At 69.9% G+C, this 103,657-nt stretch carries 149 protein-coding genes, 6 tRNA genes and 2 pseudogenes (2 of these 157 running past the window's edge); 80 read left to right on the plus strand and 77 right to left on the minus strand.

The features are described from left to right. Window positions 1-362, plus strand: the final stretch of a protein-coding gene (locus tag QQG74_RS08785) for a hypothetical protein (protein WP_341719782.1). 556 nt of this gene lie to the left of the window's left edge; the window shows 362 of its 918 coding nt (coding positions 557-918); the start codon falls outside the window, past its left edge; its stop codon occupies window positions 360-362. 188 nt (window positions 363-550) lie between these two features. Here QQG74_RS08785 and QQG74_RS08790 read toward each other — a convergent pair. Continuing rightward, window positions 551-1,749 (minus strand): annotated as a pseudogene (locus tag QQG74_RS08790) (IS110 family transposase). Between the two features lie 254 nt (window positions 1,750-2,003). After that, window positions 2,004-2,606 (minus strand): TetR/AcrR family transcriptional regulator, encoded by a 603-nt coding sequence (locus tag QQG74_RS08795; RefSeq protein WP_341719783.1) that lies wholly within the window; start codon window positions 2,604-2,606, stop codon window positions 2,004-2,006. Window positions 2,607-2,899: 293 nt separating this feature from the next. Between QQG74_RS08795 and QQG74_RS08800 the strand changes: the two genes are divergently transcribed. From QQG74_RS08800 to QQG74_RS08810, 3 genes are all read left to right on the plus strand, one after another. Further along, window positions 2,900-2,972, plus strand: a tRNA-Gly gene (locus QQG74_RS08800). Between the two features lie 34 nt (window positions 2,973-3,006). After that, window positions 3,007-3,077, plus strand: a tRNA-Cys gene (locus tag QQG74_RS08805). Window positions 3,078-3,090: 13 nt separating this feature from the next. Next, window positions 3,091-3,165: transfer RNA gene (locus QQG74_RS08810), tRNA-Val, on the plus strand. Window positions 3,166-3,262: 97 nt separating this feature from the next. Here the strand turns inward: QQG74_RS08810 and QQG74_RS08815 are convergent. After that, a complete protein-coding gene (locus QQG74_RS08815) occupies window positions 3,263-3,505 on the minus strand; it encodes a DUF6458 family protein (protein WP_341719784.1) in 243 nt (80 codons plus the stop codon). Window positions 3,506-3,658: 153 nt separating this feature from the next. On the opposite strand from QQG74_RS08815, the gene QQG74_RS08820 reads away from it, so the two are divergent. Together QQG74_RS08820 and QQG74_RS08825 are read left to right on the plus strand one after the other, a co-directional pair. Then, window positions 3,659-3,731 (plus strand) — tRNA-Gly (locus QQG74_RS08820). A gap of 37 nt (window positions 3,732-3,768) precedes the next feature. Continuing rightward, a tRNA-Val gene (locus QQG74_RS08825) sits at window positions 3,769-3,843 on the plus strand. Window positions 3,844-3,937: 94 nt separating this feature from the next. Here the strand turns inward: QQG74_RS08825 and QQG74_RS08830 are convergent. After that, the gene (locus QQG74_RS08830; RefSeq protein ID WP_341719785.1) at window positions 3,938-4,591 is read right to left on the minus strand and encodes a polysaccharide deacetylase family protein; all 654 of its coding nucleotides are present in this window, start codon (window positions 4,589-4,591) and stop codon (window positions 3,938-3,940) included. Between QQG74_RS08830 and QQG74_RS08835 the strand changes: the two genes are divergently transcribed. Continuing rightward, entirely contained in the window at window positions 4,585-4,974 is a 390-nt protein-coding gene (locus tag QQG74_RS08835; protein WP_341719786.1) for a hypothetical protein, read from the plus strand. The genes QQG74_RS08830 and QQG74_RS08835 overlap by 7 nt on opposite strands. A 52-nt stretch (window positions 4,975-5,026) precedes the next feature. On the opposite strand, the gene QQG74_RS08840 is transcribed toward QQG74_RS08835, so the two are convergent. Both QQG74_RS08840 and QQG74_RS08845 read right to left on the minus strand, forming a co-directional pair. Continuing rightward, on the minus strand, window positions 5,027-6,220 hold the full coding sequence (locus tag QQG74_RS08840) for an endo-1,4-beta-xylanase (protein WP_341719787.1): 1,194 nt from the start codon (window positions 6,218-6,220) through the stop codon (window positions 5,027-5,029). Window positions 6,221-6,559: 339 nt separating this feature from the next. Then, complete coding sequence (locus QQG74_RS08845) at window positions 6,560-8,182, minus strand: glycoside hydrolase family 43 protein (protein ID WP_341719788.1); 1,623 nt, start codon at window positions 8,180-8,182, stop codon at window positions 6,560-6,562. 256 nt (window positions 8,183-8,438) lie between these two features. Between QQG74_RS08845 and QQG74_RS08850 the strand changes: the two genes are divergently transcribed. From QQG74_RS08850 to QQG74_RS08865, 4 genes are all read left to right on the plus strand, one after another. Beyond that, window positions 8,439-9,731, plus strand: coding sequence for an extracellular solute-binding protein (locus QQG74_RS08850; protein WP_341719789.1), 1,293 nt, complete (start codon window positions 8,439-8,441; stop codon window positions 9,729-9,731). Between the two features lie 65 nt (window positions 9,732-9,796). Further along, on the plus strand, window positions 9,797-10,816 hold the full coding sequence (locus QQG74_RS08855; RefSeq protein ID WP_341719790.1) for a LacI family DNA-binding transcriptional regulator: 1,020 nt from the start codon (window positions 9,797-9,799) through the stop codon (window positions 10,814-10,816). Between the two features lie 247 nt (window positions 10,817-11,063). Then, window positions 11,064-12,080, plus strand: coding sequence for a LacI family DNA-binding transcriptional regulator (locus tag QQG74_RS08860; protein ID WP_341719791.1), 1,017 nt, complete (start codon window positions 11,064-11,066; stop codon window positions 12,078-12,080). Window positions 12,081-12,383: 303 nt separating this feature from the next. Further along, window positions 12,384-13,391 (plus strand): NAD-dependent epimerase/dehydratase family protein, encoded by a 1,008-nt coding sequence (locus QQG74_RS08865; RefSeq protein WP_341719792.1) that lies wholly within the window; start codon window positions 12,384-12,386, stop codon window positions 13,389-13,391. Window positions 13,392-13,403: 12 nt separating this feature from the next. On the opposite strand, the gene QQG74_RS08870 is transcribed toward QQG74_RS08865, so the two are convergent. After that, a complete protein-coding gene (locus QQG74_RS08870) occupies window positions 13,404-14,378 on the minus strand; it encodes a nitroreductase (RefSeq protein WP_341719793.1) in 975 nt (324 codons plus the stop codon). 186 nt (window positions 14,379-14,564) lie between these two features. On the opposite strand from QQG74_RS08870, the gene QQG74_RS08875 reads away from it, so the two are divergent. Next, on the plus strand, window positions 14,565-15,203 hold the full coding sequence (locus QQG74_RS08875; RefSeq protein ID WP_341719794.1) for a response regulator transcription factor: 639 nt from the start codon (window positions 14,565-14,567) through the stop codon (window positions 15,201-15,203). Between the two features lie 160 nt (window positions 15,204-15,363). Here the strand turns inward: QQG74_RS08875 and QQG74_RS08880 are convergent, their stop codons facing one another. Together QQG74_RS08880 and QQG74_RS08885 are read right to left on the minus strand one after the other, a co-directional pair. After that, window positions 15,364-17,037, minus strand: coding sequence for a GAF domain-containing protein (locus QQG74_RS08880; RefSeq protein ID WP_341721184.1), 1,674 nt, complete (start codon window positions 17,035-17,037; stop codon window positions 15,364-15,366). Window positions 17,038-17,141: 104 nt separating this feature from the next. After that, window positions 17,142-18,146 (minus strand): nitroreductase, encoded by a 1,005-nt coding sequence (locus QQG74_RS08885; protein ID WP_341719795.1) that lies wholly within the window; start codon window positions 18,144-18,146, stop codon window positions 17,142-17,144. A gap of 185 nt (window positions 18,147-18,331) precedes the next feature. Here QQG74_RS08885 and QQG74_RS08890 point away from each other — a divergent pair, with 185 nt between their 5' ends. Then, on the plus strand, window positions 18,332-20,350 hold the full coding sequence (locus QQG74_RS08890; RefSeq protein WP_341719796.1) for a heavy metal translocating P-type ATPase: 2,019 nt from the start codon (window positions 18,332-18,334) through the stop codon (window positions 20,348-20,350). A gap of 55 nt (window positions 20,351-20,405) precedes the next feature. Here the strand turns inward: QQG74_RS08890 and QQG74_RS08895 are convergent. The 3 genes and pseudogenes from QQG74_RS08895 to QQG74_RS08905 form a co-directional block, all read right to left on the minus strand. Next, window positions 20,406-21,330: pseudogene (locus QQG74_RS08895) on the minus strand (universal stress protein). After that, window positions 21,291-23,684 carry a phosphoketolase family protein gene (locus tag QQG74_RS08900; protein ID WP_341719797.1) on the minus strand — a complete coding sequence of 798 codons (2,394 nt, stop codon included), beginning with the start codon at window positions 23,682-23,684 and terminating at the stop codon, window positions 21,291-21,293. The pseudogene QQG74_RS08895 and the gene QQG74_RS08900 overlap by 40 nt, the downstream one beginning before the upstream one ends. Window positions 23,685-23,822: 138 nt before the next feature. Continuing rightward, window positions 23,823-24,647 carry a universal stress protein gene (locus QQG74_RS08905; RefSeq protein WP_341719798.1) on the minus strand — a complete coding sequence of 275 codons (825 nt, stop codon included), beginning with the start codon at window positions 24,645-24,647 and terminating at the stop codon, window positions 23,823-23,825. 205 nt (window positions 24,648-24,852) lie between these two features. Here QQG74_RS08905 and QQG74_RS08910 point away from each other — a divergent pair, with 205 nt between their 5' ends. The 7 genes from QQG74_RS08910 to QQG74_RS08940 all read left to right on the plus strand — a co-directional run bounded on the left by QQG74_RS08910 (window position 24,853) and on the right by QQG74_RS08940 (window position 30,979). Further along, window positions 24,853-25,089 (plus strand): HTH domain-containing protein, encoded by a 237-nt coding sequence (locus tag QQG74_RS08910; protein WP_013732409.1) that lies wholly within the window; start codon window positions 24,853-24,855, stop codon window positions 25,087-25,089. Next, window positions 25,089-25,667, plus strand: coding sequence for a Clp protease N-terminal domain-containing protein (locus tag QQG74_RS08915; RefSeq protein ID WP_341719799.1), 579 nt, complete (start codon window positions 25,089-25,091; stop codon window positions 25,665-25,667). The genes QQG74_RS08910 and QQG74_RS08915 overlap by 1 nt, the downstream gene beginning before the upstream one ends. Before the next feature lie 18 nt (window positions 25,668-25,685). Further along, window positions 25,686-26,690 (plus strand): diacylglycerol kinase family protein, encoded by a 1,005-nt coding sequence (locus QQG74_RS08920; RefSeq protein ID WP_341719800.1) that lies wholly within the window; start codon window positions 25,686-25,688, stop codon window positions 26,688-26,690. Further along, on the plus strand, window positions 26,687-27,697 hold the full coding sequence (locus QQG74_RS08925) for a YihY/virulence factor BrkB family protein (protein WP_341719801.1): 1,011 nt from the start codon (window positions 26,687-26,689) through the stop codon (window positions 27,695-27,697). The genes QQG74_RS08920 and QQG74_RS08925 overlap by 4 nt, the downstream gene beginning before the upstream one ends. A gap of 67 nt (window positions 27,698-27,764) precedes the next feature. After that, window positions 27,765-29,255, plus strand: a complete 1,491-nt coding sequence (locus QQG74_RS08930) for a phosphatase PAP2 family protein (RefSeq protein WP_341719802.1) — start codon at window positions 27,765-27,767, stop codon at window positions 29,253-29,255. A gap of 6 nt (window positions 29,256-29,261) precedes the next feature. Continuing rightward, the gene (locus QQG74_RS08935) at window positions 29,262-30,041 is read left to right on the plus strand and encodes an endonuclease/exonuclease/phosphatase family protein (RefSeq protein ID WP_341719803.1); all 780 of its coding nucleotides are present in this window, start codon (window positions 29,262-29,264) and stop codon (window positions 30,039-30,041) included. Between the two features lie 185 nt (window positions 30,042-30,226). Next, a complete protein-coding gene (locus QQG74_RS08940) occupies window positions 30,227-30,979 on the plus strand; it encodes a hypothetical protein (protein WP_341719804.1) in 753 nt (250 codons plus the stop codon). A gap of 135 nt (window positions 30,980-31,114) precedes the next feature. On the opposite strand, the gene QQG74_RS08945 is transcribed toward QQG74_RS08940, so the two are convergent. Further along, complete coding sequence (locus QQG74_RS08945; RefSeq protein WP_341719805.1) at window positions 31,115-32,140, minus strand: alpha/beta hydrolase; 1,026 nt, start codon at window positions 32,138-32,140, stop codon at window positions 31,115-31,117. Further along, window positions 32,137-33,099, minus strand: coding sequence for a TIGR03557 family F420-dependent LLM class oxidoreductase (locus tag QQG74_RS08950; protein WP_341719806.1), 963 nt, complete (start codon window positions 33,097-33,099; stop codon window positions 32,137-32,139). Before QQG74_RS08950 ends, QQG74_RS08945 begins: the two co-directional genes overlap by 4 nt. 367 nt (window positions 33,100-33,466) lie before the next feature. On the opposite strand from QQG74_RS08950, the gene QQG74_RS08955 reads away from it, so the two are divergent. Both QQG74_RS08955 and QQG74_RS08960 read left to right on the plus strand, forming a co-directional pair. Continuing rightward, window positions 33,467-34,855, plus strand: a complete 1,389-nt coding sequence (locus QQG74_RS08955) for a cellulase family glycosylhydrolase (RefSeq protein WP_341719807.1) — start codon at window positions 33,467-33,469, stop codon at window positions 34,853-34,855. Between the two features lie 230 nt (window positions 34,856-35,085). Continuing rightward, window positions 35,086-36,135, plus strand: coding sequence for a sporulation protein (locus tag QQG74_RS08960; protein WP_341719808.1), 1,050 nt, complete (start codon window positions 35,086-35,088; stop codon window positions 36,133-36,135). Between the two features lie 75 nt (window positions 36,136-36,210). Here the strand turns inward: QQG74_RS08960 and QQG74_RS08965 are convergent, their stop codons facing one another. Further along, window positions 36,211-36,591: a hypothetical protein gene (locus QQG74_RS08965; RefSeq protein ID WP_341719809.1), complete on the minus strand. Its 381-nt coding sequence runs from the start codon at window positions 36,589-36,591 to the stop codon at window positions 36,211-36,213. 487 nt (window positions 36,592-37,078) lie between these two features. Here QQG74_RS08965 and QQG74_RS08970 point away from each other — a divergent pair, with 487 nt between their 5' ends. Beyond that, entirely contained in the window at window positions 37,079-37,480 is a 402-nt protein-coding gene (locus QQG74_RS08970; protein WP_341719810.1) for a hypothetical protein, read from the plus strand. A gap of 87 nt (window positions 37,481-37,567) precedes the next feature. Here QQG74_RS08970 and QQG74_RS08975 read toward each other — a convergent pair whose 3' ends face one another. The 3 genes from QQG74_RS08975 to QQG74_RS08985 all read right to left on the minus strand — a co-directional run bounded on the left by QQG74_RS08975 (window position 37,568) and on the right by QQG74_RS08985 (window position 42,696). Then, the gene (locus QQG74_RS08975; RefSeq protein WP_341721185.1) at window positions 37,568-39,790 is read right to left on the minus strand and encodes an AAA family ATPase; all 2,223 of its coding nucleotides are present in this window, start codon (window positions 39,788-39,790) and stop codon (window positions 37,568-37,570) included. 255 nt (window positions 39,791-40,045) lie between these two features. Beyond that, window positions 40,046-42,166: a tetratricopeptide repeat protein gene (locus tag QQG74_RS08980; RefSeq protein WP_341719811.1), complete on the minus strand. Its 2,121-nt coding sequence runs from the start codon at window positions 42,164-42,166 to the stop codon at window positions 40,046-40,048. Window positions 42,167-42,234: 68 nt separating this feature from the next. Continuing rightward, complete coding sequence (locus QQG74_RS08985) at window positions 42,235-42,696, minus strand: MarR family transcriptional regulator (protein WP_341721186.1); 462 nt, start codon at window positions 42,694-42,696, stop codon at window positions 42,235-42,237. A gap of 49 nt (window positions 42,697-42,745) precedes the next feature. On the opposite strand from QQG74_RS08985, the gene QQG74_RS08990 reads away from it, so the two are divergent. Both QQG74_RS08990 and QQG74_RS08995 read left to right on the plus strand, forming a co-directional pair. Then, a complete protein-coding gene (locus tag QQG74_RS08990; protein ID WP_341719812.1) occupies window positions 42,746-43,267 on the plus strand; it encodes a VOC family protein in 522 nt (173 codons plus the stop codon). A gap of 304 nt (window positions 43,268-43,571) precedes the next feature. After that, a complete protein-coding gene (locus QQG74_RS08995; RefSeq protein ID WP_341719813.1) occupies window positions 43,572-44,336 on the plus strand; it encodes a hypothetical protein in 765 nt (254 codons plus the stop codon). Between the two features lie 95 nt (window positions 44,337-44,431). Here QQG74_RS08995 and QQG74_RS09000 read toward each other — a convergent pair whose 3' ends face one another. Further along, a complete protein-coding gene (locus QQG74_RS09000) occupies window positions 44,432-44,611 on the minus strand; it encodes a DUF4236 domain-containing protein (RefSeq protein WP_222953587.1) in 180 nt (59 codons plus the stop codon). Window positions 44,612-44,836: 225 nt separating this feature from the next. On the opposite strand from QQG74_RS09000, the gene QQG74_RS09005 reads away from it, so the two are divergent. Further along, the gene (locus tag QQG74_RS09005) at window positions 44,837-45,451 is read left to right on the plus strand and encodes a malonic semialdehyde reductase (RefSeq protein WP_341719814.1); all 615 of its coding nucleotides are present in this window, start codon (window positions 44,837-44,839) and stop codon (window positions 45,449-45,451) included. Between the two features lie 136 nt (window positions 45,452-45,587). Here QQG74_RS09005 and QQG74_RS09010 read toward each other — a convergent pair whose 3' ends face one another. Next, window positions 45,588-46,043: an Rrf2 family transcriptional regulator gene (locus QQG74_RS09010; RefSeq protein WP_341719815.1), complete on the minus strand. Its 456-nt coding sequence runs from the start codon at window positions 46,041-46,043 to the stop codon at window positions 45,588-45,590. A gap of 206 nt (window positions 46,044-46,249) precedes the next feature. Further along, complete coding sequence (locus QQG74_RS09015) at window positions 46,250-47,137, minus strand: AraC family transcriptional regulator (RefSeq protein ID WP_341719816.1); 888 nt, start codon at window positions 47,135-47,137, stop codon at window positions 46,250-46,252. Window positions 47,138-47,611: 474 nt separating this feature from the next. On the opposite strand from QQG74_RS09015, the gene QQG74_RS09020 reads away from it, so the two are divergent. After that, window positions 47,612-48,358, plus strand: a complete 747-nt coding sequence (locus QQG74_RS09020) for an SDR family NAD(P)-dependent oxidoreductase (RefSeq protein ID WP_341719817.1) — start codon at window positions 47,612-47,614, stop codon at window positions 48,356-48,358. A 128-nt stretch (window positions 48,359-48,486) separates the two neighbouring features. After that, a complete protein-coding gene (locus tag QQG74_RS09025; protein WP_341719818.1) occupies window positions 48,487-48,726 on the plus strand; it encodes a hypothetical protein in 240 nt (79 codons plus the stop codon). A 69-nt stretch (window positions 48,727-48,795) separates the two neighbouring features. Here QQG74_RS09025 and QQG74_RS09030 read toward each other — a convergent pair whose 3' ends face one another. The 15 genes from QQG74_RS09030 to QQG74_RS09100 form a co-directional block, all read right to left on the minus strand. Beyond that, complete coding sequence (locus tag QQG74_RS09030) at window positions 48,796-49,644, minus strand: hypothetical protein (protein WP_341719819.1); 849 nt, start codon at window positions 49,642-49,644, stop codon at window positions 48,796-48,798. A 408-nt stretch (window positions 49,645-50,052) separates the two neighbouring features. Next, a complete protein-coding gene (locus QQG74_RS09035) occupies window positions 50,053-50,472 on the minus strand; it encodes a winged helix-turn-helix domain-containing protein (RefSeq protein WP_341719820.1) in 420 nt (139 codons plus the stop codon). 161 nt (window positions 50,473-50,633) lie between these two features. After that, complete coding sequence (locus QQG74_RS09040; RefSeq protein ID WP_341719821.1) at window positions 50,634-50,870, minus strand: hypothetical protein; 237 nt, start codon at window positions 50,868-50,870, stop codon at window positions 50,634-50,636. Window positions 50,871-50,896: 26 nt separating this feature from the next. Further along, on the minus strand, window positions 50,897-51,259 hold the full coding sequence (locus QQG74_RS09045; RefSeq protein ID WP_341719822.1) for a hypothetical protein: 363 nt from the start codon (window positions 51,257-51,259) through the stop codon (window positions 50,897-50,899). Between the two features lie 635 nt (window positions 51,260-51,894). Next, window positions 51,895-52,227, minus strand: coding sequence for a MazG-like family protein (locus QQG74_RS09050; protein ID WP_341719823.1), 333 nt, complete (start codon window positions 52,225-52,227; stop codon window positions 51,895-51,897). Next, the gene (locus QQG74_RS09055) at window positions 52,224-52,472 is read right to left on the minus strand and encodes a hypothetical protein (RefSeq protein ID WP_341719824.1); all 249 of its coding nucleotides are present in this window, start codon (window positions 52,470-52,472) and stop codon (window positions 52,224-52,226) included. The genes QQG74_RS09050 and QQG74_RS09055 overlap by 4 nt, the downstream gene beginning before the upstream one ends. Further along, a complete protein-coding gene (locus tag QQG74_RS09060; RefSeq protein ID WP_341719825.1) occupies window positions 52,469-52,867 on the minus strand; it encodes a hypothetical protein in 399 nt (132 codons plus the stop codon). The genes QQG74_RS09055 and QQG74_RS09060 overlap by 4 nt, the downstream gene beginning before the upstream one ends. After that, on the minus strand, window positions 52,864-53,106 hold the full coding sequence (locus QQG74_RS09065; protein ID WP_341719826.1) for a hypothetical protein: 243 nt from the start codon (window positions 53,104-53,106) through the stop codon (window positions 52,864-52,866). The genes QQG74_RS09060 and QQG74_RS09065 overlap by 4 nt, the downstream gene beginning before the upstream one ends. Window positions 53,107-53,199: 93 nt before the next feature. Continuing rightward, complete coding sequence (locus QQG74_RS09070) at window positions 53,200-53,439, minus strand: hypothetical protein (RefSeq protein ID WP_341719827.1); 240 nt, start codon at window positions 53,437-53,439, stop codon at window positions 53,200-53,202. Beyond that, on the minus strand, window positions 53,436-54,119 hold the full coding sequence (locus QQG74_RS09075) for a nucleotidyltransferase domain-containing protein (RefSeq protein ID WP_341719828.1): 684 nt from the start codon (window positions 54,117-54,119) through the stop codon (window positions 53,436-53,438). Before QQG74_RS09075 ends, QQG74_RS09070 begins: the two co-directional genes overlap by 4 nt. Then, a complete protein-coding gene (locus QQG74_RS09080) occupies window positions 54,119-54,547 on the minus strand; it encodes a hypothetical protein (protein ID WP_341719829.1) in 429 nt (142 codons plus the stop codon). Before QQG74_RS09080 ends, QQG74_RS09075 begins: the two co-directional genes overlap by 1 nt. Window positions 54,548-54,628: 81 nt before the next feature. Beyond that, window positions 54,629-54,844 (minus strand): hypothetical protein, encoded by a 216-nt coding sequence (locus tag QQG74_RS09085; RefSeq protein WP_341719830.1) that lies wholly within the window; start codon window positions 54,842-54,844, stop codon window positions 54,629-54,631. 16 nt (window positions 54,845-54,860) lie between these two features. Beyond that, window positions 54,861-55,046: a hypothetical protein gene (locus tag QQG74_RS09090; RefSeq protein ID WP_341719831.1), complete on the minus strand. Its 186-nt coding sequence runs from the start codon at window positions 55,044-55,046 to the stop codon at window positions 54,861-54,863. A 296-nt stretch (window positions 55,047-55,342) separates the two neighbouring features. Beyond that, on the minus strand, window positions 55,343-55,540 hold the full coding sequence (locus tag QQG74_RS09095; RefSeq protein WP_341719832.1) for a hypothetical protein: 198 nt from the start codon (window positions 55,538-55,540) through the stop codon (window positions 55,343-55,345). Window positions 55,541-55,542: 2 nt separating this feature from the next. Continuing rightward, window positions 55,543-55,827 carry a hypothetical protein gene (locus QQG74_RS09100; protein WP_341719833.1) on the minus strand — a complete coding sequence of 95 codons (285 nt, stop codon included), beginning with the start codon at window positions 55,825-55,827 and terminating at the stop codon, window positions 55,543-55,545. Window positions 55,828-55,850: 23 nt separating this feature from the next. Here QQG74_RS09100 and QQG74_RS09105 point away from each other — a divergent pair, with 23 nt between their 5' ends. Then, a complete protein-coding gene (locus tag QQG74_RS09105; protein WP_341719834.1) occupies window positions 55,851-56,159 on the plus strand; it encodes a hypothetical protein in 309 nt (102 codons plus the stop codon). Between the two features lie 52 nt (window positions 56,160-56,211). Here the strand turns inward: QQG74_RS09105 and QQG74_RS09110 are convergent, their stop codons facing one another. The 27 genes from QQG74_RS09110 to QQG74_RS09240 form a co-directional block, all read right to left on the minus strand. Beyond that, a complete protein-coding gene (locus tag QQG74_RS09110) occupies window positions 56,212-56,556 on the minus strand; it encodes a DUF433 domain-containing protein (protein WP_341719835.1) in 345 nt (114 codons plus the stop codon). Next, entirely contained in the window at window positions 56,538-59,246 is a 2,709-nt protein-coding gene (locus QQG74_RS09115) for a TROVE domain-containing protein (protein ID WP_341719836.1), read from the minus strand. The genes QQG74_RS09110 and QQG74_RS09115 overlap by 19 nt, the downstream gene beginning before the upstream one ends. Before the next feature lie 111 nt (window positions 59,247-59,357). Beyond that, a tRNA-OTHER gene (locus tag QQG74_RS09120) sits at window positions 59,358-59,427 on the minus strand. Between the two features lie 135 nt (window positions 59,428-59,562). Beyond that, complete coding sequence (locus tag QQG74_RS09125; protein WP_341719837.1) at window positions 59,563-59,964, minus strand: hypothetical protein; 402 nt, start codon at window positions 59,962-59,964, stop codon at window positions 59,563-59,565. After that, complete coding sequence (locus QQG74_RS09130) at window positions 59,961-60,443, minus strand: hypothetical protein (protein ID WP_341719838.1); 483 nt, start codon at window positions 60,441-60,443, stop codon at window positions 59,961-59,963. Before QQG74_RS09130 ends, QQG74_RS09125 begins: the two co-directional genes overlap by 4 nt. Further along, entirely contained in the window at window positions 60,440-60,661 is a 222-nt protein-coding gene (locus QQG74_RS09135) for a type II toxin-antitoxin system HicA family toxin (protein WP_341719839.1), read from the minus strand. Before QQG74_RS09135 ends, QQG74_RS09130 begins: the two co-directional genes overlap by 4 nt. A gap of 117 nt (window positions 60,662-60,778) precedes the next feature. Then, window positions 60,779-60,970 (minus strand): hypothetical protein, encoded by a 192-nt coding sequence (locus QQG74_RS09140; protein ID WP_341719840.1) that lies wholly within the window; start codon window positions 60,968-60,970, stop codon window positions 60,779-60,781. 102 nt (window positions 60,971-61,072) lie between these two features. After that, the gene (locus tag QQG74_RS09145) at window positions 61,073-61,339 is read right to left on the minus strand and encodes a hypothetical protein (protein WP_341719841.1); all 267 of its coding nucleotides are present in this window, start codon (window positions 61,337-61,339) and stop codon (window positions 61,073-61,075) included. Window positions 61,340-61,351: 12 nt separating this feature from the next. Next, window positions 61,352-61,513 (minus strand): hypothetical protein, encoded by a 162-nt coding sequence (locus QQG74_RS09150; RefSeq protein WP_341719842.1) that lies wholly within the window; start codon window positions 61,511-61,513, stop codon window positions 61,352-61,354. After that, window positions 61,513-61,683, minus strand: a complete 171-nt coding sequence (locus QQG74_RS09155; RefSeq protein WP_341719843.1) for a hypothetical protein — start codon at window positions 61,681-61,683, stop codon at window positions 61,513-61,515. The genes QQG74_RS09150 and QQG74_RS09155 overlap by 1 nt, the downstream gene beginning before the upstream one ends. Continuing rightward, on the minus strand, window positions 61,680-61,883 hold the full coding sequence (locus tag QQG74_RS09160) for a hypothetical protein (protein WP_341719844.1): 204 nt from the start codon (window positions 61,881-61,883) through the stop codon (window positions 61,680-61,682). The genes QQG74_RS09155 and QQG74_RS09160 overlap by 4 nt, the downstream gene beginning before the upstream one ends. Continuing rightward, on the minus strand, window positions 61,880-62,074 hold the full coding sequence (locus QQG74_RS09165; protein WP_341719845.1) for a hypothetical protein: 195 nt from the start codon (window positions 62,072-62,074) through the stop codon (window positions 61,880-61,882). Before QQG74_RS09165 ends, QQG74_RS09160 begins: the two co-directional genes overlap by 4 nt. Next, complete coding sequence (locus QQG74_RS09170; RefSeq protein ID WP_341719846.1) at window positions 62,071-62,262, minus strand: hypothetical protein; 192 nt, start codon at window positions 62,260-62,262, stop codon at window positions 62,071-62,073. The genes QQG74_RS09165 and QQG74_RS09170 overlap by 4 nt, the downstream gene beginning before the upstream one ends. Further along, complete coding sequence (locus tag QQG74_RS09175) at window positions 62,259-62,462, minus strand: hypothetical protein (protein ID WP_341719847.1); 204 nt, start codon at window positions 62,460-62,462, stop codon at window positions 62,259-62,261. The genes QQG74_RS09170 and QQG74_RS09175 overlap by 4 nt, the downstream gene beginning before the upstream one ends. Beyond that, on the minus strand, window positions 62,459-62,896 hold the full coding sequence (locus QQG74_RS09180) for a hypothetical protein (RefSeq protein WP_341719848.1): 438 nt from the start codon (window positions 62,894-62,896) through the stop codon (window positions 62,459-62,461). Before QQG74_RS09180 ends, QQG74_RS09175 begins: the two co-directional genes overlap by 4 nt. A gap of 12 nt (window positions 62,897-62,908) precedes the next feature. Then, window positions 62,909-63,139, minus strand: coding sequence for a hypothetical protein (locus QQG74_RS09185; protein ID WP_341719849.1), 231 nt, complete (start codon window positions 63,137-63,139; stop codon window positions 62,909-62,911). Then, complete coding sequence (locus tag QQG74_RS09190) at window positions 63,136-63,564, minus strand: hypothetical protein (protein ID WP_341719850.1); 429 nt, start codon at window positions 63,562-63,564, stop codon at window positions 63,136-63,138. The genes QQG74_RS09185 and QQG74_RS09190 overlap by 4 nt, the downstream gene beginning before the upstream one ends. A 20-nt stretch (window positions 63,565-63,584) precedes the next feature. Then, the gene (locus QQG74_RS09195; protein ID WP_341719851.1) at window positions 63,585-63,884 is read right to left on the minus strand and encodes a hypothetical protein; all 300 of its coding nucleotides are present in this window, start codon (window positions 63,882-63,884) and stop codon (window positions 63,585-63,587) included. Next, on the minus strand, window positions 63,881-64,282 hold the full coding sequence (locus QQG74_RS09200) for a hypothetical protein (protein WP_341719852.1): 402 nt from the start codon (window positions 64,280-64,282) through the stop codon (window positions 63,881-63,883). Before QQG74_RS09200 ends, QQG74_RS09195 begins: the two co-directional genes overlap by 4 nt. A 12-nt stretch (window positions 64,283-64,294) precedes the next feature. Then, entirely contained in the window at window positions 64,295-64,663 is a 369-nt protein-coding gene (locus QQG74_RS09205; RefSeq protein ID WP_341719853.1) for a hypothetical protein, read from the minus strand. A gap of 12 nt (window positions 64,664-64,675) precedes the next feature. Further along, window positions 64,676-64,960, minus strand: coding sequence for a hypothetical protein (locus tag QQG74_RS09210; protein WP_341719854.1), 285 nt, complete (start codon window positions 64,958-64,960; stop codon window positions 64,676-64,678). 24 nt (window positions 64,961-64,984) lie between these two features. After that, window positions 64,985-65,218 carry a hypothetical protein gene (locus QQG74_RS09215; protein ID WP_341719855.1) on the minus strand — a complete coding sequence of 78 codons (234 nt, stop codon included), beginning with the start codon at window positions 65,216-65,218 and terminating at the stop codon, window positions 64,985-64,987. After that, a complete protein-coding gene (locus QQG74_RS09220; protein WP_341719856.1) occupies window positions 65,215-65,748 on the minus strand; it encodes a hypothetical protein in 534 nt (177 codons plus the stop codon). Before QQG74_RS09220 ends, QQG74_RS09215 begins: the two co-directional genes overlap by 4 nt. Continuing rightward, entirely contained in the window at window positions 65,745-66,230 is a 486-nt protein-coding gene (locus tag QQG74_RS09225; RefSeq protein ID WP_341719857.1) for a hypothetical protein, read from the minus strand. The genes QQG74_RS09220 and QQG74_RS09225 overlap by 4 nt, the downstream gene beginning before the upstream one ends. Window positions 66,231-66,647: 417 nt before the next feature. Next, window positions 66,648-68,240, minus strand: coding sequence for a YfjI family protein (locus tag QQG74_RS09230; protein WP_341719858.1), 1,593 nt, complete (start codon window positions 68,238-68,240; stop codon window positions 66,648-66,650). Then, window positions 68,237-68,710, minus strand: coding sequence for a hypothetical protein (locus QQG74_RS09235; RefSeq protein WP_341719859.1), 474 nt, complete (start codon window positions 68,708-68,710; stop codon window positions 68,237-68,239). Before QQG74_RS09235 ends, QQG74_RS09230 begins: the two co-directional genes overlap by 4 nt. Window positions 68,711-68,900: 190 nt before the next feature. Further along, complete coding sequence (locus QQG74_RS09240) at window positions 68,901-69,155, minus strand: hypothetical protein (protein ID WP_341719860.1); 255 nt, start codon at window positions 69,153-69,155, stop codon at window positions 68,901-68,903. 209 nt (window positions 69,156-69,364) lie between these two features. Between QQG74_RS09240 and QQG74_RS09245 the strand changes: the two genes are divergently transcribed. The 34 genes from QQG74_RS09245 to QQG74_RS09410 all read left to right on the plus strand — a co-directional run bounded on the left by QQG74_RS09245 (window position 69,365) and on the right by QQG74_RS09410 (window position 83,006). After that, the gene (locus QQG74_RS09245) at window positions 69,365-69,919 is read left to right on the plus strand and encodes a hypothetical protein (RefSeq protein ID WP_341719861.1); all 555 of its coding nucleotides are present in this window, start codon (window positions 69,365-69,367) and stop codon (window positions 69,917-69,919) included. Next, the gene (locus tag QQG74_RS09250) at window positions 69,919-70,119 is read left to right on the plus strand and encodes a hypothetical protein (RefSeq protein WP_341719862.1); all 201 of its coding nucleotides are present in this window, start codon (window positions 69,919-69,921) and stop codon (window positions 70,117-70,119) included. Before QQG74_RS09245 ends, QQG74_RS09250 begins: the two co-directional genes overlap by 1 nt. Then, window positions 70,119-70,373, plus strand: a complete 255-nt coding sequence (locus QQG74_RS09255; protein WP_341719863.1) for a hypothetical protein — start codon at window positions 70,119-70,121, stop codon at window positions 70,371-70,373. Before QQG74_RS09250 ends, QQG74_RS09255 begins: the two co-directional genes overlap by 1 nt. After that, a complete protein-coding gene (locus QQG74_RS09260; protein WP_341719864.1) occupies window positions 70,370-70,576 on the plus strand; it encodes a hypothetical protein in 207 nt (68 codons plus the stop codon). Before QQG74_RS09255 ends, QQG74_RS09260 begins: the two co-directional genes overlap by 4 nt. Then, window positions 70,573-70,728: a hypothetical protein gene (locus tag QQG74_RS09265; RefSeq protein ID WP_341719865.1), complete on the plus strand. Its 156-nt coding sequence runs from the start codon at window positions 70,573-70,575 to the stop codon at window positions 70,726-70,728. Before QQG74_RS09260 ends, QQG74_RS09265 begins: the two co-directional genes overlap by 4 nt. A gap of 209 nt (window positions 70,729-70,937) precedes the next feature. Further along, window positions 70,938-71,111: a hypothetical protein gene (locus QQG74_RS09270; protein ID WP_341719866.1), complete on the plus strand. Its 174-nt coding sequence runs from the start codon at window positions 70,938-70,940 to the stop codon at window positions 71,109-71,111. Then, window positions 71,111-71,368: a hypothetical protein gene (locus tag QQG74_RS09275; protein ID WP_341719867.1), complete on the plus strand. Its 258-nt coding sequence runs from the start codon at window positions 71,111-71,113 to the stop codon at window positions 71,366-71,368. The genes QQG74_RS09270 and QQG74_RS09275 overlap by 1 nt, the downstream gene beginning before the upstream one ends. 97 nt (window positions 71,369-71,465) lie before the next feature. After that, window positions 71,466-72,860 carry an IS607 family element RNA-guided endonuclease TnpB gene (gene tnpB, locus QQG74_RS09280; protein ID WP_341719868.1) on the plus strand — a complete coding sequence of 465 codons (1,395 nt, stop codon included), beginning with the start codon at window positions 71,466-71,468 and terminating at the stop codon, window positions 72,858-72,860. Window positions 72,861-72,903: 43 nt separating this feature from the next. After that, a complete protein-coding gene (locus QQG74_RS09285; protein ID WP_341719869.1) occupies window positions 72,904-73,059 on the plus strand; it encodes a hypothetical protein in 156 nt (51 codons plus the stop codon). Further along, window positions 73,056-73,457: an RNase adapter RapZ gene (locus QQG74_RS09290; RefSeq protein WP_341719870.1), complete on the plus strand. Its 402-nt coding sequence runs from the start codon at window positions 73,056-73,058 to the stop codon at window positions 73,455-73,457. Before QQG74_RS09285 ends, QQG74_RS09290 begins: the two co-directional genes overlap by 4 nt. Further along, window positions 73,457-73,621, plus strand: coding sequence for a hypothetical protein (locus tag QQG74_RS09295; RefSeq protein ID WP_341719871.1), 165 nt, complete (start codon window positions 73,457-73,459; stop codon window positions 73,619-73,621). Before QQG74_RS09290 ends, QQG74_RS09295 begins: the two co-directional genes overlap by 1 nt. Window positions 73,622-73,705: 84 nt before the next feature. Next, window positions 73,706-74,398, plus strand: coding sequence for a hypothetical protein (locus tag QQG74_RS09300; RefSeq protein WP_341719872.1), 693 nt, complete (start codon window positions 73,706-73,708; stop codon window positions 74,396-74,398). A 204-nt stretch (window positions 74,399-74,602) separates the two neighbouring features. Further along, entirely contained in the window at window positions 74,603-74,809 is a 207-nt protein-coding gene (locus QQG74_RS09305; RefSeq protein ID WP_341719873.1) for a hypothetical protein, read from the plus strand. Continuing rightward, complete coding sequence (locus tag QQG74_RS09310) at window positions 74,809-74,979, plus strand: hypothetical protein (protein WP_341719874.1); 171 nt, start codon at window positions 74,809-74,811, stop codon at window positions 74,977-74,979. The genes QQG74_RS09305 and QQG74_RS09310 overlap by 1 nt, the downstream gene beginning before the upstream one ends. A gap of 166 nt (window positions 74,980-75,145) precedes the next feature. Next, window positions 75,146-75,394 (plus strand): hypothetical protein, encoded by a 249-nt coding sequence (locus QQG74_RS09315; RefSeq protein WP_341719875.1) that lies wholly within the window; start codon window positions 75,146-75,148, stop codon window positions 75,392-75,394. Between the two features lie 182 nt (window positions 75,395-75,576). Then, window positions 75,577-75,900 (plus strand): hypothetical protein, encoded by a 324-nt coding sequence (locus QQG74_RS09320; RefSeq protein ID WP_341719876.1) that lies wholly within the window; start codon window positions 75,577-75,579, stop codon window positions 75,898-75,900. A 48-nt stretch (window positions 75,901-75,948) separates the two neighbouring features. Further along, window positions 75,949-76,239 (plus strand): hypothetical protein, encoded by a 291-nt coding sequence (locus tag QQG74_RS09325; protein ID WP_341719877.1) that lies wholly within the window; start codon window positions 75,949-75,951, stop codon window positions 76,237-76,239. Window positions 76,240-76,268: 29 nt separating this feature from the next. After that, window positions 76,269-76,682 carry a hypothetical protein gene (locus tag QQG74_RS09330; protein ID WP_341719878.1) on the plus strand — a complete coding sequence of 138 codons (414 nt, stop codon included), beginning with the start codon at window positions 76,269-76,271 and terminating at the stop codon, window positions 76,680-76,682. A 451-nt stretch (window positions 76,683-77,133) separates the two neighbouring features. Further along, window positions 77,134-77,433 carry a hypothetical protein gene (locus QQG74_RS09335; RefSeq protein ID WP_341719879.1) on the plus strand — a complete coding sequence of 100 codons (300 nt, stop codon included), beginning with the start codon at window positions 77,134-77,136 and terminating at the stop codon, window positions 77,431-77,433. 28 nt (window positions 77,434-77,461) lie between these two features. Beyond that, a complete protein-coding gene (locus tag QQG74_RS09340) occupies window positions 77,462-77,749 on the plus strand; it encodes a hypothetical protein (protein WP_341719880.1) in 288 nt (95 codons plus the stop codon). Window positions 77,750-77,909: 160 nt separating this feature from the next. Next, entirely contained in the window at window positions 77,910-78,137 is a 228-nt protein-coding gene (locus QQG74_RS09345; RefSeq protein ID WP_341719881.1) for a hypothetical protein, read from the plus strand. Between the two features lie 5 nt (window positions 78,138-78,142). After that, entirely contained in the window at window positions 78,143-78,418 is a 276-nt protein-coding gene (locus QQG74_RS09350) for a hypothetical protein (RefSeq protein WP_341719882.1), read from the plus strand. Then, entirely contained in the window at window positions 78,411-78,731 is a 321-nt protein-coding gene (locus QQG74_RS09355) for a hypothetical protein (RefSeq protein ID WP_341719883.1), read from the plus strand. The genes QQG74_RS09350 and QQG74_RS09355 overlap by 8 nt, the downstream gene beginning before the upstream one ends. Beyond that, a complete protein-coding gene (locus QQG74_RS09360; RefSeq protein ID WP_341719884.1) occupies window positions 78,724-79,074 on the plus strand; it encodes a hypothetical protein in 351 nt (116 codons plus the stop codon). The genes QQG74_RS09355 and QQG74_RS09360 overlap by 8 nt, the downstream gene beginning before the upstream one ends. A 1-nt stretch (window position 79,075) precedes the next feature. Continuing rightward, the gene (locus QQG74_RS09365) at window positions 79,076-79,318 is read left to right on the plus strand and encodes a hypothetical protein (protein WP_341719885.1); all 243 of its coding nucleotides are present in this window, start codon (window positions 79,076-79,078) and stop codon (window positions 79,316-79,318) included. Beyond that, window positions 79,311-79,997 carry a hypothetical protein gene (locus QQG74_RS09370; RefSeq protein ID WP_341719886.1) on the plus strand — a complete coding sequence of 229 codons (687 nt, stop codon included), beginning with the start codon at window positions 79,311-79,313 and terminating at the stop codon, window positions 79,995-79,997. Before QQG74_RS09365 ends, QQG74_RS09370 begins: the two co-directional genes overlap by 8 nt. 121 nt (window positions 79,998-80,118) lie before the next feature. Next, window positions 80,119-80,253 (plus strand): hypothetical protein, encoded by a 135-nt coding sequence (locus tag QQG74_RS09375; protein ID WP_341719887.1) that lies wholly within the window; start codon window positions 80,119-80,121, stop codon window positions 80,251-80,253. A 2-nt stretch (window positions 80,254-80,255) separates the two neighbouring features. Continuing rightward, complete coding sequence (locus QQG74_RS09380; protein WP_341719888.1) at window positions 80,256-80,408, plus strand: hypothetical protein; 153 nt, start codon at window positions 80,256-80,258, stop codon at window positions 80,406-80,408. Window positions 80,409-80,410: 2 nt separating this feature from the next. Further along, complete coding sequence (locus QQG74_RS09385) at window positions 80,411-80,782, plus strand: hypothetical protein (RefSeq protein ID WP_341719889.1); 372 nt, start codon at window positions 80,411-80,413, stop codon at window positions 80,780-80,782. 2 nt (window positions 80,783-80,784) lie between these two features. Continuing rightward, window positions 80,785-81,156 (plus strand): hypothetical protein, encoded by a 372-nt coding sequence (locus QQG74_RS09390; RefSeq protein WP_341719890.1) that lies wholly within the window; start codon window positions 80,785-80,787, stop codon window positions 81,154-81,156. Beyond that, a complete protein-coding gene (locus QQG74_RS09395) occupies window positions 81,153-81,443 on the plus strand; it encodes a hypothetical protein (protein ID WP_341719891.1) in 291 nt (96 codons plus the stop codon). The genes QQG74_RS09390 and QQG74_RS09395 overlap by 4 nt, the downstream gene beginning before the upstream one ends. After that, window positions 81,440-81,745 (plus strand): hypothetical protein, encoded by a 306-nt coding sequence (locus tag QQG74_RS09400; protein ID WP_341719892.1) that lies wholly within the window; start codon window positions 81,440-81,442, stop codon window positions 81,743-81,745. Before QQG74_RS09395 ends, QQG74_RS09400 begins: the two co-directional genes overlap by 4 nt. After that, complete coding sequence (locus QQG74_RS09405) at window positions 81,742-82,029, plus strand: hypothetical protein (protein WP_341719893.1); 288 nt, start codon at window positions 81,742-81,744, stop codon at window positions 82,027-82,029. Before QQG74_RS09400 ends, QQG74_RS09405 begins: the two co-directional genes overlap by 4 nt. After that, on the plus strand, window positions 82,029-83,006 hold the full coding sequence (locus QQG74_RS09410) for a hypothetical protein (RefSeq protein WP_341719894.1): 978 nt from the start codon (window positions 82,029-82,031) through the stop codon (window positions 83,004-83,006). The genes QQG74_RS09405 and QQG74_RS09410 overlap by 1 nt, the downstream gene beginning before the upstream one ends. A 79-nt stretch (window positions 83,007-83,085) precedes the next feature. Here the strand turns inward: QQG74_RS09410 and QQG74_RS09415 are convergent, their stop codons facing one another. The 4 genes from QQG74_RS09415 to QQG74_RS09425 form a co-directional block, all read right to left on the minus strand. Next, window positions 83,086-83,436, minus strand: a complete 351-nt coding sequence (locus tag QQG74_RS09415) for a hypothetical protein (RefSeq protein ID WP_341719895.1) — start codon at window positions 83,434-83,436, stop codon at window positions 83,086-83,088. An 80-nt stretch (window positions 83,437-83,516) separates the two neighbouring features. Continuing rightward, the gene (locus QQG74_RS31575; RefSeq protein ID WP_347344054.1) at window positions 83,517-83,828 is read right to left on the minus strand and encodes an HNH endonuclease; all 312 of its coding nucleotides are present in this window, start codon (window positions 83,826-83,828) and stop codon (window positions 83,517-83,519) included. Window positions 83,829-84,482: 654 nt separating this feature from the next. Continuing rightward, window positions 84,483-85,286: a hypothetical protein gene (locus QQG74_RS09420; protein WP_341719896.1), complete on the minus strand. Its 804-nt coding sequence runs from the start codon at window positions 85,284-85,286 to the stop codon at window positions 84,483-84,485. Window positions 85,287-85,647: 361 nt separating this feature from the next. Then, window positions 85,648-85,875 carry a helix-turn-helix domain-containing protein gene (locus QQG74_RS09425; RefSeq protein ID WP_341719897.1) on the minus strand — a complete coding sequence of 76 codons (228 nt, stop codon included), beginning with the start codon at window positions 85,873-85,875 and terminating at the stop codon, window positions 85,648-85,650. Between the two features lie 87 nt (window positions 85,876-85,962). On the opposite strand from QQG74_RS09425, the gene QQG74_RS09430 reads away from it, so the two are divergent. Together QQG74_RS09430 and QQG74_RS09435 are read left to right on the plus strand one after the other, a co-directional pair. Beyond that, the gene (locus tag QQG74_RS09430; protein WP_341719898.1) at window positions 85,963-86,232 is read left to right on the plus strand and encodes a hypothetical protein; all 270 of its coding nucleotides are present in this window, start codon (window positions 85,963-85,965) and stop codon (window positions 86,230-86,232) included. Between the two features lie 26 nt (window positions 86,233-86,258). Continuing rightward, on the plus strand, window positions 86,259-86,537 hold the full coding sequence (locus QQG74_RS09435) for a hypothetical protein (protein ID WP_341719899.1): 279 nt from the start codon (window positions 86,259-86,261) through the stop codon (window positions 86,535-86,537). Between the two features lie 137 nt (window positions 86,538-86,674). On the opposite strand, the gene QQG74_RS09440 is transcribed toward QQG74_RS09435, so the two are convergent. Beyond that, a complete protein-coding gene (locus QQG74_RS09440; RefSeq protein WP_341719900.1) occupies window positions 86,675-87,784 on the minus strand; it encodes a helix-turn-helix transcriptional regulator in 1,110 nt (369 codons plus the stop codon). Between the two features lie 135 nt (window positions 87,785-87,919). Further along, window positions 87,920-88,192 (minus strand): hypothetical protein, encoded by a 273-nt coding sequence (locus QQG74_RS09445; protein ID WP_341719901.1) that lies wholly within the window; start codon window positions 88,190-88,192, stop codon window positions 87,920-87,922. A gap of 201 nt (window positions 88,193-88,393) precedes the next feature. Between QQG74_RS09445 and QQG74_RS09450 the strand changes: the two genes are divergently transcribed. From QQG74_RS09450 to QQG74_RS09480, 7 genes are all read left to right on the plus strand, one after another. Next, window positions 88,394-90,172 (plus strand): DUF2637 domain-containing protein, encoded by a 1,779-nt coding sequence (locus QQG74_RS09450; protein ID WP_341719902.1) that lies wholly within the window; start codon window positions 88,394-88,396, stop codon window positions 90,170-90,172. Window positions 90,173-90,267: 95 nt separating this feature from the next. After that, the gene (locus QQG74_RS09455) at window positions 90,268-90,516 is read left to right on the plus strand and encodes a hypothetical protein (protein WP_341719903.1); all 249 of its coding nucleotides are present in this window, start codon (window positions 90,268-90,270) and stop codon (window positions 90,514-90,516) included. 228 nt (window positions 90,517-90,744) lie between these two features. Next, window positions 90,745-92,076, plus strand: coding sequence for a hypothetical protein (locus QQG74_RS09460; protein ID WP_341719904.1), 1,332 nt, complete (start codon window positions 90,745-90,747; stop codon window positions 92,074-92,076). After that, a complete protein-coding gene (locus QQG74_RS09465; RefSeq protein WP_341719905.1) occupies window positions 92,076-94,253 on the plus strand; it encodes a hypothetical protein in 2,178 nt (725 codons plus the stop codon). The genes QQG74_RS09460 and QQG74_RS09465 overlap by 1 nt, the downstream gene beginning before the upstream one ends. Next, window positions 94,229-94,873 (plus strand): GIY-YIG nuclease family protein, encoded by a 645-nt coding sequence (locus QQG74_RS09470; RefSeq protein ID WP_341719906.1) that lies wholly within the window; start codon window positions 94,229-94,231, stop codon window positions 94,871-94,873. The genes QQG74_RS09465 and QQG74_RS09470 overlap by 25 nt, the downstream gene beginning before the upstream one ends. A gap of 73 nt (window positions 94,874-94,946) precedes the next feature. Continuing rightward, on the plus strand, window positions 94,947-95,486 hold the full coding sequence (locus tag QQG74_RS09475) for a hypothetical protein (RefSeq protein ID WP_341719907.1): 540 nt from the start codon (window positions 94,947-94,949) through the stop codon (window positions 95,484-95,486). A 34-nt stretch (window positions 95,487-95,520) separates the two neighbouring features. Further along, window positions 95,521-96,204 carry an NUDIX domain-containing protein gene (locus tag QQG74_RS09480; protein ID WP_341719908.1) on the plus strand — a complete coding sequence of 228 codons (684 nt, stop codon included), beginning with the start codon at window positions 95,521-95,523 and terminating at the stop codon, window positions 96,202-96,204. A 61-nt stretch (window positions 96,205-96,265) separates the two neighbouring features. On the opposite strand, the gene QQG74_RS09485 is transcribed toward QQG74_RS09480, so the two are convergent. Further along, the gene (locus QQG74_RS09485; protein ID WP_341719909.1) at window positions 96,266-96,547 is read right to left on the minus strand and encodes a hypothetical protein; all 282 of its coding nucleotides are present in this window, start codon (window positions 96,545-96,547) and stop codon (window positions 96,266-96,268) included. A gap of 87 nt (window positions 96,548-96,634) precedes the next feature. Between QQG74_RS09485 and QQG74_RS09490 the strand changes: the two genes are divergently transcribed. Further along, window positions 96,635-96,784, plus strand: coding sequence for a hypothetical protein (locus QQG74_RS09490; RefSeq protein WP_341719910.1), 150 nt, complete (start codon window positions 96,635-96,637; stop codon window positions 96,782-96,784). 92 nt (window positions 96,785-96,876) lie between these two features. Here QQG74_RS09490 and QQG74_RS09495 read toward each other — a convergent pair whose 3' ends face one another. Both QQG74_RS09495 and QQG74_RS09500 read right to left on the minus strand, forming a co-directional pair. After that, window positions 96,877-97,548 (minus strand): GNAT family N-acetyltransferase, encoded by a 672-nt coding sequence (locus QQG74_RS09495; protein WP_341719911.1) that lies wholly within the window; start codon window positions 97,546-97,548, stop codon window positions 96,877-96,879. Between the two features lie 10 nt (window positions 97,549-97,558). Continuing rightward, window positions 97,559-98,767 (minus strand): helix-turn-helix transcriptional regulator, encoded by a 1,209-nt coding sequence (locus tag QQG74_RS09500; RefSeq protein ID WP_341719912.1) that lies wholly within the window; start codon window positions 98,765-98,767, stop codon window positions 97,559-97,561. Between the two features lie 345 nt (window positions 98,768-99,112). On the opposite strand from QQG74_RS09500, the gene QQG74_RS09505 reads away from it, so the two are divergent. The 6 genes from QQG74_RS09505 (at window position 99,113) to QQG74_RS09530 (ending at window position 101,433) form a co-directional block, all read left to right on the plus strand. Next, complete coding sequence (locus QQG74_RS09505; protein ID WP_341719913.1) at window positions 99,113-99,370, plus strand: hypothetical protein; 258 nt, start codon at window positions 99,113-99,115, stop codon at window positions 99,368-99,370. Window positions 99,371-99,763: 393 nt separating this feature from the next. Further along, the gene (locus tag QQG74_RS09510; protein WP_341719914.1) at window positions 99,764-99,958 is read left to right on the plus strand and encodes a DUF397 domain-containing protein; all 195 of its coding nucleotides are present in this window, start codon (window positions 99,764-99,766) and stop codon (window positions 99,956-99,958) included. Window positions 99,959-100,056: 98 nt separating this feature from the next. Continuing rightward, a complete protein-coding gene (locus QQG74_RS09515; RefSeq protein ID WP_341719915.1) occupies window positions 100,057-100,440 on the plus strand; it encodes a hypothetical protein in 384 nt (127 codons plus the stop codon). Between the two features lie 13 nt (window positions 100,441-100,453). After that, window positions 100,454-100,813, plus strand: coding sequence for a hypothetical protein (locus tag QQG74_RS09520; RefSeq protein WP_341719916.1), 360 nt, complete (start codon window positions 100,454-100,456; stop codon window positions 100,811-100,813). An 82-nt stretch (window positions 100,814-100,895) separates the two neighbouring features. Continuing rightward, window positions 100,896-101,168, plus strand: a complete 273-nt coding sequence (locus QQG74_RS09525) for a hypothetical protein (RefSeq protein ID WP_341719917.1) — start codon at window positions 100,896-100,898, stop codon at window positions 101,166-101,168. 91 nt (window positions 101,169-101,259) lie between these two features. Next, window positions 101,260-101,433, plus strand: a complete 174-nt coding sequence (locus QQG74_RS09530; protein ID WP_341719918.1) for a hypothetical protein — start codon at window positions 101,260-101,262, stop codon at window positions 101,431-101,433. Window positions 101,434-101,551: 118 nt separating this feature from the next. Here the strand turns inward: QQG74_RS09530 and QQG74_RS09535 are convergent, their stop codons facing one another. Continuing rightward, window positions 101,552-101,710: a hypothetical protein gene (locus tag QQG74_RS09535; protein WP_341719919.1), complete on the minus strand. Its 159-nt coding sequence runs from the start codon at window positions 101,708-101,710 to the stop codon at window positions 101,552-101,554. Then, window positions 101,707-102,132: a hypothetical protein gene (locus QQG74_RS09540; protein WP_341719920.1), complete on the minus strand. Its 426-nt coding sequence runs from the start codon at window positions 102,130-102,132 to the stop codon at window positions 101,707-101,709. The genes QQG74_RS09535 and QQG74_RS09540 overlap by 4 nt, the downstream gene beginning before the upstream one ends. Window positions 102,133-102,226: 94 nt before the next feature. On the opposite strand from QQG74_RS09540, the gene QQG74_RS09545 reads away from it, so the two are divergent. Continuing rightward, window positions 102,227-102,505, plus strand: coding sequence for a hypothetical protein (locus QQG74_RS09545; RefSeq protein WP_341719921.1), 279 nt, complete (start codon window positions 102,227-102,229; stop codon window positions 102,503-102,505). Here the strand turns inward: QQG74_RS09545 and QQG74_RS09550 are convergent. The 3 genes in view from QQG74_RS09550 to QQG74_RS09560 are tightly spaced (each overlapping or abutting the next) and all read right to left on the minus strand, a layout consistent with a single transcriptional unit that may run on beyond the window. Continuing rightward, on the minus strand, window positions 102,502-102,906 hold the full coding sequence (locus QQG74_RS09550) for a hypothetical protein (RefSeq protein ID WP_341719922.1): 405 nt from the start codon (window positions 102,904-102,906) through the stop codon (window positions 102,502-102,504). The two genes, QQG74_RS09545 and QQG74_RS09550, sit on opposite strands and share 4 nt — an antisense overlap. Next, window positions 102,885-103,313: a hypothetical protein gene (locus QQG74_RS09555; RefSeq protein WP_341719923.1), complete on the minus strand. Its 429-nt coding sequence runs from the start codon at window positions 103,311-103,313 to the stop codon at window positions 102,885-102,887. The genes QQG74_RS09550 and QQG74_RS09555 overlap by 22 nt, the downstream gene beginning before the upstream one ends. Continuing rightward, on the minus strand, window positions 103,310-103,657 hold the end of the coding sequence (locus QQG74_RS09560) for a hypothetical protein (RefSeq protein WP_341719924.1). 708 nt of this gene lie beyond the right edge of the window; the window shows 348 of its 1,056 coding nt (coding positions 709-1,056); the start codon falls outside the window, past its right edge; it ends in the stop codon at window positions 103,310-103,312. The genes QQG74_RS09555 and QQG74_RS09560 overlap by 4 nt, the downstream gene beginning before the upstream one ends.

Consider the following 103,657-nt stretch of genomic DNA (forward strand, 5'->3'; position numbering starts at 1 on the left):
CGACGGTGGATCCCACCGAGGAACCGACGGTCGACCCGGCCGACGAGGAGAGCGACCTCGCCGACGACGCCGGCTACGCGGGCGGGGCCCAGGAACCGCCGGCCGCGGGTGCGGCGGGCAACCAGGTCGCGCAGACCGGCACCGGGATCGGCCTGACCGAGGCCGCGTTCCTCCTCGGTGGGCTGCTGCTCTTCCTCGGTGTCGGGCTGCTGCTGCGGCTGCGGCAGCTGACCCGTGAACCGGAGCCGGCCGCCGCGGGCGCCACCGCGGGGACCACCGCCGCCGGCCGCTGGGAGCGGCAGCCCGGCCGCCGCTCCCGCTGGCGCACCGTCCCCCGCGACCCCACCCACCCGTTGTCCTGACCCACCCCCACCCCTCCCCACTCCCCACCCCTCGCCCCTCGCCCCCGCCCCTCGCCCCGCCGATCATGGACTCTCGGTCGGGTTATACGCCGCGAAAGCCGTATATCGGCGACGATAAGTGCAAGATCGGCGCGGCGATGGGGGTGGGGGTGAGGGCGAGGGAGGGGGAGGTGTCCCTATGGGTTTCGTCAAGCGGGGACGGGGCTGGTCGGGCGGGGTTGGTAGGGGATCTTGTCGCGGAGCATGGCGTATAGGACGTCGCAGCGGCGTCGGGCGAGGCAGATGAGGGCGGCGTTGTGGCGTTTACCTTCGGCGCGTTTGCGGTCGTAGTAGGCGCGGCTGACGGGGTCTGCGAGGGATGCGAACGCGGCGAGGAAGAACGCGCGTTTGAGGTTCTTGTTGCCGCCTCGGGGTGGGTGCTCGCCGCGGATGCTGGTGCCGGAGCGTCGGGTGACGGGGGCGAGGCCGGCGTAGGCGGCGAGGTGGCCGGGGTGGCGAAGGCGGTGCCGTCGCCGACTTCGAGCAGGATCCGGGCGGCGGTCCTGACGCCGATGCCGGGCATCGATGTCAGGACCGGGGCAAGAGGGTGTGCATCAAGCATCCTCTCGACCTGGTCGGCGACTTGGTCGCGTTGGTGTAGGACGTCGCGGAGGCTGTCGGCGAGACGGGGCAGGATCGTCTCGGCTGCTTGGGTGCCGGGGACGGTGACGGTCTGTTCGTCGAGGGCTGCCATGAGCTGTTCGATGAGCCGTTCACCCATGCGGGGTGCGTGGACGGCGGCGATCGAGAGTAGTTTGCGGCGACCGGCTTTGCGGAGTCCGGCCGGTCCGCCGCAGCGCGACAGCAACTCCAGCACGGCCTTGTGGTGCACCTTCGGGCCGAGAACCCGTTCCAGGGCGGGATGAATCTGGGTGAGTAGTCCCCGGATACGGTTCGACACGCGCGTGGCCTCGCCAGCGAGGTCGTCGTCGAAGCCGACGAGGACCTCCAACTCGGCCAGAGCCTCATCTCCGACGTCGACCCGCCGCAGCGTGTGCGGCAGGGTGCGGGCGGCATCAGCGATGACATAGGCGTCGCGGGCGTCGGTCTTCGCGCTTCCGGGGTGCAGATCGGCGATCCGGCGCATCGCCAGGCCGGGCAGGTAGGCCACCTGATGACCGCATGCCCGAGCCACCGCGACCGGCAGGGCGCCGATCGAGGCGGGCTGGTCGACCACCACCAGCACCCGACCGTGGCCGGCGAGTTTGTCGAACAACTGCCTCAGCCGAGCCTCGGTGTTCGGCAACGGTGCGTCGTGCAGCCGCTTGCCGTCCGGCGCCAACCCGACCGCGTGATGATCACCCTTACCGACATCCAACCCGAGGTAGACGCCGTATCCGCCGTGCACCACACCCGCCTCCACGCATCGTCCGTGGCCTCGGCCACAGGTCCAGGCGTCGGACTGCCGGCACCCACGTTACGAAGAGACCAACCCCAAACAGGGCGGCCGTGTCCCTATCAGCGGTCCGCCGACGCCACCCGACCCGGCGACAACACCCCCCGGATCATGCCTACGACAGGGGCAGGAAGTCATACCGGGCCGGGCGACCGAGGAGTCCCCGGCTGGGGACGATCAAAAAGGTAACGGGGGTGGGGGAGGGGTCAGTCGAGTTGGGTGGGGTTTAGGGACAGTTCTCGGGCGGTCACCAGGCGTACCCATTCGGCCAGTTGGCGGCGGGAGATGACGCGGTCGTGCACCGCGGCCTGGACCGCCAGTCCGTCCATCACGGCGTTGATCCGCCACGCGGCGCCGGCCGGGTCCGCGCACTCGAAGACGCCCTCCCGGACGCCGTCGGTGATCACCGTGGTGAGGTCCTGCCGCCACCGTAGGTCCAGCTTGCGGGAGACCTTCTCCAACTCCGGCGTACGCAGCGACTCCGCCCACCCGTCGATCCACATGGCCCAGGACATCGGGCGCCCGGCCGGGGTGTAGAGGCGCAGGATGCGCCGGAGTTTGGTAAGCGGCGGGGCGCTGGACCGGGTCACCGCGTCCAGCCGGGCCAGGTCCTGCTCGACGGCGTACGCGAACGCCTGGGCGAGCAGTCGTTCCTTGGTGGCGAAGTGGTAGAAGACCAGCGCCTGGCTCACGCCGGCGGCCTGCGCCACGTCCGCCGTGCGGGTGTTTGCCAGCCCGCGCTGCACGATCACGTCACATGCGGTGCGCAGCAGGGCATCCAGGCGGATCTCGGCCGCACGTCTCGTCACGCCCGTCACCGTAGCCCATCCATTCGGATACGGCGTGTTACCAAACTCGGTGATCCTTCCCGACAGTCAGAAGCCGGACACTTGCCGCAGCTGGCCCTTCCGCCGTACAGATCACCCCGCCGACGGCGGCTCGCCAAGGTCGCGGCCGGTCGTTGGAACGTCCTGAGCTTCTGACCCAGGCTCCTAGGAAGGCACACGGACCGTTTCGGACGCGCTGGGGCGGGAGTCGATTTGGCAACCTTCCGTCGCTCGGCTAGAGTTCTCATCCGTCACCGGGTAACAGCCGGGGGCATGCGGACGTAGCGCAGTTGGTAGCGCATCACCTTGCCAAGGTGAGGGTCGCGGGTTCGAGTCCCGTCGTCCGCTCGGAGCTGCCGCCACGCGTGACGGGGGCAACCTCGGTGGGGTGGCCGAGAGGCGAGGCAACGGCCTGCAAAGCCGTGTACGCGGGTTCAAATCCCGTCCCCACCTCGTAAGACAACACGGGCGATTGGCGCAGTGGGAGCGCGCTTCCTTGACACGGAAGAGGTCACTGGTTCAAACCCAGTATCGCCCACCAGTTGAACGAACGACGCGAGAGCCCGCACCGGATCCGGTGCGGGCTCTCGCGTTCTGCTGGCGGGTTGCTGACCCGCCGCTCGGTAGGGTGCGACCGCTCACAGCGGCGGCGCGACGTCCCGACGCTCCTCGACCCGGCGGTACTCCACCGGCTCCTCGGTGGTGGCGACCACCTGGCGGCGGCGCCCCCAGACGAGGGTGGTCAGGATCAGGCCGAGTAGCCCGGCGGCCATCAGGATCCAACCGACCACGTCCAGGTCAAGTCCGCCGATGCTCGCGTTGACGGCGAAGGTGAGGATCGCCCCGAGCGCGAGCAGGAAAACACTTGTGCCGATACCCATGACAGCCTCCTTTTCGCAGGGGGTGCGGTGCGCTGTCGAGGAGGCTCTGTACCCCGGTGGTGACCGGCGCAATCACCTCCGTACGTGGGGCCGCCGGCCGGGCGATCTTGTCATCGGGTAGAGTTGGCGCGTCCCCAGGCACCACGGGGGCATGCGGACGTAGCGCAGTTGGTAGCGCATCACCTTGCCAAGGTGAGGGTCGCGGGTTCGAGTCCCGTCGTCCGCTCGCAGCCCGCCGCCAGCACGGGCGCGGCAGCCACCACGGGCGATTGGCGCAGTGGGAGCGCGCTTCCTTGACACGGAAGAGGTCACTGGTTCAAACCCAGTATCGCCCACCAGTCCGGCGCGGCTGAGCAGCAGCGCCGCGACGAGGTCAGGCAGAATCCGCCGGCAGTCGGGCGCGGTCCGAGCCAGGCCGGCGCCGCCGGCGGCTCAGGAAATCTCGGGCAGGACAAAACGCCAGTCGTACGCCCGCAGGGCCGGTATCACGCGGTCGACGGCGTCGACGGTCTGGCTGCGGTCGCCACCACCGTCATGCAGCAGCACCACCGCGCCGGGAGCCACGCCCTCGGTCAGGCGGCGGACCAACTCACCGGTGCCGGGCGGCTCCCAGTCGGTGACCGCCAGCCGCCAGCCCATCGGCCGCATCCCCAACGCGGTCGCCACCGTCGGGCTCTGCCCCCAGGCGCCGTACGGAGCCCGGAACCAGGGCACCGGGGCGTACGGCACGGCCTGCCGGATGACCGCGTTGGTCTCCAGCAGATCCGAGGCGATCCGGCCGGCGCTCCAGCCGCTCATGTCGTGGTGGTGCATGCTGTGGTTGCCCAACGTGTGCCCGGCGGCCATGATCCGGCGGACCAGCGCGGGATGCCTTGCGGCCTGGTCGCCCTGGAGGAAGAAGACTGCCCGGACGTCGTGCGCGGCCAGCACGTCAAGCAGGCGCGGTGTGTGCACCGGGTGCGGCCCGTCGTCGAAGGTGAGGCAGACGACCTGCTCGGTGCCGATCGCCTCGACGGGATGAACCGCCGCACCTGGGCCCGACGCGGTGTGGTGCGGGGTGCGCAGGGGATAGGTGCTGGGTGGCATCGTCGTACCTTCCGTGGCTGGGGCTGGTCTGCCGGTTCGACGGCGGTCGGGCCGACGGCTGTGGTGGCGGTGGTGTCGGTGGCGCTGGGTTCGACGGCGGTGGGGTCGACGGCGGTGGGGTCGACGGCGGTGGGGTCGGTGGCGGTGGGGTCGGTGGCGGTGGGGTCGGTGGCGGTGGGGTCGGTGGCGGTGGGGTCGGTGGCGGTGGGGTCGGTGGCGGTGGGGTCGGTGGCGGTGGGGTCGGTGGCGGTGGGGTCGACGGCGGTCGGGCCGACTGTGGACGGGGCGATGGCTTTCGGGGCGATGGCGGACGGGCCGGGTCGGTGGGTTGCGCCGCACCCGGCCCGTCCGGCATGGCGCTTGCCGGTTCGGGTTTTTGTTAAGAAGGGGCCCTTCCTATACCGCAGGCGTTAATAGGGGGCCCTTCCTTGCACCTCAGCGGCGGGGTTTGGGGGTGATGCGGGGGAGTACGTAGGGCGGACCGGCGAAGATCAGATCGGACTTGATCTCGTGGTACGCGAGCTTGGGCTGGTAGTTCTCGTCGTAGATGGTGGCCAGGCCCTCGGGCGGGTCGTCGAACCAGCCCGGCACCCAGGAGTGCCGGTCGCTGAAGCCCCAGACGGTGTACGACAGGCAACTGCGCACGGCGAGACAGGCTTTCATCAGGACGCTGAAGTTGGCTGCCGAGGCCTGCAACCTCGGGTTGATCTCCTCCGAGTTGCCGGCCTGAACGCCGTCGGTCATCTGGCTACGGACGTCGACCTCGGTGAACGCGGTGGCCAGCCCGAGGGCGGTGAACTTCTTCAGTGCCTCGGTCACCTGGAAGGTGTTGAAGTTGCCGTACTGGGTGCCCAGGTGTCCCTGTGCGCCGACGCCGTCGATCGGGACGCCCTGTGCGCGCAGCTTCTTCACCATGTCGTAGACGAACTGCGTCTTGTCGTCGGCCGGGTTGCCGGAGCCGAACGCCTCGATGTTGTAGTCGTTGTAGAACAGCAGCGCCTTCGGGTCGGCGGCACGCGCCCAGCGGAAGGCGTCGGCGAGATAGCCGGGCCCGAGGTGCTCGGCCCAGAAGCCCTTGTAGTGCAGGGTGGGCGGGTTGTCCCAGGGGTCGCTCACCGCCTCGTTGACCACGTCCCACTGCCAGATCTTGCCCTTGTAACGGCTGACCACCGTGGTGATGTGCTTGCGCAGCAACTCGCGTAGCTCCGCTTTGCTGATGGAGCCGTCGGCGACGCCGCTGGTCAGCCAGGCCGGCAGCTGGTTGTGCCAGACCAGCACGTGGCCGCGTACGCTCTGCTTGTTGCGCTTGGCGAATTCGACGAGCTGGTCGGCCGGGCCCCAGTTGTAGGTGCCGCGGGTGGGCTCCAGGCTCTCCCACTTCATCGCGTTCTCCGCGGTGACCGAGGTGAACTCGGTAGCGGTGATCCGGCGGTACTGCGGATTGCTTGTGTCGTTGAGGGCGGCCAGGTCGACCGCGGTGCCGATCTGGAGACCGTGTCGCAGGCCGAGGGCACCCAGGGTCTGCGTGGTCGGGTCGTACGGTTTGCCGGCGGTGGCCGGCACGGTGTTCAACGCCGCTGCGGTCGCGACGGCGACCGTGGCGATGGACACCCACCTGCTCAGCTTCATCTGCCTACCTTCCGAGGTTGATCGAGAGATGTCGATCATTGCGGGCGGAGTTCGGATCAGGTGTCGGTGAGTCGGGAGAGAGGGCTCGACGCCGGGGTGTTGCGGTGATCATCTCGATGTGGGGGCGGCGCCGATAGTTTCGGTTGGTGGTCGGTAACTTCTCCGAAACGTTAGGACCATCTATTTCCGCCGTCAACCATCCGGAGTTTCGGGAACCCGCTGTATCCGCTGCTGACGACGATCGCGGTGATATCGGAACTATCGGCACCCCGATGGCCTCGCCGAACGGCACCGACCGGGCCGGGCGTGGGTCGCCTCGGCCCGGTCGACGGATCGCCGTCAGTGTTCGAAGTAGCTGGCGTGGTCGAAGTCGGCGTACCGGCCGTCACCGCCGATGTCCTGCACCCACAACCCGAGCAGCGAGCCGGTGAAGCCCCAGGCGGCCGGTTCGCCGTCGACGATCATCGCCGCGTGTTCGTCGGAGAGGATTGTGGCGTCCAGCTCGACGGGCAGCTGCTGCCAACCGTCGCCCAGGTCGTACCCGAAGCGCAGCGCCGGGCCGTCGAAGGCCACCCGCAGGCCGACCCGGGCGGCACCGCCGGTGTCGACCGTGAGTTCCGGGTACGCCCTGCGCCGGCCACTGTCGCAGCTGAGCACCTCCAGCACCACCCGACCGTCGTCGGCGCGGGTCAGGTAGAGATAGTGCCAGTTCTGGGTGTTGTAGTAGCCGGTCACCCCGGCCAGGTGCCGATGGTCGCCGGGGGTGAACTCGACTACCGTCTCCAGGGTGCAGTGCGTGGCGCCCACCCGCCGCGCCACCAGGCTCGGCGTCTGCTTGCCCACCGGCGACTGGCCACCGCGGATCCGCAGGTGCGACGGGCGGGACCGCAGGTCGATCCACTCGTCGGTGGCCGGGCGGCGCAGCGTCGACCAGCAGGCCGCCAGCTCCGGTGCGTCGAAGTGGTCGGTGGTCGGTTCGGCGGGCCACGGGTGCGGCGGCAGGTCCGGGGCGGGGATCTGGTCGGCTGGAATGCCGCCGGGGATGCTGGGCCAGCCGCCCGCCGGCCACTCGACCTTCTGTAGCGCGGTCTCCCGCCCCAGCACGCAGTTGCCCAGCGGGGTGTAGGGGCGGCCGACCAGGTGGGCGAGGTACCAGTCGCCGCCCTGGGTGCGGACCAGGCTGCCGTGACCGGCCTTCTGCAACGTGAGGTCCGGCCGACCGACCGAGGTGAGCAGCGGCCCGGCGGGGTCGACCTCGTACGGCCCGAACAGCTCGCGCGAGCGGGCCACGGTGACCTGGTGCTCCCAGCTGGTGCCGCCCTCGGCGGTGACCAGCCAGTACCAGCCGTCGTGCCGGTAGAGGTGCGGCGCCTCGGTCAGCCCGACCTCGGTGCCGGTGAAGATGATCCGCGCTTCGCCGACCAGCTGCCGGCGGGCCGGATCGTACTGCTGGATCTCGATGCCGCCGAAGCGGTTACGTCCCGGCCGCCAGTCGGCGCTCATCGCGAGCAGCCAGGTGGTGCCGTCCTCGTCGTGGAAGAGCGCGGCGTCGAAGCCGTGCGAGTGCAGCCGCACCGGATCCGACCAGGGGCCGGTGATGGCCGGGGCGGTGGTGAGGAAGTTCTGTGCGTCCCAGTAGCCGCTGGCGAAGCTCGCCACGTCGCTGTAGACGAGGTAGAACAGCCCGTCGTGCCAGCTGAGGTCGGGGGCCCAGATCCCGTTGGAGTCGCCGCAGCCGCGCAGGTCGAGCAGGCGACGTTCGGTGATGATGCCCCCCAGGGCGCGCCAGTTCACCAGGTCCTTCGAGTGGTGCACCCGTACGCCCGGGTACCACTCGAAGGTCGAGGTGGCCAGGTAATAGTCGTCACCGACGCGCAGGATTGACGGATCCGGATGGAAGCCGGTGAGCACGGGGTTACGGATGGACGGCGTGGTGGCCACGTCCGCGATCTCGGTCGACATGTTCGACTCCTTCAAGCTTTGATCCCGGTGGATTTCCGGAATTCTCCCGACCGACACACCGAGAAAGTTCGCTCACGTTATCGGCTGTGGTCCCCTTGCGACAGCCCTCTTGACCGGGCGCGTCGCCGCGTCGTAACGTCCCGGCCATCACATCGAAAATACCGGCATTGAGCTGAAACTTTCGGCCTGCTCTCCCTGGTCTGTCATCGATCGCGGCGCCGCCCCGCGCGTACATAACGTTCATGAAGGGATGACCATGACAGCGCACCTCTCTCGCAGGTCGTTACTCGGCCTGGCCGGTCTCGGCGCGGGCACCGTTCTGCTCGGAGGATGTGGGCGTGGGGAGTCTGGCGGCTCAGCGGAACCGCAGACCATCAAGTGGTGGCACATCCAGGACACCGAGCCCATGCTGCCGGTCTGGGCCGAGATGGCGCGGCTGTACGAGGTCCGGCACGAGCACGTCACGATCAAGGTCGAGCCGCGGGAGAACGAGGCGTTCAAGGCCGAGCTGGCCAAGGTGAGCCGGGCGGGGTCGCCGCCGGACCTGTTCCAGTCCTGGGGTGGTGGCCTGCTGCGTCAGCAGGTCGAGGCGGGCCTGGTCCGGGACATCACCGACGAGGTGGCGCCCTGGGTCGGCCAACTGCTGCCGGCGGCGTTGCAGCCGTACACGGTGGACGACCGTCTCTACGGCGTCCCGTTCGACCTGGGCATGGTGGGCTTCTGGTACAACCGGGACCACTTCGCCGACGCCGGCATCACCTCGCCGCCGACCACCTGGACGCAGCTGCTGGAGGCGGTCGGCAAGCTCAAGGACGCCGGGATCGTACCCATCGCGCTCGCCGGCAAGGACAAGTGGCCGGCGCACTTCTACTGGGCCTACCTGGCGATGCGGGTGGGCGGCCTGGGACCGCTGGAGCGCGCGGCCCTGGACGGCAACTTCGACACCCCGGAGTTCGTGACCGCCGGTGAGCGGTTCCTGGATCTGGTCAAACTCAAGCCGTTCCAGTCGGGTTACCGGCGCGCGGAGTACGGCTCACCGGACGGGCAGGCCGCAGCGATCGGCAACGGCGAGGCGGCCATGGAGCTGATGGGCCAGTGGGCCCCCTCGATCCAGGCGTCCTCGTCGACAAGCAAGCGGGGCATCGGCAGCCGCCTGGGCTTCTTCACCTTCCCGACCGTGGAGGGTGGCAAGGGCGAAGCCACCGACGTGCTCGGTGGCGGCAACGGCTTCGCGGTGGGCCGCGGCGCGCCGAGCGCGACCGTGGATTTCCTGCGCACGCTGTTGCGGGCGGAGAATCAGCGCAGGGCGGCCCAGACCGGTGCCGTGCTGCCCACCAACCTTGCTGCTGTCGGTCAGATCAAGGATCCGAACAACCAGGTGGTGGCGGCCAACCTGGCCGTCGCGACCGGGTTCCAGCTCTACCTCGACCAGGCGTTTCCGCCAAAGGTCGGGCAACAGATCAACGACAGCGTCGCCGACCTGGTCGCCGGCACCAAGCGGCCGGACCAGATCGTCAAGGACATCACCGCCGTGGCGAGGAGCCAGTAGCGATGAGCTATCCCGGCGGTCCGCAGCCGGCGTCCGGGCAAGCGCGAGGAGAGGGAGGGCGCCGCGTGGCTGCCAACGACAACCGCACCGTGACCATCGCGGCGATCGCCCGCCTGGCCGGGGTGTCGGTGCCGACGGTGTCTCGGGTGATCAATGGTCGTTCGGATGTGGCTCCGCAGACTCGTGCGCGGGTGGAGGAGTTGCTGACGCGGCATGGGTATCGGCGTCGTCCGCCGAGTATGCGGGCGAGTTCGGGGTTGTTGGATCTGGTGTTCAATGATCTGGACAGTCCGTGGGCGGTGGAGATCATTCGGGGTGTCGAGGACGTGGCGCACGCGTCCGGGGTGGGCACCGTGGTCTCCGCCATCCACCGCCGCACCTCCTCGGCCAAGCAGTGGCTGGACAACATCCGGACCCGGTCCACCGAGGGGGTCATCTTCGTGACCTCCACCCTCGAAGGGCCGCAGCAGGCCGAGTTGCGGCGGCTCAACATTCCCGTGGTGATCGTGGACCCGGCCGGGGTGCCCGCCCAGGAGGCACCGACGGTCGGCGCCACCAACTGGGCCGGCAGCCTACGGGCGACCGAGTATCTGATCGGTCTGGGGCATCGGCGGATCGGGTTCATCGCCGGGCCGCCGCAGTTGATGTGCAGCCGGGCCCGGATGGACGGCTACCGGGCGGCACTGGAGGCGGCCGGCATCCCGATCGACGACCGGCTGATCCAGCCCGGCAACTTCTATCACGAGGCCGGTTTCTCCGGTGGGGTGCGGTTGTTGGGGTTGGCGGAGCCGCCGACGGCGATTTTCGCGTCGAGTGATCAGATGGCGTTGGGTGTGTACGAGGCGGTGCGGCAGCGGGGTCTGCGGGTGCCGGACGACATCAGTGTGGTGGGGTTCGATGATCTGCCGGAGGTGCGGTGGTGTTCGCCGCCGTTGACCACGGTGCGTCAGCCGTTGGCGGAGATGGGGATGTTGGCCGCGCGTACGGTGTTGCGGCTGGCCAAGGGGGAGAAGGTGGAGAGTCCGCGGGTCGAGTTGGCCACCGAACTCGTCATCCGGGACAGCGCGGCGGCACCACGCAGCTGAGCCGTCCGGCCGGCCCGCGACCGTCGACGCGCAGCCGGCACCGGGCTCGCTCGCCACGGGTCGACCCGGCTCGCCGCCGCCGTTGCCCTGCCGGCTGATCTCGCTGTTGGCCGTTGACCCGGTGTGAACCGCACCAACTACCGGTAGGCGGCTGAAATTCCCGGCATTAGGGTGGGGAGGGCAGCCGGCAGCCCGTCCCGGCCGTCCCTTGTCGCCGCGCGGGCTGTCGCCTTGGCTAGGGAGTGTCGTGGCTGCCAGAGAAGCCCCCAAGGTCACCATCTCGGTGATCGCCGACTTGGCCGGGGTGTCGGTGCCGACGGTGTCTCGGGTGATCAATGGTCGTTCGGATGTGGCTCCGCAGACTCGTGCGCGGGTGGAGGAGTTGCTGACGCGGCATGGGTATCGGCGTCGTCCGCCGAGTATGCGGGCGAGTTCGGGGTTGTTGGATCTGGTGTTCAATGATCTGGACAGTCCGTGGGCGGTGGAGATCATTCGGGGTGTCGAGGACGTGGCGCACGCGTCCGGGGTGGGCACCGTGGTCTCCGCCATCCACCGCCGCACCTCCGCCGCCGAGCAGTGGCTGGACGGCATGCGCCGACGGGGCACCGACGGGGTCATCTTCGTGACCTCGATGGTGGAGCCCCCGTTGCAGGACGAGTTGCGTCTGCTCGACATCCCGGTGGTGGTCGTGGACGCCGACGGCCTGCCGGCTCGGGACGCGCCGACGATCGGGGCCACCAACTGGGCCGGCGGGCTGCGGGCCACCGAGTATCTGATCGGTCTGGGGCATCGGCGGATCGGGTTCATCGCCGGGCCGCCGCAGTTGATGTGCAGCCGGGCCCGGATGGACGGCTACCGGGCGGCACTGGAAGCCGCCGGGCTGAGCTTCGACGAGAAACTCGTCTGTCCCGGGGACTTCTATCACGAGACCGGTTTCTCCGGTGGGGTGCGGTTGTTGGGGTTGGCGGAGCCGCCGACGGCGATTTTCGCGTCGAGTGATCAGATGGCGTTGGGTGTGTACGAGGCGGTGCGGCAGCGGGGTCTGCGGGTGCCGGACGACATCAGTGTGGTGGGGTTCGATGATCTGCCGGAGGTGCGGTGGTGTTCGCCGCCGTTGACCACGGTGCGTCAGCCGTTGGCGGAGATGGGGATGTTGGCCGCGCGTACGGTGTTGCGGCTGGCCAAGGGGGAGAAGGTGGAGAGTCCGCGGGTCGAGTTGGCCACCGAACTCGTCATCCGCGACAGCGCCACCCAGGCCGCCTGAGCGAGGCTGCACAACTTCCGATCGGCTACCGATATTTTTCCGGAAGTTGTTGACTGGAGTATCGGATGCGGCCGACGATGGTGATTGCGAACCTTCGATGAAGGAGCCGGTAGGTGGTAGCCCGCCGTGCCCGCGGCACCGTCGACCGAGCCCGCGCCGGCCGGACAATCAGGCGTCCGGCCGACGCGGGCGACCCACCTTCAGCCGGACGGCCGCCGGATCGCGTGGCGTTCTGCCGACGGCAGATCCGCCAAGGGTGAACAGCACTCCCGCACCCGGCCAGTCGGCGGCAGGGTGGTCCGCATGCGACTTCTCATGTTGGGCGGAACGGGATTCGTGGGTGGGGCGACGGTCGCGGAGGCGCTGCACCGGGGCTGGTCCGTCACCGTGTTCAACCGTGGCCGGCACGGCTCGCCGCCGGCCGGCGTACGACGACTTGTGGGTGACCGGACCACGGCCGACGGGCGGACCGCGCTTGCCGACGGGGAATGGGACATCGTCGTCGACACCTGGGACGGCGCGCCCCGCGACGCGCGGGCGACAGCGCGGGTCCTGGCCGGCCGGATCGGCCACTACGTCTACGTCTCCAGCGGCTCGGTCTACGCGCCACCGGTGCCGCTCGGGGCGACCGAGCAGACCCCGGTGGTACCGGCGGACCCGGATGCCGCCGACGACGGGGACTACCCGACCCTGAAGTCCGGTGCGGAACGGGCGCTGCGGGAGGAGTTCGGCGAACGTGTTCTGCTCGCCCGGTCCGGGCTGATCCTCGGCCCGGGAGAGGACATCGGCCGGCTGCCGTGGTGGCTGACTCGGATCGCCCGCGGCGGCGACGTCCTGGCACCGGGCCCGACCGACCTGCCGGTGCAGTACATCGACGTACGCGACCTGGCCGTCTTCCTGCTCGACGCCGGGGCCGCCGGGCGCGACGGTGCGGTGAACGTGGTGGGCCGCTCCGGGCACACCACGATGGGTGAGCTGCTCACCGCCTGCGTCACGGCAACCGGCGCGAACGCCCGGCTGCGCTGGGTCGAACCGGAACCGATCCTGGCCGCCGGTGTGGTGCCCTGGAACGACCTGCCGATCTGGGTCCCGCCGGGGCACGAGTACCGCTGGTTGCAGGAGATGGCCGTCGACCGGGCGTACGCCGACGGATTGACCTGCCGGCCGGTGACCGAGACCGTCGCGGACACCTGGGCGTGGCTGCGCCGGGTCGGCGACCTCCCGGGCCGGGCCGGTCGGCCGGCCCGAGCGCCGGTCGGCCTCGACCCGACGCGGGAGGCCGCGTTGCTCGGCACGAGCCGCGCGACCTGACCCGCGTCGGTCCTATCCGTGGTGCACCGGCAGGTCCAGCACCTCGTCCACCATCCGGCGAGGGGTGGGCCGGCCGGGTTGGCCGTACCCGATCCGCATGACCATCTGCGGCGTGCCGAAGCGCCCCAGCGACATCCGGAGCTGTTCCCGCGCGGACGGCACCTCGACCGGCTGGGACATCATCGACACCGACAGGCCGGCGTCGGTGGCGGTGAGCAGCACCCGCTGTAGGGCCTGCCCGGCGACGACCTGGTCGATCGCGGTGTTGCCGGGCGAGCCGAGGACCGCGACCAGCGGCTCCGGCTCGAAGTCGCGCCCGGCCGCCCGGGGCCGGCCGCCGAAGCTGCGGGACGGAAGCAGGTCCTGCGGTTCGGCCAGTGGGCCACCGGCGGTGACGGGTACGCCGTCGGGTGCGTGCGCAGCGCGGACCCATGCCTCCCGTTCCGCCCGGTAGGCCGGATCGCGTTCGAGTACCCGGTGCGCGCTGTGCGCGATCTCGGCGAAGGCGTTGACCGCGCTGACCCCGATCAGCAACTCCAACCAGCAGAATTCGGCCCGGGCCGCCTCGCCGAGCTGCCAGCGCGCGTCCGCCGGTACCGGATCGGGCCAGAACGGGGCCCGGTTGCTGAACCGGCGGGCAATTGCCGCGTACAGGCTCTGCTCAACGGGGGTGGGCCGGCGCGGCAGGTCCGGCACCAGCCGGGCCACCACATCCGGTTCCGACGGGTACGGGCGCAGCCGGACCGTCGCCGGCGCGCCGGCCACCGCCAGCGCCAGGCGCAGGTTGAACAGCGCCGCGCCGCAGGCGACCCGGGCACCCCAGCCGCTCGGATCGGTGGCGGGCAACCGGCGGGCCGCGTCGACCAGCACCTCGATCCCGCCATCGCGCAGCCGGAACCGCCACGGCTGGACGTTGTGCAGGGACGGCGCGCGGACCGCGTCGGTTGCCGCCACCCGCAACTGCTCAGCGCTGTAACCGCTCCCCATCGCCCTACCCCCTCACCATCGCCCTCGCCTACACCCCCACCCTGCCCGCACCGCACCCCCACCCATCAGGGCCACACGTCCCAACCGCCCGGGACCCACCTCCCTGTCCACCGGCCGGATGAGGGCGTGGGTGGCTCGGGACCTTTGGCCCGGGTGCCGGATGGGTGGACGGGGTAGAAAGGAGGGGTGATTCGGGTGTTCTTGCTGGACGACCACGAGGTGGTCCGTCGTGGTCTTGCTGATCTGCTGCACGCCAGCGGCGACATCGAGGTGGTCGGCGAGTCCGGCTCCGCCCCGGAGGCGGCGCGCCGGATTCCGGCGCTGCGGCCGGACGTGGCGATCCTCGACGCCCGGCTGCCCGACGGCAACGGCATCGACGTCTGCCGCGACATCCGGGCGGTGGACTCCTCGATCAAGGGGCTGATCCTCACCTCGTACGAGGACGACGAGGCACTCTTCGCCGCGATCATGGCCGGCGCCTCCGGGTACGTGCTCAAGCAGATCCGCGGCACCGACCTGGTCGACGCGGTACGCCGGGTCGCGGCCGGCCAGTCACTGCTCGACCCGGCGATCACCACCCGGGTTCTGGACCGCATCCGCAGCGGCGTGGAGCAGCCCCGCGAGTTGCAGGCGCTCACCGAGCAGGAACGGCGGATCCTGGAGTACGTCGCCGAAGGGCTGACCAACCGGGAGATCGCCGGCAAGATGTTCCTGGCCGAGAAGACGGTCAAGAACTACGTCTCAAGCGTGTTGGCCAAGCTCGGCCTGGAACGGCGCACCCAGGCCGCCGTGCTGGCCACCCGGCTGCTCGGCAAAGGCCACTGAACCCGAGCACCGAACCAGCCCGCGAGCACCGAACCAGGCCGCGAGCACTGAACCAGGCCGCCGTGCTCGCCACCCGGCTGTCCGGCAGGAGCCGCACCGTGCTGGCCGCCCGGCTGTCCGCCACACGCCACCGATCGTCGGTCGGCGTGGGCGTGGCTGGTCAGTCCCGCAGCGGCACCGACCAGCACAACTCGGTGCCGCGAGGCTGAGCTGCGCGTACCTCGAACGTGCCGCCGTGGCGCTCGGCGCGTTCGCGCAGGTTCACCAGCCCGCCCCGGGCGGCGGTCGGATCGCAGCCCACCCCGTCGTCGGTGACCCGGACGGTGACCCGGGTGGCGGCGGCGATCACCGCCACCGACACCGCCGACGCCTCGGCGTGGCGTACGGCGTTGGAGAGGGCCTCGCGGAGCACGGCGGTGAGGTCGGGACGGACCGCGTCCGGGACGGCGCTGTCGATCGGCCCGGTCAACTCCAGCCGGGGGCGGAAGCCCAACGACTCGGTGGCCACCTCGATCGCCTCGCGGATCTCGGTGCGCAGCGCCGCACTCACCGGGCTGCGCAGCTCGAAGATGGTGCGCCGGATGTCGGAGATGGTGGCGTCCAGGTCGTCGACCGCCGCGTTGATCCGCTTGGCCAGCTCGGGGCGGGCGGCCAACGGCACCGCGCTCTGCAATTGCAGGCCGGTGGCGAAGAGCCGCTGGATGACCACGTCGTGCAGGTCCCGGGCGATCCGCTCGCGGTCCTCCAGGACCACCAACTGCTCGCGTTCCTCCTGGCCACGGGCGCGTTCCATGGCCAGCGCGGCCTGCCCGGCGAAGCTGCCCAGCAGCACCACGTCGTCGTCGGTCGCGCCACCGTGCTCGGCGGAGTACGCGATCACCAGCACGCCGTGCAGCGTGTCGGCGGTGGCCAGCGGGGAGATCACCGCCGGCCCGGTGTGCAGCACCGCCGGCCACGGCGCGGCATGCGCGAGATCGTCCACCAGGTCGTGCCGCCGCTGCGCGATCGCCTCGGCGAAGCTGGTGTCGGCGGCCGGTAGCACGGTGCCGGCCAGGGCACGGGCCTGGGTGCCCGCGCCGTCGACGACCTCCACGGTGAAATGGTCGGCCTCGTCGTCGTAGAGCAGCACCAGGGCCAGCTCGGCCTCGGCGACCTCCCGCGCCCGACGGGCCACCAGGGTCAGCGCGTCGGTCCGGCGTACCTCGCCGAGCAGCAGCGAGGTGATCTCGGCGGTGGCGGCGAGCCAGCGTTCCCGCCGGTGGGCCAGCGCGTACAGCCGGGCGTTCTCGATCGCCACGCCGGCCGCTGCCGCGAGCGCCACGACGATCTCCTCGTCGTCCTCGGTGAACTGCGCGCCGCCGTGCTTCTCAGCCAGGTAGAGGTTGCCGAAGACCTGGTCGCGGATGCGGACCGGCACGCCGAGGAAGGTGTGCATCGGCGGGTGGTGCGGCGGGAAGCCGTACGAGTCGGGATGCTTGGTGATGTCCGGCATCCGCAGCGGCTTCGGGTCGTCGATGAGCAGGCCGAGTACGCCTCGGCCGTGCGGCAGGTCGCCGATCTTGGCGTGCAGCTCCGGCGAGATGCCGTGCACGATGAAGTCGTGCAGCAGCCGGTCCGGGCCGATCACGCCGAGCGCGCCGTAGCGGGCGCCGGCCAGCTCGCAGGCCGACTGCACGATGCGTTGCAGGGTGCTGCGCAGGTCGAGATCGGTGCCGATCCCGACGACCGCGTCGAGCAGCGCCCGCAGCCGTTCCCGGCTGGTCACCACCTCGCCGACCCGGTCGAGCATCTCCTGGAGCAGCTCGTCCAGGCGGACCCGGGAGAGCGGGCTCAGCCCGAGCGAGGGTGGCTCCGGTCTGGGGTTGGGTGCACCGACGGTCACCCGGCGATGCTATCCGGCGGGTGATCGGGAAGGGTACACCCCGCAGCCGGTCCTGGTCAGGCGGTGCCGTCGACCGCCGTGGTGTCCACCACCTGCTCGCGCGGCAGCCGTGGGGTGTGCGGTGGGCCGGCGTGGGCCGGGTCCGCGACCCCGAGGCGCAGGACGAGGTACGGATAGCCGAGCCCGGAGAGCACCTGCCGGAGGATCTGCCGGGTGCCCGCCACCTCCACCACCCCGCTCAGCGGCACCACGGAAACTCCCAGCCGGGTGGCGGCCAGCCAGGCGGCCGAGAGCGCCTCGCCCGCGCGCAGCCAGCTGACCGGGGTCTCCTCGTCGCCGTGCAGCACGCCGTAGGAGGCCGCCTGGTCGTGGCCCGGCCCGACCGGCAGGTTGCCGGGGCGGCCGAAGTCCCGGCCCGGGACGGTGGTTTGCGGTGCCTCTTCGGGCAGCACCTCCGGGGTCAGCCCGACCCCGCCCGCGCGGCTGGTCCAGTAGGCCAGTTCCTCCCGCAGCTGCGGATCCTCCGCCTCGACCGCGGCGGCGTGCGAGGCGGCGGCGGCCAGTTGCAGGACCTGGTCCCGGTTGAGGATCTCCAGGCGGGCGCCCTCGCCATCGGCGGCGGTGGCGATCGCGTTCAGCGCGTCACCGCTGACCGGCTCGTCGCTGACCGGCCGCCGGTCGGTGTGCCGCACCTGCATGCATTGCACGCTGCGCATGGCGTCCGGATCGGTGCCGGCCGGGCGTGGGTCGGTGAGTCGGGCGAGCAGCTCCGGCTCGGCCGGGTCGGGCAGCCGGTGGACGGTGGCCGTCCAGCCCTCGGCGGCCAGCGCCAGTCGGGCGTGGTGCAGCGCGGCGCCGCAGCTCAGCGTGACCAGCTCGGCGTCCGGGTCGGTGGCCGCCAGCTGGCGGTCGCGCACCATCCGCAGCTCCAGCGCCTCGGGTAGCACCCGCCAGCGCCACGGCTGGGTGTTGTGCACCGACGGGGCATGGCCGGCCATCGCGGCGGCCTCCGCGAGCGCGGTGGCCAACGGGCGGTGGGTAGCCGGCGTCTGGTGGCTCATCTCACGACCTTTCCGTCTGTGCCATCGTGCCGCACCACGGTACGTCTGCGGGGCGGGTCGGTGTTCATCCTGTGCCATCCGCCGTCCGTACGCACGCCCCGCTGGTCCCGCCCGGACGGGCACTCCGGCCCGGAATCTGACCGGAGCGCCCGACACCGGGCCCCGGAGGTTGGGACGATCCGCAGGTGGGGGAGCAGTCGGCGGCGGGCGGGTCGGGGCGGGACGAGCGGGTGGACGGGCCCGAGTGCCTGCCGGAGCGGCCGGTGCGATCCGACCGGCCCGAGCCTGGGGCGGCGGGTGGCCGGCCGGACTCCGGGGCGGGTGGCCGGGCCGGTCGGCGGCGCATCCGGTGGGGGCTGTGGACGCCGCTGACCGGGCTCACCGGGTTGGTGCTGGTCGGGGCGGTGCTGTGGCTGTCCGGGCGGTCCGGCGCGGCCGACGCCGTCTGGGCGGTGGTGACGCTCACCGCGCTGCTGCCGGCGGCCGTCTCGGTGCTGCGGCAGCTGTGGCGGCGCCGGTTCGGCGTGGACGTGATCGCGGTCCTGGCGCTGGCTGGCGCGCTCGGCGTCGGGGAGTACCTGGCCGGTGCCGTGATCGCGGTGATGCTGGCCACCGGCCGGACGCTTGAGGCGTACGCGCAGCGCCGGGCGACCCGCGACCTGCGGGCCCTGCTCGAACGGGCACCGCGTACCGCGCGGCGGCGTACCCCCGACGGCGGCGTCGAGGTGGTGCCGGTGGACCGGGTGGCGGCGGGGGACCGGCTGCTGGTCGGCCCGGGTGACGTGGTTGCCGTCGACGGGGTCACCGAGGCACCGGCGACGCTCGACGAGTCGGTGGTCACCGGGGAGTCCCGGCTCGTCGAGCGGGCGGCCGGCGAGGCCGTGGCCAGCGGCGTGATCAACGCCGGTGCCGGGTTCGGGCTGCGGGCCACCGAGAGCGCCGAACGCAGCACGTACGCCGGGATCGTCCGGCTGGCCCAGGAGGCGACCGCGCGCAAGGCGCCCACGGTACGGCTGGCCGACCGGTACGCGGCGGCCTTCGTCCCGTTCACGCTGGCCCTGGCCGGTCTGGGCTGGGCGCTGTCCGGGGACTTCATCCGGGCGGTGGCGGTGCTTGTGGTGGCGACCCCGTGCCCGCTGCTGCTGGCCACCCCGATCGCCATCGTCTCCGGGCTGTCCCGGGTGGCCCGCCGGGGCGTTCTGGTACGCGACGGCGGTTCGCTTGAGGTGCTGGCCCGCGCCCGTACCCTGCTTGTCGACAAGACCGGCACGCTCACCGCCGGCCGGCCCAGATTCGCCGAGACCGTCGTCGCGCCCGGCGGCGAACCCGACGAGGTGCTGCGGCTGGCCGCCTCGGTGGAACAGCTCTCCCCGCACGTGCTGGCGGCGGCGCTGGTGTCCCAGGCCGGTGAGCGCGGATTGCGGCTGACCACCCCGACGGAGGTGACCGAGGAGCCGGGTCGGGGCGTGCGCGGCCGGGTCGACGGCCGCTGGATCCAGGTCGGCCAGCTCGCCAGCGATCTGCCCGGCCGGACCGGGCACGCCGGTGACCTGCCCGGGTGGGCGGAACAGGCCCGGTCCCGGGCCGAAGCGGCGGGACACTCGGTGGTCTGGGTGACCGACGCGGGTGGCCCGCTCGGCGCCGTCCTGTTCGAGGACCCGGTACGCCCCGACGCGTCCCGGGCCGTGTCCCGGCTGCGCGCCGCCGGGCTGTCCCGGATCGTGATGGTCACCGGGGACCGGCCGGGTACCGCCCGACGGGTCGCCGACGCGGTAGGCGTGGACGACGTACTGGCCCGGTGCACCCCGCAGGAGAAAGTGGCCCGGGTACGGGCCGAGGCGCAGCGGGCGGTCACCGTCATGGTCGGCGACGGGGTGAACGACGCTCCGGCGCTGGCCGAAGCGCAGGTGGGAGTGGCGATGGGGGCGACCGGGGCGACCGCCTCGGCCGATGTCGCGGACGCCGTACTGACCGTCGACCGGCTCGGTCCGCTCGCCGACGCCGTCGAGGTGGCCCGGTACGCCCGCCGGATCGCCGTGCAGAGCGCCACGATCGGGATGGGGCTGGCCGTCCTCGCGATGGGCTTCGCGGCGGCCGGCCGGCTGCCGCCGGTCGCCGGGGCGTTCCTCCAGGAGGGGATCGACGTGCTGGTGATCCTCAACGCGCTGCGCGCCCTGGGCGGCGGTCCCCGCCACTCGGACTGACGCCACCGCGCGGCGGAAAGCGCTGGCCGGGGCCGCCGCCCCGGCCAGCGGTCGATCAGCGTTCCCGGATCACCGCGACCGGGCAGTGCGCGTGCTGGATGAGCTGCTGGCTGACCGAGCCGAGCAGCATGCCGCGCAGGCCGCCACGACCCCGGGTGCCGACCACCATCAGCTGCGCGTTGCGGCTGGCGTCGATGAGCAGCCCGGTGGGGGCGGCGACGGCGGTCTCGACGGTCACCTCGACGTCGGGGAAACTCTCCCGCCAGCGACGCAGCGGCTCGTCCAGTTCGGCGCGCTGGTCGGCGAGCGCCGCCTGGTCGGCCTGCTCGCCGCGGAGCTGCCACTGTTCCCGCGCGGGTTGCCAGGCCCGCACCACGTGCAGCGGGACCCGGCGCAGGGCGGCCTGCTCGACGGCGAAGCCGAGGGCGAGCAGCGAGTGTTCCGAACCGTCCACGCCGACCGCCACGTGCCCGGCCCGGGCACCGCCGGCCGTGTCGCGGCGGACCACCACCACCGGGCAGTGCGCGTGCGCGGTGACGCTGACCGCGGTCGAGCCGGCGAGCAGGCCGGCGAAGCCGCCGTGCCCCCGGCTGCCCAGCACCAGCAGTCCGGCGTCGGTCGAGCACTCCTCAAGCACCAGGGCGGGCGGGCCGTCGAGCACCTCGCCGCGTACCGTCAGGTCGGGGTGCGCGGCGGCGGCGTCGGCGGCGGCCTTGTGGACCAACTCGTCGACCTGCTGCCGGGCCCGCTCGTCCGGCCACATGCCGGGCGTGATCCCGGGCCCGATCCAGCCGGCCACGGTGAGCCATTCGAAGACGTACGCCAGCCGGACCGGGCGCCCGTCGCGACGGGCCTGATCCAGCGCCCAGTCCAGGGCCGCCGCCGCGTCCGGTGAGCCGTCGTAGCCCACCACGATCTCTGCCTCGGTCATCCGGACCTCCTAGCGGTTGGTCGGGTCGGTCTCGTGGATCCAGCGCCACTCCGACACCCGTGGATCGTCCTCACCGAAGCGGCGGGTGTAGTCCCGGCACGCCTGCCGGGCGTCGACCATCTCCTGCCGCAGGTGCGCGGCGCGGGCGGCCAGGCCGGGCACCCGGTCGATCACGTCGATCACCAGGTGGAACCGGTCCAGGTCGTTGAGCATCACCATGTCGAACGGCGTGGTGGTGGTGCCTTCCTCTTTGTAACCACGGACGTGCAGGTTGTTGTGGTTGGCGCGCCGGTAGGTGAGTCGGTGGATCAGCCACGGATAGCCGTGGTAGGCGAAAATGATCGGCTTGTCCCGGGTGAAGATGGTGTCGAACTCCGAGTCGGGCAGCCCGTGCGGGTGTTCCGACGGTGGCTGGAGCCGCATCAGGTCGACCACGTTCACCACCCGCACCTTCAGCTCGGGCAGGTGTTTGCGCAACAGGTCGGCGGCGGCGAGGGTCTCCAGCGTGGGCACGTCCCCGGCGCAGGCCAGCACCACTTCGGGTTCGCTGCCGGCGTCGGAGCTGGCCCAGTCCCAGATGCCCAGGCCGCGGCGGCAGTGCTGGACCGCCTCCTGCATGGTCAGCCAGTTCGGCGCGGGCTGCTTGCCGGCCACCACCACGTTTATGTAGTTCCTGCTGCGCAGGCAGTGGTCCATTGTGGAAAGCAGGGTGTTCGCGTCCGGCGGCAGGTAGACGCGGACCACCTCGGCCTTCTTGTTCATCACATGGTCGATGAAGCCCGGGTCCTGGTGGGAGAAACCGTTGTGGTCCTGCCGCCACACGTGGCTGGAGAGCAGGTAGTTCAGGGACGCCACCGGCAGCCGCCAGGGGATCTCCCGGGTCACCTTCAGCCACTTGGCGTGCTGGTTGACCATCGAGTCGACGATGTGAATGAACGCCTCGTAGCTGGTGAAGATGCCGTGCCGGCCGGTCAGCAGGTAGCCCTCCAACCAGCCCTGGCACAGGTGCTCGGAGAGCACCTCCATGACCCGGCCGTCGGGGGAGAGGTGGTCGTCGCCGGGCACCGTGGCGGCCACCCAGGCGCGGTCGGTGACCTCGAAGGCGGCGCCGAGCCGGTTGGAGGCGACCTCGTCCGGGCCGAACAGGCGGAACGTCTGCGGGTTGGCGGCGATCACGTCCCGGACCCACTTGCCCAGCTCGCCGGTTGCCCCGGCCATCGGCTCGCCCGGACGCGGCACGTCGACGGCGTAGTCGCGGAAGTCCGGCAGGACCAGGTCACGCAGCAGCATGCCGCCGTTGGCGATCGGGTTGGCGCTCATCCGCCGTGGCCCCTTCGGTGGCAGGTCGGCCAGCTCGGCGACCGGTGCGCCGGTGGCGTCGAACAGCTCCTCCGGCCGGTAGCTGCGCAGCCATCGTTCCAGCTCGGCCAGGTGCGCCGGGTCGGTACGGACCTGCGACACCGGCACCTGGTGTGCGCGGTAGGTGCCCTCGACCTGCTTGCCGTCCACGTCGTGCGGGCCGGTCCAGCCCTTCGGCGTACGCAGCACGATCATCGGCCAGCGGGGGCGCTCCACCGTGCCACCGGAGCGGGCGCGACGCTGGATGTCGGCGATCTCGTCGAGGGCTCGGTCCAGGGTCGCGGCGAGCGCCTGGTGCACGGTGGCGGGGTCGTCGCCGGCCACCACGTACGGCTGGTAGCCGTAGCCGCGCATGAGGTCGATCAGGTCGGACTCGGGGATCCGGTCGAGCACCGTCGGGTTCGCGATCTTGTAACCGTTGAGGTGCAGGATCGGCAGCACCGCCCCGTCGCGGGCCGGGTTGAGGAACACGTTCGACAGCCAACTGCCGGCCAGCGGGCCGGTCTCCGCCTCGCCGTCGCCGATGACGCAGGCGACCAGCAGGTCGGGGTTGTCGAAGGCCGCTCCGTAGGCGTGGCTGAGGGCGTACCCCAACTCACCGCCCTCGTGGATCGAGCCCGGCACCTCGGCCGCCACGTGGCTGGGGATGCCGCCGGGGAAGGAGAACTGGCGGAACAGCCGGGCCATGCCGGCCTCGTCGCGGGCGATGTCGTGGTACAGCTCGCTGTACGTGCCTTCGAGCCAGGTGTTGGCCACCAGCGCCGGCCCGCCGTGCCCCGGCCCGGTGATGTAGATGGCGTTCACGTCCCGGGCGACGATGACTCGGTTGAGGTGTGCGTAGATGAGGTTCAACCCGGGGGAGGTGCCCCAGTGCCCGAGCAGCCGGGGCTTGACGTGCTCAGGGGCCAACGGTTCGCGCAACAGCGGATTGTCCAGCAGATAGATCTGCCCGACGGTGAGGTAGTTTGCCGCCCGCCAGTAGGCGTCCAGCCGGCGCAACTCGTCTTCGGTCAGGGGACTGTGCAGCGCTACAGCGGTATCCATACTGTCCAAGCCTCTCGCGGGTGGGTGGATCCTGCATCCGCAACTCGCGGGTTCACGTCTGATCCTTCCCGGATCGGTGATGATGGATCAGGGCCAATGGTCCCGCCCGTACGGGCGTCCTGGCCGCACCTACGGGCGTCATGACTCGTCGGGCGGGCCGGACACACCGCGTACCACGATCACCGGTGCCGGCGAGTGGTAGAGCAGCGCCTGGCTGACCGCGCCGAGCATGCCGCGCAACGGCTCGTCGCCCCGGGCCGCGACCACCGCCAGCTGTGCCGAGCGCGACTGGTCGACCAGCACCTCACCGGGGTCGCCACAGACGGCGTGGCACTCGATGGCGACGTCCGAGCGGTCGGCGGCGCACCGGGACACCAGCTCGCGGAGCTGGTCGCCGGCCGACGCGACGTCCCCGTCCGGCTCGACCACCCGGACCGCGAGCAGCCGGGCCCCCTGCCCGGCGGCGCAGGCCAGCGCCCAGGTCAGTGCGATCTCCGAGGTGGCCGAGCCGTCCACCCCGACCAGCACCGGACCGCGCGGCGGCGGTTCCCGTCGGATGACCAGCACCGGGCGCTCGGCGCGGGCGGCCACCTGCACCGCCGGGCTGTCGGCCGGGATGCAGCGCTGGCAGTGGGACATGCCGCCGTCCCCGATGGCCACCAGGAAGGCCGCCGCGGACCGGCGGACCAGGTTCGCCACCGCCGAGCCCTCGGCTATCTCGGTGGTGACCGCAAGCGCCGGCTCGATCTGTCGCACCGCGGCGGTGGCCTGGGCGATCAGCTCCTCGGCGTCGGTGCGCGACGCGGAAACCGCCGGTGCCTGCATCGCCGCCCAGTTGAAGGCGTGCAGCAGGTGCAGCCCGCGACCGTGCGCGGCGGCCACCCGCGCCGCGATCCCGGCCACGGTCGTGGCGTCCTCCGGACCGACGCCGGCGAGCACCGGTCGGTCGCTGGCTGAGGTCATCCCGACACCACCCCCGCAGCTGTCGCGCCGGCCTGCGTCCGAGGCTAGCGGTGACGGCGTGGCGTGCGCCTCGTTTCGGCGCTATGGCGATTACCGCCCGCCGTCATCCGCCGTCATCCGCCGTCTCGCCGGAACAGAATCGATCAGTCACCGTTGTGTCAACTGAGGTTGACGAACATGGCGGTGTCAATGTAAGTTGACAGGCATGAGTCAGGCAACGGAACTGGCAGCCGCGGCCGGTAGCACCGACCCCCGGGTCGGCCTGCGCGCGGTCCGCGCACTGCGCCGGCTGCTCGAACGGCTTGAGGTGGTCCAGGTGGACAACGCCCGACGACAGGGCTGGTCCTGGCAGGAGATCGCCGACGCACTCGAGGTCAGCCGGCAGGCGGTGCACAAGAAGCACGCCGGGCGACCGGCGGTCGAATCCTCCTGGGAGGCGTGATGTTCGAACGGTTCACCGACCGGGCCCGCACCGTCGTGGTCCGGGCCCGCGACGAGGCCCGAGCCGAGGGCCAGCGACCGGTCGGCACCGAGCACCTGCTGCTCGGCATCCTCGCCGACGACGACAGCCTGGCCGTGCGGGTGCTCCGCGACGTCGGGGTCACCGCCGACGACCTGCGGGCGCGCATCCGTCGGCACACCGAGACCGGTGGCGTGGGTCTCGCCGAGGCCGACGCCGCCGCACTACGTGAGATCGGCATCGACCTGGCCGCCATCGTGGCCCGGATCGAGGAGTCCTTCGGCCCCGACGCGCTGCGCGAGGCCGTACCGGCGCCCCGGCGTCGCTGGGGGCGGCGCCGCCACTCCGGTGGCCCCTTCTCCAGCCGGGCCAAGAAGGTGCTGGAGCTGTCGCTGCGCGAGGCGATACGGCTGCGTCACCGGCACATCGGCACCGAGCACATCCTGCTCGGGCTGCTACGTGAGCGCGGTGGGCTCGGCGCACTGGTGCTCAGCGAGGCCGGCGTCGACCTGGACGACGTACGCCGTCGAGTGACCCTCGTCCTGCGGGAAGCCGCCTGAGTCGCCGAACCGGGCAGCATGGCGCACACTTGCGCCGTGGAAGCTGGACGGCAGGCGCAGCCGCTGCGCAGCGCGGTAGTGGTCAACCCGGTCAAGGTGGCCGATCTCGACGAACTGCGTCGCACCGTCGACGACACGCTCGCCGCGGCGGGTTGGCCCGAACCGCTGTGGTTCGAGACCACCGTCGACGACCCCGGGCGCGGCCAGACCGAGCAGGCCCTGGCCGCCGGGGTGGACGTGGTCTTCGCCTGCGGCGGCGACGGCACCGTACGCGCCTGCGTCGACGCCCTGGTCGGCACCGAGGTGGCGCTCGCCGTCCTGCCCCAGGGCACCGGCAACCTGCTCGCGGCCAACCTGGGCCTGTCGAACGAACTGGCCGCCGGGCTGGCGGTGGCGGTGGAACGTGGCCGCCGGCTGCTCGACATCGGCGAGGTGGACGGGCAACACTTCGCGGTGATGGCCGGCATGGGCTTCGACGCCCAGATGCTCGCCGCCACCAGCGAGACGACCAAGCGGCGGATCGGCTGGCCGGCGTACGTGGTGGGTGCCGTCCGACATCTGCGGGACCGGCCGATGCGGGTGTCCATCCGGCTGGACGACCAGCAGCCGCTGCGCCGCCGGGCCCGCTCGGTGCTGGTCGCCAACGTCGGCCGGCTCCAGGGCGGGGTGGTCCTGCTCACCGACGCCGAGCCCGACGACGGTTACCTCGATGTCGCCGTGCTCACCCCGCACGCGCTGCGGCACTGGCTCGCCCTCGGCTGGGCGGTGATCCGGCGGCGCGACCGGGTGCCCCGGATGGAGGTGTACCGGGCCCGCCGAGTGGAGATAACCAGCAACCGGACCCAGCCGCGCGAGCTGGACGGCGATCTGATCGAGCCGGGGCGGGTGCTGCGGGTCCAGATCCGCCGTCGGGCACTGTGGCTGTGCGTACCCCGGCCGGAGCAGGCACCCGACCTCACCGAGGACGCGGCTGCCGCCGCCGAGCGAGGTGAGCACCTGGTCGAGGAGGGCAGCCAGCCGTGAGCAGCACCAAGCTGGTGCCGGAGACCCGGCTGATGCCGGACGAGCAGCTCTGCGCCGACCACGCCTGGCAGACGCTGCGCCGCGAGGGCGGTTGGCAGCTGCTGCGCGACGCCTTCACGCGGTTCCGCTACGGCGATGGGTTCAGCCACTCCCGGGCCTTCGCCTTCCAGCTCTGCCTCGCCGTGGTGCCGTTCCTGATCGCACTGACCGGGCTGATCTCCGAACTGGGGGTGGCGGAGGGCGGCGAGGTGGTCGCCGACACCGTGCTCGCGCTGACCCCCGGCGCGAGCGAAGAGGTGGTCGCCGAGTTGCTCGGCGACGCCGAACGCTCCGAGCGGGTCGAGACCATCGGCGAGGTCGCCCTCACCCTCGGCCTGATCACCGGGCTGGTGGCGCTGACCAGCACGATGGCGCAGATCGAACGGGGCGCCAACCGGATCTACGGCGTGGAGCGGGACCGCCCGGCGCTCTGGAAGTACCTGCGCGCGGCCGTCCTCGCCGTCACCGCCGGCCTGCCGGCGCTGGCCGGGTTCCTCATCCTGGTGGGCGGAGGGCCGATGGGCGACTCGGTGGCCCGCCACTACGCCTGGGGCGAGGTGGCAAGCGCCGGCTGGGACCTGGTCCGGTGGCCGCTCAGTCTCGGCTTGACCGTGCTCGCCGTCGCGGTGCTGTTCCGCTACGCGCCCCGACGCCGCCAGCCCGGCCTGTCCTGGCTGTTCTTCGGGGCCGCCATCGCCACCGCCCTGTGGTGGCTGACCAGCCTGCTGCTCGCCGGGTACGTGCAGTTCAGCGACGGCTTCGGGCAGACCTACGGCGCGTTGACCGGCATCATGGCCCTGCTGCTCTGGGCCAACCTCACCGGCATGGCGATCTTCGGCGGCCTCGCCTTCGCCGCCCAACTGGAGGCGGTACGCATCGGGGTGCAGGAGCCGGCCCAGCCGGACCTGTGGAAGCCCGAAGTCCAGCGCGACGGACTGTACGACACCGGCGAGATGACCTCCCTCTGACGCCTGTCCGGGTGTACGCGACACATCGACCGGGTACAGCGGCACGCCAGAAGCGAAGGAGGCTGCCGTGGGCGCGGTCAGAGACGTACTGCGCCGACCTCTCGGGCACTTCACCGAACGTACGCTCGCCGGCCTGGCGCTCGTACTCGGTGCCGGGGTCGGTTTCGGGCTGGTGCTGGTGCTGGTACGGGTACGGTGGACCCCGCTGTACGACGTGGACCACGGCGTGGCGCAGTGGCTCAACGACCAGGTGTCCCCGATCGGTCCGCTGGTCACGGTGCTCAACGCGCTGACCGACCTGGGTGGTCGGCCGGTCATCATCTGGCTGGTCACCGTCGCCGTGGTCGGCCTGCTGATCCGTCGGCAGGGGCGGCTCGCGGTCTTCCTGATCGTCACCGGCGCGGGCGCGCTGATCCTCGACCCGACGCTGAAGACCCTTGTCGACCGGCTACGCCCCGAGGTGGACGTGGAGATCGGCACGTACGCCGGGCAGAGCTTCCCCAGCGGTCACGCGCTCGGGTCGATGGTCGCCTACGGCGCGATCCTGCTGGTGTTCCTGCCGGCGATGGCACCCCGCTGGCGCCGGCCGGCGATGGCTCTGGTCGGTGTCGTCGTCTTCCTGATCGGGTTCACCCGGGTCGCGCTCGGCGTGCACTTCCTCTCCGACGTGATCGGTGCCTGGCTGCTCGGCGCGGCCTGGCTCGGCGTCACCGCGTACGCCTTCCGGCTGTGGCGGGTGGAGCGGGGTCGGCCCGCGACGCCGCTGGCGGAGGGGCTGGAACCCGAGGCGGCGCACGAGGTGGCACCCGCGCCGGACGAGCGGCAGCTGTTGCCGCACCCCCGGGCCGCGGTGGCCGAGATCGTGGTCGGCTGGGTACTGGTCTTCGGCGCGCTCTACGGCTTCGGCATGTTCGTCAGCTACTACGCCCAGGACACCTTCCTCGCCACCTGGGACGAGGTGGTGCCGGCCTGGTTCGCCGAGCGGGGCACCCCGGCGCTCGACGGGGTGAGCTGGTGGTGGAGCAAGGTCGGCGACACCCACGCCATCCTGCTCGTCTCGATGGTCTTCTGCCCGCTGGTGCTGGCCATCTGGCGGCGCTGGCGGCCGGTGCTGTTCATGGCGTTGGTGATGTTCGGCGAGTTGACCCTCTTCCTGGCCAGCGCCGCCGCCGTGGACCGACCGCGTCCGCCGGTGGAGAACCTGGACGGTCCCATGCCGACCTCGTCGTTCCCGTCCGGCCACATCGCCGCCACGCTCTGCCTCTGGGTCGCCATCGCGGTGGTCGTCTTCCCGCGTACCGACCGGTGGTGGCGGTGGGTCTTCGTGGCGCTCGCGGTGGTGATGCCGGTCGGGGTCGCCATGTCGCGGATGTACCGGGGGATGCACCACCCGACCGACTTCATGGGCGCCATCCTGCTCACCAGCCTCTGGATCGGACTGCTGTACTGGGTCGTGCGCCCCAACGAGGACCTGCGCCAGGGCAACCAGCCGGCAATCGAGTCCGAGGACGTCGACCGCCTCGACGACGAGTTGGCCGAGGCTGCCAAACCTGGGTGAGCAGCCATGCTGCGGGTGATGACCTGGAACATCCGCACCGGCGGCCGGGACACCGGCGGCCCGGACCGCCGCGACCGCATCGCCGGGGTGATCGCCGAACAACGGCCGGACGTGCTGGCGCTACAGGAGCTGCGGGACCTTGACGTGCCGGCCTTCGCCGACCGGGTGGGCATGCGGGCGTACCTGGCCCGATCCTGGTTCGGGCAGCCGGTGGCGGTGCTGGTCCGCCCGCCGTGGCGGGTGCGCACCGCCGCGCCGGTGCGCCGACCGTTGCACCACGCCGCCCAGCGGGTCGTGGTGCAGACCGGCGCCGGGGCGCTGACCATTCTCAGCACCCACCTTGACCCGTACTCGGGCACCCGCCGGCTGGTCGAGGCCGGCTGGCTGGCCGCCGCGCTGCGCCCGGCCCGCGACGGCCTGGCGCTGCTCGCCGGCGACCTGAACACCCTCGATCCGTACGCCGAGCACGCCGAGCGGATCGCCCGGCTGCCCGCCGCGTACCGCCGTCGACACCTGCGCCGGGACGGTCGGACGGTGGAGACCCGGGCGGTCGCCCGGCTGCTCGGCACCGGCCTGGTCGACCTCGGCGCGACCGCCGGTCCCACCGTGCCCACCCGGCACGGCGGCACGGAGTTCTCCGACATGCGCCTGGACTACCTACTGGCCACCCCCAGGCTGGCCACCCACCACCTCCAGACCCAGGTGCTCCGTACCCCCGAAACGGACCACGCCTCCGACCACTACCCCCTCCACACCACCCTCTCGCTCCCCGCTCCGCCGGGCTGACCAGGACGGCTGGTCGCGACGCGCCCGTCCGGACGACCGACACCTCCTGGTCGACTCCGCCGGCGGTGGGGGTTGTCGGGTGGGGTTAGCTTCGGGCCGTGATCGAATCTTCGGGGTCGGGAGGGGGCGGTGAGCCGGCGGGCGGCGGGCGGCCGGGCGGGGCGACGGCGGGCGGGGTGTCGCCCGTGGGCGTTGTCGCGCGGGGCGTCGCGCTGGCGGTGGTGCTGCCGCTCCGGCTGGCCTGGGAGGTCCTGGCGGTCACCGGCCGAGCGCTGTACCGCTTGGTGCTCGCGCCGACGGCCCGGTTCGCGGACCGCTGGCTGCTGCGACCGCTCGGCTGGCTGTGGCGGCACCTGGTCTGGCTTCCGCTGGTCTGGTCGGCGCGGGCCGTGGCGTGGTTGTGGCGGACGCTGATCTGGCTGCCGTTGACCTGGCTCGGCGACGCTGTCGGCTGGCTCTGGCGTACCGCCCTGTGGCCCCCGCTGCGCTGGTGTGGCCACGGTCTGGCGCGGCTGCTGCGCTGGTGCGGCCTGGGGCTGGCCTGGCTGGCGCGGATCCTCGTCCTGGTGCCGCTGTACTACCTGGTGTGGGTGCCGCTGGCCTGGCTGGTCCGGGTGCTCACCCCGCCCGCCCGGCTGGTCCTGGCCGCGCTGGGCCGGTGGCTGCACGCGCTGGCTCGCGGCTCGGCAGTCGTGCTCGGCTGGGCCTGGCGGACGGCCGGCCGGATCCTCTGGTGGTGCTGGGCGCTCACCCTGCGTCCGGTCTGGTTCGCGGGCCGCTGGCTGTGGCGGGTCACGCTGGTGCCGGTGGGCCGAGCGGTCCGTACCGCCTGGCGGGCAACCGTCACCCCGGCGGCCCGCTGGCTGCGGCACAGCGTCCTCGACCCGGCCCGCCAGGCCACCCGCGAGGCGCTTACCGCGCTCGGCCTGCGCCGCTGACGCACCGGCGGTCACAGGACCAGGTTGAGCAGGACGGTCAGCACGATCGAGGCGACGATCGAGACGAGGATCATCAGGAGGCAGCCGAGGCCGCCGCCGGCCGGACGGATTTCCGTGTTGCCGATGCGCATGTTCTCACCTGTTCGTCGGTTTGTCGGGGTGGCTCGGGTCGAGCAGGGTGCGTACGGCGTCGGCGACCTGCCACGGTGCGGTGGTGGCGACGTTGTGCGCCGCACCGGGCACCGCGACCGTACGGCCGCCGGGCACCAATTCGGCGACCCGCGACCGCCAGGGCGTCGGCACGATCGGGTCGCGGCTGCCGGTGAGCACAAGCGTGGGAGCGGTGATCCGGGACAGGTCGTTCTCGATCCGGTTGCCGATCGAGTGCGACAGGGTGGCCCAGACCCGCCACGGTCGGGCGTCGACCACGTCGCGCAGCAGGATCGGCGCCTGCCAGCGGGCTTCCCGGGTGGCGTCGACCAGGAACCGACGGATCTGGGCCTGCCGGGACCGGGCGCGCGGATCGCTTGTCGGCCCGGCGAGCACCACCGCGCGTACCGCCTCCGGGTGGTGGGCGGCGAGCGCGGCGGCGACCTCCGCGCCGAACGAGTGCCCCAGCACGCAGACCGGCGGCAGCCGGTACGCGGCCAGCAGCGCGGCCAGATGCTCGGCGTGCTGCCGTGGGTCGTACGCGGCCCGGGGGCGGTCACTGAGACCGAAGCCGGGCAGGTCCGGCGCGTACACCGGATGGGTTTCGGCAAGCGTGACGGCCAGCGGCGTCAGATAGCGGTGTGACACGGCCAGCCCGTGCACCAGCAGCACCGGCGTGGTCGGCTGGCCGCGCTCGACGCTGCGGCGTACGTGGGTGCGCAGACCGTCGATGGTGCGCCACTCGCTGGTCAGGCCGGCCGCGTCCCGGGGCGCGGCGAGCGCCAGCCGCAGCAGCGCCCGGCCGGGCCGCGCGGCAGCGAGTGCCCCGCTGGGCCGGGCGGCGGTGGGCGCCAGGCCGGGCCGCGCGGCGGCGAGTGTCCCGCCGGGAGTGGTGGCGGGTCCGCGATCGGCGGACTGCGCGCCGGACGGGGCTGCGGCGGATGGTTTGTCGATCCGCCGCAGCGGATCCGGAAGGCCGCAGCTGCGGGCGTGGTGCGGGTGGCAGGTCACAGCTCGCGCAGCCGGGGCAGCAACTGCTCCTGTGCCCAGTCCAGGAACATCGGTTGGCTGTCGCCGCCGATCTGGATCAGCGCCACATGGGTGAACCCGGCGTCGACGAACTTCTTGAACGCCGCCACGTGCTTGTCCACGTCCGGGCCGCAGGAGATGCCGGCCGCCACGTCCTCCTCGCGGACGCTCTGGGTGGCCGCCTCGAACGCGTCCGTGTCCGGCAGGTCGGTGTTGACCTTCCAGCCCAGCTCGAACCAGCGGAACTGGTCGTGCGCGATCTTGCGGCACTCCGCCTCGTCCGGGCCGTAGCAGATGGCCAGCTGCCCGTACCGGGGGCGTCCGGCGCCGCCGGCCTCCTCGTACATCTCCACCAGGCGCGCCTGCGGGTCGGTGGCGATCATGGCGTCGGCGTACTCGGCGGCGAGGGTGGCGGACTGCCGACCGGAGGCGGCCACCGCCATCGGCACGGGCCGCTCCGGCCGGTCCCACACGTACGCGTCCGGCACCTCGTAGTGGTTGCCGGAGAAGGTGAGCGTCTCCCCGTTGAGCAGCGGCCGGATGATCTGCAACGCCTCCTCGAACATCTCGTGCCGCTGCTGCACGTGCGGCCAGGCGCCGACCACGTGCTCGTTCAGGTTCTCCCCGGCACCGAGGCCGAGGGTGAACCGACCGTCGGACAGGACGCCGATGGTGGCCGCCTTCTGCGCCACCACCGCCGGGTGGTAGCGACGGATCGGGCAGGTCACGAAGGACATCAGCTCCGCGCGGGAGGTGGCGTGCGCGACCGCGCCCAGCACCGACCAGGCGTACGGTGAGTGACCCTGTGACTCCAGCCAGGGGTAGTAGTGATCGGACATGACGAGCTGGTCGAAACCGGCCGCCTCGGCCCGTACCGCGTAGTCGACGAGCTGCTTCGGGCCGGCCTGCTCGCACAGCAGGGTGTAGCCGATGCTGACCATGGTGTCTCCTTCCGGACCGGGTGACCCGTTCCGGATACCCCGCCCCGGTTCGATCAACCCTGGTCGGTGTCTTGACGCTCACCCGGCCCCTGCCTACCGTTGGCCTGAACCGGTTCAGACTCCGGCGTGGTGCACATCCTGTGGTGGGGATGTCTGCCCCCGTGGCGGCCCGCGTTCTCACGGGCCGCCACGGGTCGGGCGGCGGTCGCGGAGATTACTGAACCGGTTGCTTTCGACAATCCATCGGCCTACGCTGATCCCTGCCTCGCCGGGCCCCGGGCAGCGGCTGTCGGGCTACAGCCGCCACACCAGCCATCACCGCAACTCCCCCTGGGCACGGGGGAGAGATCTCCTGCGAGGAATCGTGATGAGAAAACTATTCGCGGGCGTCGGCGCCGTCCTGCTGGCGACCGTCGCCGCCGTGTTCGCCTTCGGCCCGTCGGCACAGGCCGCCACCGGCTTCACGGTCAGCAACGGCAAGCTCTACGAGGCGAACGGCCGAGAGTTCATCATGCGCGGGGTCAACCACGCGCACACCTGGTACGCGAACCAGACCAGCTCGTTCGCCAACATCAAGGCGCTCGGTGCGAACACCGTCCGGGTCGTGCTCTCCAGCGGCGACCGGTGGACCCGCAACAGCGCCGCCGACGTGACAAACGTGATCCAGCTCTGCAAGGCCAACCGCCTGATCTGCGTGCTGGAGGTGCACGACACCACCGGCTACGGGGAGGAGGGCGCGGCCATCACCCTGGACCGCGCGGTCGACTACTGGCTCAGCATCGCCAGCGCGCTGAACGGCCAGGAATCCTTCGTGATCGTCAACATCGGCAACGAGCCGTACGGCAACCAGAACTACTCGTCCTGGGCCACCGACACGTCAAACGCGATCCGCCGACTGCGCAACGGCGGCATCCAGCACACCATCATGGTGGACGCGCCGAACTGGGGCCAGGACTGGTCCTTCACCATGCGGGACAACGCGCCGACGGTGTTCAACGCCGATCCGGCCCGCAACACGGTCTTCTCCATCCACATGTACGGCGTCTTCGACACCGCCGCCGAGATCAGCGACTACCTGGGCCGCTTCCGCAGCCGTGGCCTGCCGATCGTGGTGGGCGAGTTCGGCCACTACCACTCCGACGGCGACCCCGACGAGGACGCCATCCTGTCGTACACCCAGGCCAACGGCATCGGCTGGCTGGGCTGGTCGTGGAGCGGCAACAGTGGCGGCGTGGAGTACCTGGACATGGCCACCAACTTCAACCCGAACCAGCTGACCAGTTGGGGCCAGCGCCTGTTCAACGGCACCAACGGCATCCGGCAGACCGCGCGCCAGGCCACCATCTACGACTCGATCCCGCCGACCAGCCCGCCACCGACCACCACCAGCCCGCCACCCGCCACCACCCCGCCGCCCACGACTCCGCCGCCGCCGACGACCACGCCGCCGCCGGGTGCCGGCTGCTCGGCGACGTACGCGATCACCGGCCAGTGGCAGGGCGGTTTTCAGGCTGACGTCCGGGTGACCGCCGGTGGCGCCGCCATCACCGGCTGGACGGTGCGCTGGAGCTACGCCAACGGGCAGAGCGTGACGCAGTCCTGGAATGCCACGGTCACCAGCAGCGGCTCGACGGTGACCGCCCGCAACGTCGACTACAACGGCCGGCTCGGTGCCGGTGCCAGCACCAGCTTCGGCTTCCTCGGCAGCTGGAACGGCACCAACCCGGTGCCTGCGGTGACCTGCACCGCGAGCTGAATGCACGAGCAGGCGGTGGCCGGGCCCGCACGGACCCGGCGACCACCGGCTGCGTACGGACCCGGCCACCCCGGCGCCGCTCAGGCGGACCGCGCGCCTGGGGCAGGTACGGCTGTTCGGGCCTGACGGCGGGCGAATTTTCAGCGACCTCACAGGCCCGCTCGATAGCGTGCCGCCGTCAGCGTCCGCTCCTAAAGGGAGAACGGGCACCAGACCTCGCAGGAGTACCGATGGTCTTCAAGAAGATGTTGAGCGCGCTCGGCGTGGGCGGTCCCAGTGTGGACACCGTCCTGGCCAACCCGAACACCCGGCCCGGAGAAATCCTCAACGGCCAGGTGAACCTGATCGGCGGGGAAGCCCAGGCGGACATCGAGCAGATCGTCATCGGGCTGGTCACCCGGGTCGAGGTCGGTGAGCAGGCCGGCGTGATGGAGTTCCACCGGCAGGTGGTCAGCGGCCCGCTCCAGCTCGCCCCGAAGCAGGCGCTGTCCATCCCGTTCCAGCTTCCGCTGCCCTGGGAGACCCCGGTCACCGCGGTCTACGGGCAGCGGTTGCACGGCATGACCATGGGGCTGCGTACCGAGCTGGCGATCGCCCGCGCGGTCGACAAGGGTGACCTGGACGAGATCAACGTGCACCCGCTGCCGGTGCAGGAGCGGATCCTTCAGGCGTTCGGTCAGCTCGGTTTCCGGTTCAAGAAGGCGGACCTCGAACGCGGCATGATCCACGGCGTGCAGCAGACGCTGCCGTTCTACCAGGAGATCGAGTTCTTCGCCGCGCCGCAGTACGCGCAGGTGATCAACGAGGTCGAGCTGACCTTCGTGACCAACCCGCACGGCATCGACGTGGTGCTGGAGTGCGACAAGCGAGGCGGCTTCCTCGTACCGGGGCAGGACGTCTTCGGCCGTTACCAGGTCGGGCACGCCGAGGCCGACAACCACGACTGGACGCAGGTGGTCGACGGCTGGCTGCGCGAGACGATCGACCGCTTCAGCACCCTGCGGGCGCAGGCGTTCGGTGCCCCGGGCTACGGCCCGCCCGGCTACGGCGCACCGCAGGCGTACGGCCCGCCCGGCAAGTACGGCCAGCCGCAGCGTCGGGGTGGCGTCGGCATGGGTGGCGTGGTGGCCGGTGCGGCGCTCGGTGCCGCCGGTGGCATGCTCGCCGGTCACATGATCGGCAACGCTCTCGACGGCGGCGAGGAGGAGATCGCCGAGGCGGCCGGTGACTTCGGCGGCGGTGACTTCGGCGGTGACTTCGGCGGCTTCGAGGAGTTCTAGGCCGACCCGCTCCAGGTGAACGGGACGGTGGCCTTCCGGGACGAACCCGGAAGGCCACCGTGTTACGCGCGGAGGTCAGCGCCCGCGCTGCCGCCGCTCCTGGCCGGAACGCCGCTGGCTTCCGGCCTTGGCCAGACCACGGCTACCCAGGTAACCGAGGGTCAGCAGGGTGATGAACAGCCACGCCTGACCCGGGTTGTTGATGTTCAGACCATTCGCGGTCGTGCCACGCCAGAAGGCGGAGATCACCACGAGGGTGACGGCAGCCGCGTAGATCCAGAACTCCGTGGTCAGGAACGCCTGCTTGGTCTCCGTACCCGGTGCCGGCATCGGCTCCCGATGCCCGTCGTGCATCATCGGCATCGGCTGGGTCGGTGTCTCCTGCATTGCCTGCCGATGCTGGACGTCCGGACCCGGACGGTTCATCGGCCTGGTGGATGCAGCCTGCGTGCTCATCTGTCCTCCTCAGGATGTGATGAGTCCTGCGACCCTCGCCCCGCTACCGCGTGTCGGCCACGGCACGGTTCGCGTGCTTGGCGGGGGCACCCCGCGTCTACCCGGCGTCACGGAAGCAGTAACCCTCGATCGGCCAGGGGATCCCCGCGATCAGGGCTGCGCGCAGTGGCCCGGCCACCCGTTGCCGCCTCCTGCGCCGCCTCCGCCTCCTGCGCGGCCTCCGCCTCCTGCGCGGCCTCCGCCTCCTGCGCCGCCTCCGCCTCCTGCGCCGCCTCCGCCTCCTGCGCCGCCTCCGCCTCCTGGGCCGTTGGTGCCGAATGTCGGGTTTCCGCCGCGCGGGCCGTCCGCTCCCTGTTCCGCGCGGGCCGTCCGCTTCCGCTGCCGCGCGGCACGGCCGGGGGTACCCGCCATCCGGTCGCCCGACGGGTTAGTCCCGCCGGTTACCGGGCACGCACTCAGGACCAGCCCTTTTGTGAGGTGATGGATCGTGCGTGAGGACGACATGCGACAGGAAGCCGCCCGCCGGGCCGAGGAGCGGATCGCCGGTGGCGTGTACGGCGAAGGCGCGCTGGACGAGGTGACCGTGCCACCGACCGATGTGGAGAGTGCCATTCAGCGCGACGACCGGGACGATCCGGCGCACGTGCCGATCGATCCGACCGTGCTGCGCGACGGTGGCCCCACCCGTGGGCAGGGCGCGATCACCACGACCGGCGGTACGGCCGGACCGGCAAGTGCCCGTCGGGTGGCCCGCCAGCCGGAGCGGCACCGGGGCAAGGTGGCCCCGACCACGACGGGTGACGCCACCACCGGTGGCTTCAGCACCCCGTCGGGCGGTTCCACAAGTGACCAGTCCAGCCCGGCCACCCACTCCGGCAGCTTCGACTGACCCACCTCAGCCAACCTGTTGACATGACGTTGTCGCCGACACGCCGTCCGAGCGCGCCGGCAACAACGTCATGATCAACCCGAGGGGTCAGGGGGTGGGGGTGAGGGTGGTCAGGCGTTGGGTGGCGCGGGTCAGGGCCACGTAGAGGTCGCTGGGGCCACGGGGGGACTCGGCGACGATCCGATCCGGATCGACCAGGATGACCGAGTCGAATTCGAGCCCCTTGGCCTCGGCGACGGTGAGCACCACCACCCGGCTCTCCAGGTCGGGTTGCTCGCCCACGGCCGCCTCCGGCAACGCCGAGGTCAGGGCCGCACCGAGGTCGTCCACCCGACCGCCGGGCACGATCACGCCGAGCCGCCCGTCGGCCAGCCCGGCCGCCTCCGCGGTGGCGATCTCGATCAGCTCTGCGGCCAACCGCCGCGCCGGCACGGACCGCTCGACGGGCGGAAACCCGCTTGAGCGTACGGCGCGCGGTGGTCGCAACGCCGGGTCGATCTCGGCCAGTACGTCCGCGGCGACCGCCATGATCTCGGCCGGGGTGCGGTAGCTGACGGTCAGCTCGGTCAACCGCCACCGGTCCGCCACGTACGGCTTGAGCGCCTCCGCCCAGGACGGCGTACCGGTGAGTGCGCCGGTCTGCGCCACGTCACCGACGATTGTCATCGAGCGGCTCGGACAGCGACGCATCAGCAGCCGCCACGCCATCGGCGACAACTCCTGCGCCTCGTCGACGATGACGTGACCGAACGCCCAACCCCGGTCGGCCGCCGCCCGTTGCGCGGTGGTCAGCCGGTCGGCCTCCTCCTGCCGCTCCAGCAGCCGGTCGGCGTCGAGCAGGTCGGTCACGCCGAGGATCTCACCGCCGTCGGCCTCGTCCTCCACGTCGATCGACTGGGAACCCCGGGCGATCTCCAGCACACCCTCGGCGTACTCGCGTTGCAGGGCGCGGAGGCGTTCCCGGCGGGCGGCGGCGGATCGGTCGTCCTCGCCGAGCAGCTCCGCCGCCTCGTCCAGCAGCGGTACGTCCGCCGGGGTCCAGCCGCCCGGCTCGCGGTGCAGTGCGGCCCGCTCGTCGGCGGTAAGCATCGGCGCGGCGGTGGCGAGCCGCTCGGTCGAGGCGTACAGATCGGCGAGTAGTCGCTGCGGGGTGAGCACCGGCCACAGGTCGTCAAGCGCGGCGCGTACCTCCGGCTCCTCGCGCAGCTCGCGGCGGATCTCCGCGAGGTCGGCCTCCTCCAACAGGTTCTCCCCGCCCAGCGGGTCGGCGCCGATCCGCTCGGCGACCTGGGCCGCCAACGCGTGGACGATCTCGATGTCGAACACCGCACGGGCCAGGTTGTGTGGCCGACCGCTGCGGCGGGCCCGGTCCCGGGCCGCCTGCACGGTGGCCGGGTCGAGGATCAGGATCTCCCGCTGCGGCAGCGCGATCTCCAGCGGCTGGTCGGGCACCCGCTGCCGGTCGCGTACCGCCTCGGCGAGCACCTCCACCATCACCGCGCGTCCCTTCACCGCGGCGGTGGTGGCCGGCTCCGTGCGCCGCGCGGTCACGCCGGGGAAAAGATCAGCCTGGGTACGCAGCAGTACGCCGGTCTCGGCCAGCGCGGGCAGCACCTGCGAGATGTAGCGCAGGAAGGTGGCGTTCGGGCCGACCAGCAGCACGCCCCGGCTGGAGAGCTCCCGGCGGTGGGTGTAGAGCAGGTACGCCGCCCGGTGCAGCGCCACTGCGGTCTTGCCGGTGCCCGGCCCACCCTGCACCACCATCACCCCGGGCAGGTCGGCCCGGATGATCCGGTCCTGTTCGGCCTGGATGGTCTCGACGATGTCGCGCATCCGGCCGGTCCGGCCGGCGTTCAGCGCGGCCAGCAGCGACGCCTCGCCGGTGAGTTCCTCGTGCCCGGTGGGCGAGACGGCGGCCAGGTCGAGGACCTCGTCGTTGATGCCGGTCACCTTGCGCTGCCGGGTACGCAGGTGCCGACGCCGACGGATGCCCTGCGGATTGGCGGCGGTGGCCAGGTAGAAGGCGCGGGCGGCCGGGGCCCGCCAGTCCATCAGCAGCGGGTCGTAGTCGCCGTCGGTGTCGAAGATGCCGATCCGGCCGATGTAGCGGCGCTCGCCGTCGTCGGTGTCCAGCCGGCCGAAACAGAGGCCGTTCTCCACTGCCGAGAACTGCTCGACCTGCTCGGCGTACATCCGCACCGAGCTGTCGCGTTGGGAACGGTCCTGGCGGGTGCCGCCGGTGGCCCGCAGCTGTTCGGTGAGCCGTTCGGACGCCTGTTCCCGCAGGTCGTCGAGGCGGCGGTAGAGCATCGAGACGTACTCCTGCTCGCGGCCGATCTCGTCGTCGGACGGCGAACCGCCGGAGTGCCTTGACAATCCGTCTCCCAGGTGGCTAGAATGCGACACAAGAACGGCTTCTCGCAGCCGTTCTTTTTTGTTGCCTGAACTGACAAAGATACCGCGCCGTGATCGACGGGTTCCAGCACGACCGACCCGGCGACATTCCTGCGGTCGGCCCCCGGCCGCGGGCCGTGCGCGTTCCTGGCCCCGCCGGGCCGGCAATTATCAGCGACGCTTCGTGCAGACTTCGTCCGAGCGGGCCACGGTCTCGGTGGACCAGGCGACCGCCACCGTGAAGCAGTAGTCGAGTCTACGGTCGAGGCTGTAGACGATGAAGCTCTCGGTGCCGGCGGGCAGGTCGGCAAAGGGCGTCGGCGGCTGGCCGGTCCGGCCACCCGAGACGATCACCGGTCCCTCGCTCCCGGCCGGGTACTTCCAGCTCAGCGTCACGCTGTCGCGGTTGTCCGTCAGGGCGAGCCCGGTGGGTGGGGTACCGGGGGACGCCGGAGCCGGGGCGGAGGTGGTGGCCGTGGGTGCGGCTGGCCCACCCGGGGCGTCGCTCGCGGTCGGGGTGGTGGTGCCGGCCCGGTCGACCCGCGACACCCCCGCGATGACCGCAGCGGTGCCGAGCAGCACCACGATCACGCCCGCCGCGACGATGAAGACCAGCCGGTTCGGCTGCCGGGGTGGCACCGGCGTCCGGCGTACCGGCACCGGCAGCAGCCGCGACGGCGGCTCCGACCGCTCCGGCTCGGCGACCCGACGCAGCCGGTACACGCCGGGTGCCTGCGGGGCCGGCCCGGTCAGGTCGGCCACGCTCGGCGGCACGGCGGTCGACTGGTCCGGGTACGACGGCGACGCCGCCGCTGCGGGGGACGGATCGAGGTCGGGCTCGTCAGGGTAGGGATCGCCACCGGTCCGGCCCGTCGGGTACGGATCGGTCTCGGTCTGGCCGGCGGGGTACGGATCGGTCTCGGTCTGGCCGGCGGGGTACTGCTGGGAGCCGGGCTGGACCGTGGGGTACGAGTACGGGTAGGGCTCGGGTTCGTCGACGGCGGGTCCGGTCCACCAGTCCTCCGGCGGCCCGGCCGGTCCGTCCACCGGCTGCCGGGGGGTGGGCACGGGCGAGGCCGCGCTGGCCGGTGCGTAACCCGTCGACGGATGCCCCTGGCTGGGGTGATACCCCTCGGCCGGATGCTGCTCCGGGCCCGCGAAGGGTTCTCCTGCCAGGTGCGCTCCCGCAGTCTCGTGCTGCTGTTCGGCGCTTGGGCGTTGTTCGGTGTTCGGGTGGTGTTCGGCGCTCGGGTGGTGTTCGGCGCTCGGGTGGAGTGAGTCGATCGGGCCGGAGGGGGCCGGGCCCGGGGCAGAGTCCGCCGCCCAGCCCGGGTCGCTGTCCGGCCACGGGAGCTGTGTCCCGGCGAACTCGTCCCCGTCCTGATCCGACCACCCCGGACCGCTTCCGCCCGTCCCGGCGGTGCCGGTCGCGCTGGTCTCCGTCGGGTCGGTTGCGCTCGCGGGTGGCGCGGCCGGGCCCGAACCGGTGCTGTCCGATCGGAGCGGGTCGGGCCACTGCGACGCGGCGAGGCCCTCGGGCGGCGAGGTGCGGGCGGCGGGCACCGTCGGCCCCTGCGCGCCGACCGGTGGCGTGTCGGCGCAGACATGATCGGGATTTGCTGCCGCCCGGGCCAGCGTCGTCACCTGGGCCGCCAGCGGGTCGTCCGGGTCGAGGTACTGGCGGCACAGCTCGCGTGCCAGGGACAGGTTGTCGTGCGCCTCGCCGAACAGCCCGCAGTCGCGCTGCATCGAACCGAGCCGGGCGAGCATCTTGATCCCGCTCGGATGCCCGTCGCCGTAGACCTCGCGGTGCAGTTCCCAGGCGTCCTGGAGCCGGTCACGTGCCATCTGGCACTGGCCGCGGGCGTACTCCACGGTGGCCAGGTCGGCATGTGCGGCGAGCACCCGCAACGACTCCGGCCCGTCCGACGCGGTCAGCTCGATGATCACTTCCTGGTAGAGCCGGGCCGCCCGGGACCAGCTGCCCACCCGGTGCAGCACCGCCGCCAGGGTGGCGGCGGCGGCCACCGTACGCGGGTCGGAGCGACCGTGCAGTCGGCTGGCGGCGGCGTACGCGAAGGCGGCCCAGCCGCGCGCCGAGTGCGGCTCGCCGAGCGCGACCAGCACCCGCGCATGCAGGCTGGCCGCCTCGGCCAGCTCTGGTGTCGCGTTGGCGGGGCGCGGATCGGCGCCGGTCAGCGCGTCGGCGAGCAGCCGTTGGGCGCCGGCGAGATCGCCAGCGGAGACCAGGTCGTGCACCTGATCAGTCAGTTCACCGAAGCCGGAGGGCACGCCCCATCGTGCTCATCCGACGACGATATGTACAAGACCCGCGCCGGAGTGGTTCGGTCCGGATCCGGTCAGGGGTCGTTCAGGTGATCGGTCAGCGCCTCGCTGATCTGGCGTAACTGGTCGACCTGGGCCGGGCTGAGCGGGTCGAACAGGTGTCGGCGTACCCCCTCGACATGGCCGGGTGCGGCGGCGGCCAGGGTGGCGAAGCCCTCCTCGGTGAGCAGGGCGAACTGCCCACGCCTGTCGGTCGGGCAGTCCTCGCGGCGGACCCAGCCGGCGGCCTCCAGGCGGGCCACCGCGTGGGAGAGCCGGCTGCGGGAGGAACCGGTCGCGTCGGCCAACTCGCTCATCCGCAGCCGGCGTTCGGGTGCCTCGGAGAGGCGTACCAGGATCTCGTAGTAGGCGTGCGGCATGCCGGCGTCGCGTTGCAGTTCTCGGTCGAGCGTGTCCATGAGCGCCCGGGAGGCGGCCAGGAAGGCCCGCCAAGTGCGCTGTTCGTCCGGATCCAGCCAGCGGGTCATGACCACCATCATAGCCAACTGGTTGAACGCTCAACTAAAAGGAGCTAGCGTTGGTGGCATGGGAATTCATCGCCTCAACCACGCCGTGCTCTACGTCAGTGACCTCGACCGCAGCGTCGCGTTCTACCGCGACGTGCTGGGCTTCCGTCGGGTGCCGATGACCCCGGAAGGCTTCCGCGGTGCCGCCTTCCTCCAGGCACCCGACTCCACCAACGACCACGATCTCGGGCTGTTCGAGATCGGTGCCGGCGCGGGCAGGTCGACCGCCGGCCGGGCCACCGTCGGCCTCTACCACCTGGCCTGGGAGGTGGACACGCTCGCCGAACTGGCCGCCACCGCCAAGCGGCTGGCCGAGGCGGGTGCGCTCGTCGGCACCTCCGACCACGGCACCACCAAGAGCCTCTACGGCCAGGACCCGGACGGGCTGGAGTTCGAGGTGGTCTGGCTGGTGCCGGCCGACCGGCTCGACGACGCCGCGCTCGCCGCCCGTACCCGGATCGGCCGGCTCGACCTGTCCGCCGAGATCGCCCGCTACGGCTCCCACACCCGCGGCGGCACCGGCATCTCCATCCCCGCCTAACCCGACCCACACCCACCCCACCCCTTTGTCCCGTTGATCATGAGGTTGGCGGCAGTCGTTGATCTTCAAACTGCCGCCAACCTCATGATCAAGGGAGTGTGGGCGATTCCGCGCCGAGTTGATCAAGAGGTTTGTGTCAGTCTGAGTGCTGTTCGCTGGCCAGAGGCTCTTGATCAACAGGCGATGTGGGGGACCGGTGGTGGGTTTGGGCGGGATGTTCGGGGCGCGGTTGCGGGGGTGGGTGGCGGGAGTGGTGCGTGGGAGCGGGCGCCAGCGTGGCGGGGGACGGGGCACCGTCGCCCTGGTGTGCGGTGCGGACGACGAGGGCGTCGCCGAGGAAGCGCTGCGGGTGGTCGGTGCGTACGCCGACCGGCTGCGGGGCTGCCGGCTGACCGTGCTGGTGCTTGCCGACGACGTCGACGACCTGCCCACCCGGCTCGGCGCGCTGGAGGCCGGGCTGCCACCCGAGGTCGCGGTGCACCTGATGCCCGGCCCGCCGGGCCGACTGCCGGTGGCACTGCGAGCGGCCGGCGCCGCCGGGGCGCCCCTGCTCAGCTATCTGGCGGCGGAACAGGCCGTGGACCCGGTGGCGCTCTCCGCCGCCGCGACCGGGCGGCCCGCCGAAGCGCTGCTGCTCGCCGGTGCGGGCGTACCGCTGCGGCCGGCGCTGGCCGACGCCGGGTTCCCGTTGTCGACCGAGGTGGAGCTGGCCGACACCGGGCGGCGGGTCGGCTTCGGCAGCGGCTCCGACCGCAGCCTGGAGGCGATGAAGGAGGAACTGTGGGCGGCCGGGCACCGGCTGCTCGACCCGTACGGCATGCCGTTGTCGCCCGCGCCGGAGGTGGACCCGGCGCCGCTGGCACGCGCCCTGCTGGCCGAGTTGGCCGGCAACGGCCCGCGTACGGTCACCGAGTTGCGCCGGTACGCGGTGACCGCCACCGCGTACCGGGCCGTGGACGCGGCGCGGGCACTGACCGCGCTGCTCGACGCGGGGCAGGTCAGCCGCACGCCCGAGCAGGGCCGGCTCGGCGGCGACGTGCTGGTCACAGCCGTCCGGTCAGCTGCGTGACGACAAGCCACCCACCGGTGGCGATAACCCCTGTGGGGGGTAGGACGCCGAGCGGGGCGCCGGAGAGATCCGGCGCCCCGCTCGACCTCGGGACCTCACGCCCGAGACTTGTCCTGCTTCCAGGACAGCGGGCCGGGCAGATCGACCCGGTGCGCCTTGGCCCGCGAGTTCCAGGACCACCGGCCGATCCGGATGCTCCAGGACGAGAAGCCGTTCTCGGTGAAGTTCAAAACGAGTGGCCCGTACTTCTTGCGCTTGCGGAACATCAGACCCATCGTGGGCCTCCCTTCATCGCGGTCCCTGCGCGCTCGAAGATGCCCCCGGCGTCGATCCGTCAAACCCCGCCCCGTCCGTAGTGGACGCCGGCGGTCGGCTGCGATCCGCTAATCCTATCCATCAGGTAGGTTTTAGGTCGCGACGAATGCCCTTCGGAGAGGATCATCCATGTGCCATCCGACCGCCCGGCACCGCCGCGGCGAAGACCCGACGGCGACCTCGGCATGACCGGGGTACCGCTGCGCGACGATCTGTTCATGCTCGACCGGGCCGCCCAGGACCTGCTCTTCCGGGCCGCCCGCACGGCAAACACCTTCACCGACGAGCCGGTCGGCGACGAGCAGATCGCCGCGATCCACGACCTGGTCCGGTACGGCCCGACCGCCTACAACGGACAACCGCTGCGACTGTTGCTGATCCGCTCGCCGCAGGCCCGCCAGCGGCTGCTGCCGTACCTGTCGAGCGGCAACCGGGCGAAGACCGCCGCCGCGCCCCTGGTGGCCGTGGCCGCCGCCGACCTGGACTATCACGAACGGCTGCCGGAGCTGTACCCGCACCGCCCGCAGGCCCGCGACTGGCTGGCCGACGAGGAGCAGCGCGCCGCGCAAGCCCGGTTCAACGCCGCCCTCCAGCTCGGCTACCTGCTGATCGGGGTACGCGCCGCCGGGCTGGCCGCCGGACCGATGGCCGGCTTCGACGCGGCCGGCGTGACCCGGGAGTTCTTTCCCGACGGCCGGCACGAGGCGCTGTTGGTGATCAACATCGGGCGGCCAGGCCCGCAGGCATGGGGTGACCGATTGCCCCGACTGCCCACCGACGAGGTGATCCGCACGATCTGACCGGCGGCGTCGAGCAGGTGATCCCGCACGGCCTGACCGGCGGCGTCGAGCAGGTGATCCCGCGCGGCCTGACGGCGTTAGGAAGGGGCCCTTCCTATACACCAGGCGTTAACAGGGGGCCCTTCCTTACCCCGCGTCAGCGGGGTTCCCAGGCGTCGGGCAGCGTGGTCAGCCGCCGGACGTGAGCCGGCAGCCGACCGGCGACCACGTCGGCCAGACTCACCTCGTCGACCACCCGACGCAGCGAGGCACGCACCGCGACCCAGAAGCCGGGCAGGTGCTGCGCCACCCCCTCGTACTTGGTCTCCTCCGGGCGCAGCCCCCGCACGCCGGCCAACGGCCCCTCCACCGCGCGCAACACCGCGCCGATGGTCACCTCCCGGGGCGGTTGGGCCAGCGTGTAGCCGCCCTCGGCGCCCCGCTGGGCCCGGACGATGCCGGCCCGCCGCAGGTCGGCCAGTACCGCTTCGAGAAACTTGCGCGGCATGTCCTGCTCGGTGGAGATGGTCTGGGTGGACAGCAGTGCCGGGTACGCGGCGGCGAGGCTCAGCGCCGCCCGCACCGCGTAGTCGCCACGCGCGGAGATCTGCACCCTGCCATCATGCCCAACCCGTGCCGGTCAGGGCGTCGCCGGGCCGACTGGTCACGCGGCCGGTCAGCCTCCGCGGCCTCGGCGCGCCGCCGGTGGCCTCGGATCGCGGTCGGTCAGCCGCCGGTGGCCTCGGATTGCGGCCGGTCAGCCTCCGGCGGCCTCGGCTCGCGGTCGGTCAGCCTCCGGTGGCCTCGGCTCGCGGCCGGTCAGCCTCCGGCGGCCTCGGCGGGTGGCCGGGGGCGGATGACCGGGCCCGGCCGGGGATGCTCGCGAGTGGCCCGGAAGGCACCGGGACTGACGCCGACCTCCCGGGTGAAAAAGCGACCGAAGTTGGTCGGTTCGGTGAATCCGAGCCGCCGGCCGATCCGGGCGATCGGCTCGTCGGTGGCGGCCAGCAGTCGGCTGGCCTGGAGCGCGACCCGCTCGTCAAGCACCTGCTTGGCGCTGCGCCCGGTCACCGCCAGGCAGGCCCGGGTGAGCGTACGCACCGAACAACCAAGCCGCTCGGCGTAGTCCTCGACCCGGCGGGTGTGCTGGTAGCTGAGTTCCACCTCGCGGCAGAACCGGTGGAAGGTCTCCTCCTCCGGGCGCGCCGCGCGGCGCCTACCGGACGGCAGCATGCTCAGCCGCAGCAGCAGCACGGTCAACTGGTGGCGCAGCAGGCTGCGGCCGGTCGGGGTGTCCCGATGCCGGCGAGCGTCCACGGTCAGCTGGCTCACCTCGTTGATGACCGCGTCCTCGTCCTCCCCGGCGAGCTGCGCCCAGGGCGGCACCTCGTCGACGCTGACGTCCAGACCGTAGAGCGCCTCCGGATGCCAGCGGACCACCGTGGCGTCCAGGTGGGGTGGCGTGCAGCGCAACACCTGCCCGGTACGCAGCCGCAGTAACGTGCCGGGCCGGCAGGGCAGGGGGCGGAAATCCACCTCGGCGTAGCCGTGACCGCCGGTGGCCAGCACGATCAGCTCTCGGTCCAGCAGCACCTGGCGTCGCCACCCCGCGTCAGTGGCGAGGCTGCTCAACGTGATCGTGTCGATCTCGACGGGACCGGAGACAGCGTCGGGCAGGGCTGTGGCGAGGTGACGGGAAGGGACCATCACCTGCGACGTTAGCCCGCGACCCGGCCGTACGCATCTCTTCCGACCCGCGCGTCCGCTCGCGCTGCGGCATCTTTCGACCCGCGCGTCCGCTCGCGCTGCGGCATCTTTCGACCCGCGCGTCCGCTCGTGCCGCGGCATCTTTCGACCCGCGCGTCCGCTCGTGCCGCGGCATCTTTCGACCCGCGCGTGCGCTCGTGCCGCGGCATCTTCCGACCCGCGCGTGCGCTCGCGCCGCGGCATCTTCCGACCCGCGCGTGCGCTCGCGCCGCGGCATCTTCTGACCCGCGCGTCCGCTTCGCGGAGCGTCTTCGACTCGTGCCGGCGCGGCGGCACGTGGTGGTGGGGTTGTCGTGGCCGGGCCGGGCCGATAGGTTACCGATCGGTATGATCTGGTCGCCGCGGCGCCCGAGCGGTCCGTGCCGGCGATCCCGGGCTCCCGGTCGGGCGCCGATCGGCTCGCGAGGGGTGGGCATGCACGATCTGTTCTCGGTTCGCGGCAAGACCGTGCTGGTCACCGGTGGCTCACGGGGCATCGGGCTGATGATCGCCCAGGGCTTCGTCGCCGCTGGCGCACACGTGATCATCTCGTCCCGCAAGGCGGAGACCTGTGCGGCGGTGGCGGAGGAACTCTCCGCCCACGGCCGGTGCGAGGCCATCCCGGCCGACCTCGGCCACGACGAGGGAGCGCGGGGCCTGGCCGCCGCCGTACGGGACCGGGTGGACCAACTGCACGTACTGGTCAACAACGCGGGCGCCACCTGGGGCGCGCCGCTGGAAAACTACCCGGAGAGCGCGTTCGACAAGCTCTGGGCGATCAACGTCAAGGCAGCCTTCCGGCTGACCACCGAGCTACTGCCCGCCCTGCGTGCCGCCGCCGGCCCGGACGACCCGGCCCGCGTGATCAACATCGGCTCGGTCGACGGCCTGCGGGTCCCGGCCATGGAGGTCTACGCCTACTCGGCCACCAAGGCGGCAGCGCAGTTGAGGCGTACACACACCAAGCTTCGACCTGCACAAACACGAAAGCCGCCCGCCGCAATGCGAACGGGCGGCTTTCGCCGAGGGTGTCAGCTGGACGTACGGCGGCGGCCGATCGGAACCACCTCATCGCCGTACGCCAAATCCTCGATCAGCTTCCCGACCTTCGCCTGCCGCAGACTCTCACTCACCTCCGACAGCGCCTCAAGGATCGTGTCGACGTCGGCCTGCCGCTGCTGACGCCACCGGTCTTCCCGATACGAGTCGATCTGATCCTGCTCGGCGGAACGCCGCATGTCGATCCTGACGCGGGCGACCGTGACTGCCATGTACACGGTGAGGAGGCAGATCACCGCGAACAGGGCTAGGTGTACGGCAAGGGCAACCCCGATTTCGGCGCGGTGTCGGGACTGCCACAGGTGGCTGCCGAAGATGGCGAGGTCGAAGATGAACAGGACGCCCATGCTCACGGCGCCGAGCATCATGCATCGCGGTGGGCGGGCTTTCGCGCGCCGGTCCAACAGGTCGGCGATGTGTACGGCGGCGCGCTGCCGGGCGGTGATTTCCCCGGTGTCTTCCAGGTTGTTCACGTGAGGCTCCCAGGCTGAGAGAGGTGGATGGGGGTGTGCCGCTGGTTGCGGCCGGTGCACCTGCGGTGCGGGGGTGTGTGGTGTGGCTCAGCCTGATGGGGGTTGCGGCGGGCATCGTCTGCCGTGGCGGTGGGGGATCGGGCTGGTGGCGGGCTGCTGTCTGCGTGCGGCGGTGGCGGTGGTGGTGGCGGGTTCAGCGTCGATGGTGGGGGTTGACGGGGCTGGTGCCCGGCTGTCGCTGTCGTGGTGGGCGTGCTGCTGCTGGTCGTGGCGGTCGCGTCCGCTGTCGATGACGGCGCTGCCGTCTGGGGTCGCTGTGGCGGTGGCGGTGGGCGGTGCGGGTTTGGTGGCTGGTGTCTGCCACGGCAGCGGGTGGGCGCCCGAGCCGGTGCGGGTGGGGGACCGGTCGGCCGGCTCGGGCGCCGTCTGGGGGCCGCTGGGGCGGCGGGTGGCGTCGGGTGTGGGTGGTTGGGTGTCCGGGGTGTCGGGTGCTGCTGGTGTCGGGATTTGGGCGTCGGGATTTGGGCTGCCGTGACCGTTCTCGCCTTCGTGCGGGTCGGTGGCCGGCTCGGCAGGATTGCTGCCGGGCTTGGTGACGGCGTCCAGCGTCTTGTCGGTGGTGTCGGTGACCTTGTCGACGGTGCGCCCGACGACGGGCAGCGGTTCAACGGCCTTGTCGACGGTGTCGGTGACCGCTTTGACGGTGCCGCCGGTAGCGGTGAGCGTCTTGTCGACGGCGGTCGTCGTCTTGCTGAGGGTGTCGCGGACGGGTGTCGGCCGGTCCGGGCTCCGTTTGCTGGTGAGTGGGTCGAGTACGGCGTTGACGGTGCCGGTGACTAGGCCGTCCGGGGTGTCGGCGTGGGCCGGGTCCTGGCCGGAGGCGAGGGCTACGGCTATGCCGGCGGTTGCGGCTGCGGCGCAGAGGATGAGGCGCATGTCGGCTCCTGGGGACGCTGGGGAGGGGTGCGGGGGTTAGCGTCCGGGTCGGTGCCGTCGGTGGCGGATTTTTCGCATGCCGGTCCCCCCATGGATCGATCTTGCGTTACCGGTCGTTCACTTTACGGAATGTTTACCTTGGTGGATTGTTTTGCAGGAGAGTATCCGGCGGGTGTCTGCGCTGCTGTGACCTACTGTGCCGCCCGTCATGCCTGTTCGGGTGACCCCTGTTCGGGGGTCAAAGCCAGGTTTCAGACATGGCGCATCGCCACCCATTTGAGTAGATCCACTGTGGTTGTTGAGTATCCGAGGATGCCGAAACATGAGCGGGATGCAAGTTGCAGTAGGGGGCCTATACAGATGGCGGAAACCTCCGCGCAGGCCGTAACCGTCCAGGGTGAATAGTCGTTAGGATGCGCCCGGTGCGGGCACAAACCAGCGGTCGCCGGGCAGCAACTCCACCACCCCAGGCCGACGGTGCACCTCGAAGACAGGCACACCCAGGTCCGGAACACGCAGACGGTCCCGATCGTCTGGGGACGGCATCCGCACCTCGATCCGCGTCACACCAGCGAGGTCGATCGGCTGTTTGACCGGCATCTGGCGCACCCGGGTAGCTTGGCCGTGCCGTCTGACAACGAGTCCTTCCGCGCGCAGTAGCGTCACGGCGGCGCGGACAGTGTTGCGGCCGATGCCGTACGTCTCCTCTAGCCAGCGGTCTGAGGGGATCGGGGCACCTGGGGCTAGCCGGCCGGCGTGGATGTCGCGGCGCAGAATCTCCGCCAGCTCTTGATGGCCGGGCGGCCACGGCTGGTCTGGGGACACCACGTTCGGAAGTGTCGGACCGAGCCGTATGCGAGCAGTCGGCAGGCAGGGGGGCCTGAGTTGAACCAGTCAAGAAATGGACCGGCCCGCCTCCACGGGGGTAAGGCGGGCCGGCGATTTCGGAGCGTAGGCGGCAGGTACGACAGAGAGACCTCTGCTGGGCATCACTGCGAAGCAGGGTCGGGGTTGGCGGCCTGCTTGAGCGCTGCTTCACCGGCAGGGGTCAGGATCCACTGCCCGTCCACGAAGCGGGTCGAGAGCCAGCCGGCCTTTACCAGTTCGGTGACCTGGTTGGTGACCTCATTGCTCCATGTGCGATACCAGCTGCGCCCGGCCTGGTCTCGGACCACCTTGTCGGCTGCAATCTCGGCGAGCAACGCCAGTCCGGTCGGGTTGTCCACGGTCGGTCCTCTCGGGTCGGCGCGGGTTAGTTGGTGCGGACGGCGGGCCGTTCGAGGTAGCCGATCCGCTTGCCGATCCGCTCGGCGTACGCAATCTCGTTGCGGGTGCTTTCCCCGATGTAGCCGTTCGGGTTGACCACGAGCACGCGGTCCGCCATGTCGATCTTTCGCAGGTGAAGTGTGTCGAGACGGTTCTTCTCGTCCTCGGTGGGCGTGTAGCCGTCAGCGTGCCCGTAGACGCCCGGAGCGAGGACGATCCAGCCGTCGAGGGTCAGTTGCTGGTTGAGGCGGTGGAAGTAGTCGCGGAAGCGGGTCGATCCGCAGAGGACGACGATCGGCGGCCTCTCGGGTCCATCGAGGTTGTGGGTGTGCGGGTTGAGGTAGCCCATGGCGTTCTCCTTCGGTGGGTGTGGGTCAGTCGGTGTGGGTTTGGTTGGCGGACGCGACGGGCTTGGCGAATTCGACCACCCACCACGCGACCGGGCCGGCATCATGTCGGGCCAACTGCTGGCGGGCATCCGCCTCACCGTCGCCCTTACCTCTGGCGTGGCAGGTGCGGCACACCCACACCCACCCGGACACCGTCTCCCACGCATCCGAATCGTGATGACCGGCGACCGCTAGGGCACGCGGATACTCCCGCCACCTGTTCGTGTACCGGTCCCATTCGGCAACCGCCACATCACCCGGGCCCTGCACCGACACGTAGCGGGCATCTCGGAGACAGGCCAGGTGGAGGGCTTGGCGGCGGGCAGACGGCCAGTCGGGAAACGTCTGGGAGGTTTCGTCGGCTCGCAGGCTGCCGCTGGCACACCACGACGTGAACACGGTCCAAGTCACCAGCTACGCCCCCGAGCGCGACGCCGGTACGTGGCCCGCATCCCGGCGAGGCGGGCACGGCGGACATCCCAGCGGGCACAGTCCGGGCAGCCACTACGGGCCTGCCGCACCCACGAGCGGGGCACACGATCCCAGCCCTCAAACTCGGTGCGCACAGCGGACGGGGCATGCTCGGCGAGGCAGGTCACGACGAAACCCCGGCAGCCTCATCCAACCGGCCAGCAATCTTGGCCACACACTCGCCAACAACCCGCTCCGGGTCCAGGCCGAGGCCGGCAATCGCCACCAGCGCCGTCAACACCACATCCGCCAACTCGCCCGCCACATCCGAGGTGGTGTGGGTGACACCCTTACGCGGGTTTTGGCCGACCGTGCCGATCCACGCGGCGGCGACCTCGCCGGCTTCTTCGGTGACCTTCAAGATTTGCAGGGTTTGCTGTTCGCGGCTGGTGCCGTTGGTGTGGGCGAGCCATCCGGCGACACGGCGGGCGAGCACGAACGGGTCACTGGTGGTCATGGCTGTACTCCCGGCCCGATTGGCTTGGCGTGGTGGTGCCGGTCGGCTTCCTCGATCGCCTCCGCCAACGTCGGCCGCTCACCCGGCGGCACAGCCGGCATGGACGGGTCGTGGCGGATCAGCAGAATCGACCAGCGTCGCCCCGATGCGAGGGTGCGAAATCGGGCGGCCCCGCCGTACAGGTTGGCGAGAACGCGGATGCGGTGGAGGGGAATCCAGCCCTCCAAGAAGCGGATACCCATCACGCGGCACCTCCGGCTAGGTCGAACAGGGCGTCCTGCCCGGTCACCTGACGTGCCGTCCGCCGTCCCGGTGCGGCAGGCGTCGGAACTTCGGCAGCGTGATACCGGACGTCGTTGCCGTCGTCGTCAACCTCGTAGTGGTACAGCACCCCCACGACCTGGTTGAAGTGCTTGACGTGCTCGATCTGATCGGGGGTGCACCAGTGGTCGGCCGTTGCCGGATTGCGGCTGGATGCGGCGAAGGTGGCGTCACCGTTGTTGCCGGGCAGTTCGGACAGCCGCACCAGGTCGCGGTCGCGGCGGGCCGCTGACCCGTACGGGCCGATCAGATGCAGGTCGTGGTAGGTGTCCTCATCGCCGAAGAACGCAGCCACCTCGATGCAGTGGAAGTCGGTCATGCCGTCACCTCAGCGATCTGCACCACCATCTGCGTGTCGCGGCCTTCACCGGAGCACTGCTCGCACACGATCGCCGCCGGCACGTTCCGAAATCCGTCGGCGTGGATGGTGCAGATGTGGCGGGTGCGGGTGTGCCCGTGCTCGCAGCGGCCGGTAGAGGTGTGGGTGGCTTCCCTGCCGCACGGGTCGAGCATGATGCCCAGAAACTCGGTGACGATCGTGCAGACGTCGGCGGTCATCGACGCCTCCTCGGTCGGGCGGCGGAGTGGATGGCCCACACCACGGCGAGCACGCCGAAGAGGACCAGGCCAGAGATTGCGGCATCGGGCAGGTCAGGCATGAGGGCTCCTTTGGGTCGGGACGTGAGGAAGACGACGCGCCAACTCCGCCTCTACCCCCGTGAGGAGCAGAAGCGTGAGCTGGCCAGACTGTGACGGCGGTGCCGCGCCTTTCGGCCCGACCTCATGGAACGTGCCGGCGGCGATCCGCGACGCGACCACATCCAAACCCCGCCGCAGATTGGCGGCGACGGCGCTTAGCGTCTCGGTGGACGCGGCCTCGAAGCCGGTCACGCCGGATCCAGGTAGGCGCGGCGGACCCGCAACAGCCACGCCTCCACCGCCGCCCGGTCAGGTTCGTCCGGCAGCACCGACCGGACTGAATCGAACCGGGCTTCGGCCTCGGCCAGCGCGGGACGGGCCGCCTCGGGGTTGGCGGCCACCGCCTCGCCGAAGTCGTGATACCGCTGCGGGTCATCGACTCGGATCGGTAGCTCACCAGTCGCGTAGAGGGCGAACCCCTGATCCAGCAGGCGAAGCAGATGCCGACCATGTTTGGCTTGCCGTTTGCGCATCTTCGACTTGAACTGGCCGGTGTCGAGCAGCCTCTTGAGCTGGGACGTGGCGTAGCCGAAGTAGGCGTCGCGGGTACGTTTCGCGGACAGGAACGCCTTCCGGATGGCGATCATCTCGTCGCCGAGTGGTGTGCGCACCTCGTACAGGTCGGATGGTAGCCACAGAATCTCAGTCACTGTGGGGTTGCCGCCCAGCATGAGGGTCGCAGCCTTCGCCGCCTCATGGAACGTGGCGTCCGGGTCGTGGCGGACGATGGATGCGTCACGGCCGGTGGGCGGGTTGAGCCCGTGAAACGCTTCGGTGGGTGCGACGTAGACGCCGAGCACATCCCGATCGGAGTCGGGCCCGGCCAGCCCGTACGCGGTCGACCCGACGACGCCGGAGAGAAGGATGTGCATCAGAACGCCCCCTCCGCAACTTGGAGGCATGTCAGACCGAGTTCGCGTCGCCACATCTGCACGACCTGGTCGCGGTCATCGATGACGAACGCCGTCGCGTAGCGGCCTTCGATGTGGGTGCGGTACAGCTCGGCCTTGATGATGGAGTCCTTTCGGTTGTCTTTGTGCCCGCGCATGTGCAGCTCGTGGAACGGCACGCCCTGGGCGTCGAGCCACATCACGGTCTGCTCGCGGCATACTTCGTCGCGTCCGGACAGCAGGATGATGTGGTGTTGGCCGGCGGCGGCGATGGTCTGCACAAGTTCCATGACAGCCGGGTTGGGGTCGTCTTCGCCGACGCGGTGCCAGTGGTAGGGGCTGCGGTTGCCGGTGCGGAGTGCGAGGGTGCCGTCGATGTCTACGAGTACGGCGCGGGGAAGGGCGGTCATTGTCGGCTCCTGATGCTGTCTTCGGGGTCTGGTCGGCTACCGCTCGCCCCGGACACGGGTTCCGGGGCGGCGGTACGCCGGTCAGGCGTTGGCGGGCCGCAGGTGCGCGGGCCACGTCCCGTAGTGGTCGAACAGGGCCGGGTCGACGGGCGCGTCCAGCAGCTCGTTGGCCCGGTCGACGGTCAGGCCGTTCGCGGTCAGGCGGGCGAGCGCTTCGGTGCGGGTGCGGCGGCCGGAGGCGTGATGCGCGATGGTGGACTCGTTGCACTCGCCGATCAGGTCAGACAACAGGGGCATGCGGGTTCTCCTTCGGTCAGTTGTTCGGCTTGCTGGTCTGCTGCGATGTCGGGCACTCCCGGTCGTGCTGGGCGTCGGCCATCGCCGTCAGCGTGTCAATCAGCGCGGCGTTCGACAGCGCCGACTGGCTGTCCTTGAGCGCGGTCGGAATGTCGTACCGGCAGGCGTTGAAGCAGTCGTATTCGACAGTCACCGTCGTCACGCGGGAGTCCTTTCGGTCACGGCGAGGGATGCGGTGAGCGTGTCACTGGCAGGGTCGTAACCCCACCCGCTGGCACGCCGATACCCGGCGGCAGCCAGCACACGGTCAGCGGCCACACGGGCGCAACCAGCCGGGTCGTCGTACCAGTCGCCGTCGTCCACACGCCCGGCGAGGGGGATGTGTTGGCGGGCGGTGGGGTGACACAGGGTCAGGCTGATGTGGTGGTCGCCGACGAACAGGCAGGCGTGCGAGGCCACAGGTCGGCCCTCCGCAAGGGGTGACGCAGACGGCATGGGTTAGTCCTCCAAGTCGCGGGGGTGCAAGCCGCAGCCGGTGAGCAGCTGCACTTGCTGGCAGCCTGTGGGCGGTCCGGGCCGGCGGCACGTGTAGCGGGTGCAGCCGCAGCCGAGCCGGTCTGCGCGCTCCACGGCCAGTTGGGTGGTGACCCGCTCGCCGATCGTGTTGTCGAGGGTGGCCGCGACGGTGACGACCACGGTCAGACCTCCCGGTTGTGGTTGGTCGGCTGTTGGCGGCGCTCGGCCTCGTCTCGCGTTGTGATGGTGAGGCTTCCCGTCCGACTGCCCACGCCGTACAGACCGGCGCGGATCCGCCAGGTGGGTGCACCGGCTACGTGCGCGGCCCACGAGCGGGCACCCCGGCAGGTGTGGTCGGTGAACAGGATTCGACCGGTCGCGGTTTCGAGCACAAACCAGTGATGCCCTGCGGCTTCCGCCTGCGCGAACACGTCGTCACGCGCCCCGACCGAGCTTCCCTGTGTCATGACACTCACGGTAGCATGGTGTCATGACACCTTCAACGAGCGCGACGCGAAAACGTCATGACACTTCTCTCGACCAGCGTCATGACACCTCGGCAGCCGATACCGTGTCCGACGTGACCAGCAAGAGCGGCAGAGGCACAGCCCGGCAGACCATCCGCATGGATGAGGAACTGTGGGAGAAACTGGATGCCGCAGCGAAGGCAGTCGGAACCGACCGTTCCTCCTACCTGCGAGACTTCGCCCGATGGGCAGTCCACGAGAAGGGCGCGAAGATGCCTCGACGTGCGCCACTTCCACACGTCGACAAGACCGACGACGGGTTGACTGGCTGACAGTCGCCCGGACAGCGAGACGCCCCGCGCCATCCTCGGCTGCGGGGCGTCCCTACATCTCGGCGGCGTCTCGGCCGGGCGGGTCCGGCAGCGCATCCACGTCGAGCGGTTTCACCCAGCCACCCAACGCCGGCTGCACCTGTTCGGCCCACGCCCGCCACTGCTTGCGGTAGACGCCCTGCGAGCCTTCCCACCAGCAGCACAGCAGCACCTCATGCCGGGTCATGTCGTACTCGTCGCAGACCACAGCAACCGAATCGCCGCCGTACACCATGCCGGCTACGGCGTCGGTGGGGATACCACGCAGATGCGGATGCCCGAACCGGACGGCCGGGTCGATGGTGAGCACCAGCCGTCCGGCAATCGCGGCTTCCGCCACTACTCGTTCCACGGCCACTTCGCCGACTGTCCTGCCTCGATCAGCGGCACCATCCGGAACGCAGCGTCAGTCAGCCCGCCGAAAGTGTGGCGGTGACGCGACCCCGACGTGCCGTGCCCGTGCCGGTAGCCGAGCAGATTCCACGTGTACAGCGGTACCGTCGCCGGAATCGCCGAGCCGGGATCGCCGTAGCCCGACCATGCCTGCTCGTCGGTGACGATCAGCACCCGATCGTGGCCGGCGTAGTGGCGCTGCACTGCCGCCAGCGTCTGCGTGCCGCCCAGGTTGGTGAACCTGTCGACGGTGCGCAGCAGCGAATCGCCGGGCTTCACGTCGATCACGTTCGACCCGTTGCCGAACTCGACCAGATCCACCCGGCCGACGTTGCGCAGCGCCACCGACGACCCGAACACGGCTGCCGCGTCGGCTGAGGTCAGCTCCGACTTCTCCGACATGCGACCGAACATCGACCCGGACCGGTCCACCAGCACCAGCGTCCGCCCAGACAGTTCGGGCACGTTCGACAGCGACGCGGTGAGCGCCTTGTCGAGCGCATACCCCCACCGCAGCGACGGCGCGTTGCGGTAGGCGGCGAGGAACCGGAACGGAAACTGCCGCGACTTGGCCACCTGTTGCGGGTCGGCGAGGCGGGCGGCAACCTGGGCGGCAACCTCATCGGATACGCCGGCCTGGTCGAAGTTGCGGAGGTTGCGGAGGCAGTTGCCTGTGACGATCCCGTTGGCGATGAACAAGTTCGATGGCTCGACGGTCACGCAGTAGGTGGCCCGCTCGCCCCCATCCTCGATCGCTGCGATTCGGTCCAGCGCCACAGCCTCGTCGTAGCCGTGCATCTCGCTTTGGGCAGGAGAAACGTGAGCAAGGCGTTCGGCAGCCCGAATCAGGGCCGTGGACTTGTATCCGATCCGAAGGTCGAGCAGTCCGGCGAGCCGCACTACGGCGGTCGCCCGGCTCACTTCCACCACGAACAGCGGAAAGTTGCCGATGCCCCTCGCCGGGCGTTCCCGCACAACGTTTGTCACGCCCAGCCGCAGCAGCGTGTCGGACACCTGGTCGGCGAGCCGCCGAGACACCGTTGCGTACTCCACCGAGGCATGGAACGTGCCCTTGGCGTTGTGTCGCTCGCGCACGCACCCGTCTGTGTCGATGAGACCGGAGAGTGCCCCGATCCAGAACTCACGACTAAACGGCCGCTGCGGCAATGCCTTGACCTCGACGCGCTTGCCCCACACCTCGTAGCGGCGCAACACGTCGGTAAGCGGATTGCGTTGCCACTGCTTGAACGGGAACCGCATCCGAACGATCTTTCCGCGCTGATCCTCGCGTATCCCACAGTTGTGCTTGGTCGCGTACTCGCGCATGAACGCCACTGCACCGTCGTCCGGGTCGCCGTGGAACTCTGGCGAGAGCGCCGTCATTCCGCCGTCGCCGAGCATCGCGCCGACGAAGTAGCCGTCCCATGCGTCACCCTCGTCGCCGAAATAGTCGGCAGTCAGCGGTGCCGGAATCCGGTCACCGACCCTCAGGTCGGCCGTCGTGGTCCACTCCCACGCTTGGCGTCCACTCTTCCGCTGTCGCACCCAGCGGTGGTCGTACGTCGCCTCAATAACCCGCCCAGAGACGAACCGAATCGTTGCCACCGGTCGAACGCCCATGTCGAGCCAGGCCGAGGGGGCAGCGGGCACCAAAGCGCCAACGGACATGTCCCGAGGTCCCTGCCCAGGGCCGTACTTCACAGGGCGGGTGTCCCACGACTTGTCATACGACAGGACCGGAAGGCGCCGCGCCACAACCTCCTCGATGGGGGCGGTCGTGCCATCCGGCAACCACACCGGTGTGCCTTCCGCCAGGCAAGCCATGTAGCCCATCGAGGGGATGAGGGCTTCCCACAGTCGCGCCTTGTCGACCTTCGACCCGGCCAGCGACAGCGCGTCCTCCCACGTCATGCCCGCCAGGTTGAGACGGTCAGCGTTGAGCAGCACTACCGGGTCGTCGGCGGCAGTCGCACGCACCAAATCGTTGTGACAGATCGTCGCCAGCGACTCGGGAATGTCGTCGTCGCGGCCATGCCGCCGATCGAGCGCGAACTTGAACAGGTCACCCCGCCACGGTGCGTCGGCGACCGGATGAACGAGGTCGATCACATCACCGAACCGAAAACCCTTGCTGGCGGTGTCGTACTTGAGCAGGCTCCGCTCCGTGTACAGGCGCAGCACCGCATCGGCGATACCACGCTTCACCGGCTTCGGAATCGCGCGCCCGTAGCGGCCCGTCCAGTAGGCGAGCGCTTCGCCCGGCTCGTCGGCGCGCTGAAGCACTTCGGCGACGATGGCGCGGGATCCGGGGATTCCGGCGGCAACCATGGCCTTAGCGGCTTCCAACGCGCCTACGAGGGACGCGGAGCGCATGTTGCCGTCGGCGCGCAGCCAGCGCAGGAACGCGCCGGTCCACTGCGGGTCGGTGACGGCGAGGTGGCGGACGAGCTGTTCGTACCGGTCGTCGCGGGTGCTCGCCGACTCGTAGAAGGTCTTCTCGCCGACCATATTGGCGACAGCGAGCAGGAACAGTTCCGAGCGAGCATCGCGGGCGAATCCGGGGGCGCCTTCGTGGGTGAGGCCGGTCGGGGTGTTCTCGCCGACGATCGGGGATGTGCCCGACGGGCGGGCGGTGGCGGTGTTGAACTTGGCCATGGAAAAGGGCTCCTTCCGCACCGGAAGAAGCCGTCAGCCAGATTGCGGGTGCCCGAGATCAAAGGCGGCAGCGGAAACATGTGACCTAGACCGCTAGTCGACACGGGCCGTGGCCCGCGACGGGATTCGAACCCGCGTCTCACCTTGAAGAGAGGAAGTAGCCGATGCCTACGCACCGGGCACCCGCATCTGGAGTTGTGGCATCTCCCGAGATCAAGGGCGCTACACGGTGTCTTATGCCAAAGAAGTAACCGTGAAGCTTCGCACCGGGAGGTACCAGCCGAACGTATCACGACACGTCAAATCGCTCCATCGGCTATATCAGCGACCCGAAAATCTCGGCACCATCCGTGCACACGATCCGCACCCCGCCCGGCTTCGTACTGCCACCCCACTGCGCGTACGTCTCCACCGACTTGATGCCCGGATGTGCGGCTGCGGTGGCGGCCTGGGCGAGCACGTCAGCCCACCCTGCCGGGGTGCTCGGGGATGCGTCCACTGCCGGCGCGGCGACGGGGCTGCCGTCCCATTCGTGCGGCTGGTCGGCGTGGGTGGCGTCGGTGGTGCCGCCGAGCACGAGCTGCAACCTGACGCGGCCGGCGAGCGTCAACCCGACCGGTTTCGGGCCGCCATCGGTCGACCAGCGGGACACGTCGCCCGCCCACGGCTGGCTAGCGAGCACCGCAGCAAGCCAACCCTCCGCGTAACGAACCTTCACGCCACGCCCTTCACCTGGGCGTTCTCGGCAGCCTTTCGGCCCTTCACGCTAGGGCGGCCCGCCTTCCGGGCGCGCCTTTCCGACGGCGCGACCTGCGAGATGCGCTGCGGGGTCACGTCTAGCAGTGTCGCTGCGTCCCGAACTGACAGAGCGTGTTGCGACAGCATGCGCTGCGCCAGTTCGACGGTCTGCCGCTCTACCTGCTGTTTTTCAACCGCTACCCGGTTGCGGGCGGCGCGTAGTTGTGCGGCGGCTGCGTCTAGGTGCGGGTCGCCGGTGCGGTACTCGTATGACAGGCGGATGCCGGGTTCGGCTCCTTCTGGCATGTCTTCGAGCATGGCGATGGTTTCGCGGACGGCTTGGTCTAGGCCGGGCAGGTTGCGGGCGTAGGTGTGCGCGCCGTCGAGTTCGGGCACGTCGGCGAGCCACGCATCGTCTTCGCGGGTGACGACGACCCGGTAGGTGTGGTGTTGGTTCATCGCAGCCAGCCTTTCCCGAAGACCGGTTCCATGTCGCGTTCGATGGCTCGTAGGGTGCCGTTGGGTATGTCGCCGGGGTGTTGGGCGACGGTGGTGCGGGCGGTCACGGTTTCCCCGTTGTGGGTGGTTGACGCTTCGTACATGCGGTGGGAGCCGCGTTGGCGGGTGTGTTTGCCGCCGAGGTGTTCGATTCGTCGGTTGACTTCCCGCGCCTTCATACGCTACACGCTAGTAAAGCCGCTAGACAACTGTCAAGCGGCTAGACAGTGCTGGTGGGGTGGGGTTTCAGCCGATCGTGGCACCGCTGCACGGCGGCCCGCGATGGCACCTGCGACCTAGCTGGCGGCTGCGATAGCCGCGCCTTGCGGCCACACCAGCACCACATGCACCTGCGGTTCCCCGTCGGCCCGCTTGCGATTCCGCCGGGCGGCCTGCCGGGCGTTGCGGATGGCCGTGCCGCGCTGCTTGTCCCACACCCAGCCGGGCACGATGTACGAGAATTCGTCGGCGTCGCTCACGGTAGCCATGCCGCCATTATGCGGTCACTTTACGTCACCCGTCTATTGATTCACGACCTGTGTGACAGGTTGTGCGACACCCGGCGCAGCACAGGCGTCGCACAACCTGGCTCATTCGTCGCGGATGACGACCGCTCGACGTTCGACGGGAATCGGGTCGGTCGGGTCCGACGGTGCCACGAGCACAGCCTGAACACCGGAGGGCATTACGCCGTCGGCGTTGACGAGCCGAACGAGCGGCCACCCGTCCGGGTCGCGAACCATGCCGTCCGGGTCGATGGTGACACCGGGGGTGGCGATTGGCGGCGCTTCGTGGACGACGCCGCCGATGATGGCGCGGGCGGGCTTCACGCGGACGTGTCTGGGACTGTCGGGCATGACGTCATCCTCTCAGCGAATGTGTTCGGCACCGAGCACAATCCGGCGGCACTGGCAGGCGTAGCTGTCGCACTGGTGGTTCCAGGTGAGGAAGTGCAGGCCGGCGCGGCAGGCGGCCACGCGGGCGCGGTGAGCCCACAGGTAGCGGCGGCGCAGCGCACCTTCGGTGGCCATCAGCCAGCGAGCCCGTTGCAGGTGAGGCTGTGCGCCTCCACCTCCGTCTTGTCGGACAACACCACCACCTGCAACGTGCCGTCGTCGGCGCGTCCGGCGGGCTCGGCGGTGACCGTGATTGGTAGCGGGGTGTCGCAGTCGGGGCAAGTCGCGTAGACAACAGCGCTCATTCTTCGTCGGCCTTCCGCTCGGGGTCGTTGGGGTGCCGCTCGGCCCGCAGCATGTATTTGGTGATGTTCTGCTGGTGTTCGATCAGCACCCGCAGCATCTCAATATCGGTAAGGTCGTGTTCGTCTTGCAGCCGGTCTAGTTCGGCGCGGATGGCGTTGCTGGCCCGCTGGACGGGCATGGTGCGTGCGTGCAGTCTCATCGGTCCTCCTCGACGGCGGTGAGGGTGCCGTCCCGCAACTGGCTGGCGTACACGGCCAGCCGGGCTTGTACCGCCTCGGTGTCGTCGGGGTCGGCGGTGGTGGTGGCCAGCTGCCAGCCTTCAACCGGCTGCAGGGCGAAGCGGGCGAGCAGGGAGCGGGCGGCGGCGTCAATGCGCGGGTCGACGGTCACCGGCTGGCTTCCGTGGCCGGGTTGGCCTTGTTGCGCAGACGTCCGGCCACAATGCGGTACGCCCGAATCTCACCGGCCCTGTCAGGTGACGGGTCCGTGCGGTTGATGGCTTCGAGGGTGTCCGCCAGCATGTCGAACTGGGCGGCCACGGCGGCGGCTCGGGTGACGGCGGCGGGCAGGTCAGTCATCGGGTGGCCTCACCTTCCGGCTCGACCTTGGCGAGCTCGGCTTCGAGGTACCGGCCGACGGCCCGCTCCCAGAACGGCTGCCGCAGATGCTCCGGCAGATGGTTAACGATCTGCCCGTTCGAGATGCCAGGATGCGCGGCCTTGATCGGACTGAGGATGGCGTCGATTTCGGCCTCAACCTCCGGCGTCAGGCTGGTCACTGTGACCGCCTCCGCTGTGCCGCACGCCGGGCCGCCCGGTTTCCGCCCTGCGGCACCTGGGCCAACGCCTGCCGCATCGCCGCCACATCACCACGCTTGCCGCCCGAGACGGCTACGGGGGCCGCGTCGCAGCCTGGCTCCCACCGTTGGCCCACCAACTGCCAGCGGCAGCCTGCGCGGGTGTCGGACAGGCTGACGGGGCTGGTGCAGCGGCACGTTGCCCCCGTCAGCAGTCGCTCCGCTAAACCGAGTGCCGCGGCTGTGGGGGAGCGGTGTTCGTCGGAGATGAGCCGCGCACCCTGGTAGGTGGCGACCGCATACCAGCGGGCTTCTTCGACCGGGCCGTTCTCGTCTCCGGCGTAGCCGATCTCGAAGCCGGCGGCACCGGCCCGGCCCACGAGGTCGGCGCAGGCAATCACCATGTCGTCGTTCATGGGTGTCTCCGTTCAGTTGGGGTGGATGACGTGGCCGAGTTCCCGACACCGGAATGTGGGCGGGGCCGGGTGGCAGTGCTGGCAGACCGGCTCGCCGGACGGAGAGACGACGGTGCGCCGGTAGCCGGCTTCCAGAATGGCGCGGGCCAGCGCGAGTGGGGTGTTGCCGAGGCCGTCCCGATGGCGTCCGATCAGGTCGGCGAGAACAGACACGTCAGTGTCGCTGTACGGGACGGCGGTCACGAAGCCACCTCGGTCGGCTTGACCGGGTGATACCAGCGGTTCGGCTTCCCGCCGATCGGCCCCGACGACCCCCAGCACTCCACCCCCGGCAACTGCCGGTCATGCCCCCACGCAGGGCGGTTGCCGGACCACATTTCGGCGCCCACATGGTCGGCGCACGTCCACGTCTCCACCGGCACCGATCCGGTGTTGCGGTTGTCGTAGCGGACTTCGGTGGCGGGCTGGCCGCATGGGCAGCCGGCGGCGCGGGCGGCAGCGTTGTGGGCTCGCCAGCGGCGCTCGGCTTGCAGCGTTTCGTTGACGGGCGGGATTGGGCGGGTGGCGTCCCAGGCGGGTCGGATGGCCAGGAACAGGACCCAGCCGAGGGCTAGGCCGGCGACGACGGCTATCAGGATGATCGCTAGGGCGAGAGTTGAGCCGGTCATGGCGGGTTCCTCCGGTCGGGTCAGCCGCGCTCGGCGGCAGGGTTGTCGGGGACAGTCGCAGCCCAGCCAGACTGAAACACCAGCCCAGCCCGGTCCACCCCCAGCCGCTCACACAGCAGCTCGAACGCCAGGTTGGCGCCGGTCATGTGGGAGCCGTTGCGGAGTGCGTTGTCGATGGCGGCGAGGATGGCCGGCAGGTGCGGATCGTCGGCGTCCACGGGTCCGCCGTGCAGTGGGCAGGACGCGAGGGCACCGTTCGGTAGGCGGCGGCCACCACCGGCACAGCAGAACGCGCAGTCCATCGGGTCGAAGTCGGTCACGGCGTGACCTTGCGGTCGCGGCCAGACTGGTTGCTGGTATCGCCTATCCCAGCGGCTCCGGCAAAAGGATCAGTCGTCCGTGCCGCGTTGATGTTGCTGCCATGTGCCGTTTCGAGCCCGCGAAAGTCGAAGTCGATGCCGTGGTCGATGCGGACAATGTCCACCAGGTCCCCGAGCGGCGTCGCGGCAGATCGATACCAGAAGACAGGTTCGATCGTCGTCCGGCGGGCGTCTCCCTCTGGGCTGGGTGCGGTGGTCGCGATCGTGGCCCATCCGATGAAGGGCAGGGTGATGCGCGGGTCGTCGGCATCCTGGACGATGAAGATGCCGTGAACCCACCGAAAATCCGGCTTGAAGTTGAGCAAGGTTCGCGAGATGGCCTTTGTCGTGTCGGTCATGGTGTCCTCCGGTCAGTGGTTGATGCCGTGTTCGTCGGGCAGCACTCCCACAGCCACCAAAGCGTCAATGACACGTCGCAGGTCCCCGCCATCAACTGTCTCGGGCAACTGCACACGCACCTCAATGCCACGGTTGCAGCCGACTACCAGCGGGCCGCGTTTCCACGCCCGAGGGGTGCGCGGGTCGACGGGTCTGTGGTGCTGGTTGGTGGTGGCGTCGATGGCTGCCCGCCGGTCGTAGTCGTCGTCGGGGTCGGTGATGGTCCATGCGGCGCCGTTGGTGGTGACTGTCCAGTGGGGGACACGTCGGTGAATCATTTTGGCGAGGCCACCGGCGGCTGTCGTGGGGCCGGCGGGGTGTGCTCGTTCCGTGTCGGTCATGGTGTCCTCCGGTCAGTCGTTCTGGTAGTGGCCGTCGACCAGCGCGAGCAACTGCTCGGCCAGGCGGCGGGCGTTGTCTGCGGTCAGGTGCATCGGCGCTTCCACCGTCGGCCCGGTCGGGTCGTTCATGTTCGCGGGCGCGGTGGCGCGGACCCAGATGTGCGGGCCGGACGCGGCGGACGACTCGTAGGCGCGAATTTCGCCGCCGTACTCGGATGGGATGGGTGGCAGGTGGCCGAAGCCACGGTCGGTGGTGGTGCGGGTCAGGTGCCAGTTGTCGTTGGCGGTATCGGTCATGGCGTTCCTCCTTCGGGGGTTGGGTTAGCCGCGTGAGACGGCGGGGGCGAGCAGATCACCTTGCGCCTGTGCCCGCTTCTGCTCGGCCAGCAGCGCGAGCAGTTCCGGCGACGGCGTCAGGTGCGAGTTGTTGCAGTAGAAGACCGGGCAGTAGCGCCACACGCCTTCCCAGCCGTCGCTGGCGCGGCCAGTGCGCGGGTTGGTCGACACCATCGGGCCGTGCCCGGCAGGACACTCGGGTTGGGTCTGCGCGGTCACCGGTCGACCGCCGTCTCAGTCCACTCGCCCACATGCCGCACCTGTAGACGCCGCAACGGTGAACCCTCCCAGCCCAGCGCGCGCATGAACTCGACCGCGTCGTCCAGGTCGTCCTGTTCGAAAACGCTGTCCGTGTCGCCGAGGTGCCGGGCCCCGTACTGCCAGCGCGCACCGAATAGCGGCATCACGGCGTCGGCGATGCGGTGGTAGTAGTCCCAGCGGTCGGGCTCGTTGGGGTGAACTTCGGAGGTGCAGCCGCAGTCGGCGGCGTGCACCTTGCGGACGATCAGGGTGTGCAGCTCGCTGGCTGCCGAGTCGTCGTCTCCGTCACCTTCGTTTGCTGCGGCTGGCCAGGTGTTCTGGTTGCCGGGCAGGTCGGGGCAGGTGGCTATGTGTTCGTGCATGGCGGCGTCGACCTTGGTCATGGTGTCGGGGCCGATGGTGTGGTTGCAGCCGTCTACGACGACGATCCATGCGTCGTCGCCGAGGCGGTGCATGCTGGCGGTTGAGGTCGGCTCGGGCGCGGTCACTGGTTGGCCTCCGTCCATGCGGTCTGAAACTCGGCCAGCGGATCCATTACGTGCACGCCGTCGACCTGCTCAGCCAGGTGGGAGAACTCCCGCACCTGATCGTGCCGGATCACAGCCGTACCAGCGGTGAACGTGCACGCCGACCAGGAGTACACGTTGAGACGGATGTAGAAGTCGTTGACGGCGGACACCTTGCCGACGGGGCAGCGTCCGTTGTCGAGTCCGGCGGCGAGCACATCACCGGGACGCAACGGCATGTCCTCATCCCGCAGGCGGGGTTGCGGCTTGCGTGGTTGGGTGCGCTTACGGAGGGCGTATTTCTGGCCGCTGGCCGGGTCGGTGATGGTGGCGGGGACCGGGCTGGCGAACAGGATCGGCTCGCTGCCGGGGTCGACGGTGCGGCGGTCGGTCGGCTTGTCGCGGCGGGTCTGTGGGTTGGTGAACAGGGGCTTGTCGCTGGCGTCGGTGCTCGGGTTGGTCATCGTTCCTCCGGGTAGTGGTCGGTTGGGCTCAGATCGGGCATCGAGGAGATAGTCCGCACTTCTTTCGCGGCTTCTTTCGCACGGCCGTCCCGGTCGGGCTTAGGGTTTGACCTGCGGAAACGTGCCGCTCGTCGGAGTTCTTTCGCTTCTTTCGCTTCTTTCGCAGGGGTGACGGTGGGCGGAGAGAGTAGCGGGGTTGCTGCACCCGGAGCGACCTGGGCGTATGCAAGAAGATAGATAGATTTGTGAAAAATGGTCTGTGTGTGTAGGGACCCCACCCGCAGCAGCCTTCCCACGCACGCACCCGCGAAAAAAGCGAAAGAAGCGCGAAAAGGTCCATCGATCATGCAAAGTCGCAGGTCAACACGCGGATTCCGACCCCCACCTTCTCTCGCACCTGCCGCGAAAGAACCCCCCTTAGTTCGCACGAGCCACCTTCTTCCGCACGACCTCTTTCGGGCGGCCCGTCGTCGCCAGCACGTGCCGCTCGTAGTCGCCCGTCGCCACCAACTCATCGATCCACGCCGACAACTGATCCGCCGACGCGTGCCCCTTGAACACCTCACGAGAAATGACCGACCGGGAAGCGAACCCGAGGTCAGTGCCGTCGATGTACTCCTTGATCCGACCAGCCTCCGTCGTCAACCCCACCACCGACCCGGCCGCCTGGAAGTGCTCCACCGACCACTCGCCGATCTCGATAGCGCGCTCCATCGTCGCCTCATCCACCTCATCGTCGGTGCTTCCATCTCCCGCGAGATGCAGCAGCCCGGCGACCCGCAGCACGCGGGCGGTGTGTTTCGTCGCCCAAGCGCTGATCCGGCGGAGATCCCCGTCGGGGCGTAGTCGAACCTCAATATCCTGCTCGTAGGCGCGGTGCAGTTTCCACGCGGCCCGGCTGAGGTCGATCGTCGCGGCGTCTTCCGGGTCGGTTCCGCCGATCAGGTCATACTGCGCGACCGAGTTGAGCAGCGCCGCCCACCAGTCCCGGCCCGTGCGGTCGGGCCGATCCGTGGGTGTGTCCCGGAAGTAGGTGGATGGCCGTTCGGTGCGGTAGCCGGTCAACTCGCCGGGGATGCACACGAGGAACCGGTTGACCACGCCCGTCTCGTCCATCATGTGGTCGCGCATCATGTCGGCGACGATGCCCGGCTGCGGTGAGATCACCAGCGACAGCGCCGCACGTTCGATCGGTTCGGCGGTGCGGGTGACACGCTGCGGCCGGTAGTAGCGGCAGTCGTAGCCGACCAGCACCAAACCGAGGTTGCCGGTCTTGCCGCCGCTGTACTGCCCGCCCAGGTTCCGCAGGAACGTGCCCTCATCATCGATGACGGCAGCGGCACCCTGGTTCAACGCCATCGACCGGGCCAGCGCCTCCGGGGTGGTGTCCCCGTCAAACACAAGCTCCGGTGCGGGCGGCGGGGTTTCGGCGAGTTCATCGGCTTCCTTCTCCAACGCCTTCGCCTGCGTGCGTAGCAGATCCCGCTCGTCCATCTGGGTGGAGATGTCGTTGGCCTTCGTTCGCATCTCTTCCACGCGGCGAGTCAGCTCCACGATCTTCGCGGCCACGTTTCGTTCGTGCTGCTCGGCGAGCGTCTTCGCCGCCTTCCACAACCCCCGGCGCAACTCGTCCACCGTCGGTGACTTTCCCGCACCGGACGGCAGGGCGCACAGGGTGTACAGGTTCAACGGCTGCCGCCAGTCGAGATCCCGCCGGATGGTGATGCGGGGCCCAGCGACGGATCCGAGGATGCCGAGCATGGTGAGCGCGGGAAGGTCAACGGGCACCTGCTTGCGGACGGCCAGGTCGTGGACGTAGTCCCGCATCATCGGCGGCAGGGTGTGGGTGGGGAACCGTCGCGCGTAGCCCGCCCCTGCGGTGAACGGGGTGGCACCGGACCCGAGCTGTATGGCAGGCGCATCGGCGACCGGTGGCAAATCGCCCAGATCCGGTGGTGGTTCGTCGCCGAAGACGTCGGTCCAGTCTTGGCGGTATGGCGTCAAGGTCATGCCGCCTCCTGCTCGATGTGGCGCTGTCCGGGAAACGGTTCGGGGGTGCGGTGGTAGCCGTCGAGCCAGTGCCGTTCGGTGTGACGCCGGCACGGGCAGCGCCAGATGCGGGCGGAGATGGCGCGGGCCTGTTCGACAGTGACGGATCCGGGCTCGGTGACCGGCGGCCAGTTGGGGTCGACCAGCCGCAGCCCGTGGGGGCGGGGTTGGCGTGCCTGCCGGTCGCTGTCGGTGCGGCGTTGTTTCTGGTCGACCTGCCGCAGGTGGCGGCTGACCGCGTCGCCCATGTCGCGGGCGTCTGGTCCGCCGAGCGCGAGCCGGAGTCCTTCGGCGAGGGCGTCGTTGCGTTCGCGGTGGCCTTCTTCGATGCCGAGTTCGCGGCCCGACTGGAAGGCGAGCGAGATGAGGTGGGCGACCTGTGCCCGGCTGAATGTCTGCTGGTCGCCGCGTAGCGCGTCGGCGGCGGCCATGGTCAGGCCAGCCTCGGCGTGTGCCGGGGTGCGTTCCGGTTCACGCCGGGTAGCCGTACATACGTACGGCGAAGCGGGGTTGGTACCTTCGCCCATGAGCGGTCGTGTTCCTGTCTGTCTGGCTGATGGTTGGGGATTGGGCTGCTCTGGCCCTGGCCGGTGGTAGGACACCGGTCGGGGCCGCCTCATCTCAGGCGGTCGGGTCGGGCTTGTCTTGTGGCTCGACGGCTCGGTCTAGCCACGTTCGTGACCAGACGTGGTTGGTTGCGCGGAGGATTGCTGCCTTCTTGAGGCCGGCGGCGTAGGCGGTTCGCATCACCGCAGAGAGCTTGTCGCTGGCCTGCCGCTGTACTTCGTCGGCTTGCTTGCGGATCTCTTTGGCGCGTTCGACTTCCCGCCGGTACTCGTCGGCAGCCTCCCGGAGTGCGTGGGTGTGGTCTGTCATGCCGAGATCATGTCACACTCTGACTGTTCAAAGCAAGATGGGCCAACTGGACTGTTGACACTCGGGTTGGGGGTTGGCAGACTCAAGGTCAGCACCAAAGAGAGAAGCCCCCGGCGGGTGCGTCAACACCAGCCGAGGGCCCGGCACCAAGGAGTGCGTCAACACTCCCAGCGCCTACACGACCGCCTGACCTAACCAGGAGTCGATCCATGAACGGTACCAATGGCGTCATCACCGACGCCGGACACATCCAGCGCCGTATCCACGGCAACTACGAGATCGCCCTCAACCTCACGGTTGACGGCGGCTTCTCCATCGGCGTCACCGCCACCGGAAGCCCCCACCGCTACGACGAACTGTCCTACACCACCGGCGACGTGACCAAGGCGAACCTCGCCTACCGGATCATCGCCGAGGGCGCAGACAAGGGCGTCCAGCCGGAAGGTATTCGGCAGGCGTTGAACGACGCGCTGAACATCAAGCCCAAGTCGTTGGCCGAGATGGCGAAGCAGGGCACCCACCGTCAGGTGCGTCCCACCATGGCCGGCGCGCACCTCACCCCGCTCACCGCACCACAGCAGCGGGCACTCAACGCCGCGATCGACGGCGTCATCTACCCCGGCGACGGCATCACCACGGCCACCCTGCGCAGCCTGGACCGTAAGGGCTACGGCAGCGTGGCGTACGAGGGCCGCCGCAAGCGGGTCGTGTCGCTGGTGCTCAACGGTCGCGGCCTCGCCGCCGTCTCCAAGGCGGTGGCGTGATGGGAGCCGCGAACCGCACTGACCTTGCCTCGGTGGCCACCACATTCCACCGCAAGGCCCGCGAGATCGCCGACGCGAACGGCTGGACGGTCGAGGATGCGGAAGCTGTAATGCTCCGCTACCTGCACTCGGAGAACCCGCAGAACGCGGCCACCGTGGCTGCGGCGCTGCTGGTCGAGTCGAAGGCAGGGCATGCGTGATGGCCCTGAACTTGACGCTCGTGTGGGTCGACAACCCCAACCCGGTCACCGGCAACACCGTCATCGCCTGCACCGAAAACCACGGCACCATCTGGTACTACTCCGGTGCCGTCGGCCAGGGCTGGACGATGATCGCGGTCACGCTGCACGCGCGTGAGGCCGCCGAATGGCAGCGGTACCGGGTCGAGCGGCGTGCCGCCGCGACCGATGTGGCTGCCTGGCTGGACGCGACCGCCAAGGAGGCGACGTCGTGAGCCCCAACCTGAACAGCCGGTCGGCCCCGCTCAGCGGCGACATCCACCGGATTCGGACCCGCCGCCACGCCAACGGATCCGTTGCCGCGCACACCACCTACAGCGACGGACGCAAGGTTTGTGTGCCGGCCAACGTCGAGTACCAGTCGCGGGTGGGTTGGCGCACGGATGGTCGGGTGTTGTGGACGGAGCCGGTCCGGTGAGCCGCCTGCGTGGCCTGCTCGGCTACCGGGGCCAGCACCGGTCGGGGGCGGCTCGTCCGCTGCCCGCCTGGCCCGCCCCGCAGGATCCGTGGGCTGAGGGTGAGGCCCTCTGCCCGTGGACGGACACGATGCTGCTGCCGGCGGTGTCGTGATGGGCAAGGTCACCGGAATCAACGACCGCAAGAACATGCGCGGGTGGGACAACATCCGCGCCGGCTTGGACGAGCCGAAGCCGGCCCCGAAGCCCGACAGCAAGCCGATCAAGTAGCACTCCGGGCGGCTCCGCGCCGCAGCCCGTGTCGGGGCCGCCCACGAGCCACCAAACCCAACCCGAACCGCCCTCACATCAGGGAGTAGTGCCATGTTCAAGAACGCGACCGCCCGCCGTATCGCCCGCGCCCAGCGCAACGTCATCGCCATCGTCGCCGACCTCGGTGACGAGCAGGGCACCGTGTTCCGTCCGGCGAAGCGCCCGCACCGGGGCCACGTCAAGCAGGCCGCCATCCGCGCCTCTCAGATGGGTTTGACGGTCTGATGGCCACCGACCAGAGTGCCGCCCGGCACGCCCGCGCCGAGCTGGTTGCCTCCATCGCCGGCTGGATCGCCACCATCGCCCTGATCGTGCTGGGCGCCGGCATGGTCATCCGGGTCACGCACCCGGGCAGCGTGTGGGGTGTTCTCGCCCCGATCGGGATGGTGCTGCTGGCGCCGTCTGCGATCACCGCGATGGCGGCGGGAAGCCTCGCCGACCGGTACAGCACCCCGCCCACCGACGACACCACCGACCGCTGACCTGCACGTAAGCCTGCCGGGCTGGACCTCGCTTTCCCAGCCCGCGCAGGGCCACCACAGCCACTTGATCCGACCAACAAGAGGGGAAGGGTGCTCGATGAAAACGCCAAGTCCAATCGTGCTACGAGCATACCGATTTGCACTCGACCTCTCTCCGAGGCAGGAGCGGGCGGTGTTGGCGCATGCTGGCGCCGCGCGAGTGGCCTACAACTGGTCGCTTGCCCGAGTCAAAGCGGTCATCGATCAAAGGCTGGCGGAGCGCACCTACGGAATCGCCGAACGCAACCTTACTCCCGCAGCCTCGTGGACTCTTCCTGCGCTACGTAGATCCTGGAACGCCGCAAAGGACGACGTTGCGCCGTGGTGGCGCGACTGCTCGAAGGAGGCGTTCAACACCGGCCTAGACGCATTGGCCCGAGCGTTGAAGAAATGGTCGGACTCGCGTAGCGGGAAGCATGCCGGGCGTCCGGTCGGGTTTCCCCGATTTAAGTCCCGCCGCCGCACCACCCCAAGCGTGCGGTTCACCACCGGTGCGATCCGTGTCGAGCCTGACCGCAAGCATGTGGTGCTGCCCCGGTTGGGGCGGTTGAAGCTCCACGAATCAGCGCGCAAGTTGGCTCGCCGCATTGACAACGGCACCGCCCGAATCATGTCTGCGACGGTGCGGCGTGACGGCGGGCGGTGGCATGTGTCCTTCATCGTCGAGGTTGACCGCGCCGAAGGGATTTCGGCCCGGCCTAGTTCTGTGGTCGGGGTGGACGTCGGGGTCAAGCACCTGGCGGTGTTGTCCACCGGCGAACTGGTGGCCAACCCGCGTCACCTTGCCGCCGCGCAGGCCCGGCTGCGGCAACTCGACCGGGCAATGTCGCGCAAGACCGGCCCAGACCGGCGAACCGGGCAGCGCCCGTCGAAACGGTGGCAACGCGCATCCGCCCGGCTCGGCCGCGCCCACGCCCGGGTGGCGAATCTGCGGCGCGACGGACTACACAAACTGACCACCCGCCTCGCCCGTGAGCACGGCACGATCGTGGTGGAAGACCTCAACGTGGCGGGGATGCTCCGCAACCGCAGACTCGCCCGGCACATCGCCGACGCCGGATTCGGTGAGATCCGCCGGCAGTTGGCGTACAAGACCGAATGGGGCGGCGGCCGGTTGCTGGTGGCTGACCGCTGGTATCCGTCCAGCAAGACATGCTCGGGCTGCGGCGCGGTGAAAACCAAGCTCGCCCTGTCCGAGCGCGAGTACGAATGCGACGCGTGCGGCCTGGTCATCGACCGTGACCGCAATGCCGCCCGCAACCTGGCCGCCCTGGCGGCTGAGTTCGACACTGCCGGGAGTGGCCCGGTGGCAGGACGTGGAGCCGACCAGAAGACCCGCCTTGGTGGGCAGGTGGCCGTGAAGCGTCAACCCGGCGCGACGCCAGTCGGTCAGACCGGGACTGTCTCACCGCAAGGCGGGACTATCGATCGCGTGCTCGCTAGAGCGCACTGAGAGGTAACGGTCACCACAGGCCAGCAGCAACCGAAGGAGTCACATGAACTGCAACTGCGGCAACAGCACCAACTGGAACGGCATGACCATCACCGCAGCCGGAATCACCGCCACCTGCGGAGACTGCGGAGCCACGGTCAACGCCACCGAGCGCAAAGACAAGCACGTCACTGAGCAGCGTGGGCAGGAGTCGAAGTGATCACCCGAGTAGAGGTGCACAGCTTCGGCTACCTGCACGGGCAGCCCGGAGCCGGACTCGTCATCGACCTTCGGCATCAGCTCCGCGACCCGCACGTCAACCCGGAGATGCGCGCTCTCACCGGATTGCACCCACTGGTGCGCGACCACGTGCTGATGCACCCGTCGGCGCTCACCACCGTCCGCGACATCGCCGACCAGGTGATGGGGCTGCTGGACGGGTTCGCGAACCGGCGTTCGCTGCTCGTGCACGTGTGGATTGGCTGCCAGGGCGGCCGGCACCGGTCCGTGGTGGTGGCGGAGAGCGTGGCCGCGTGGCTGCGGGAGCACGACATCGGGGTTGATGTGGTGCACGAGCACATCGACCGGCCGGTGGTTGAGCGGCGAGGTGACCGCTGATGTGCACCGCCTGCCGTGTGATGCCCGCCCAGCCGGGTGAGGCGTGGTGCCCGGACTGCGCCGAGACCCTCGATCCCGCCGAGTTTGTGGCCGGCGTCCACACCTCGCAGATCGACCCGTCCGAGCGGCCCTGGACGCCGCTGCCCGCCAGCAACACCCGCTGACCCGCCCGTTGGGTGCCTGTCTGCCGCGAGCCCCGGCACGTGGCAGACGGAGGGACCACAACGGACAACCCACCGGAGGACACCATGACCGACGTCGACACCGCCGCCGCGATCCCCACGTGGCATCACCCGCACTTCGTGTCCGCCGAGCACACCAAGTACGGCATCAACTGGCGGTTCCGCGAGTTCACCGGCAACGAGCCGGAGCCGAAGATCCCCGCCGCCGTCGAAGAGGCGTTCCTGGCCGCCAGCGAGGCGCACCCGTGGAACTCCGACACGGGACGGGCCGTGTCCGCCGCGCGGCGGGCCGCATGGGACGACGAGCGGGCCGCGAACACGCTGTGGCAGGTGGCCCGCCACAACCGGCGCTCAACCGACCTGCTCAAGCAGATCGCACCCCTGGTGGCTGCCTTCCAGCAGGCCAAGAAGGCTGCTGTCGACACGTACGAGGAGTTGCGCGGCACCCCCGACGGGTTTTGGCAGGCGAAGCTGCTGACCCTCGCCGAGCACCGTCAGGTGGCGTTGGAGGCGGCCCGGCAGGTTGACCGCCACGCCGACGACCTGTGCCGCGTCACCGACGGCCTACCGGAGCGGGTGCTGGAGTCGCTGCCGGTGCTGTCCGATCTGGCGAAGACTGCCGGGCTGGATTTGGGCGACTGGTGGCCGCAGGAGTCGTACGGGTACGGCGACGGCCCGGAGGTTGGGCTGCTCAAGAAGTTGTTCGCCGAGCAGGACGAGCGGATTTCGGAAGTGGCCCGGCTGATCGACACCCGCTGACGGCCTGCGATGTGAGCCTGCCGGGCTCGGATGTTCCGAGCCTGTGCGGGGTCGCCGTAGACCCGCGACGACTAACGGCGGTGAGGGCGGCCCGCGCCTGGAAAGCCGGCCGCCCCCACCCGATCCCCAACCGAGAGGACCGACCCCCACAAGGCGATTGGAGCGCCCGGGGGTTGGCCGACCGCACCCCAAGGAGGGCCGACCATGGGCCTATTCAAACAGAAGGCAGACGAATTCCGGCAAGCCCAGCAGGACGCCAAGGCAAACCCGACCCCCGGCAACCGGCGGCGGCTGGAAGAGGCGCGGCAGGCGCTCAAGGCGACGCCGGAGGCTGAGTGGCAGCGGCAGCGCACTGCCGGTCTGGCGTATCAGCAGAGCGTGTGGGGCAGCGAAATCACCGGGGGCCGGTGATGAGTCTCCGCGACCTGGATCGGGCCGGCAAGGTGGCCGCCACCCTGGCCGCCGGAGCCTCGGGCAAGAGGGTCACCTACAGCCCCGACACCGGCTGGACCACCCGCCACGGCCGGGCCGGCGCCGACAGCGGCACGACCGACGCCAGTAAGACGAACGGCAGCCGGTGAGCAAGTTCCTGGCGGGGGTGGCCGGCACAGGTCACCCCCGCACCACCGCCCGCCGACCCCGCGTCCAGTACGAGCCCGTCCCGGACCGCTGCCGGGAATGTGGTCGGAACCTGCACCGCGACAACGCGCCCGCCAACTGCTCAACCTGCAACGAGGAGACGAACCGATGACCGCACCGACCGCCGCCCCTGCCCGCATCCACCGGCGCCGCACCCCCACGCCGGGAAGTGCCCGCGCCGACCAGGCTGCCCGCATCCGACAGCTGCTCGACACCAACGAGCCCGTCACCGTCGCAGTCGACGGGTACGGGCGCGGCTGGTGGGTGCTCGACGTGGGGGACGGCACGTACACGGTGCTGCGGGATGGGGCGACGCTCACCGTGACGTGGGCGGACGTGCCGGTCGGCTCCGTCTAGAGAAACCTGGTCCGGGTTGTTGACCCGGCGTTCTCGCTCCACCTAAACTGGTCCATGTAACCCGGACCGAGGGTTGCGACAACTCCACAGCGGACCCGCGCGAGCGGGACATCGGGGCCACCCCAGCGCCACAGGGCGCGAAGGGAAGCGCAAGCACCAACCAACCACCCAGGGAGGCCCCCGTGTCCATCACCATCACCCCCAACGCCGCCGAAGCCCCGTCGATCAACATGAACGGCGGAAACGCCAAGCAGGTGTTCGACCTGCTCGGCCTCGAATTCGACGGCGACTGGGGCAACACCACCGGCCCGGACTTCCTCGGCCGGGTGCTGCTCGCCCTAGCCCTACTCGACACCACCACCGATGGTGTCGGGCGACCCGAAGCGGTCGACGGGCGCTGGATCGAAGGTGGGCGTCGCCCCGGCTACCTAGCCGAACGGCTCACCCAGCTGCACGGCCTGGCGCTGTGGGCGATCGAGCACGGCGCGGATGTCGAGTGGTCCTAGGCCACCCGGCGCGCGGGTCCGCTGTTCCATCCGGCAATGGAGGTTCGTATGGTCGCCCAATTCCCCGACGTGGTTGTTGACCTGTCGGCGCAGGACACCAACGTGTTCGGCACCATCGGCGAGGTCGCCGCCGCATTGACCCGCGCCGGCTACGCCTCTGCCGCAAGCCAGTACACGCGCAACGCTGTGATGTGCGCCGACTACGGCGAAGTGATGCTGTTGACCCTCGCGACGGTCAGTGTGGCGGGGGAGGGGCCGGGCGTTGCGTCGCCATACCGCGCTTGCCCGTGCCCCACCCACGAGGACGAGCCGACGCCGGCCCAACTGGCTGCGGGGTGATGGCGGTGACGTTGACTCCGGTTGACCTGGTGAGGGTCGCGCACGCCTGCGAAGACTGGGCCGGCAACTGGCACGGCCCGCAGGGCGGGTTCACGTTCGGCCGCTCCGACTGCGAGCGGTACGTGGCCGAGGGGCAGTTGTCGAAGCTGTGCGACCAGTACACCTTGAAGGTTGTGTGGGCTGCCGTGCGCAACCACCTGGACGCGCACCCGGAGATCCTGGCCGCCGGCCGGCTGAGCGACGCACAGCGGGCCGAGAAGCAGGCCGCGAGGGATGCGGCTGCCCGCGCCCTGTTGGCGGAGGCTGAGGCGCCGTTCCGTGACGGCCGGTGGGATGACGCGCTTGCCCTGATCGACCGGGCGGAGCTGGTGTCGCCGGGTGCGGTGAACTTCGACCAGTACCGGCAGGTGGTGGCGGAGCATGCGGCGAAGGCGGGTGGGTGACGTGATGCGCGGTGGCGGCGCCGGGACCGCCTACGCTGTGGCAGACAACGTAGACCGAGTTTCGGGGTGTGCTGTGCCTGCTGACCTGCCCATGCTGCTGATGGCTGATGTTGCTGCGATCGGTGGGGTAAAGCCGGAGACGGTGTCGAAGGCGTTGCAGCGGTCGAAGCCGGGCGGCCGGTACGAGGCGGATCCGTTTCCGGAGCCGGATGGTCGGATTGGTGGGCGTGAGGGTTCGTTGTCGGGTAGTCGGCCGTGGTGGTCTGCGGAGCGGCGTGAGCTGATTGAGGCGTGGTTTGGGCGGAACCGGGACCGTACGGGTGTGGGTGGTCGGCCGCCGAAGTCTGCTGGTGGAAGCTAGGCAAGAAAACTCGGTCCGGGTTGTTGACCCGGCGGGTCCATGCGCTTAGGCTGGTCCATGTAACCCGGACAGAGAATTGAGGGAGTCGACATGCAGGCCACCGCCAAGTACGCCGAAGCGCTCGCCCACGACATCGCCGACGCCCTCAACCACGCACCCCACGCCGCCGGCCGCGTCACCGTCCGATACGACCGCGCCGCCGAAACGTGGACCGTGCGCGTCACCATCGGCCGCGCCAACCGCTACGACCTGGCCATGCCCGCCGCCGGCGCCATGTACGCGCTGTGGCGCAACGGCACGTGGCTTGGTGGCCTCCACCTGTGCACCGACGCCGCGCCGATCGATGTAGCTACCGCGCTGCTCGACCGCATCGCCCAGACCGTCCGCTGACCATCCGACCGGCAGACAGGAGCCCGCCGTGCCCACGCTCACCCCGACCGACGTGACCGTCATCCGCAGCTACGAGGTTGTCGACGCCGAGCCGGTCGACAACCAGCACAGCAGCGTCCGCATCATCCCGACGAAGGTGACGGTGACCTTCGTGAACGGCGTAGCTGTCAGGGTTGTGATCGAAGGCCCGAACGCCAAGAAGGACGGCACCGCTGGCGTCAACCGTCACGAGGAGTCCTACTACCTCACGTGGGCCGATTACGCGGCACGCCTGCCGGAGTGGGTTTCCCCGCTGCTGGTGTTCACGCCTGTCTGACCCCACCAGCCTCCGCATTCTGCCGTGAGGGGTGTCGGATCGGATCCGGCCGGAGGCACCACACCCAACCCGACCCGCGACCCGAGGAGCACCCGATGACTGACCTGACGCCCACCCCCGAACTGATCGCCACCGCCCGCGACACCGGGGGGCGGTAGCCATGACCGCCCTGGTGGATGTGGCGTGGATTGCCGACCCCACCGTGCTCGGTGTGGCTGCCGACGACCCAGACCTACCCACCCCAGTCGCGCACAGGATTGGGCTCACCACCGGCGCGCTGGTTTGTGCGCCGTGGCTGCCCGCCAAACTCGGCCGGCGGGTGCCCGAAGCGGAGGCACGCGCCACCGCCACCCTGTGCCCCGACTGCTGGCCCGACACAGAGGAGTGACCGCCGTGGCCTACATCAACGCTGACCTTTTCTTCGCCACCGTCAAAACGGGTGACCGTTTCCGGTGGAGGCAGAAACCCGGACAGCCCGCCAACATTCACGACGGCACGGTGTGCACGGCCACCGGCCCCGCCCAGCGGATGAACGACGACGAGCGGACGCTGTATGTGCCGTTCCAGTGGCCTCCCGGACGGCCCGGATACACGGATGGGGCGGTCTACCGGGCCACGGCAGACTGCGAGGAATACGAGCTGCTACCCAAGGGGGACGACCATGTCTGACCTGCGCGCCGCCAACCGTAGAGACGCCGCCGCCCGCGACCTGCACCGGCTCCTCTACGCCGCCACCTACCAGCGCGACAGCCGGTGGGATGTAGTCGACACACGGGACGGCCCCGAAACCGGTTGGGTGGTGTACGAGCGGCAGGTGATGCACACCGCCGTCAACGAGATTCGCGCCAACAACGGTCTGCCGCCGGTCGATATGGAGGTCATCGAGCAGGCCGACAACGGTGCGGCCGGGCGCAGCGACTGGATGGACCGGTTTGTGTTGCGGTGTGCGGCGCTTGCGGTGGGGGAGGAGTGGCGTGGCTGACGAGTACCGCGCCGCCGCCCTGTCCACCGCCGCCCAGCTTGTCCGCGACGAGCAGCAGCGTCGTGGACGCCGCCGCGAAGACGACTGCGAGCTGTGCGTCGACCAGGAGAAGCCGCACGTGGACGCGCTCGGCGGGGTGGCGCGCGAACTTGAGTTGATGGCCGCCGCGTCGTCGCGGGATGCCCGTGAGCGGTTGGCCCGGCACCTGTACCTGGTCGAGTGGGGCGACTACCTGGACGCCGGTGACCGGTGGGACAGCGGGCAGGTGGGCGACGACATCCGGAACGAGTTTCTGACCGCCGCCGACGCGGCCCTCAACGCCATCAACGGAACGGAGAACTGACATGTGCGGATGCGAAGGCAACATCCCGTGCAGCTACCACGCCGACCAGATCATGAACGGCCTCGCCGATGCGCGCGACCTGGCCGAGCAAGGCAACAACTTCGCCGCCGAGCAGACGATGACGCGGCTCCGACTCGCCCACGGTGAAGGCCGGGTGCGGCTGGTCATGGATGAGGTTTGTGACGGGCTACTGGACCTGAGTACCTACGGCAACCCCTACCCGAGGAGAGTTGACCATGGCTGACCCTGCCCGGATCCTCACCCAGCGGGACTGTACGGCGATGGCGGCGCTCGACACCATGCCGCACCTCGCCACGCGGGTACGCAACCTGCTCGCCCACGGGCGGCGCATGACCGTCACCCGCCGGTACACGTACGTCGACAGCCCGCCCGAGGTGACTGCCGGCCTGACCCTGGACGTCAGCGCCCGCAGCGGCGGCATCCGCGAGAGCGTCAGCGGCGACGGGCATCACCTGGGGGTGACGTTGCGGCCCGGTCTCATGTCCGGGTTCAGCATTTCCGCCTACGTATCCGACCGGAACGCGGTGGAGGCGGAGGTGTGGAAGAGGTTCCATGCCGCCGAGAGCATCAGCGGCGACCCGTTCAAGCGGCGCCGGGACATGACGCTGGTCGACATCACGGGCGGGCTGCCGGGTGATGGTCCGGCCCGCGACGACAAGCTGGTCATCCGGGAGTGGAATTCGGATGGCGTGTGCGATGAGCGCGTTGTGGTGTTCGATGCCGGCCCGAGTGAGGGCGAGTATCGGGCGGCCCGCTGGCTGTACGGCAACGCTCTCGGTCCGGCGCATGTGGGGGACCGGTTGGAGGCTTGGGATCGGGGGCGGGTGTCGGATGCGGATACCGAGCTGTGGGCTGGGCGTGCTGCGGAGTTGATGGCTGAGGTGGCGGCTGAGCCGCGTTGAGCTGTGTTGGTGGAGCCCGTCGCCGTGGTGGTGGCGGGCTTCGTCGTTGGGATAGATAAGCCTTGGCATTGTGGGTATACCTTGGTATGGTGTAGACACCAACCCAGAGAGCGAGCAGCCAATGAGCGACAACAACTGCCCCAACCCCGCCGCCCACCTGATCTGCGGCGGCTGCGACAAGCCCTACGACGACTGCGACTGCTGGTCCGGCCCGACCCCGTCGGAGCCGGCCGCCGACGACAACGAGGAGCAGTGACCGTGACCCGGCAGATCGACACCTACACCGACGACGACGGCAACGAAATCTGCGAAGGCTGCAACGAGCCCGTCGAAGACTGTGTCTGCACCTGCGACACCTGCGGCGACACCCTTGACGACTGCACCTGCAACGACGGCACCGAGGAGGCGTGACCATGACCCAGCGCGACCCCGTCATCATCGAACTCAACTGCGAAGCCCACCCCTCCACCGACACCGTCGAATACGACCGCGACCGGTGGAACGCGATGACCCCCACCCAGCGGGCCGTCGCCCTGGACGAGATGGTGGACGAACACATCGGCAACGCCGGTGGCGGCGGCTGGCACATCGAAGACCCCGACGACTACAGCACCGTCGGCAGCACCCCCATCAAGGTTGCGCTGCCGCTCGCCGACCACCCCGCCGTCGTGGCTGCCGTTGAGGCGTGGCTGTCCAACCCGAACCGCCCCACCGGCCCCGTACACGAGTCGGCGCGTGACCTGCTGGCCCGCATCGATGCCGCCATCACCGGCAAGGAGGCGTGACGGTGGCCTTCCACGACGACCTTCACGCCCTCGCCCGGCACGCCCGCACCAGCAGCGACCCGAACGTCCGCGCCGCCGCACAGCGCATCCTCACCGGCGACCACGCCCTCCTACCCGAACCCGCCCGCGTCGACTGGGCCGTCGCCTGGACCTACCGCGACGGCGAAGTACGCACCCGCGAGGTGGACGACGAGCAGGAAGCCCGCGACGACGCCAGCCGCACCAACGCCGAAGCCGCAGCCCGCGACCCCGGCGACAGCATGCCCGTGCGTGCCTACGCCGTGTTCCGTGAGGTGCGGATGTTGGTCGACGGCACCCAGATCATCGGCCCGTGGCTGGCACCCGCCGACCAGTTCACCGAGGGGCGGCAGTGACCGACAAGCCCACCAAGGATGTGCTGCTGGCCCAGCTCGCCGACGCCTACCAGCGGCGCCGCCTGCTCGACCCCGCCCCAGGCCGCACCTTCAACCGGGCTGCACGCGACGAAGCATTCAACGCCGAACTCGCGATCGTCGCCGCGTTGCGCGAGTTGGACGTCACTTGGCAGGAGGTTGGTGACGTCATCGGGCGGAAGAAGTCGAACGTGGTTGTCACGTACGCGCGCAAGCTGGAAACGAGCCGCACCGTCCGCGTACGCCCCAACCCGAAGGAGAAGCCATGAAGACCACCGTCGAACAACTCGTAGCCCAAGTAGCCGCCCACAACGCCGAGCAGTTCAGCCCCACCCGCTACCCCTACACCTACTCGGCCGACTTCATCCGCCAAAACCCGCACGTCGTACCCGCCCACATCCGCGACCAAGTTCCCGTCGAAGACCCGAACCTGTTCAGCCGCTCCGAAGCCGCCCGCATGAAAACGCTGTGGGCTGCCGCTGAAGGCCGCGACGTACGCGAGTTGGCGGAGGTGCTGGCAGACGCCTACATGCAGGTGTGGAACATTCAGCGCCCCGAGGAGACGCCGTGACCGCACCCCGCCCCGCATCCCGTGCCAGCCTCACCCACACCGGCAACCGCATCCTGTACGCCGCCGTGGCCGCCTGGATCATCGCCTGGTCGGTGAGTGACGGCGGCCCGCACCTCGGCGTGTTCCTGATCGCCGCAGCCGCCGGCTACGGGCTACTCACCGTGCTGTGGCACCTCACCACCGACAGCAACGAGAATTTCAACGCCGTCCGCCGCTTCGAGCGTGAGCGGGACGTGCCCGAGTGGGCGCGCACCTACCTCAACGACAACTCGGAGGTGAACTGATGGGCCGCCGCATCGTCCGCGTACCACTCGACTTCAACGCCCCACTCGGCGAAGTGTGGACCGGCTACCTCACCCCAGACCGGTTCCAAGAGAACCCCTGCCCCGACTGCGAAAACGGCTACTCGCCGCAAGCACAACACCTCTACAGCCTGTGGTACGGCCACCTGCCGTTCGACCCGGCAAGCACCGGCAGCACCCCGTTCACCGCCGACACGCCCGCCGTGCGTGCCGTAGCCGAACGCAACGTCAGTCGCAGCCCCGACTACTACTTGGGTCGCCCTTCGATCAACTGGACCGACCCGGCGCAACACGAGGCCGACATTGCCGCCGCCCGCGCAGCCACTCTGGCCGGATACGACCAGGGCCGAATTGACGCAGCGACAGCGCGTGAAGCGCAACGCCTCGCCGACTTCTTCAACAGCGGATGGTCCCACCACCTCAACCAAGACGACGTAGACGCCCTGATCGCCGAAGGCCGGCTCCACGACTTCACCCACACCTGGACCCGAGGTGACGGCTGGCAGCCCATCGACCCGCCGGTGGTACCGACCGCCGCCCAGGTCAACGAATGGTCACTGTCCGGGTTCGGCCACGACAGCATCAACGCCCACATCGCCATTCGGGCGCGATGCGCGCGTGAAGGCATGCCCGTCGAATGCGCAACCTGCGGCGGGCATGGCAGCCTCGAAGCGTACGCAGGGCAGCGTGCCGAAGCCGAAGCGTGGCAGCCGACCGAGCCGCCGGCCGGTGACGGGTGGCAGTTGTGGGAGACGGTCAGCGAAGGCTCCCCCATCTCGCCCGTGTTCGACACCTCGGAAGGGCTGGTGGCGTGGATGTCGGATCCGGAGCGCGGACGGGACTGGGTGCCGGGTGAGGTGGCCGCCAAGTTCGTTGCGGACGGGTGGGCGCCGACGGGTGTCGTCACGTCCACGGATGTGATGTCGGGGGTCGAGTTCGTGGGCACTCGCGAGGACTGACCGACGGCAGCTGAGGGGCCGCCCACCATCACGGTCGGGCGGCCCTCGGCGTTTGCACAGGTCGAATGGCTATCCGAAGTCACTCATGCTGCGGCGAAAGGTCCAGTTCTCGGGTCGGTAGCCTCAGGCGGTGAAGATCCGTCGCGAGTGCGCGGCGGATCGCCAGAGACTCCACGACGTGCGCGGCAGCGAGGATCGCCGGTTTGCGCTTGGGGTTGCGGTGTGCGCCGTCCCATTCGATGAAGGTGCGCACCAGGAGTTCTTCGCTAAGCACATCGAAGCAAACGAACTCAGACTCTTGCAGCTCATTGAGCGCAGCAACAACCGATTCCCTGGTGCTGTTCTGCGCCCTACTCGCCCACCTAGTGAGGCTGAGGGGAAGCACGCCGGCTGCGGAGATGTCCGGCTGCGATGCGAGCAGGAGGTACATCCGCTGCGCCTCAGTGGTGAGGCCCCGAAACCGGTCATCCCGCCAAATGGACGTAGGTATTACGGTTGCGTTCCGCGCCACTAGACCCGGTCCCCCTTGCTGCAATTGCAGTAGTTGCAGAGCGTTTGGAGGTTCCCGATCTGGAACTTCCCGCCGCGTGCGTATGGGTGAATGTGGTCAAGTTCGAGCAGTCGGCAGCCGTACTTGCCCTGATCTGCGTCGTACGTGACGACACTCAAGGCGTACCTGCCGTCATAGTCGCTAGGAACGGGCGGTTGCCAGCCGCAGTGTTGACACTTGAAGTCGTCCCGGAGATGGACGGCGAGTCGCGTGCGCCGGAACGTGTCTGGGTGAACCTTTCGAGAAATGATGATCACCGCCCCGCAGGCCATGCGGGAGAGGGGTCGCGTCGGCGGGAACCCTCGCAAGGGCTGCCAGGATCGATTGGGCTAGCATCCACGACAGGGATGTCCTTCCGTTGTTAGGTGTGGAGCGGACGTCCTAGGCGGGCCGGGTGTGCAACCACCCGGCCCGCTGTCCGTTCATTGTCAGAATTCTACTACCTGACCCAATCGTGCTTATGGTCGGACGCCTCAGGCTTCTCCCTTCTGGGCGCCAGATTCCGCCACGGTTTCAGCGACTTTCTCTGGACGTGCGATCGGTTCCCCGCAACCAGCGAATGGCTATCCGCCTACCGCTCTGCTCACCGGTACGGCCAGCCGGGCGGCGGCGGGTCGTGAGGATCCCGCCCTGAGTACATGTGCTGCTCCCCCTTGCTGAAGCAGTCCAAGCACACGTTCAGACCGGAAGCAGCCCGGTAACCGCTCTGGGTGCGGACGACCTTCTCCCCGAGCGACGACATGGCGGCGCACTCCCGGGTTTTGTGGGTGACACCGCTGTAGGGGTAGGTCTGGGTGCCGGATGGTCGTGGGGCGTCGTCGGGTCCGCATACGGGGCACAAGGTCATGGCGACGATCCTAAGATCCGGTCGAGGTGTGGTTGCTGGCCCGCGCAGACGGTCGGTGCCGGCCCTAGCCAGCGCGACCCTACGCCGACCCCGGCCACCTGCCGTCCGTCGGCCGTGGACCCGAATAGTTGGGCTGCGCCGCCAACGCCGTCTCCACCAACTCTTGGATGCGGTCAGGCAAGGTGCCGTTCTTGTCGGCGGTGATGTACCACCCGATGCTGTTGATGTCGTGTTCGTCGCGGAGCCTGCTGATGAGCGCGTCTGCGTCTGTGCCTCGCCATCCGTACTTGGCGAGGATCCGGTGTTCTGACGACGGGAACTTTTGATCGGAAAATCCGGCTTCTCTCTCACGGGGTTGAGGAACCTTTACCGAAGCGGCAGCAGCAGTCGGCGTGTGGCCGGAGAGAGAAGGGGTTTGGTTTGATTCCCCTTGGTGTAGTTCACCTTCATCTAGTTCATACCCCTGTTTGGGGGTAGCGTGGCCCCCCTCCTGGGGGTAACGTTGCCCCCTTTTCGGGGTATCGGGCTGACCTGCGGAAACGCCATCCTCGGCCGATTGAGGGCCGCCCTCGGCGATCAGCGTCAACGTATACCGGTTGCTGGCCTTCATCCCGGCGATCCGCCGCTCCGACACCTCGACCAGGCCGAGCTTCTTCAACTCGTCCATGTAGCCGTCGACCGACTCTGGCTTCTTCAAGCCGAGAGCCTGGGCGAGGCTGGTTCGGGAGGGCCACACGTCGTCGTCGCGGCGCTTGCGGTTGTGGCGGCGCAGCAGGGTCACGTACAGCCACGCGGCGTTCTTGGAGAGCTTGCCGTCCGCGACGAGGTCGAACAGTTCGTCGGGGACCATCGTGAAGGTTCGCGGCTTGGTAGTGGCGCTCATCGCACACCACCGGCCGGTCGCACAGACGTGCGGGAAGGGTATGCTCTTACCCTAGACATGGGACGCCTCCTCAGCAGGCGTTCAGGCCCCGGCGCGAAGGTGCTACCAACACCTGCCGGGGCCGCTCTGTATTTGTGCCCCCATCCTACCTGCTGTCTGGATCATGCTGACCTCGGCCGATGCCCCAGCCGGTCGCCTATCATGGGCGTTGGGAGACGGTGCTGCAACACCGATCCCGACGTGTGTCCTATGCAGCTAGCTGGCGGTCTGACAGGGCCCAAATGAGCTGACGAAACGCCGACACGAGTGAGCCCCGGCCGGTCATCCGGTCCGGGGCTTACTCGTCTGCGTCGAGCGGCGTCTACTCGGCAACGGTGGGTGGCTGCTGCTTCTTGCCCTTGCGCCAGCCATGGCCGGGGCGTTCCTTCAACCAGGCGTCAACGCTCGACTCGGCCCATAGTGGTGTGCGGCCTACGTACTGGTCGGGTTCGGGGATGTCGCCTCGGCTGCGGTAGCGGTGTACGGAGGTGCGTTTGATGCCGAGGCGGTCGGCGAGCTGGTCGGTGGTGAGGAGGCCTTCCATACCCATCAAGGTACGTTGTCCTGTTGGGCTTGACAAGCCGGATGGGCCGCCCTAGCGTTGTCCATGTCAGCAAGACAACGTGAGGGAGTCGACATGACAACCGCCAAGAAGCCCTCCATCCACACGCGGATTTCCATCAGCCTCACCGTCATCCACACGGCAAGCCGCAACAGCACCTTCGACCGCAGCAAGATGGACACCGCCTGCCTGCTGTGGATGCTCGCCCCCGCCGGGCAGCCCGCCACCACCACCATCCAGACGGCTCGCACCAACGCCACCGCCCACGGGTTCGCCAACTCGGTGGAGGCGCTGCGGTACATGCTCGCCGCCCACCGCCTCCACCGCGCCAACATCACCATCTGACGCACAAGCCGAACGAGGGGAACGCCATGAACACCACCACGCAGCGCCCGATCAGCGAGACGATCCGCATGTTCCAGCCCGGCGTCGTCGTGCGGCACCGCAACCCGGAACTGGCCGACTGGCGCGGCACGGTCACCCCGAAGCCGCCGAAGTCCCGCAGGCGGTGGGGTCAGATCGGCCAGCACATCCTCGTCAACGACACCCACGACGCCGACGTGTGGGTCCACTGGTTCGCTGGCGACAAGGCCGTGAAGTCACCGGCCGCCGGCTGGTACCACGCGGATGCACTCGACGTCGTGTCCTGAATCCACGTCAGACGAAAGCCCCGGACCGGATCACCGGCCGGGGCTTCGTCGTCACGTAGGCATGGGAAAGCCCCGACCAGCACCGAAGTCGGCATCCGGTCGGGGCCCAGCCCTACTAGACGAGCTGCCCACCCAGCCTACGCGGCAGCGACGGCGGTGAGTGCGTCCACCACCCTGCCCGGCGCGCCCACCCTGCGTGCCACCTGAACCACGCCGGCAACCTCGCCCCGCACACGCCCGGATCCGGCAGCGTCGAGCAGCGGACCCAACTCGCCCGCCACCAACTCCACCGACGACCAATCCCGCACACCCAGCAGATGCCCGGCATGCCGCGACAGATACACGGCCCGATCCCTGCGCTGTGCCGCCGGCAGCATGTCGACCGCCACACCCGACCACTCCACCGCCCGACCGAACTCACCCAACGCCGCGTGGCCTTGCCCTTGGTGTAGCGCCAACTCCTGCGGCGACACCCACCACGACCACGCCGGCTCACCCGACCGGCCGCCCCCGTCCAGCAGGGCACGCGCCCGCGACAGCTCGCCCAAACCTTCCGCCGACCCGAGCGACGCCAACGCCCGCCCCCTGCGCAGCCGGTGCATCGCCTCCACCCGGCCACCAGGCGGCGCCAAAGCAAGGCCCCGATCGGCCAAGGCGAGGGCTTCCGCGTACCGGCCCGCCTCTTGTGCCAGCAAAGCCAGCAGGTTGAGCTGCAAACCCTCCATCGCCGCATCACCCGCCAACTGCGACACCAGCAGGGCGTCCGTCATCAGACGGCGGCCCACCTCCGGGCGGCCAGCGTCATAGGCCAACCATCCGGCGACCTCGCCCAGCTCGCCCACCGCCGCGTGAAGGTCGGCGCGGTGCGCGTCGGGGAAGCGGCCAGCGGCGAGGGCTTCATGGGCCCGCCGGAACTCACGGCCTGCTCGACGCCACAGGCCGTCCGCCCCGTGCGTAATGTCGTCCGCCACCAGGGCGCGAATCTGGCCGTGCAGCCCCTCCACGTCGGCTGACGTCAGCATCGGGGGAGACGGCTCACGGCGCGGCGCATTCACCAACGCGGCCAGGGAGCCGCCCGCGTCCAGCACCCGATCCAGCACTTCCGCCACCTCGCGCGACGGATTCCGGGTGCCGCGCTCCAACTTCGCCACGTAGCCGGGGTTCAGGAACGCCCGCCCGGCAAGGTCCCGTTGCGTCCAGCCCAACTGCTCACGTCGATCCCTCATGGCTCTACCGAACGCGCTCACAGGGCCTCCCGGTGGCCGGATCCTGCTGCCTATCGCACCGTCCAGCATGCAGGCAGCAGCAGATCGTGTCACCGCAGGGTGGCGGCGGGTGATGCTCGCAGACGTGAGAAGAACACCCGAAAGCAGGCGGAGCGGTCACACCTCGGGGGAAGCCTCAGAGTCGCCGTGGAACTCGCGGCGACGCTCCTCCAGCAGGCGCAGCACATCCTTCGGATTGCACTCCCGCTGCGGCTTCTGTGGGGCACCCGGAATCTTGCGATGGCCGATCACCCCCTGCCTGACCAGGGTGTGCACTTTCGTGCGGCCCATGCCGAGCAGGAGCGCGACTGGCCCTGTTTTCAGCCATTCGCCGGCCCGCACGCGGGCTTCAAGCTCGGCGATCTTGTCGCGGTTGTCGTCGTCCCCCATCGCCCCTGCTCTCCGCCGCTGGAATTTGCGGTGAGCGTACCCACCGTTCCCGGTGTTCGCGATCACCGCCGTGTTCATAGATGCCTCTCCGTCTGATGTCGTGCTAGTGTTCGTACTGTTCTAGGTTGTCAAACTGTTCGCACTATGGCACAGTCCAGCCGAGAACGCGAACCCCAACCACAGCCAAGGAGGTGGCGGCCCGTGAGCATTCAGCCGCTGATGTACCCCGAGCCGGGAGAGCCGGTGTCGTCCGTGCCCTACACCCCGGCGGCGGACACACGCGGCTGGCTCGACCACATCACCGCCTGGGCCGACCTCGTACCCGCATGGATGTGGGTCGTCGCCATCACCGCCCTCATGACCCTCACCGTCATCACCCTGCCGTTCGCCCGAGCCCAGGCATACAAAGCCGGCAAGCGCGCCGCAGGGCACACCACCACCCGCGACACCAAAGGCACCGCCCTGTTCATCGCCGCCATGGTGCCCGCCGTGTTCTTCTGGGTCGCCGTCCTCGCCGGCTCCTTCCGGGGACTCGCCGCCTTCGGACGCGACACCCTCAAATGGGCCGACGGCTGGGAATACCTTGTTCCGCTCACCCTCGACGGCATCGCCATCAGCTTCGGGTTTCTCGCCTTCCGGGCCGTCCGCGCCCACCGCTCACCCGACCGGGCCGTGCACGTCGCCACCGGCGCCGCCGTCGCGTCCGCCCTCATCAACTACGCCCACGAAGTCGGCGTAGGCGGATCCTGGGTTGGCGGCGGCTACCTCGCTCTGCTGTCGATTCTCGGGCTGCTGATCTTCCACGAGTTCCTGGACCAGTTCACCGAAGGCGCCGCCTACGTGCAGCGCGTCAACCCGTCGTTTGGGCTGCGGTGGCTGACGTGGCCCACCAACACCGTGTGCGCGTGGATCGCGTGGCGGAACTACCCGCCGCTGCCGCTGCCCGCACAGCCGACCGACGCCCAGCGGGCGTGGTGGGGATCCATCAACCACGCTGTCGCCCACCTCGGCAAGGTGCGGAGGGCGAAGCGCATCGCCCGGCACTCCGCCGACCTCAACCGGGGCCGGGACACCGTTCACCGCTGGCTGGCGTGGATTCCTCCGCTCCGCGAGCTGGTCGCCACCCTCACCGCCGAGCGGGCGGAGATGGCGGAGATGTCGGCGCGACTCGACAAGGTGGCCGCCGACCACGCGGCAGAGAAGGCACGTGCCGAAGCAGCAGAGCGCGCGGCGGAGGACGCCAACCGTCGCGCCCATGCCGCCGACACCGCCCGGGTGCGTGCCGAGCAGCTGGTTGCCGCAGCCGACCGGAAGATGGCCGCCGCACAGGCGGAGCTGACCGCCGCGCTTGCCCGGCTCGACCAGATGGAACAGCGGTGGATCGACGCCAAGCAGGAAGCCGCAGTGTCCGCCCGCGCCCTGTCCTCCGCACAAGCGGAGGTGTCCTCCGCCCACGCCGCCGTCGATCGGGCGGAGGAAGAAGCCAACACCCTCCGCGCCGCCCTCCGCGACACGACGGAGAAGCACTCCGCCGAACTGGCGGAGGTCGCCAACCGCATGCGGGCGGAGATGGCGGAGCACGAAGCCCGAATCCGGGCGGAGGTCGGCACCGTCAACCTCTCCGCCTACCGCAGCGGAGGGCGGAGAAAGCCCACCGGCGGGCAGCGGAGCAAAACCACCGAGACGCCCTCCGCCCCCTCCAACGCGGCGCGGATGACCGACGAAGAAGCAGTTGAAGCCCTGTTCTCCGCCGACATGAACCCGGAGCGGAGGTGGACGCACGACACCGTCCGGGACATGACCGGAGCGGGCTACGGGCGGATCCCTCGCCTTCTCTCCGCCCTCGCGGAGTACCACCGCACTCCGGAAGCGGAGCAGCGGCGGAGGGCTGCGGAGGGCCACCGCACGGAGGGTGCGGAGAACCCGAACGGAGAGGACGCGGAGCTTGCTCGAACCGCCGCGACTGTGGCTGCCGGATGACGAGCGGAGAGACGCGGAGAGAGTGCTTGAACTTCTCCGCTTCGCCTGGAACGACCCACCGAAGCTGATCTACCCGACCACCGAGGAGAACCCCGATGACGAATGACAACCTTCCTGCCCTGCGGGCCAGCACCGCTGTAGCCGTACGGCAGCCCACCAGCACGCCCACCGTGCAGCCGATGCGGCTGTCCACCGGCCTACTCGTAGCCGACCTCGCCGGTCTGCTCATGGCAGTCGTGTCCCTGCTGGCGGGCCGGAACGTGCAGGCCACGCTCATCGGCGTCGCCGTCGTCGCAGTCCTGATCGCCGCCATCCACGAGCGTTGGAAGGAGGTCAACTCATGAGCGGACGAGCCATCTCAGCCGTGCTGCTGGTCCTCATCGTCGCATTCGCCAGCGGACTCATCCTCAACCTGACCACTACGTGACGTAACTATCCGACACTGACTGTCTGCCGACAGACAGTGCCAACAGGTGCCCCCTTAGCAGCGGAAACACACCCACGCGAACTGTCGACCGACAGCAGACACCGACACTCCGACAGTCACAACCAGTCACCGGAAAGGAGGCGACATGACCAGCAGCGCACCCACCACCACACTCACCGTCCCGGCGAAGCCCGCCGCGATTACCGCCGCGAACATCGCCACCCTCGCAGGCACCGCCGCTGCTGTCGCCGGCCCGGTCGGCTGGGCTGCCGCCGGCGCTGTCGCCGCCGTACCTGCCGCCGTGGCGGCAAGAAAGGCCGCTAACCGGCGTAAAGCCAACCGGCAGCAGCGCACCGTCACGACCACCACCGCCCAGCGGACGGTCGGGGCGCCGCGCATGCCGCGACTCGGCGGCAGCGGAGGCGGAGGGTCGCGCGGCGGGCGAAACAGCGGCGGCGGTGGTGCCGGCGCGGGTCGGCACCGGGCGCCGAATCCGCTGCGTGGGCTCATGGGCGGGGCCGGTGGTCGTAACACCAGCACCGGCGGCACGTCACCGCGCAGCCGGTCGGGCGGCGCGGCAGGCAAGTCGGGGATCCTCCGCAAGCTCGGCATCGGCAGCTCGTCGGCCACCCCCGGAAACCGCACGAACGCGAAGAACCGGGCAGGCGGCAACAGCAAGGGCGGTGGCGGTCGCACCGGAGGCTCCGGTCGCAGCAGCTTCGCTAGGGTCGCCACCGCGCCCATGCGCAGCCTCAGCCGGTTCGGGCGCGGCCTCGCCACCCGGCCCGGCAAGAAAACCACCGTCGGATCCGCCTACCAGAAGAACCGCAAGCGCGGGTTCGCCACCGCCCTCGGCGCCGCCGGCCGCACCGGTATTCGCAACGGGTGGCGGCACGCCGGCAAATGGTTCCGCCGGTTCGTGCTGCGCCGCAAACCGAAGAAGAAGGTCAAGGACACAGCCAAGAAGGCGCCGAAGAAGACCGTCGCCCCGATCGTTGATCGCGGCACCCCGCCGCAAGCCACGAGCCCCACCCAGAACAGCAACCCGCAGGCCGCCCCCGGCCAACCCATCACCCCCGGCGACAACACGGCCGCCGCGAAGGAGGACACCATGAGCAGCGCAAACGTGCCGAGCGGCGCCCGCGAGATCGCGGCCCGCATGTGGGCCAACGTGGAGGCGTGGCAGCCGCGCGGCATGCTCGCCGTCGTTGACGAGTACCACGACCTGCCGCAGACGTTGGAGTACGTGCGCGCCACCGTCGGTGTGCTGATGGACCGGTCGATGAAGCGGTTCCCCGTCGACCCGGCCATCGCCCAGCAGATCGGCAAGATCGTGGAGATGCTGGCGACCGCTTCCGTCATGTCCCGCAAGATCCCCGAGGCCGTCGAAGAGATCCACAAGAAGCAGCTCCAGGATCTCCGCAACCCCGGCGTGGGCCAGGAGATGTGGGACCTGTCCGCGAACGGACGGGCCTGATGGCCGCCAAGAAGACCCGGCTGGTCGAGTTCGACTTCGCGGGACCCCACGGCACCGCGTGGGGCACCTTCAACGCCGGACTCACCACCGTCACCGCGACCACCGTCGCGCACTTCACCACCGACCACGGCGCTGTCGTCATCGGCAGCGCCGTGGGAGGCGCCATCCTGTTCAACCTCGTACGGGCCGCGTTCTCCCGCAAACGCATCCCCGGCTCCACCGTCCTGTACCGGCTCGGCTGCTGGGGTGGTGCCGGCACGTGGGGTGTGTGGATGCTCGACAACCCGAACTGGACGTTCCAGTCGTGGGCCGAAGGCGTCATGTACCTGGCTGGCGCGGCGACCGGCGCTGGGGTCATCGTCGGTCTCGCCACCGAACCGAAAGACGACGACGAAGACGACGACACGGTGGTGCTGCCGTCCGACCCCGGCGAGGCGCAGCGCGTCACCGTCGCACTCGACTGGGAAGCCCGCATCGAGCGGGTGTGCGGCATCAAGGTCGAGTTCCACGCCTTGGAACAGTGGGCGAAAGGCAACGGCTACACCCTCGCCGGACGCCTCCCGGAAGGTGGGGTGCTGCTCGACCGACTGCGCGGCCAGGCCGCCAACCTGGCATCCGACATCGACCTGCCGGCCGGCTGCGCCATCAGCATCTACCCGAAGGTTGGCGGGGGACGTCGGGACTTTCTGATGGACGTGCCGACTGAGAACGCGCTCGCCGACGACCAGACGTATCCGCAGGACATCACCCGCCTCACCATCAACCATCCGGTGCCGTTCGGTGTGCAGCCGAATAGCGACTTGGAGACGGTGGAGATGCGCTCGAAGTGTCTGCTCGCTGTCGGCGAGACGGGTTCGGGGAAGACGAACCTTGGTCACGGGCTGACCGCCGGGTTTGTGCGGACCGTCGACACGCTGGTCATGCAGATCGACCTCACCGGCGCCGGCCTGTCACGGCCGTGGCTGCGTCCGTGGCTGGAAGGCCGTGCCGGTCGGCCCGCCATCAACGCCGTCGCCGACACCCCCGACAAGGCGATGCAGATGCTGAGGGCGTTGCTGCGCATCGGGCACGCCCGCAAAGCCGGCTACCAGGATCTGATGGCGCAGGTGGACGACGACAAGCTACCGATCGGTCACATCCTGCCGGACGGCAACATCCTGTCCGAGGTCATCCTGATGGTGGACGAGATCGCGAAAATCACCGGCACGCGGTCTGAGTGGCCCGACCTGCGGGATCTGATCGTGCAGGTCATCAACGAGTTGCGGGCGTCCGGTGTGCGGGTGGTGCTGCTCGGCCTGCGGGCCACCGACGATGTGGTGGCGTCTTCGATCCAAGCCATGTGCTCTATCAAGATCGGCATGAAGATGACCAGCAAGTCGGAGATGTCGTACCTGTTCGGCTGGTCCGAAGGCATCGCGCCCGAAGATGCCCCCTTCCCCGGATGCGGGTTCATCCAGCACGACTCCGCGACCAAGCCGCGTCCGTTCCGGGCGTGGCGACTCACCCCCTCTGTCATCGATCGCATCGCCGTGGCGGCGGACGCGTGGATTCCCGAACTGGATCCGATTTCCCGCGCCGCCGCGAACGGCCGAACCCTGGACGGAGCCCCCATGAAGGGTGTCCCGCAAGACGACCTCGACTGGTATGAGCGGCGGTGGGCCGGTTGGGAGCGCACCGACCAGCCGCGCCAGGTGGAGATGGCGCAGCCCGCCATCCCGCCCGTGCCGCCCATGCCTGCACGAGACAGCAGCGTCGCCACCGTCGATGACGTCATCCAGGCCGCCGAGGACGGCGATGCCGCTCTGGCGGCCCGGATCGCCGAGTCGCAGGGCATGACTGTCGATCAGTCCGAGCAGGTGAAGGAGGACTTCGCGCGGGTGCTGCGGGAGGCCGGTTTCGATCCGGATGAGGAGGACTGGAAGGACCCGGCCGTGTGGTCTCGCCCGCCGGAGGGTGTGAATGCGCCGGTGACGGAGGACGAGAAGGCGTTGATGCTGTCGATCCTCGCGGACGCCGGTCCGCAGGGCATGCGGCCGAAGGAGTTGCGGCAGAAGTTGGCCGACCAGGGCAAGCCGATGGGTCGGGACAAGCTGCACCAGATGTTGAATGCAGCCAAGGCGGATGGCGAGGCGCACCAGCCGGGCTATGGCAAGTGGGCGAGGGGGCCGAAGCCGTGAAGCCTGTCACCTACCTGTACTGGCTGTGGGACCGCGACGGCCAGCTCATCTACGTCGGCATTACGGACGACGTGGAGCGGCGCATGCGTGACCACGCCAAAGACAAATTTTGGTGGCGGGACGTCGCCCGGACAACGAAGGTGGCGTTCCAAACCAGGTACGAGGCGGAATGGGCCGAGTGGGCGGTCATCGCTACGTCCCGACCGGTGTACAACCGGGCGCTGTCGCCGCCGCCGCTTCCTGCCGCCGTGGCTGCTGCGGCCAGCGCCGTGCCGCCGGTCGCGGCGACTCCTACGCCCATTCCGGAGCGGGAGTCGATATCGGCGCCGAAGGCCAGCGAGTTGGAGCGGATGGAGATGGACCTAGCCACCAACCGCCTCCGCAAGCATCCCCGCGACAGGATGCGCGAGATCGTTCGGGCCGCCCACGCTTCCGGAATCGGCCCGGGGAAGGTGTTCAAGAAGTTGCAGGGCGAGGGTTACCCGACGACGTTCCCGACGGTGAACGGCTGGTTGAAGGCTGACGCTGCGGACGGAACGCTGATCCAGCCTGGCGGTAACCGAACGCCGTACTTCCCTGGGCCGAAGATGGGTTTCCCGTACCCCTCGGCGGTGTCCTGAGATGGCAGTCACGCAGGTACGTCGGCCGAGCCAGTCTCGGCCGGCACACTGGGCTCCGCCCGGCGAGTGGCGGATGTACCGGGCGTGGGGTGACCTGCCGCCCGAACGCGGCCTGTGGGCTGCGATCAGCGGCTGGCTGTTGGGTGGCTGGCAGCATCTGCTGTACATCGGCATCACCGAACGCACCGCCGTCGCGCGCTGGGCCGAACATCTGGAACGCAAGACCTGGGCGCCGGACATCGCGTGCTGGGAGCGGGACCCGAAGGTGTGGCCGTCGCAGGAGTCGGTGTTGGCAGCGGAACGGGCCGCGATCGTCGCCGAGCGGCCCGTCCACAACGTGGCCCACAACGGCAACAACCCTGGCGCTGTGCGTCGCCGCCGGCATCTGCCCCGGCATGTGGTGCGCGCCCGCATGCTGTGGGCGGCCCGTGCGTGTGTGTGGCTGGCCCTGTTCGCGGGGTTTTGGCTGGCGGTGGGAAATGCATGGCCGGGTTGGGAGGGTCCGCGCAACTCGGCAATCGCCGCGTCGCTGGTGTCGGCTGCCGCGCTGGCCGCCCGCGCCTATGACCGCAAGAAGCGGCGAAAGACCAGGCGCCGCCGTACTCGCCGATAGCAAGGGATTCGATCACCAACCGAGGAGTATCGCCATGCCCAACATCACCGCTAGCCGGGTGTACGCGCCCGTCGACATCACCCCGCCCGAGCTGCGCGCCGACCGCATCGCCGAGACCGCGCGTGAGGGCTGGGTGCAGGATGTGACCTGCGACCCGTCCACCATCCGCGACTGGCCCGCCCGACAGGCTTCCGCGATCGAGCCGTTCGACGTGCACAACGGGCGACCGGTCAACCCCGTCCAGCGCACCGGCCGTGTCGGGCGCGACCTCGGTCGGTGGGGTGAGAACCAGGCCGCCGACCCGATCGTGGTTGCCGACAGCCCCGACGGTCGGGTGGTGCTGCTGATCCGCCGCGACGACTGCGGCATGTGGGCGATCCCCGGCGGCATGGTCGATCCCGGCGAAACAGCCCCGCAGGCGCTGGTGCGTGAACTGCGGGAGGAGACGGGTGTCGACCTGGCCGGGCTGCCGTGCGAGATCGTGTGGCAGGGGTATGTCTACGATCCGCGCAACAGCGATGAGGCGTGGATCTGTTCGACGGCTGCCCTGTACCGGCTGCCTGCCACCGTCACCCCGCACGCCGGCAGTGATGCGCTCGACGCCGCATGGTGGCCGTTCGGCAGCGTGGACGCGCTGACGGGGGCGGTCGGCGGGGCGGGTGGCGTCTTGTATGCGCCGCATCGGCCGATTCTTACCGCAGCGGCACGTCGACTGTAGCTGCGCAGATGTGTGAGCCCCCGCCGGACCACATCCGGGCGGGGGCTCAACTTTGGGCGGCCTACGCCTCGTCAGCGTGGCGGTTGATGTGGTGCCGGTGGGCGGTGACGCGGCGACGTACTTCGTGGACGCCGACGCCGGCCTGTGCGGCAACGTCGGTTTCGGGCATGCCGGCTGACCGTGCTTTGGCGATGGCGTGGTCTTGGGCGATGGCGATGGCGGTTTTGGCTTCGGGGGCGAGGTCGCGGAGGGCGCGGTATTGCTGGATGGGGTCGGTGAGGCGGGCGGCTGCGGTGAGGCGTGCGGCGATGTCTTGGAGGTGGGCGAGTGGGTCGGATTCCATGCCGCCTATTCTACATCACCCTATTGACGGCGTTTCTAGTGTGGGCTAGAATTTAGGTACAGGCAGGAACAAGAGGAGGAACCAAAAATGGCCGAGACCGTAGCCCAGCTCACCGCCCGCGCCCACCGCCTCGCCGCCCAGTACCGCACCGCCGCAGACGGCAGCCGCCGCCAGAAGGTGGCCCTCCGCCAGTACAAGGAGGTTGTCGCCAAGCTCGGCCGCGACCCGCTCGCCTGACCCGCGCACCACGGAAACGCCCCGGCCCCGAGAAGGGGAACCGGGGCGTCCGTGTGCATGAACTGTTTCCTCGGAGGAAACCGTTCGCCGGGCTAGCGGCCCAACCGCAGCACCAGCAGGTGCATGTGGGCACCCCACGGCGTCTCCGACTCACCCACCTGCACCCAACCTGCCCGCTCGTAGATGTCGCGCGCCGCAGACTCCGGATTGGAGGCGAGGGTCGCGTACGGCTCCGGGCGTCCGTCGAGCAGCCGGCGCAGCAGCTCGGCCCCGACACCCCGGCGGCGGTGGGCGGGACGCACCAGCCACTCCAACACCGCGAGCTTGTCTGCGTCGAGCACGTCGGCGGGCGGCTGCCGGTCGGCGCGCTTCCACCACCGTCCGCGCTCCATCGTCCACCCGTACGCGGCCCCGACCAGCGTGTCCCCGTCATGCGCGGTGATCAGCGCGAAGCCGGGCCGGGTCGCCTCTTCCGGCAGCCCAGCCCGGAACCCCCGCACCTCGTCCGGGCCCTCGCAGTACGGCGGCTCCGCGTACACGGTCGCGTACAGATCACCGAGGGCGTCCACCCACGCCGGGCTGACCTCGCTGTGCTGTACGTAGCTGAGATGCTGCGTGTCCCACTCGTGCGCGCAGTCGTCGCAGGCATACACGGCGGCATCCTCCGGGTAGCCGGGCAGTTCGCCGGCCTCGATCCGAAACAGGCTGCGGAAGTCGTCGCCGAGGCAGGCCGGGCATTGGGTAGAGGGGTTGGTGACTCCCATGCCGCCGAGCCTAGACGCCCACGCGGGCGGTCAGCTCCCCGTACGCGGGCCGGCGCCGCTCCGCCTCCGGCACAGCATCCACCACATGCCGGGCGACGGTCCGCAACAGGCCGTTGTGGTGCTCGGCCGGCAGCCGATCCAGTTGGCCTGCGGCGTGCCGGAGCCCGTCCGGCACATGCCCGGAGCGGATGAGGCAGGCGGCGCGGTGCAACTCGACTTGCGCCCGCAACCGCGCCTGCGAGGCCGGGTACATGGACAGTGCCGCATCCTGCGCCTGCTCCGCCTCACGCAACCTGCCCGCGTGCGTGTACACCCACGAGGCGGTGTGATGCACCCGGTGGGCGGGCCACCCCCACAGCGACTCCACATCACCGGTCACCGAGGCGGGTAGCCGCTCGGCCAGATCCGACAGTTGCCGTACCGTCGCTGCCGCCTCCGTGTGCCGCCCGGCCAGCGCCAACGCCTGCGCGTGCCCGGCCAGCAGACCACACGCCGCCGACGATGCGCGACCGCCGATGAGTGGCAGCGCCTCCGCCGACGCCTCGACCACCGCGTGCGGATCCCGGCCGTCATACGACCCGTTGACCACATCCCACGCCCGGCTGAGCAGCATCGTGCCCCGGTCTCCGGACTCGTCCGCCACGCGCTGCGCCGACGCCCACCAGCGGCGTGCCTGCCAGCCCTGCCCGGCCGCCACCAACCCAAGCGCGACGATCACCGACAGGTGTGCTGCCGCCCGCAACAGGCCTGCGCGCTGTGTGCCGTCGGCGGCGGCAATCTGGTGCTGCAACACGGTCAGGTCGGCGGTCAGCTGCTCGGCGAGCGTGTCGGCGGGCAGCCGGTAGAAGTCCACCCCGTAGTCGGCGACGATCCGCTGCCACTCGTCCACGCCGCCCACCGCAGCACCCAGCCCGTGGCGTAGCGCCTCCATGTTGATGTGCGGGCCGACCGCAGCCGCGCCCGCGAGGGCACTCATGGCCCCGAGAATTGTTCGTCTACGCATGTCGGTACCTGCCTGCTGCTGCCACGCTGCGATCAGTGCACCGCCCGCGTCGAGAGCCCGATCGCATGCGGCAGCCAGCGATTCGGTGGGCTTGCGTACACCCCGCTCAACCTGCGACAGATACGACCAATCAAGGTTCGCAGCCTCGCCGAGGTCACGCAGACTCATGCTGGCTGTCTTCCGGTGCCGTCTCAGTGTGACCCCAAAATCGTCCATTCCGCCCCCCAGCGTGTGGGCAAAAGTGTGGGCCCACTGCTCACACCTGCCATAACGGCAGCGTATCGACCATCCTGGACTCAGGCCCCCCTGTACGGGCGGGGTGTTTCGGGCAAGACGCGCCGCTCGACGTGGACAGTCGAGTCGCTAGAGCGGCTGCGAGCCCGCGCGGTTGCGGTGGCCGTGCCGTCGCCACCCGAGACGTCACCCCCAGGACGTCCGGTACGGCCACCACAACCCCCAAACGCGAGGGGGAGACATGCGCAGACGGAACGCCGGCCCGACACCACCGGCGGCGGCCAACCGCATCGCCGCCAACCAGCCATCGCGTCGGAGGTGGACGCGGTGAAAGTCGACCTGACCAAGGCAGTCGGAACCGTCATCCACCTGCGGCGCGGCGAATGGTACGGGCCCACCGGCGAACCCGCCTCAGAGGCGATCCTGCTGCATGTCGTCGCCGTCGACACCGAGATGGTGGGCGGTTTGGTGTCCGCGCACGGCCACGACTGCAACCCGCACGCCCCCGACTGCGGCCGGGATCACTGCTGGGAAGGAAAGCTGGTGCCGTCGGCGGTGCGTGAAGAATTGGACTTTCTGCCATGACCGGGCCGACCTTGCCGCCTTTGCGGCCCGCCGTGCCCGCCCGCCGGACTGTCCCGGCGGTGCGGCGCGCCAGTCGGCGTGCCCGTGCCACCGCCGCCCTCATCACCGTTGCCGTGCTGCTGGTCGCTGCGGTGGCGCCTTTGGCGGGGGTGTTCAGGTGAGCCGCACCGATGAGCCGACCGACCCTGGCAGTGTCCGCTTCTCGGCCGCGCTCACGATGAAAGCGCACAGAGAGAAGCGTCGCTGCTGCATGGACTGTCCCGGAGGCGACGACTGCCGACAACTGGCGTGGGCGCGCGAGCAGACGGCCGCCGAGCAGCCCCGCCAGCCGGGCACATAGACCACCCCAACAGGATGCCCGGCGTGGTCCGGGCGGGCACAGAGGAGCACGACATGCAAGACGGGTGGTTCAAGAGCAGCAAGAGCGGGCCGAACTGCGACAACTGCGTGGAAGTCAACGCGGACCTCGGCGGGTCGGTTGGGATCCGGGACAGCAAGGACAGGTCCGGGCCGGTGCTGATGGTCGCGCCGCTCGACTTCGCCGCGTTCGTGCGGTCGGCGGCGCGGGGTAAGTTGACCCCGGCCTGACCTACGCAAGACGAAGCCCCCGCCGGCCGAAGCTGGCGGGGGCTTTCGTCGCCTTCCATGTGTAGACAGAACTACAGGTACCGTGTAGTCTGAACTACATGGGAACGTACTTCCGAGTCCAAACCGCCGACCGCAACCCGGCGGACCTACTCGACCCCGGCTACCAGTTCTCCCACGCCTACAACGGCAACACCACCCTCACCCGCGAAGGCGTCAGCGTCTGCACCACCCTCGAAGAACTCGCCGAATACCTCGAAAGCGGCCTCGCCGGAGCCCTCACCGTCCGCGACGGCGGCTGGGTGATCGTGGAACTGGAAGCAGACGAAATCCCCGACGCCCACCCGGTCGACGCCGAATACGAGCAGCTCGTCCGCCCAACCGCGATAGTCTCCGTCACCCCCGTCGGCGATGACTTTCTGGCGCTGCTCGATGAGAAGGCCGACTTCTTCGCCGGATTCGCATCCAACGACTGGGACGACTGAAAAAGGGGACACCATGACCAACAACGAGCTAATGGCTTGGCTTGGCCCGGCCGCCGCCGAACTTACCGCCGAGCAGATCGACCAGGTGGCCGACGCTGCCCGCGACATCGACACCCGCTACCCGCACCCGGATGAGCAGCCGGAGCGAGACGCGGCCCTGTCCGCGACCGTGCAATACCTGCTCGGCGAGACGACACCGGAGGACGCCGACCGGGCGCTGATCGAGGCGCGGCGCCGGGAGCGTGAGGCGTACGTGGCCGCGTTGCAGGTGGCGGTGATGGCGCACCGGGTGGGCGGGGTGCCGAAGGCGACGGCGGCGCGGCGTGCTGGCGTGGACCGCATGAGGCTGCTCAAGGCGCTCGGGGAGCGATGAGGCATGTGTAGACAGAACTACAAACGCGGTGTAGTCTGGACTACATAAGCACGGAGGTTGACAACTACATCAGGAGACCGACATGGCTGTAGACGACACCATCATGGCCCAGCGCATCAGCCACTACCACGTCGAAATCCGCCACCCCGGCCAGCAAGACTGGACCCACATCCACAACCCGAAGTGGGAAACCACCCCCCGCGAACTGGCCGCCCGCCTCTACGCCCGACTGGTCGAACGAGACCACCCCGGCAGCAAGGCGCAGATCGTCCAGACGCAGAAGCTGGAAATCCTCACCCTCGCCACCGGCAAGCGCAACACCCTGGACCTGGGCAGAACGATCCTGCCACGCTGAGACAGCCGAGGATGGGACGCAACGCACCGGCCCCACCGCCCACGACGGGCAGGTGGGGCCGGTTCGTTTCGCACCCTGGCAGGGTATATGCATGGCTGTGGATCGTGACCATTGGCGGATCCTCGCCGCCCGCCACGGACGGCACGACGACGAACCCCGCCGCTGCCGAGACTGCGGCGCCCTCTACCCGTGCCTCTACCGGCTGCGCGCCGACGTCGAGCTAGGCGACCGCATCTGGCCGCACCCCACCCGCACCGCAGCCTGAACGCGGAGAAGCCGGCCACCCGCCCGCGTCCGCTCGTGGCGGCAGAACGCAGAACGGGTGGCCGGCGATAGGGCCGCCCTCGCTGGGGTGAGGGTGCCCCGCCTCCGGGGAGGGAGGTCTACAGGCGGGCGACCGCCGGAATCATCCACACCGCCGCGATCACACACGCGACAGCAAGCCAGCCGAAGCCGACCCGTGACGGCACACCGAGTGCCTGCACGATGGCGAATGCGACCGCCGCCACCAGCAGCAACGCGACCAGCAGATCCACTGTCACGCCGCCGCGCCGGGCAGGTCCGCATCACGGACGTCGCCCGACACCACCGTGCCGTCGATCGTGCGCGGATCCGCCACCGGCGTCGACTGCGGCCGGATCACCAGCAGCGTCATCAACGCCACCGATGCGGCAGCCAGCGACCCCACCTGCTGCTGCGACAGGTCGAACCCGAACGCGCCAGCGAGGGTGGCGCCGGTGGTGATGAGGCCGACGAAGATGGTGGGCGCGATCGGACGCACCTTGACGGCAGTCCACACGGCGGCGGCGGCGGTCAGGAACGCGAGGATCGCACCCGCCTGACCGCCGGTGAGGGCGGTCGGCACGAAACCGATGAAGGTGGCGAGAAGGGCGGCGGCAGCGTTGATCAGCACTGCGGGTTCCCGCCCGAGGATGGGCCGGGAAATGTCGACGTCGGTGGTCATGACCCCTCCAAGGGGACGTTGAGACTCAAGGAAACGGCCCGGAACCTGAATCCGGGCCGGCATTGTTCAGGGTTCGACGGCGTACCGTGAACTCATGCCAGGTCAGCCGCAGTTGCGTGAGGTGTCATGGCTGTACCTGACAGGCGACACAATCCCCGCCGCGCTCATCCGGGTTGAGCAGCACATGGACGGCTCCGGCGTGTGGGTGGTTCTGCACAACGCGCCCGCCTCAGCGCCCACGGTGCGCACCGAACACGACAGCGAACACGACGCCCGGTCGGAGGCTCGACGGATCCGCGACACCATCACCGACTGGTGCCGGCAGCACGACACCGCCAGCACGTGGCGCACCCACACCCGCGAGCCGTACTAGGGTCTGCCGTTGACACCAGACGACGGGCGACCCACCAGACGCCGCAGCGCCGGAATGTCCGGCTCGGGACGCCACACCTCCGAAGCGACCTGCGTCAACGTGTCCGACAGTCGCTCCACCAACGCGGTCGCGTTCGCCAGCCCAGACTCCAACTCGCGCACTTTGCCGCGTAGCCGGTCCACATCCGCGTCAGCTTCGTCGCGGATCCGTTCGGCGCGTTCCCGCGATTCGCGGGCTTCACGGCGGGCTTCGGCTTCGCTTTCGCGCATCTGCTCAGCCCACGTCAGCATCGCGTTGGTGCGGTTGGCGCGGCCAGCTACCCGGCTGGTGATGACACTCGCCAACACTGCCGCAACAGCGGACAGCGCGGCGGCAAGAACTACTCCGAAGGTGGCGTCCATGGCGGGTGTCCTCTTCCGTTGATCGGTTCGGGCCACCCGGCTATCAGCCACACACAGCAGGCAAACGCTCCCCACACGCTCGCCGAAACCCAACCCTCTGGCACGTCCCCCAACAGCCAGCCCGACAGGTACAGCGACGCCCACAGCACTTTGATGCCGATTGCCGCCGCGAACGCCACCTTGTCGCAGGCGCTCCCGACCGCACCGTGCGCGCACATGACGGCCACCAAAACCCACGGCAGCGCCCACAGCCACAGCGGCCCGCATTCGTGCAGCCACGCGTAGAAGCCCTGCGAGCCGGGGTCGACGGTGACAAGCCGGGCCGCGTACACGGCGTCGAGCACCGCAAACACCAGCAGCGCCGTGCCGCGTCGACCGACCCTGCCGTGCAGCAGTTCTCGGGTCACGACTTGCTGGGTTGCGCCGTCAACTCGCGCACCAGTTCGGTGACGAGCCGCTGGAGCAGGTCCGGGTCGCGGACGAGCATGCCGCTGATCGTCGGGTGGTCGACGCGGGCCGCCACCTGGGCGACGTCGACACGCGCCGCGAGTTGTGTGTAGTCGACTGTCGGTGCCGCCGCAGGCTGCGGCTTTGGGGCGTGCTGGACGATGAGCTGCCGCCAGTAGGCGTCATCCAGTCGCGTCCACGTCGCCGCCAGCACCGCCCTGCCGTCACCCTTGTAGTCCGATCCCAGCGCCTGGCGCTCGAACGCCCTCACCGCTTCGGCGGTGTGGTCCTGGTAGCCGCCGTC

Origin of the sequence: Micromonospora sp. FIMYZ51 (assembly GCF_038246755.1) — a bacterium.
Lineage (GTDB): Bacteria > Actinomycetota > Actinomycetes > Mycobacteriales > Micromonosporaceae > Micromonospora.

Bases quoted from the DNA above. Each gene is read 5' to 3' on its own strand.
- QQG74_RS08815 (WP_341719784.1), bottom strand. From the start codon at position 3,505: ATGGGTATCGGCACAAGTGTTTTCCTGCTCGCGCTCGGGGCGATCCTC.
- QQG74_RS08830 (WP_341719785.1), bottom strand. From the start codon at position 4,591: ATGCCACCCAGCACCTATCCCCTGCGCACCCCGCACCACACCGCGTCG.
- QQG74_RS08840 (WP_341719787.1), bottom strand. From the start codon at position 6,220: ATGAAGCTGAGCAGGTGGGTGTCCATCGCCACGGTCGCCGTCGCGACC.
- QQG74_RS08845 (WP_341719788.1), bottom strand. From the start codon at position 8,182: ATGTCGACCGAGATCGCGGACGTGGCCACCACGCCGTCCATCCGTAAC.
- QQG74_RS08850 (WP_341719789.1), top strand. From the start codon at position 8,439: ATGACAGCGCACCTCTCTCGCAGGTCGTTACTCGGCCTGGCCGGTCTC.
- QQG74_RS08865 (WP_341719792.1), top strand. From the start codon at position 12,384: ATGCGACTTCTCATGTTGGGCGGAACGGGATTCGTGGGTGGGGCGACG.
- QQG74_RS08870 (WP_341719793.1), bottom strand. From the start codon at position 14,378: ATGGGGAGCGGTTACAGCGCTGAGCAGTTGCGGGTGGCGGCAACCGAC.
- QQG74_RS08885 (WP_341719795.1), bottom strand. From the start codon at position 18,146: ATGAGCCACCAGACGCCGGCTACCCACCGCCCGTTGGCCACCGCGCTC.
- QQG74_RS08900 (WP_341719797.1), bottom strand. From the start codon at position 23,684: ATGGATACCGCTGTAGCGCTGCACAGTCCCCTGACCGAAGACGAGTTG.
- QQG74_RS08905 (WP_341719798.1), bottom strand. From the start codon at position 24,647: ATGACCTCAGCCAGCGACCGACCGGTGCTCGCCGGCGTCGGTCCGGAG.
- QQG74_RS08910 (WP_013732409.1), top strand. From the start codon at position 24,853: ATGAGTCAGGCAACGGAACTGGCAGCCGCGGCCGGTAGCACCGACCCC.
- QQG74_RS08915 (WP_341719799.1), top strand. From the start codon at position 25,089: ATGTTCGAACGGTTCACCGACCGGGCCCGCACCGTCGTGGTCCGGGCC.
- QQG74_RS08920 (WP_341719800.1), top strand. From the start codon at position 25,686: ATGGCGCACACTTGCGCCGTGGAAGCTGGACGGCAGGCGCAGCCGCTG.
- QQG74_RS08935 (WP_341719803.1), top strand. From the start codon at position 29,262: ATGCTGCGGGTGATGACCTGGAACATCCGCACCGGCGGCCGGGACACC.
- QQG74_RS08950 (WP_341719806.1), bottom strand. From the start codon at position 33,099: ATGGTCAGCATCGGCTACACCCTGCTGTGCGAGCAGGCCGGCCCGAAG.
- QQG74_RS08955 (WP_341719807.1), top strand. From the start codon at position 33,467: ATGAGAAAACTATTCGCGGGCGTCGGCGCCGTCCTGCTGGCGACCGTC.
- QQG74_RS08960 (WP_341719808.1), top strand. From the start codon at position 35,086: ATGGTCTTCAAGAAGATGTTGAGCGCGCTCGGCGTGGGCGGTCCCAGT.
- QQG74_RS08965 (WP_341719809.1), bottom strand. From the start codon at position 36,591: ATGAGCACGCAGGCTGCATCCACCAGGCCGATGAACCGTCCGGGTCCG.
- QQG74_RS08975 (WP_341721185.1), bottom strand. From the start codon at position 39,790: ATGCTCTACCGCCGCCTCGACGACCTGCGGGAACAGGCGTCCGAACGG.
- QQG74_RS08985 (WP_341721186.1), bottom strand. From the start codon at position 42,696: ATGGTGGTCATGACCCGCTGGCTGGATCCGGACGAACAGCGCACTTGG.
- QQG74_RS08990 (WP_341719812.1), top strand. From the start codon at position 42,746: ATGGGAATTCATCGCCTCAACCACGCCGTGCTCTACGTCAGTGACCTC.
- QQG74_RS09000 (WP_222953587.1), bottom strand. From the start codon at position 44,611: ATGGGTCTGATGTTCCGCAAGCGCAAGAAGTACGGGCCACTCGTTTTG.
- QQG74_RS09005 (WP_341719814.1), top strand. From the start codon at position 44,837: ATGACCGGGGTACCGCTGCGCGACGATCTGTTCATGCTCGACCGGGCC.
- QQG74_RS09015 (WP_341719816.1), bottom strand. From the start codon at position 47,137: ATGGTCCCTTCCCGTCACCTCGCCACAGCCCTGCCCGACGCTGTCTCC.
- QQG74_RS09020 (WP_341719817.1), top strand. From the start codon at position 47,612: ATGCACGATCTGTTCTCGGTTCGCGGCAAGACCGTGCTGGTCACCGGT.
- QQG74_RS09030 (WP_341719819.1), bottom strand. From the start codon at position 49,644: ATGCGCCTCATCCTCTGCGCCGCAGCCGCAACCGCCGGCATAGCCGTA.
- QQG74_RS09045 (WP_341719822.1), bottom strand. From the start codon at position 51,259: ATGGGCTACCTCAACCCGCACACCCACAACCTCGATGGACCCGAGAGG.
- QQG74_RS09050 (WP_341719823.1), bottom strand. From the start codon at position 52,227: ATGACCACCAGTGACCCGTTCGTGCTCGCCCGCCGTGTCGCCGGATGG.
- QQG74_RS09060 (WP_341719825.1), bottom strand. From the start codon at position 52,867: ATGACCGACTTCCACTGCATCGAGGTGGCTGCGTTCTTCGGCGATGAG.
- QQG74_RS09065 (WP_341719826.1), bottom strand. From the start codon at position 53,106: ATGACCGCCGACGTCTGCACGATCGTCACCGAGTTTCTGGGCATCATG.
- QQG74_RS09075 (WP_341719828.1), bottom strand. From the start codon at position 54,119: ATGCACATCCTTCTCTCCGGCGTCGTCGGGTCGACCGCGTACGGGCTG.
- QQG74_RS09080 (WP_341719829.1), bottom strand. From the start codon at position 54,547: ATGACCGCCCTTCCCCGCGCCGTACTCGTAGACATCGACGGCACCCTC.
- QQG74_RS09085 (WP_341719830.1), bottom strand. From the start codon at position 54,844: ATGCCCCTGTTGTCTGACCTGATCGGCGAGTGCAACGAGTCCACCATC.
- QQG74_RS09100 (WP_341719833.1), bottom strand. From the start codon at position 55,827: ATGACACAGGGAAGCTCGGTCGGGGCGCGTGACGACGTGTTCGCGCAG.
- QQG74_RS09105 (WP_341719834.1), top strand. From the start codon at position 55,851: ATGACACCTTCAACGAGCGCGACGCGAAAACGTCATGACACTTCTCTC.
- QQG74_RS09115 (WP_341719836.1), bottom strand. From the start codon at position 59,246: ATGGCCAAGTTCAACACCGCCACCGCCCGCCCGTCGGGCACATCCCCG.
- QQG74_RS09130 (WP_341719838.1), bottom strand. From the start codon at position 60,443: ATGAACCAACACCACACCTACCGGGTCGTCGTCACCCGCGAAGACGAT.
- QQG74_RS09135 (WP_341719839.1), bottom strand. From the start codon at position 60,661: ATGAAGGCGCGGGAAGTCAACCGACGAATCGAACACCTCGGCGGCAAA.
- QQG74_RS09140 (WP_341719840.1), bottom strand. From the start codon at position 60,970: ATGGCTACCGTGAGCGACGCCGACGAATTCTCGTACATCGTGCCCGGC.
- QQG74_RS09145 (WP_341719841.1), bottom strand. From the start codon at position 61,339: ATGCCCGACAGTCCCAGACACGTCCGCGTGAAGCCCGCCCGCGCCATC.
- QQG74_RS09150 (WP_341719842.1), bottom strand. From the start codon at position 61,513: ATGGCCACCGAAGGTGCGCTGCGCCGCCGCTACCTGTGGGCTCACCGC.
- QQG74_RS09155 (WP_341719843.1), bottom strand. From the start codon at position 61,683: ATGAGCGCTGTTGTCTACGCGACTTGCCCCGACTGCGACACCCCGCTA.
- QQG74_RS09160 (WP_341719844.1), bottom strand. From the start codon at position 61,883: ATGAGACTGCACGCACGCACCATGCCCGTCCAGCGGGCCAGCAACGCC.
- QQG74_RS09170 (WP_341719846.1), bottom strand. From the start codon at position 62,262: ATGACTGACCTGCCCGCCGCCGTCACCCGAGCCGCCGCCGTGGCCGCC.
- QQG74_RS09180 (WP_341719848.1), bottom strand. From the start codon at position 62,896: ATGAACGACGACATGGTGATTGCCTGCGCCGACCTCGTGGGCCGGGCC.
- QQG74_RS09190 (WP_341719850.1), bottom strand. From the start codon at position 63,564: ATGACCGGCTCAACTCTCGCCCTAGCGATCATCCTGATAGCCGTCGTC.
- QQG74_RS09200 (WP_341719852.1), bottom strand. From the start codon at position 64,282: ATGACCGACACGACAAAGGCCATCTCGCGAACCTTGCTCAACTTCAAG.
- QQG74_RS09205 (WP_341719853.1), bottom strand. From the start codon at position 64,663: ATGACCGACACGGAACGAGCACACCCCGCCGGCCCCACGACAGCCGCC.
- QQG74_RS09210 (WP_341719854.1), bottom strand. From the start codon at position 64,960: ATGACCGATACCGCCAACGACAACTGGCACCTGACCCGCACCACCACC.
- QQG74_RS09225 (WP_341719857.1), bottom strand. From the start codon at position 66,230: ATGACCAACCCGAGCACCGACGCCAGCGACAAGCCCCTGTTCACCAAC.
- QQG74_RS09230 (WP_341719858.1), bottom strand. From the start codon at position 68,240: ATGACCTTGACGCCATACCGCCAAGACTGGACCGACGTCTTCGGCGAC.
- QQG74_RS09235 (WP_341719859.1), bottom strand. From the start codon at position 68,710: ATGGCCGCCGCCGACGCGCTACGCGGCGACCAGCAGACATTCAGCCGG.
- QQG74_RS09240 (WP_341719860.1), bottom strand. From the start codon at position 69,155: ATGACAGACCACACCCACGCACTCCGGGAGGCTGCCGACGAGTACCGG.
- QQG74_RS09245 (WP_341719861.1), top strand. From the start codon at position 69,365: ATGAACGGTACCAATGGCGTCATCACCGACGCCGGACACATCCAGCGC.
- QQG74_RS09250 (WP_341719862.1), top strand. From the start codon at position 69,919: ATGGGAGCCGCGAACCGCACTGACCTTGCCTCGGTGGCCACCACATTC.
- QQG74_RS09255 (WP_341719863.1), top strand. From the start codon at position 70,119: ATGGCCCTGAACTTGACGCTCGTGTGGGTCGACAACCCCAACCCGGTC.
- QQG74_RS09270 (WP_341719866.1), top strand. From the start codon at position 70,938: ATGTTCAAGAACGCGACCGCCCGCCGTATCGCCCGCGCCCAGCGCAAC.
- QQG74_RS09275 (WP_341719867.1), top strand. From the start codon at position 71,111: ATGGCCACCGACCAGAGTGCCGCCCGGCACGCCCGCGCCGAGCTGGTT.
- tnpB (WP_341719868.1), top strand. From the start codon at position 71,466: ATGAAAACGCCAAGTCCAATCGTGCTACGAGCATACCGATTTGCACTC.
- QQG74_RS09285 (WP_341719869.1), top strand. From the start codon at position 72,904: ATGAACTGCAACTGCGGCAACAGCACCAACTGGAACGGCATGACCATC.
- QQG74_RS09295 (WP_341719871.1), top strand. From the start codon at position 73,457: ATGTGCACCGCCTGCCGTGTGATGCCCGCCCAGCCGGGTGAGGCGTGG.
- QQG74_RS09300 (WP_341719872.1), top strand. From the start codon at position 73,706: ATGACCGACGTCGACACCGCCGCCGCGATCCCCACGTGGCATCACCCG.
- QQG74_RS09305 (WP_341719873.1), top strand. From the start codon at position 74,603: ATGGGCCTATTCAAACAGAAGGCAGACGAATTCCGGCAAGCCCAGCAG.
- QQG74_RS09310 (WP_341719874.1), top strand. From the start codon at position 74,809: ATGAGTCTCCGCGACCTGGATCGGGCCGGCAAGGTGGCCGCCACCCTG.
- QQG74_RS09315 (WP_341719875.1), top strand. From the start codon at position 75,146: ATGACCGCACCGACCGCCGCCCCTGCCCGCATCCACCGGCGCCGCACC.
- QQG74_RS09325 (WP_341719877.1), top strand. From the start codon at position 75,949: ATGGTCGCCCAATTCCCCGACGTGGTTGTTGACCTGTCGGCGCAGGAC.
- QQG74_RS09335 (WP_341719879.1), top strand. From the start codon at position 77,134: ATGCAGGCCACCGCCAAGTACGCCGAAGCGCTCGCCCACGACATCGCC.
- QQG74_RS09345 (WP_341719881.1), top strand. From the start codon at position 77,910: ATGACCGCCCTGGTGGATGTGGCGTGGATTGCCGACCCCACCGTGCTC.
- QQG74_RS09355 (WP_341719883.1), top strand. From the start codon at position 78,411: ATGTCTGACCTGCGCGCCGCCAACCGTAGAGACGCCGCCGCCCGCGAC.
- QQG74_RS09365 (WP_341719885.1), top strand. From the start codon at position 79,076: ATGTGCGGATGCGAAGGCAACATCCCGTGCAGCTACCACGCCGACCAG.
- QQG74_RS09370 (WP_341719886.1), top strand. From the start codon at position 79,311: ATGGCTGACCCTGCCCGGATCCTCACCCAGCGGGACTGTACGGCGATG.
- QQG74_RS09375 (WP_341719887.1), top strand. From the start codon at position 80,119: ATGAGCGACAACAACTGCCCCAACCCCGCCGCCCACCTGATCTGCGGC.
- QQG74_RS09385 (WP_341719889.1), top strand. From the start codon at position 80,411: ATGACCCAGCGCGACCCCGTCATCATCGAACTCAACTGCGAAGCCCAC.
- QQG74_RS09400 (WP_341719892.1), top strand. From the start codon at position 81,440: ATGAAGACCACCGTCGAACAACTCGTAGCCCAAGTAGCCGCCCACAAC.
- QQG74_RS09410 (WP_341719894.1), top strand. From the start codon at position 82,029: ATGGGCCGCCGCATCGTCCGCGTACCACTCGACTTCAACGCCCCACTC.
- QQG74_RS09415 (WP_341719895.1), bottom strand. From the start codon at position 83,436: ATGTACCTCCTGCTCGCATCGCAGCCGGACATCTCCGCAGCCGGCGTG.
- QQG74_RS31575 (WP_347344054.1), bottom strand. From the start codon at position 83,828: ATGGCCTGCGGGGCGGTGATCATCATTTCTCGAAAGGTTCACCCAGAC.
- QQG74_RS09420 (WP_341719896.1), bottom strand. From the start codon at position 85,286: ATGAGCGCCACTACCAAGCCGCGAACCTTCACGATGGTCCCCGACGAA.
- QQG74_RS09425 (WP_341719897.1), bottom strand. From the start codon at position 85,875: ATGGGTATGGAAGGCCTCCTCACCACCGACCAGCTCGCCGACCGCCTC.
- QQG74_RS09430 (WP_341719898.1), top strand. From the start codon at position 85,963: ATGACAACCGCCAAGAAGCCCTCCATCCACACGCGGATTTCCATCAGC.
- QQG74_RS09435 (WP_341719899.1), top strand. From the start codon at position 86,259: ATGAACACCACCACGCAGCGCCCGATCAGCGAGACGATCCGCATGTTC.
- QQG74_RS09445 (WP_341719901.1), bottom strand. From the start codon at position 88,192: ATGGGGGACGACGACAACCGCGACAAGATCGCCGAGCTTGAAGCCCGC.
- QQG74_RS09455 (WP_341719903.1), top strand. From the start codon at position 90,268: ATGACGAATGACAACCTTCCTGCCCTGCGGGCCAGCACCGCTGTAGCC.
- QQG74_RS09460 (WP_341719904.1), top strand. From the start codon at position 90,745: ATGACCAGCAGCGCACCCACCACCACACTCACCGTCCCGGCGAAGCCC.
- QQG74_RS09465 (WP_341719905.1), top strand. From the start codon at position 92,076: ATGGCCGCCAAGAAGACCCGGCTGGTCGAGTTCGACTTCGCGGGACCC.
- QQG74_RS09475 (WP_341719907.1), top strand. From the start codon at position 94,947: ATGTACCGGGCGTGGGGTGACCTGCCGCCCGAACGCGGCCTGTGGGCT.
- QQG74_RS09480 (WP_341719908.1), top strand. From the start codon at position 95,521: ATGCCCAACATCACCGCTAGCCGGGTGTACGCGCCCGTCGACATCACC.
- QQG74_RS09485 (WP_341719909.1), bottom strand. From the start codon at position 96,547: ATGGAATCCGACCCACTCGCCCACCTCCAAGACATCGCCGCACGCCTC.
- QQG74_RS09490 (WP_341719910.1), top strand. From the start codon at position 96,635: ATGGCCGAGACCGTAGCCCAGCTCACCGCCCGCGCCCACCGCCTCGCC.
- QQG74_RS09495 (WP_341719911.1), bottom strand. From the start codon at position 97,548: ATGGGAGTCACCAACCCCTCTACCCAATGCCCGGCCTGCCTCGGCGAC.
- QQG74_RS09500 (WP_341719912.1), bottom strand. From the start codon at position 98,767: ATGGACGATTTTGGGGTCACACTGAGACGGCACCGGAAGACAGCCAGC.
- QQG74_RS09510 (WP_341719914.1), top strand. From the start codon at position 99,764: ATGCAAGACGGGTGGTTCAAGAGCAGCAAGAGCGGGCCGAACTGCGAC.
- QQG74_RS09515 (WP_341719915.1), top strand. From the start codon at position 100,057: ATGGGAACGTACTTCCGAGTCCAAACCGCCGACCGCAACCCGGCGGAC.
- QQG74_RS09520 (WP_341719916.1), top strand. From the start codon at position 100,454: ATGACCAACAACGAGCTAATGGCTTGGCTTGGCCCGGCCGCCGCCGAA.
- QQG74_RS09525 (WP_341719917.1), top strand. From the start codon at position 100,896: ATGGCTGTAGACGACACCATCATGGCCCAGCGCATCAGCCACTACCAC.
- QQG74_RS09530 (WP_341719918.1), top strand. From the start codon at position 101,260: ATGGCTGTGGATCGTGACCATTGGCGGATCCTCGCCGCCCGCCACGGA.
- QQG74_RS09540 (WP_341719920.1), bottom strand. From the start codon at position 102,132: ATGACCACCGACGTCGACATTTCCCGGCCCATCCTCGGGCGGGAACCC.
- QQG74_RS09545 (WP_341719921.1), top strand. From the start codon at position 102,227: ATGCCAGGTCAGCCGCAGTTGCGTGAGGTGTCATGGCTGTACCTGACA.
- QQG74_RS09550 (WP_341719922.1), bottom strand. From the start codon at position 102,906: ATGGACGCCACCTTCGGAGTAGTTCTTGCCGCCGCGCTGTCCGCTGTT.